The sequence below is a fragment of the Brumicola pallidula DSM 14239 = ACAM 615 genome (assembly GCF_000428905.1).
Classification (GTDB): domain Bacteria; phylum Pseudomonadota; class Gammaproteobacteria; order Enterobacterales; family Alteromonadaceae; genus Glaciecola; species Glaciecola pallidula.
In genome coordinates, this window is sequence record NZ_KE386818.1 from 30,950 (window position 1) to 122,230 (window position 91,281).

The 91,281-nt window shown below is 41.5% G+C and carries 68 protein-coding genes and 1 tRNA gene; 47 read left to right on the plus strand and 22 right to left on the minus strand.

Features of this window, described 5'->3' with window-relative positions; genetic code table 11:
• From G399_RS22210 to G399_RS0119005, 3 genes are all read left to right on the plus strand, one after another.
• Positions 1-343 (plus strand): hypothetical protein (locus G399_RS22210; RefSeq protein ID WP_034897807.1); only part of this gene is annotated, 343 nt, incomplete at its 5' end.
• 151 nt (positions 344-494) lie between these two features.
• Positions 495-5,048 carry a two-component regulator propeller domain-containing protein gene (locus tag G399_RS0119000; RefSeq protein ID WP_148277481.1) on the plus strand — a complete coding sequence of 1,518 codons (4,554 nt, stop codon included), beginning with the start codon at positions 495-497 and terminating at the stop codon, positions 5,046-5,048.
• Positions 5,041-6,828, plus strand: a complete 1,788-nt coding sequence (locus G399_RS0119005; protein WP_006014705.1) for a two-component system response regulator — start codon at positions 5,041-5,043, stop codon at positions 6,826-6,828. Before G399_RS0119000 ends, G399_RS0119005 begins: the two co-directional genes overlap by 8 nt.
• Positions 6,829-6,904: 76 nt before the next feature.
• On the opposite strand, the gene yghU is transcribed toward G399_RS0119005, so the two are convergent.
• The 8 genes from yghU to G399_RS0119045 all read right to left on the minus strand — a co-directional run bounded on the left by yghU (position 6,905) and on the right by G399_RS0119045 (position 16,784).
• Positions 6,905-7,768 (minus strand): glutathione-dependent disulfide-bond oxidoreductase, encoded by an 864-nt coding sequence (gene yghU, locus G399_RS0119010; protein WP_006014707.1) that lies wholly within the window; start codon positions 7,766-7,768, stop codon positions 6,905-6,907.
• A 212-nt stretch (positions 7,769-7,980) separates the two neighbouring features.
• Positions 7,981-9,156, minus strand: coding sequence for a 2-methylaconitate cis-trans isomerase PrpF (prpF, locus tag G399_RS0119015; protein ID WP_006014711.1), 1,176 nt, complete (start codon positions 9,154-9,156; stop codon positions 7,981-7,983).
• A 14-nt stretch (positions 9,157-9,170) separates the two neighbouring features.
• Entirely contained in the window at positions 9,171-11,759 is a 2,589-nt protein-coding gene (gene acnD / locus G399_RS0119020) for a Fe/S-dependent 2-methylisocitrate dehydratase AcnD (RefSeq protein WP_006014714.1), read from the minus strand.
• Between the two features lie 187 nt (positions 11,760-11,946).
• Positions 11,947-13,068 carry a bifunctional 2-methylcitrate synthase/citrate synthase gene (gene prpC, locus G399_RS0119025; protein ID WP_006014720.1) on the minus strand — a complete coding sequence of 374 codons (1,122 nt, stop codon included), beginning with the start codon at positions 13,066-13,068 and terminating at the stop codon, positions 11,947-11,949.
• A gap of 31 nt (positions 13,069-13,099) precedes the next feature.
• Positions 13,100-13,978, minus strand: coding sequence for a methylisocitrate lyase (gene prpB / locus G399_RS0119030; RefSeq protein WP_006014724.1), 879 nt, complete (start codon positions 13,976-13,978; stop codon positions 13,100-13,102).
• 53 nt (positions 13,979-14,031) lie between these two features.
• Positions 14,032-14,688, minus strand: a complete 657-nt coding sequence (locus G399_RS0119035; protein ID WP_006014735.1) for a GntR family transcriptional regulator — start codon at positions 14,686-14,688, stop codon at positions 14,032-14,034.
• Between the two features lie 195 nt (positions 14,689-14,883).
• Positions 14,884-16,080 (minus strand): OmpA family protein, encoded by a 1,197-nt coding sequence (locus tag G399_RS0119040; RefSeq protein WP_006014738.1) that lies wholly within the window; start codon positions 16,078-16,080, stop codon positions 14,884-14,886.
• A 236-nt stretch (positions 16,081-16,316) separates the two neighbouring features.
• Complete coding sequence (locus G399_RS0119045) at positions 16,317-16,784, minus strand: transcriptional repressor (RefSeq protein WP_051288656.1); 468 nt, start codon at positions 16,782-16,784, stop codon at positions 16,317-16,319.
• Between the two features lie 229 nt (positions 16,785-17,013).
• Here G399_RS0119045 and nudC point away from each other — a divergent pair, with 229 nt between their 5' ends.
• Together nudC and hemE are read left to right on the plus strand one after the other, a co-directional pair.
• Positions 17,014-17,829, plus strand: a complete 816-nt coding sequence (nudC, locus tag G399_RS0119050; protein WP_006014743.1) for an NAD(+) diphosphatase — start codon at positions 17,014-17,016, stop codon at positions 17,827-17,829.
• A 113-nt stretch (positions 17,830-17,942) separates the two neighbouring features.
• The gene (hemE, locus tag G399_RS0119055) at positions 17,943-19,007 is read left to right on the plus strand and encodes a uroporphyrinogen decarboxylase (protein ID WP_006014746.1); all 1,065 of its coding nucleotides are present in this window, start codon (positions 17,943-17,945) and stop codon (positions 19,005-19,007) included.
• 86 nt (positions 19,008-19,093) lie between these two features.
• Here hemE and queG read toward each other — a convergent pair whose 3' ends face one another.
• A complete protein-coding gene (gene queG / locus G399_RS0119060; protein ID WP_006014751.1) occupies positions 19,094-20,317 on the minus strand; it encodes a tRNA epoxyqueuosine(34) reductase QueG in 1,224 nt (407 codons plus the stop codon).
• A gap of 19 nt (positions 20,318-20,336) precedes the next feature.
• Here queG and G399_RS0119065 point away from each other — a divergent pair, with 19 nt between their 5' ends.
• The 12 genes from G399_RS0119065 to G399_RS0119120 all read left to right on the plus strand — a co-directional run bounded on the left by G399_RS0119065 (position 20,337) and on the right by G399_RS0119120 (position 34,211).
• Positions 20,337-21,836: a bifunctional ADP-dependent NAD(P)H-hydrate dehydratase/NAD(P)H-hydrate epimerase gene (locus G399_RS0119065; protein WP_006014753.1), complete on the plus strand. Its 1,500-nt coding sequence runs from the start codon at positions 20,337-20,339 to the stop codon at positions 21,834-21,836.
• A gap of 29 nt (positions 21,837-21,865) precedes the next feature.
• The gene (tsaE, locus tag G399_RS0119070) at positions 21,866-22,348 is read left to right on the plus strand and encodes a tRNA (adenosine(37)-N6)-threonylcarbamoyltransferase complex ATPase subunit type 1 TsaE (RefSeq protein ID WP_006014756.1); all 483 of its coding nucleotides are present in this window, start codon (positions 21,866-21,868) and stop codon (positions 22,346-22,348) included.
• 153 nt (positions 22,349-22,501) lie between these two features.
• A complete protein-coding gene (locus tag G399_RS0119075) occupies positions 22,502-23,836 on the plus strand; it encodes an N-acetylmuramoyl-L-alanine amidase (RefSeq protein ID WP_006014758.1) in 1,335 nt (444 codons plus the stop codon).
• 51 nt (positions 23,837-23,887) lie between these two features.
• Positions 23,888-25,753 carry a DNA mismatch repair endonuclease MutL gene (gene mutL / locus G399_RS0119080; RefSeq protein WP_006014760.1) on the plus strand — a complete coding sequence of 622 codons (1,866 nt, stop codon included), beginning with the start codon at positions 23,888-23,890 and terminating at the stop codon, positions 25,751-25,753.
• Between the two features lie 15 nt (positions 25,754-25,768).
• Positions 25,769-26,707 (plus strand): tRNA (adenosine(37)-N6)-dimethylallyltransferase MiaA, encoded by a 939-nt coding sequence (miaA, locus tag G399_RS0119085; protein ID WP_026843895.1) that lies wholly within the window; start codon positions 25,769-25,771, stop codon positions 26,705-26,707.
• 95 nt (positions 26,708-26,802) lie between these two features.
• Positions 26,803-27,042 (plus strand): RNA chaperone Hfq, encoded by a 240-nt coding sequence (gene hfq, locus G399_RS0119090; protein WP_006014764.1) that lies wholly within the window; start codon positions 26,803-26,805, stop codon positions 27,040-27,042.
• Positions 27,043-27,148: 106 nt separating this feature from the next.
• On the plus strand, positions 27,149-28,432 hold the full coding sequence (gene hflX / locus G399_RS0119095; RefSeq protein WP_006014766.1) for a ribosome rescue GTPase HflX: 1,284 nt from the start codon (positions 27,149-27,151) through the stop codon (positions 28,430-28,432).
• Positions 28,433-28,534: 102 nt separating this feature from the next.
• Positions 28,535-29,692: an FtsH protease activity modulator HflK gene (gene hflK / locus G399_RS0119100; protein ID WP_006014769.1), complete on the plus strand. Its 1,158-nt coding sequence runs from the start codon at positions 28,535-28,537 to the stop codon at positions 29,690-29,692.
• Between the two features lie 3 nt (positions 29,693-29,695).
• Positions 29,696-30,580 (plus strand): protease modulator HflC, encoded by an 885-nt coding sequence (hflC, locus tag G399_RS0119105; RefSeq protein ID WP_006014772.1) that lies wholly within the window; start codon positions 29,696-29,698, stop codon positions 30,578-30,580.
• A gap of 296 nt (positions 30,581-30,876) precedes the next feature.
• A complete protein-coding gene (locus tag G399_RS0119110) occupies positions 30,877-32,487 on the plus strand; it encodes an AbgT family transporter (protein ID WP_006014775.1) in 1,611 nt (536 codons plus the stop codon).
• A gap of 112 nt (positions 32,488-32,599) precedes the next feature.
• Complete coding sequence (gene hemH, locus G399_RS0119115; RefSeq protein WP_006014778.1) at positions 32,600-33,691, plus strand: ferrochelatase; 1,092 nt, start codon at positions 32,600-32,602, stop codon at positions 33,689-33,691.
• A 58-nt stretch (positions 33,692-33,749) separates the two neighbouring features.
• The gene (locus tag G399_RS0119120; RefSeq protein ID WP_034897812.1) at positions 33,750-34,211 is read left to right on the plus strand and encodes a DUF4112 domain-containing protein; all 462 of its coding nucleotides are present in this window, start codon (positions 33,750-33,752) and stop codon (positions 34,209-34,211) included.
• A gap of 58 nt (positions 34,212-34,269) precedes the next feature.
• Here the strand turns inward: G399_RS0119120 and G399_RS0119125 are convergent, their stop codons facing one another.
• On the minus strand, positions 34,270-36,216 hold the full coding sequence (locus G399_RS0119125) for a TonB-dependent receptor plug domain-containing protein (protein WP_006014784.1): 1,947 nt from the start codon (positions 36,214-36,216) through the stop codon (positions 34,270-34,272).
• Between the two features lie 244 nt (positions 36,217-36,460).
• Here G399_RS0119125 and G399_RS21105 point away from each other — a divergent pair, with 244 nt between their 5' ends.
• Together G399_RS21105 and G399_RS0119135 are read left to right on the plus strand one after the other, a co-directional pair.
• The gene (locus tag G399_RS21105) at positions 36,461-36,787 is read left to right on the plus strand and encodes a hypothetical protein (RefSeq protein ID WP_006014786.1); all 327 of its coding nucleotides are present in this window, start codon (positions 36,461-36,463) and stop codon (positions 36,785-36,787) included.
• Positions 36,788-37,060: 273 nt separating this feature from the next.
• On the plus strand, positions 37,061-41,671 hold the full coding sequence (locus G399_RS0119135) for a carboxypeptidase regulatory-like domain-containing protein (RefSeq protein WP_051288658.1): 4,611 nt from the start codon (positions 37,061-37,063) through the stop codon (positions 41,669-41,671).
• Between the two features lie 74 nt (positions 41,672-41,745).
• Here G399_RS0119135 and G399_RS0119140 read toward each other — a convergent pair whose 3' ends face one another.
• Positions 41,746-42,108 carry a DUF2237 family protein gene (locus G399_RS0119140; protein ID WP_026843897.1) on the minus strand — a complete coding sequence of 121 codons (363 nt, stop codon included), beginning with the start codon at positions 42,106-42,108 and terminating at the stop codon, positions 41,746-41,748.
• Positions 42,109-42,182: 74 nt separating this feature from the next.
• Here G399_RS0119140 and ubiG point away from each other — a divergent pair, with 74 nt between their 5' ends.
• The gene (gene ubiG / locus G399_RS0119145; protein ID WP_006014795.1) at positions 42,183-42,956 is read left to right on the plus strand and encodes a bifunctional 2-polyprenyl-6-hydroxyphenol methylase/3-demethylubiquinol 3-O-methyltransferase UbiG; all 774 of its coding nucleotides are present in this window, start codon (positions 42,183-42,185) and stop codon (positions 42,954-42,956) included.
• Between the two features lie 107 nt (positions 42,957-43,063).
• The gene (locus G399_RS0119150) at positions 43,064-43,672 is read left to right on the plus strand and encodes a glutathione S-transferase family protein (RefSeq protein WP_006014798.1); all 609 of its coding nucleotides are present in this window, start codon (positions 43,064-43,066) and stop codon (positions 43,670-43,672) included.
• 288 nt (positions 43,673-43,960) lie between these two features.
• Here G399_RS0119150 and G399_RS0119155 read toward each other — a convergent pair whose 3' ends face one another.
• A complete protein-coding gene (locus G399_RS0119155; protein WP_026843898.1) occupies positions 43,961-45,250 on the minus strand; it encodes a serine hydrolase domain-containing protein in 1,290 nt (429 codons plus the stop codon).
• 402 nt (positions 45,251-45,652) lie between these two features.
• On the opposite strand from G399_RS0119155, the gene G399_RS0119160 reads away from it, so the two are divergent.
• Together G399_RS0119160 and G399_RS0119165 are read left to right on the plus strand one after the other, a co-directional pair.
• On the plus strand, positions 45,653-46,030 hold the full coding sequence (locus G399_RS0119160) for a GntR family transcriptional regulator (protein ID WP_006014804.1): 378 nt from the start codon (positions 45,653-45,655) through the stop codon (positions 46,028-46,030).
• A 9-nt stretch (positions 46,031-46,039) separates the two neighbouring features.
• Positions 46,040-46,882, plus strand: coding sequence for a hypothetical protein (locus G399_RS0119165; RefSeq protein WP_006014808.1), 843 nt, complete (start codon positions 46,040-46,042; stop codon positions 46,880-46,882).
• A gap of 142 nt (positions 46,883-47,024) precedes the next feature.
• Here G399_RS0119165 and G399_RS0119170 read toward each other — a convergent pair whose 3' ends face one another.
• The 3 genes from G399_RS0119170 to G399_RS0119180 form a co-directional block, all read right to left on the minus strand.
• Positions 47,025-47,261 (minus strand): hypothetical protein, encoded by a 237-nt coding sequence (locus G399_RS0119170; protein ID WP_006014811.1) that lies wholly within the window; start codon positions 47,259-47,261, stop codon positions 47,025-47,027.
• Between the two features lie 182 nt (positions 47,262-47,443).
• On the minus strand, positions 47,444-49,081 hold the full coding sequence (locus G399_RS0119175) for a cisplatin damage response ATP-dependent DNA ligase (protein WP_006014814.1): 1,638 nt from the start codon (positions 49,079-49,081) through the stop codon (positions 47,444-47,446).
• A gap of 36 nt (positions 49,082-49,117) precedes the next feature.
• A complete protein-coding gene (locus G399_RS0119180; protein WP_006014816.1) occupies positions 49,118-50,134 on the minus strand; it encodes a ligase-associated DNA damage response exonuclease in 1,017 nt (338 codons plus the stop codon).
• Between the two features lie 163 nt (positions 50,135-50,297).
• On the opposite strand from G399_RS0119180, the gene G399_RS0119190 reads away from it, so the two are divergent.
• Both G399_RS0119190 and pdeM read left to right on the plus strand, forming a co-directional pair.
• Positions 50,298-52,763: a ligase-associated DNA damage response DEXH box helicase gene (locus G399_RS0119190; protein ID WP_006014821.1), complete on the plus strand. Its 2,466-nt coding sequence runs from the start codon at positions 50,298-50,300 to the stop codon at positions 52,761-52,763.
• Positions 52,760-53,485 (plus strand): ligase-associated DNA damage response endonuclease PdeM, encoded by a 726-nt coding sequence (gene pdeM / locus G399_RS0119195; RefSeq protein ID WP_006014822.1) that lies wholly within the window; start codon positions 52,760-52,762, stop codon positions 53,483-53,485. Before G399_RS0119190 ends, pdeM begins: the two co-directional genes overlap by 4 nt.
• A gap of 24 nt (positions 53,486-53,509) precedes the next feature.
• Here the strand turns inward: pdeM and G399_RS0119200 are convergent, their stop codons facing one another.
• The 3 genes from G399_RS0119200 to folM form a co-directional block, all read right to left on the minus strand.
• Positions 53,510-54,400, minus strand: a complete 891-nt coding sequence (locus G399_RS0119200) for a carbon-nitrogen hydrolase (protein ID WP_006014823.1) — start codon at positions 54,398-54,400, stop codon at positions 53,510-53,512.
• A gap of 46 nt (positions 54,401-54,446) precedes the next feature.
• A complete protein-coding gene (locus tag G399_RS0119205) occupies positions 54,447-55,514 on the minus strand; it encodes an agmatine deiminase family protein (protein ID WP_006014824.1) in 1,068 nt (355 codons plus the stop codon).
• 151 nt (positions 55,515-55,665) lie between these two features.
• Positions 55,666-56,373: a dihydromonapterin reductase gene (folM, locus tag G399_RS0119210; RefSeq protein WP_006014825.1), complete on the minus strand. Its 708-nt coding sequence runs from the start codon at positions 56,371-56,373 to the stop codon at positions 55,666-55,668.
• A gap of 191 nt (positions 56,374-56,564) precedes the next feature.
• Here folM and folE point away from each other — a divergent pair, with 191 nt between their 5' ends.
• Positions 56,565-57,266, plus strand: a complete 702-nt coding sequence (gene folE / locus G399_RS0119215) for a GTP cyclohydrolase I FolE (protein WP_006014827.1) — start codon at positions 56,565-56,567, stop codon at positions 57,264-57,266.
• Positions 57,267-57,652: 386 nt separating this feature from the next.
• Here folE and G399_RS0119220 read toward each other — a convergent pair whose 3' ends face one another.
• Positions 57,653-59,719 (minus strand): alpha-amylase family glycosyl hydrolase, encoded by a 2,067-nt coding sequence (locus G399_RS0119220; protein ID WP_006014829.1) that lies wholly within the window; start codon positions 59,717-59,719, stop codon positions 57,653-57,655.
• Between the two features lie 79 nt (positions 59,720-59,798).
• The gene (locus tag G399_RS0119225) at positions 59,799-60,770 is read right to left on the minus strand and encodes an aldo/keto reductase (protein ID WP_006014831.1); all 972 of its coding nucleotides are present in this window, start codon (positions 60,768-60,770) and stop codon (positions 59,799-59,801) included.
• Positions 60,771-61,182: 412 nt separating this feature from the next.
• Here G399_RS0119225 and G399_RS0119230 point away from each other — a divergent pair, with 412 nt between their 5' ends.
• Positions 61,183-61,689: a hypothetical protein gene (locus G399_RS0119230; RefSeq protein ID WP_006014833.1), complete on the plus strand. Its 507-nt coding sequence runs from the start codon at positions 61,183-61,185 to the stop codon at positions 61,687-61,689.
• 77 nt (positions 61,690-61,766) lie between these two features.
• Positions 61,767-62,330 (plus strand): PhnA domain-containing protein, encoded by a 564-nt coding sequence (locus G399_RS0119235; RefSeq protein ID WP_006014836.1) that lies wholly within the window; start codon positions 61,767-61,769, stop codon positions 62,328-62,330.
• Between the two features lie 78 nt (positions 62,331-62,408).
• Here G399_RS0119235 and G399_RS0119240 read toward each other — a convergent pair whose 3' ends face one another.
• Entirely contained in the window at positions 62,409-64,163 is a 1,755-nt protein-coding gene (locus tag G399_RS0119240; protein ID WP_006014839.1) for a bifunctional lysophospholipid acyltransferase family protein/GNAT family N-acetyltransferase, read from the minus strand.
• A 199-nt stretch (positions 64,164-64,362) separates the two neighbouring features.
• Here G399_RS0119240 and G399_RS0119245 point away from each other — a divergent pair, with 199 nt between their 5' ends.
• From G399_RS0119245 to dbpA, 3 genes are all read left to right on the plus strand, one after another.
• Positions 64,363-65,280: a hypothetical protein gene (locus G399_RS0119245; RefSeq protein ID WP_006014841.1), complete on the plus strand. Its 918-nt coding sequence runs from the start codon at positions 64,363-64,365 to the stop codon at positions 65,278-65,280.
• 99 nt (positions 65,281-65,379) lie between these two features.
• The gene (gene pyrC, locus G399_RS0119250) at positions 65,380-66,426 is read left to right on the plus strand and encodes a dihydroorotase (protein ID WP_026843903.1); all 1,047 of its coding nucleotides are present in this window, start codon (positions 65,380-65,382) and stop codon (positions 66,424-66,426) included.
• On the plus strand, positions 66,411-67,835 hold the full coding sequence (gene dbpA / locus G399_RS0119255) for an ATP-dependent RNA helicase DbpA (RefSeq protein ID WP_006014847.1): 1,425 nt from the start codon (positions 66,411-66,413) through the stop codon (positions 67,833-67,835). Before pyrC ends, dbpA begins: the two co-directional genes overlap by 16 nt.
• A 243-nt stretch (positions 67,836-68,078) precedes the next feature.
• On the opposite strand, the gene G399_RS0119260 is transcribed toward dbpA, so the two are convergent.
• Positions 68,079-70,145 (minus strand): M13 family metallopeptidase, encoded by a 2,067-nt coding sequence (locus tag G399_RS0119260; RefSeq protein WP_006014850.1) that lies wholly within the window; start codon positions 70,143-70,145, stop codon positions 68,079-68,081.
• Between the two features lie 240 nt (positions 70,146-70,385).
• Here G399_RS0119260 and G399_RS0119265 point away from each other — a divergent pair, with 240 nt between their 5' ends.
• From G399_RS0119265 to tuf, 16 genes are all read left to right on the plus strand, one after another.
• The gene (locus tag G399_RS0119265) at positions 70,386-70,799 is read left to right on the plus strand and encodes an MAPEG family protein (protein ID WP_006014853.1); all 414 of its coding nucleotides are present in this window, start codon (positions 70,386-70,388) and stop codon (positions 70,797-70,799) included.
• A gap of 304 nt (positions 70,800-71,103) precedes the next feature.
• Positions 71,104-72,945, plus strand: a complete 1,842-nt coding sequence (locus G399_RS0119270; protein ID WP_006014856.1) for an ABC transporter ATP-binding protein — start codon at positions 71,104-71,106, stop codon at positions 72,943-72,945.
• A gap of 346 nt (positions 72,946-73,291) precedes the next feature.
• Positions 73,292-73,368 (plus strand) — tRNA-Trp (locus tag G399_RS0119275).
• A gap of 84 nt (positions 73,369-73,452) precedes the next feature.
• On the plus strand, positions 73,453-73,830 hold the full coding sequence (gene secE, locus G399_RS0119280) for a preprotein translocase subunit SecE (protein ID WP_006014859.1): 378 nt from the start codon (positions 73,453-73,455) through the stop codon (positions 73,828-73,830).
• 2 nt (positions 73,831-73,832) lie between these two features.
• Positions 73,833-74,369, plus strand: coding sequence for a transcription termination/antitermination protein NusG (gene nusG, locus G399_RS0119285; protein WP_006014862.1), 537 nt, complete (start codon positions 73,833-73,835; stop codon positions 74,367-74,369).
• A 216-nt stretch (positions 74,370-74,585) separates the two neighbouring features.
• Positions 74,586-75,095, plus strand: coding sequence for a fasciclin domain-containing protein (locus G399_RS0119290; protein ID WP_006014864.1), 510 nt, complete (start codon positions 74,586-74,588; stop codon positions 75,093-75,095).
• Positions 75,096-75,356: 261 nt separating this feature from the next.
• Positions 75,357-75,785: a 50S ribosomal protein L11 gene (gene rplK, locus G399_RS0119295; protein ID WP_006014866.1), complete on the plus strand. Its 429-nt coding sequence runs from the start codon at positions 75,357-75,359 to the stop codon at positions 75,783-75,785.
• A 4-nt stretch (positions 75,786-75,789) separates the two neighbouring features.
• Entirely contained in the window at positions 75,790-76,491 is a 702-nt protein-coding gene (gene rplA / locus G399_RS0119300) for a 50S ribosomal protein L1 (RefSeq protein WP_006014868.1), read from the plus strand.
• Positions 76,492-76,811: 320 nt separating this feature from the next.
• A complete protein-coding gene (gene rplJ / locus G399_RS0119305) occupies positions 76,812-77,330 on the plus strand; it encodes a 50S ribosomal protein L10 (protein WP_006014870.1) in 519 nt (172 codons plus the stop codon).
• 55 nt (positions 77,331-77,385) lie between these two features.
• Positions 77,386-77,757 carry a 50S ribosomal protein L7/L12 gene (rplL, locus tag G399_RS0119310; RefSeq protein WP_006014872.1) on the plus strand — a complete coding sequence of 124 codons (372 nt, stop codon included), beginning with the start codon at positions 77,386-77,388 and terminating at the stop codon, positions 77,755-77,757.
• Between the two features lie 274 nt (positions 77,758-78,031).
• Positions 78,032-82,066: a DNA-directed RNA polymerase subunit beta gene (gene rpoB / locus G399_RS0119315; RefSeq protein WP_026843905.1), complete on the plus strand. Its 4,035-nt coding sequence runs from the start codon at positions 78,032-78,034 to the stop codon at positions 82,064-82,066.
• Between the two features lie 86 nt (positions 82,067-82,152).
• Positions 82,153-86,322 carry a DNA-directed RNA polymerase subunit beta' gene (gene rpoC / locus G399_RS0119320; protein WP_006014879.1) on the plus strand — a complete coding sequence of 1,390 codons (4,170 nt, stop codon included), beginning with the start codon at positions 82,153-82,155 and terminating at the stop codon, positions 86,320-86,322.
• Positions 86,323-86,639: 317 nt separating this feature from the next.
• Positions 86,640-87,014, plus strand: coding sequence for a 30S ribosomal protein S12 (gene rpsL / locus G399_RS0119325; RefSeq protein ID WP_026843906.1), 375 nt, complete (start codon positions 86,640-86,642; stop codon positions 87,012-87,014).
• A 73-nt stretch (positions 87,015-87,087) separates the two neighbouring features.
• Positions 87,088-87,558: a 30S ribosomal protein S7 gene (gene rpsG / locus G399_RS0119330; protein ID WP_006014882.1), complete on the plus strand. Its 471-nt coding sequence runs from the start codon at positions 87,088-87,090 to the stop codon at positions 87,556-87,558.
• Positions 87,559-87,600: 42 nt separating this feature from the next.
• Positions 87,601-89,703: an elongation factor G gene (gene fusA, locus G399_RS0119335; protein WP_006014885.1), complete on the plus strand. Its 2,103-nt coding sequence runs from the start codon at positions 87,601-87,603 to the stop codon at positions 89,701-89,703.
• Between the two features lie 75 nt (positions 89,704-89,778).
• Complete coding sequence (gene tuf / locus G399_RS0119340; RefSeq protein ID WP_026843907.1) at positions 89,779-90,963, plus strand: elongation factor Tu; 1,185 nt, start codon at positions 89,779-89,781, stop codon at positions 90,961-90,963.
• Positions 90,964-91,281 lie beyond the last annotated feature (318 nt).

A 91,281-nucleotide genomic window follows, 5' to 3' on the forward strand; every position in this document is an offset into this window, starting at 1 on the left:
GGTAGCCAATGGCGTTATCTGGAACAAAGATATTGTTAAGTCAGATAAGAAGGTAGTCAATGGCGTTATCTGGAACAACGATATTGTTAAGTCAGATAAGAAGTTAGCCAATGGCGTCATCTGGAACAACGATATTTTGGTAAAATCAGGCGCCAAAGATACTCAAGGCGTTATTTGGCATAAAGTAACAGAAGTAACTCATGCGCAGACGGCTGAAGATGAGTCAGGTGTGAGTGATGCGAGTCCACAGGTTAAATTGATTAGAAGCTGGGCCACCGAAACTGCAACCAGTTCGGCTATCGAATCAAATGATGTAATAAAGTTGGATATATTAAGAAAATAAAGTTGGTTAAACGAATCAGTTAAAATTTCAAATAAGGCCTTATTATTAAATTTAGGCCTTTTTTATACCTGCTTATCAAAGTTATTTTGATTTTAAATAGATAAATGTTTTAGACTGCACCAAGGTTTTGATAAATGGACTAGTAGCAAGTATGTTTGCGTTAATAATTAATAAGATACTTAGTCCGAAGTACTTGTTTACATTATCGTTTCTCCTTTTTGGAGTGATGTTGGCGCAAAGTGGTGAAGCTAAGGTGTTCTATGATAAATTAAGCCGCGATGTTTCCTTCTCCCAGTTGAATGAACGCCACGTGCTCTCAGGTCCAGTTGTTAATGACATAGAACAGGATGAACAAGGATTTATTTGGATAGCCACACAAGACGGGCTAAATAGATACGATGGTCAAAAAGTCACTCCTTACTTACATGATCCAGAAAATAAAAATAGCCTGCCTGGTAGCTGGGTTGTCGATATTTTTTCCGACAGCGAAGGACGTTTATGGATGGCCGGTGAGAGTGGGATTAGTCTCTACATTCCTAGAATAGATGGCTTCTATAATTACACAGATCCAGTAAAACATGAGCTTATCCAAGGTCTTAAGTTTACGGTAATATCGCAAGTTGAAGAAAATAAGATTTGGTTTGGTACCAAAGAGGGCGGTATTGCCGTTTTTGACATTACTCTGTCAAAATTTGTTGCTCTAATTAATAAAAACTCTGGATTGCAGTCAAATAAAATCTTAGATATTGCTGTTGATGATGAGCAGAATGTTTTTATAGCAACTGAGGACGCTGGTTTATTGTATAGAGCATCAGGGGAAAATGTTTTTACGGCCTTCAACTCTAAATCTCATATCAAACTACCTACTAATAAAATCCGCTCGATTCTTATCGATAGGCAGAAGCGAATATGGCTTGGTTCAATGAATTCAGGTTTAATATTGTTCGATCTAATTAATGGAGTTCAACGACACTTTAAGTCAAGTAGTGACGATCTATCTAGTATTGGTTCCAACTCAATTACTGATATTTTTCAAGATAGTGATGGTTATATTTATATTGCTACTGAAAGCGGCGGTCTTTGTGAATGGGATGAAAATACAGGATCATTTATTCGATACAACACTGACTCAAATAATCCCAGTTTAGTTGATGATCGAGTTGTCAGTCTATTTCAAGATAAAGGTGGTGTTCTTTGGGTTGGTACCAGTCACGGTATAAGTAAATGGAACCGTTCAGTTAATAAATTTCAGCTTGTAAATAGCAAAACGCCATTAGGAAAAAACTTATCTAGCGATATTATTTCGTCATTTGCTGAGGCCCAAAATGGTGATATGTATGTTGGAACCTGGGGCGGCGGGATTAATGTTATTGACGTTGATAAGTCAACTATCTTACATATAAAAGCTAAACCCGGTGTTGAAGGGGCATTGCAAGATGATCGAATTACGACACTGCTAATCGACTCAAAACAGAATCTATGGGTTGGCACTCAACGCGATGGATTACACTTCAGAAAAAGCGGGAGTGATAAATTTAAGCAGTTCATGCATGATCCTGAAGATGATTCAACGCTAAGTTCTAATAGAATCAGTAAAATAATGGAAATTGGTAACGGAAACCTCGCTATTGGTACTTATGGCGGAGGTATTAATATTCTTACTAGTTCCGGCAGTATACAACGCTTTGAGCATGATGATAATGATAAAAAAAGCCTTTCAAACAATCGAATAACCCATATGGTAGAAGGTGAAAATAATACTATTTGGGTTGCAACACGTGGCGGCGGACTGAACCTGTTTGACCTAGCTACTAAAGAGTTTATGAGCATTCCCTTAAAAACTAATGAAATTTGGAGTATCGTGCTAACAGACGAAGACCTTTGGATTAGTACAACTGATAAAGGAGTTGGCAGAATTTCAAAAACAGATCTGAAAAATCAACAATTCGATTTTGAATACATCGGATTGAAGCAAGGATTAGCGTCAAACTTTGCATATGGATTACTCTCCGACGAGCGTGGTTATATATGGGTTAGCACGTCAAAAGGTATTAGTTTTATATCACCTGAAAATAATAAAGTCAGTAATTTTAACACTACTAATGGTTTACAAAGTAGAGACTTTAACAGTAGTGCATTTTTTAAAGGTCAAGGAGAGCGGATGTTTTTTGGCGGCTCGAATGGCTTCAATACTTTTATTTCGAATAATGTGCCCGTCAATTTGTATAAACCACCAATCGTATTGACAGAATATCGGCGATTAAATGAATCAATTCCTATTCATAGTGCTTTTAACAGTGAGGGTAATATAGAGCTCGATTATGATGAAGCTGACTTTGGCTTTAGCTTTGCGGCGCTCGATTATACCCGTCCTGACTACAACCTGTATCAGTATCGATTAAGTGGTGGTGAAAGTGATTGGATAGATTTGGATAATTCTAATCAGCTAGATTTCCCGAATTTAACAGATGGTTATTATGTTATTCAGGTGAGAGGAAGTAACAACGATGGTATCTGGTCTGAGAAGACTTTAGATATTCCTGTTGTCGTTAACCCGCCAGTGTATCGCTCTGGTTATGCTTATTTAATCTATTTTTGGATTGTTGTGTTCATCGCATATCGTCTATTTACGATGGCACAGCGAAAAAAGTTAAAACAAATTTCATACAGTTTACAACTTGAAAAAGAAGTGAGTTTAAGAACTTCAGAACTTGAACAAGCAAATAATCAACTTGCAGTTGCCGTAGAAGAAACGAGTAAAGCTAAAGATCTTGCAATTAAAGCGGCTCAAGCTAAATCAAATTTCTTGGCGATTGTTAGCCATGAAATTAGAACGCCAATGAATAGCATTATCGGTATGAGTGAATTACTTTTATCATCTCAGCTAAATGAAAATCAAAAGCGTTACGCGAATGCAGTTAGTCGGGCTGGTGAGAGTCTTCTGCAACTCATTAACGATATTCTCGATTTATCCAAAATAGAGGCGGATAAGATTGAACTCGAAAACCATGAGTTCGATTTTCACGCTTTAATAGAAGAATTACTTTTTTTGTTTTCCGTTAGAGCATCAGAGAAGCAATTAGAGCTAGGGTATAGTATCTCCAAAGATTGCCCAAGGTATATTCTGGGTGATGTTCATAGATTACGCCAAGTTGTGTCTAACTTACTGAATAATGCAATTAAGTTTACGTCCAAAGGAAGTATCAATTTAGAAGTTCATTTTGTGAACAAAGAGATTCTAATTTCTGTCACCGATACCGGTATTGGTATAGAAAAAGAGCATTTCGATAAGATTTTTAATGAATTTCAGCAAGCTGATTCAACCACAACCAGAAATTTTGGTGGTACTGGTTTGGGGTTATCAATTACGCGTAAAATAGTTGATCAAATGCTGGCAAAAATTAATGTTGACTCAACTTTGGGCGAGGGGACTACTTTCACTGTCCGTCTTCCAGTAACGTTACCAAAGAAGAACTATGTTGCTGTTTCTAAAGTGGATGATTTAAGTATGCGGCCTATTCTATTAGTTTGTACTAATGATACAGCTGCAAAAATGATGCAAAATACGTTCGAACGCCTACAAGTGGAAGCTTTGCAAACCACAATTGAGGCTTTGCGCCACGATGTTTCTCCAGCAGACAATGCGCTAGTGTTCATCGACCATCCTGATTTTTTGTTAAACCGTGCCTTTATTTCAACAACGCTCGAAAATACAGACTACTGTGTGCTTGTACGGACGACCGAAAAGGCTGGCTCCGTGAATGAATTTGGGTTGCGCCGTATTGAAAAACCAATTCGTTTAGATACTGTGCGTTCTGAAATCCTATATGCAAGTAATCTTGAAAATGACATAACAGAGACATCAGCTGAAGTAAGTCAGTTAACTGAAAATAATTCTCGTTTTAGTGCAAAAATACTCTTAGTGGAAGATGTTGTCGCCAATCAAGACGTTGCTGTCACTATGCTAGAAATGTTCGGTTGTGAAGTTGATATTGCAGGTAATGGTCAAGCTGCAGTCGATTTAAGCCAGAAAAGTCAATATGACCTGATTTTTATGGATTTGCATATGCCGGTAATGGACGGGCTAACTGCAACATGTATTATCCGTGAAAATGAAAAATCTACCGCACGGTCCATACCAACTCCTATTATTGCGTTAACCGCTGGTGTATTCGACGAAGAAAAAGGACTGTGCCTAGAAATAGGTATGAATGACTTTATGTTGAAGCCTTTTACGGCCTCTCAATTATTCAGTATGATTGCTCAACATATTCCAGAAAAACAACTAAAGATTAGTCCGTTAGACATACCATCAAGTTCTGCGCCTAATTTAAGTATAGAAGTTGATCGTTGGATTGATGCTGATGCGGTCGAAAGCATTCGCGAAATTGAAGCTCGAACGGGTAAAAAACTTTATTTACGTGTAGCCGATTCGTTTAACACGGTCATGATTGAACAAATGCCTGCGTTAGTTGAGGCTTGTAAGAGCGGCGATAGAACCTCAGCAATGGAATTAGCCCACGCAATGAAATCACTTTCTGGAAACGTGGGTACCATCGCATTTACTAAGCTATTGTTAGCTATTGAAATGGCCGCTAAAACTAACCAACCGATAGATGACGCCGAAAAGTTAGATGAACTTAAAGATGTTTTCGATAAGTCCCAGAAAAGCTTAAAAATATTAATTGAGAAGATGTATGACTGAACCCTCGCTTAATAGTGGCACGGATGCGACTGTATTGGTTTGTGATGATGATCCAACCTATTTGTTGCTGATGGAAGAAACGTTGAGCAGTGATAATCTCAACGTACTGACCGCTGCTAATGGTCTAGACGCATTGAAACTATATCTAAAGCATGAACCCAGTATTGTATTGCTCGATGTGCATATGCCAATGCTGAGTGGGTTTGAGGTTTGTGCTGAAATCAGAAAACATCCTAAAGGCAAAGATACACCAATCTTAATGGTAACTGGAGCTGACGATATATTGTCTATTGAGAGTGCTTATAAGCATGGTGCTACAGATTTCCTGCCTAAACCAATTAGATGGCCAATGGTTGCGCACCGAGTGCGTTACATGCTTAAAGGTAGCGAAACTTTTAACAGTCTAAAACAAAGCGAAGAAAAGATGCGTCGCCTGGCTTATTTTGATTCGTTAACAGGACTACCAAATAGACAAAGCCTCGATGAAAGCTTGGAAAAGGCAATTCGATGTGCTGTCAAAGAACAACAGAATCTTTGTATTATGTACATAGACTTAGATAACTTTAAGCGCATCAACGACACCTTAGGTCATGAGTTCGGTGATAAGCTGCTGAAGAAAATCAGTGAAAAGATTATTCAGTGTTTAAAAGGTAAGACCTGCATTCCAGAAGCTCTGCAAAGTGTTGCTGAAATTGAGGTATCTCGGTTAGGCGGCGACGAATTTATGATCTTGCTAAACAATACTACAAACGATGGTGACGTGAAGGTAGTTGCTCAATCATTGGTAGATTGTATTTCTGAATTGGTTTCAATTGATGATCACGAAGTCGCACTAACGCCGAGTATTGGTATTGCCATATACCCGCGAGATGGTGCTAATTTGACAGAACTCAAAAAGCACGCCGATGTTGCTATGTACTATGCAAAGACGATGGGCCGAAATGGTTATCGTTTCTACGCTGAATCGTTGAATAAAAACGCGATGAAGTTTTTGCAAATAGAAGGGTGCTTGCGCAATGCCTTAAACAATGATGAATTTTCGCTACATTATCAGCCTCAGGTTTGTCTAAAGAGCCACAAAATTATTAGCGTAGAAGCACTGTTGCGTTGGGAAAGTCCTGAGTTAGGCAATGTAACGCCCAGTGAGTTTATTCCGGTTGCTGAGGATTCTGGCATTATCAATGATTTAGGTGAGTGGGTAATGCGTAAATCCTGCGTTCAAGCTAAAAAATGGATGGACGCGGGTATGCAAAACTTTAGGGTGTCTGTAAATCTCTCTAGTATTCAGTTTAAGCGTGCCTCGTTACTGAATATGATAAAACGAGCGCTTGATGACAGTGGATTGCCTGCGTCATTATTAGAAGTTGAATTAACTGAAAGTGCAATAATGAATGATATCGACCAAAACATCACACGCTTAAATCAGATCCGTGATTTGGGCGTAGCTATAGCCCTTGATGACTTTGGTACAGGCTATTCATCACTCAGTTATCTAAAAAGATTTCCGATCAACACTCTTAAAATTGACCGCTCATTCATCATCACTATTGATACAGACCCGGAAGACGCTGCAATTGTAGAGGCAATTATTACACTAGCAAACACGCTGAAACTGACGGTTATTGCTGAAGGGGTAGAAACACATGGGCAGCTTAAAGCCTTAAATCGTTTTCATTGTGACATTATTCAAGGGTTTTATTTTAGTAAACCTGTGCCCGCTGAACAAATTACGAAGATCGTTCAACAACCGCTAAACAAAGACCTTTTTGCGCAAATATAAGCCCATTAATTCAGGCTGTATGATAGACCTGATTAATGGAGAATCGCCAAAGTGCGCTGCATTTGATTATAGATAATTAAGCTAACTTATCCTGAGTATTGGTTTTAAAGTCGGTTGAATCATGGCGCTCATGCAGTTGACCTGAAGGCTCACCCCAAGTGCGATTAACCATTTTGGCGCGCTTAACTTGCGGACGCGCATCAATAGCCTTGGTCCAGCGTTGCACGTTTTTATACTCTTCGACTTGCAAAAACTCACCCGCGTCATACAACTTACCGAGTGCTAAACCACCATACCAAGGCCAAATTGCCATATCAGCAATAGTGTACTCGCTGCCACTAATAAACTCGTTTTCAGCTAATTGGCGGTCTAACACGTCCATTTGACGCTTTACTTCCATTGCATATCGGTTAATAGGGTACTCATACTTTTCGGGAGCATAGGCGTAGAAGTGACCAAAACCGCCTCCAAGCATCGGTGTGCTGCCCATCTGCCAAAAAAGCCATGACATTGTTTCAGCTCGTTTAACCGGATCTTTTGATAAAAATGCATCGAATTTATCCGCTAAATATAACAGTATTGAGCCTGATTCAAATATGCGAGTGGGCGTTGTTGTGCTGTGATCGACTAGTGCCGGTATTTTAGAGTTTGGGTTAGCGCCGACGAAACCGCTGGTAAATTGATCACCCTCCATAATATTTACTAAATAAGCATCGTACTCTGCTTCTTTAAAACCTTTCACCAATAACTCTTCTAGCATCATGGTCACTTTGACACCATTAGGTGTTGCCAGCGAATACAGCTGCAGCGGATGCTTTCCAACAGGCAAATCTTGGTCTGATGTAGGTCCCGCAATAGGACGATTTATATTGGCAAATCGGCCTCCACTTTCTGAATCCCAAGTCCAAATTTTTGGGGGCGTATAAGTTGGATCTGCCATATTGCTTCCTTATTGTGCTAAAGATGTTTGCGTTTGTATCGACGCCTAGTGGGTACAAGATGTCATGAAATAGCAATAAAATATATGCTTATTAGAATTCAATATCGTCACAAAGATGCGAATAAAATAAAAACCATGGGTTTAATACGCATGGCTTATCGAATAGTCCTTCTCTTTGGTCAGATATAGTGACGCAGGTAGACTAAATCAAGTCACTCTGGGAGCGGGACCCGAACATTTCCTTCCATGAGAACTCTCGCGCTGCGACTCATAATAACGCGATCAACTTCCCATTGGCCTTGTTTATTTTGCGCTTTAGCACCTACTTTTAAAGTACCTGATGGGTGTCCGAATGTAACCGAATCACGCTCACCGCCGCCTGCAGCTAAGTTCACTAATGTACCTGGGATAGCAGCCGCTGTACCAATAGCAACCGCAGCCGTGCCCATCATGGCGTGGTGTAACTTACCCATAGACAACGCGCGAACGTTTAAATCAATGTCGTCGCAAGTGATTTTTTTGCCGCTTGATGAAACATAGTTCTGTGGTGCGGACACAAAAGCAATTTTAGGCGTGTGTTGTCGAGCAATAGCGTCCTCGATGTTAGCTATGAGTCCCATTTTAACCGCACCATAAGCTCGGATAGTTTCAAATTTAGCCAATGCGGCATCATCATTATTAATCGTATCTTGTAATTCAGCGCCGGTATAACCAAGTTCATCTGCATTCAAAAATAAGGTAGGAATACCGGCGTTGATCATAGTGACTTTAAATGAGCCTATGCCTGGCACATCTAATTGATCAACTAAGTTACCGGATGGAAACATATTACCTTCGCCATCAGCAGGATCGACGAACTCTATTTGTACTTCTGCGGCAGGAAAGGTGACCCCATCTAATTCAAAATTACCTGTTTCTTGAACTTCTCCATTCGTTATTGGCACATTTGCAATAATAGTTTTATTGATGTTGGCTTGCCAAATTCTAACCACGGCGATACCGTTCTCGGGAATACGAACTGCGTCTACTAGACCATTGCTAATCGCAAACGAGCCGACGGCAGCAGTCAGGTTCCCGCAATTTCCACTCCAATCGACAAATGGTTTGTCGATTGCGACTTGGCCGAAAAGATAATTAACATCGTGATCGGCTTTATCGCTTTTACTGAGCAATACCGTTTTACTGGTACTTGAAGTCGCCCCGCCCATACCGTCGGTATGTTTTCCGTATGGATCAGGACTGCCTATTACGCGCAAGAATAATTGGTCACGAAATTCACCTGCGACTTGGGCTTTTTCTGGCAAATCATCTATTTTGAAAAATACGCCTTTACTGGTGCCTCCGCGCATATAGGTGGCCGGCACTTTTATCTGTGGTGTAAAGTTCATAGTGCAGCTCCAAATTATACGGTAGCTTCAATAAAGTCTTGAGCAAAGCGCTGCAAAACACCGCCTGCTTCATAAATAGATACTTCTTCGGCAGTATCGAGGCGGCATTTCATAGGTATCTTGATTGATTCACCATTTTTACGGTTTATTACCAGTGTAAGCATAGATCCGGGGGTTGGTTTACCTTCAACGTCAAAGCTTTCAGTGCCATCGATAGACAAGGTTTTGCGTGTTGTACCGACTTCAAATTCAAGCGGTAATACACCCATACCAATCAAATTAGTTCGATGAATGCGCTCAAAACCTTCCGCTGCAATTACTTCAACACCTGCTAAGCGAACACCTTTAGCAGCCCAATCGCGCGAAGAACCTTGACCATAATCAGCACCCGCTACTATGATAAGAGGTTGTTTGCGCTGCATATAAGTTTCAATTGCTTCCCACATTCGAGTAACTGTGCCGTCGGGTTCAATCCTAGCAAATGAACCCTCTTGCATTTTACCGTCAACGATTGCCATTTCATTTTTTAATCTTGGATTGGCAAAAGTGGCACGTTGTGCTGTTAAATGGTCTCCGCGATGAGTTGCGTATGAGTTAAAGTCAACTTCGGGCAGGCCCATTTTATGTAAATATTCGCCCGCAGCACTGTCCATTTGGATCGCGTTGGATGGTGACAAGTGGTCCGTGGTTATATTGTCACCTAGCACCGCCAGTGCACGCATTCCTTGCATGCTTCGTAAACCTGCCAATGCACCTTCCCAATAGGGAGGGCGGCGAATGTAAGTACTTTGCGGACGCCATGCATATAGTGGGTCGTTGTCTTCACCATAATCGACACTTAAGTCGAACATTGGATTATAAACTTTGCGGAATTGCTCCGGTTTAACGCTTGATTTTACTACCGCATCAATCTCTTCGTCTGTTGGCCAAATATCCATCAATCGAATATCATTGCCTTGCGCATCTTTGCCTAACACATCTTTTTCGATGTCAAAGCGAATAGTGCCGGCAATAGCATAAGCAACAACAAGGGGCGGACTGGCTAAAAATGCTTGATCAGCATGTGGGTGAATACGCCCATCAAAATTACGATTGCCGGATAATACAGCGGTAGCATACAAATTACGTTGCTTAATCTCTTCTTCAATTTTAGGATCAAGGGCGCCACTCATGCCATTACATGAGGTACAAGCAAAGCCGACAATACCAAAGCCTAAGTTTTCAAGTTCAGGTAATAGCCCCGCTTCTTCTAAATATAATTGCACTGCTTTTGAGCCAGGGGCTAACGAACTTTTCACCCAGGACTTCCTCAGCAATCCTAACTTATTGGCGTTACGAGCAATTAGACCAGCCGCAATCATATTGCGCGGGTTACTGGTGTTTGTGCAACTGGTAATAGCGGCGATAATCACGGCCCCATCTGGCATTTTACCCTCTTCATTTTCAACCACGCCGCTGATGCCTTTTGCAGCTAGATCAGCAGTAGCTACGCGACTATGTGGGTTTGAAGGGCCTGCAATATTACGACCAACGGATGACAAATCAAAACTCAATACTCGCTCATATTCAGCAGTGACTAAAGCGTCTGCCCACAACCCGGTGTGTTTGGCATAATGTTCAACTAGTTTAACCTGGTCATCTTCACGGCCAGTCAGCGTTAGATAGTCAATAGTCTGTCTATCGATATAGAACATGGCCGCGGTTGCACCGTATTCTGGCGTCATATTTGAAATGGTGGCGCGGTCACCTAACGTAAGGTGTTTGGTGCCTTCACCGTAAAACTCTAAGTAGGAAGAAACCACTTTTTGAGCACGCAAGTATTCAGTTAGCGCCAGAACAATATCGGTTGCCGTTATGCCTGATTGCGGCTTACCGGTTAATTCAACACCGATGATATCGGGCAAACGCATGTATGAAGCCCTGCCCAGCATAACGCTCTCAGCTTCCAAACCACCAACGCCGACCGCTATAACGCCTAGTGCATCGACCATTGGTGTATGGCTGTCAGTTCCAACTAGAGTGTCAGGGAAAGCCACGCCATCTCTTGCTTGAATTACGGGTGACATGCGTTCCAAGTTGATTTGATGCAGAATGCCGTTACCTTGGGGAATAACGTCGACATTTTTAAATGCCGTTTTTGTCCAATTGATAAAATGAAAACGGTCTTCGTTACGACGGTCTTCAATCGCTCTGTTTTTGGCAAATGCGTCCTTGTCGAAGCCACCGTGTTCTACTGCTAAGGAATGGTCAACAACCAATTGAGTGGGTACCACAGGATTAACTTTAGCAGGGTCGCCGCCTTTTGCTGCAATTGCATCTCTTAAACCGGCTAAGTCTACCAGCGCCGTTTGACCAAGAATGTCATGACACACGACTCTTGCAGGAAACCAGGGAAAGTCTAAATCACGTTTACGCTCTATAATTTGCTTGAGGCAGTCAATTAAGATTGCCGGATCGCACTTTCTAACCAGGTTTTCAGCTAATACTCGTGACGTATAAGGCAAGGTTTCATATGCACCTGCTTTAATGTTATTTACGGCTTCTCTGGTATCGAAGTAGTCTAGCTGACTATTTGGTAAGGGCTTTCTGTAATCGTAGTTCATGACAAATCCTATAGTTCTGTAGGTTATCAGTTGTTAATGATGACACTTTGTATGACCGTTTTTACGCCGAAGGGCCAAAATAAAAAGCAACAAAAACAACACAATTCCTAACATAAAGGCGCTATTTGAAGCGCCTTTTGCATTATTAGCAGGTGCAATAAGTAGGTGCGGTGAATAAGTGCAATAACTATCTGTTTTCGATAGCCACAACCGGACGTAATTCTTCACCTGTGTAGTCAGCTGACGGACGAATAATACGGTTATCAGCTCGTTGCTCCATAACGTGGCCAGCCCAGCCTGTTAGCCGAGACATCACAAATATAGGGGTGAATAATTTAGTCGGTATTTTCATGAAGTTGTAAGCTGACGCATGAAAGAAATCAGCATTACAAAACAAGCCTTTCTCACGCTTCATGACTTCTTCACAGCGAACAGATGCTGAATACAAAACAGAATCACCAACATCTGCTGCTAGCTTTTCAGACCAACCTTTAATAATGTCATTACGTGGGTCTGATTCAGAATAAATAGCATGCCCAAAGCCCATTATTTTTTCTTTACGCTCCAGTTTACCCATCATTTCTTTTTCTGCATGATCAGCCGAGGTAAAGCCTTCAATCATTTCCATTGCCGCTTCATTTGCACCACCATGCAATGGTCCCCTAAGGGTACCTATTGCACCTGTTACGCACGAATGCAAATCAGAAAGAGTAGATGCACAGACGCGAGCAGCAAAGGTTGATGCATTAAATTCATGTTCAGCATAAAGAATTAATGATACGTGCATTACTTGTTCATGCAGTTCTTTTGGTTTTTCTCCATGCAACATATGTAAGAAATGTGCACCAATTGAATCGTCATCAGTTTCAACATTAATACGAAGACCGTCATGCGAAAAACGATACCAATAACAAATAATACTTGGGAAGCAGGCTAACATTCGATCTGTAACTTGATCTTGTTGAGAAAAGTCAGCTTCTATTTCGAGGTTACCTAGCATTGAACAGCCCGTTCGCAGCACGTCCATTGGATGTGCATTAGCAGGAATACGCTCCAATACTTCTTTGAGAGCAGATGGCAGTGAACGCAGTCCTTTTAGTTTTGTTTTATAGGCGTTAAGCTCTTTTTGCGTTGGTAAATTACCCTTGAGGATTAGGTAAGCAACTTCCTCAAATTGGCATTTTGCAGCTAGGTCTTTTACATCGTAACCCCGATAAGTCAGGCCAGAGCCTGATTGACCTACTGTTGATAAAGCTGTTTTCCCAGCCACTTGGCCGCGTAATCCAGCGCCACTTAATACTTTTGCCATTGGTCTTCTCCGTAAATTTTGTCGGTCTAAATTATAGGTTCTTATTATCTGCAAACAAAGCGTCTAGCTTTTGTTCGTAATCGTGATAGCCAAGATAATCGTACAAATCCATGCGCGTTTGCATTGAGTCGACGACGGCTTTTTGATCACCGTTCACCAAAATCGACTCATATACCATTTCTGCAGCTTTGTTCATTGCTCTAAAAGCACTGAGAGGGTAGAGCACCATAGCGGCTCCCCATTCTCCAAGTTGTTCTTTGTTCCACAACTCAGTTTGACCAAATTCAGTAATGTTTGCCAAAATAGGTACGTCCAAGGCGTCTGCGAATGCGCGATAATGAGCTTCAGTTTTTACCGCCTCAGCGAAAATACCGTCAGCACCAGCTGCAGCATAAGCTTTTGCTCTTGCAATAGCGGCGTCTACACCCTCTTGGGCAAATGAATCTGTGCGAGCCATAATGAAAAAATCGGGGTCAATTCGAGCATCGACAGCCGCCTTGATTCTGTCGACCATTTCTTCAGTCGTTACGATAGCTTTGTTTGGTCGATGTCCACAACGCTTTTGCGCAACTTGATCTTCCATATGAACTGCTGCAGCACCCGCTTTTTCCATATCACGAACAGTTTTGGCAATATTAAAAGCGCCACCCCAGCCGGTATCAATATCAACTAGTAAAGGTAAATCGCAAGCTGACGTAATGCGGTTAACATCAACTAAAACATCATTGAGAGAGGTCATCCCTAAATCAGGTAATCCATAGGATGCATTAGCTACGCCTCCACCAGAAAGATAAATAGCCTGATGACCAATTTTTTTCGCCATCATTGCTGAATAAGCGTTGATCGTACCAACGATTTGGAGGGGGTTATTGTCAGTTAGTGCCTGACGAAATTTTTTACCTGCGCTCATAATTTACCTCGTTTCTTTTTAGTGGGAGTAAAGTTAAAAAACCACAAATCGGTTTATCGCAACCTAGCCTCAATATTTTGTTTTGAATAGAGAATGTGCCTGCGCATTAGCATTTCAGCGAGTTCTTCATCGCGGTTACTTATGGCTTGTACTATATTCTTATGTTCCTCAAATGCGGTGCTAACGCGCGGGCCAGCCATACCTAATTGCACACGATACATGCGAATTAGATGGTAAAGACCGTTAACTAACATCGAAATAAGATGATCATTTTTACTACCAACAATAATACGATAGTGAAAATCGACATCTCCTGCTTCTTGATAGTATGTTTGGTTGCCTTTCACTTCCTGAAAGTGAGAGTTTAGTAACAACTTCAAGTCTTCAATTTCGGCATCGGTCATATTCTTTGCGGCTAATCTTGCGGCCATGCCCTCGAGTGACTCTCTGACTTGATAAAGTTGAATAAGACCTTCGAGTGTTAATGCTACAACTCGGGCACCTATGTTTGGTTTACGCTCTACCAGGTGGCAATTTTCTAAGCGATTAATGGCTTCACGGACTACTGCGCGACTTACGCCATATTTTGTTGATAATTCCATTTCACTTAGTTTACTACCCGCTTTAACTTCACCCTCGACAATATCACTCCTTAGTTGGAAAAAGGTCTTGTCGGCTCCGGTGATAGCTTGCTCGGTAAATGCGATCATTAAATTTATCTAAGCGAATGGATTGTCGACAATATAGTTATTATTCAGTATAAAGTCAAATTAAAAACCCCATTTTGTCGACAATATGACTAAGGTCTTACTTTTTTAATCATTAAGTACAGGACCGCTAGGGCAAAAAAAGCACCTACTTTTGCAAGGAGGTGCTTTTATTTTCTTAACGTGTACTACATCAAATTAACGAGTCGCTGTAGTCGTTACTTTGGCAGAAACTTTAATTTCAATACGACGGTTCACTTTATGCGCTTGTGCCGTGTTAGCAGTATCTTTTAATTGCGTTTCACCATAACCCATTGCAGTTAAACGAGATGCATCAATACCGTATTTGGCAACAAACATATCTTTAACTGAATCAGCACGTTTTTGTGAAAGGAATTGGTTATATTCAGCAGTGCCGACAGAAGAACTATGACCTTCAACAATAGCCGTTGTGGTGCCATAACGCTTCATGAAATCAACAAATTCAACAATGTTATTAGCGTCAGAGTTTTCGATTTGGCTACTGTTATTAGCGAATAAAACGTCAAGTGCAACAGACACTTCTTTTTCTAATAACACGCTACAACCATCAGCATCTACTTTGTCAGTCATTGGAGTATCAAGGCATTTGTCCTTGCTATCCAATACGCCGTCGCTGTCTTTATCTAAGTCAACCGAACAACCTTTCGCATTAACTTTAGTCCCTGCTGGTGTGTTTGGACACTGGTCAACAGTATTTAACACGCCGTCATTGTCCATATCAACGCTGCAACCTGTTGGATCAACTTGCGTTCCAGCTGGCGAGTTGGGACAACGGTCTACAGCATCATAAACGCCATCGTTATCGGTATCCTTGCGCACGGGAACAGTACTAGTTTGACCGAATATATACGCTAAACCCAATTTTGCGCTGTATTCATTGTAGCCTTGACCTAAATCACGGTATCCCGCAACTTCTGTAATTACGCGTACGCTGTCACTAACTTCCCAATGTTTACCAACACCGTAGCTAATCATGCGATAGCTATCTGCAATAGATTGGTCGCGTAAACCACCAAAAACATAGGCTATGTCGTCACCCAAAAAGTACATTGCATCAGCACCTAACATGACGCCGTCATCACCAAAACCGGGACGGTTAAGACCTTGCATATCTAGGAAAATACGAGAAAGCTCAAAACGGATACCCCATTTAGGATCGAAACGGAAACCTAATTCACCTCCTAATGCTTTACCGTCGTCTAAATAACCCAAAGGCTCAGGTTTATCTGAATCTGGACTGTAATATTGTGCGAAACCGCCGACCCAGCTTTCATAGGGTGGGGCATCTTGGGCAAGTGTGTTGGTAGATATAGTTGCTAGTGCAACTGTTGCGAAAAGCAAAGAGCGTTTCATGACTGAATTCCTTTTATCCAAATTAGTATAGTTAATGTAACCCTAGAATTATCGTCTAGATTAAAAGCAATATCCAACTAAACCTGCATTTTTAATGGGGTTTCAAGCAATATCTATTAGCGAAATCAGATTTTGTAATATAGTGAGTTATATTCAGCGGTAAAAGTGAAGATAATCCTTGTGCAGTTGCGCCTAAACCGGAGCTAACAGGAAATCTATTAGCTCAGCTTTCATCGTTATTGGCATTTTTGGCAAACGCCATGGGCTTCTATAGTTTGGCGGAGGATCACAAACGCATTTTGTTCTGCCTGCGCTTCGAGGGTTTCCTTTACGCCAGCCGACTGAATTTCCTGTACGTCGCCGCAAGTGTCGCAAATCAAAAATTGCACAGGATGGCTGCTATCAAAATGATGACAAGCCATAAACGCATTTGTTGATTCAACTTTATGCACGAGACCTAAATCAAGGAAAAAGTCTAACGCTCTATACACGGTTGGTGGCTTGGCGTTATTTTCGGTTTTACGTAACTCATCTAATAAATCGTAGGCACCTATAGCGCTATGTTGATTTATCAGGATTTCATAAACGCGTTCGCGAAGAGGTGTGAGACGAGCACCTTTGTCTTTGCAGTAGGACTTTGCTTTCACCAAAAGTGATTGGTTTTGTTTGGATAACACCAAAGTAATTTTCCTGTTTACAAACATTTAAATAATGCAGTTTATACGACCAATAGTATAACACCGGAGTTTACTTCGACAACAGTAAAGGCGATACTTTTATACATAATTATAGCAACAATTAATACTATTTCTATCTATCGACATTACTTGCTCAGGATACAGTTACTTTTGCATAAATATCAATATTAATATAGCGTTGGACTCTCAGATACAATCCGCTTTGTGAGAGAACAGGCATTTAATAAGGTTAGTCATGACAGCAACAACGAAAACTAAACGTTATTTTATTTTTTCGAATGACAGATTATTAGTGCCAGCAGAAGCCGATTTGAGGGCGGGGGTTGAATTATTATCTGACCTTGCACAAGAGATTTTTTCTGAATATACGGATCAAACCGTTTATATACATGCAAATGAGCATGTTGAACATCACCTTGTTGATATGCAAAAGGAAAAAGTCGAACACGATTCTGTGCGTTCAATTAGTTTGCGTGAAGTTGTTATGTTGATGCCAAAAGAGGACTTCCAGCACGTTGCTCAAGCTTGGCAATATGCTGTGTTTTTGCGAACGCACCAGTTTTGTGGTCGTTGTGGTTCGCGAATGGATCGCGTGTCTTGGGAGATGGCAATGCATTGTCACTCTTGCCAGCATCGAAGTTATCCGCGCGTTTCTCCGTGTATTATTGTTGCGATACGTCGTGAAAATAAAATTTTACTAGCACAAGGTGAACGCCAAAAAGAATCAGGTTTTTTTTCTATCTTAGCGGGTTTTGTAGAAAGTGGTGAAACACTGGAACAAGCGGTGCATAGGGAAGTATTTGAAGAAGTTGGTATAAAGGTAAAAAAATTAGAGTACTTTAGTAGTCAACCTTGGCCATTCCCGCATTCTCTTATGGTTGGTTATTTAGCTGAATACGACAATGGTGATATTGTTGTTGATGGTAAAGAAATCATACAAGCTGATTGGTTTGATATTGATAATTTACCCGTAGTGCCACCAAAATTTTCCATTGCTGGACGATTAATTGAGGAAACGCAAAAAATAATGGCAAAAAATTCGGTACAATAGGTGTAAAGTCATCTCGAACTAGATAAATTGAGTGAGTCACAGCACAATTAGTGACTTATTAAAAATCATTTGTATATTAACGAGTCAGTTTCAAATTTCACAATGAGTAAAGCATGACCCCATTAAAAAACGATAGATATTTACGTGCTCTTTTAAAACAACCTGTTGATGTAACGCCAGTATGGATGATGCGTCAAGCGGGGCGTTATTTACCAGAATACAAAGCGATACGCGCAGAAGCCGGAAATTTTATGGCGTTGTGTACCAATCCTGAATTAGCCTGTGAAGTGACATTGCAACCCCTTCGTCGCTTTCCTTTGGACGCCGCTATTTTGTTTTCTGACATCCTGACCATTCCGGATGCTATGGGTTTAGGCCTATATTTCGAAGAAGGTGAAGGTCCAAAGTTTAAGTCACCCATCGTCGATAAAGCGGGCGTAGACAAATTACCTATTCCTGACCCTGAACTGGAACTCAAATATGTGATGGATGCAGTGCGTACCATTCGCAAGAATCTGAAAGGCGAAGTGCCTCTTATTGGTTTTTCTGGTAGTCCATGGACATTAGCTACTTATATGGTGGAAGGCGGTTCAAGCAAAGCCTTCACTAAAATTAAAAAGATGGCATTTGCAGAACCGGCCATGCTGCACGCACTATTAGATAAGCTCGCCGACTCAGTGATTTTATATTTGAATGCGCAAATTGCAGCAGGTGTGCAATCGGTTATGATATTTGACACCTGGGGCGGTGTGTTGAGTCCTCGCGACTATAAACTTTTTTCTTTGCAATACATGGAAAAAATTGTTGCTGGATTAACCCGCGAATACGACGGCCAAAAAGTACCGGTTACATTATTTACTAAAAATGGTGGTATGTGGTTAGAGTCGATTGCTGCAACTGGCTGCGATGCCATTGGTCTGGATTGGACTATAGATATTGCGGATGCAAAAGCACGCGTTGGCGATAGAGTGGCACTGCAGGGCAATATGGACCCATCCATTTTATATGCACCACCCGAGCGTATTGAACAAGAAGTCCAAGATATACTTGCCGGTTTTGGGGAAGGTGAAGGTCATGTATTTAACCTAGGTCATGGTATTCACTTAGACGTGCCACCTGAAAATGCAGGTGTGTTTGTTGACGCTGTTCACAAATACAGTGCGCAATATCACAAATAAGTCATTTTTATTATGGCAGCTTCTGTCTATTATTAATGATGCGCAAAAACAACAAAAGCTGACTTGGCAATAACAAGTTGGCTTTTTTATTTGTGCTTAGGCATTCCTTTCTCTACGCTTCTGGCCAAACGTTGAGTTTTACGATTTACGGTGTTCTTACCCAGACTGGTGTCGCTTGCGCTGCCGTCTTCTTCCTTATTTCGGGTAACGTTTGTATCAACTTGTTGGACATCAGATTGCATTACCTCAGCCAATGCCCATTGAATATGCTCTTGCACCATCGCATCGGGGAAATCCAGCGCGTTTTCCAGTGCGCTTTTGATTTCTTCCGTTTCTTGCGGTGTTTTGGCTATTTGGTTGCCTAATCCTACGGCAATATTTCGTTTCCATTTACGATAACCAATGCGTCTAATAGCCGAACCCTCTGTGTTCTTTAAGAATTCGTTTTCTGTCCATTTGAATAAATCAAGCAATGAGCGGTTGTGCATATGTTGCCTTGCAAAGAAGTCTTTCTCTTCGGTTACTTTTGCATATTTATTCCAGGGACAGACAAGCTGACAATCATCACAACCATAAACTCTGTTGCCTATCGCTTTGCGATAAATGATGGGTATTTCGCCATCATTCTCTATGGTCAAATAAGAAATACATTTGCGTGCGTCTACAACATAAGGGGCTACAATTGCTTGCGTCGGACAAATTGAAATACAAGCCGTGCATTTACCACAGTTCTCTTCAACAGGTTGGTCAACAGGCAACGGTAAATTTATGAATAGTTCGCCCAAGAAGAAATACGAACCGGCCTCTTTGTTAATTGTAAGTGAGTGTTTACCTGTCCACCCAAGGCCAGCTTTTTCTGCAATGGCATGCTCAAGCACGGGGGCTGAATCTACAAAAGGACGAAATGAAAAATCTTGGGTATATTCCTGAATTTGTTCAGCCAGCTTTTGCAATTTTTTGCGAATGACTTTGTGATAGTCTCTACCTAAAGCGTAGCGGCTAATATAGGCAGTAGATGACGACTTTAAATTACTCGCGAAGGAGGCGTCTGGAGGTAAATAATCCATACGGACGCTGATAATACGCAAAGTGCCTGGGACTAATTCGTTGGGTGATAACCGTTTTTCTACATTGCGTTCAAGGAAGCTCATGCTGCCTTGATAATCATTCTCAAGCCAGTTTTTTAATGCTTTTTCGTGCTGACTTAGATCAACATCACTGATACCAATTTGCTGAAAACCTAGCGACTTACCCCAAGTCTTGATATTGTCTGTGAGCTGGCTCAAATCTATTGAATTAATAACTGACATTTTCTACGGACACACTCGAATGTTGCATAAAAATACAGCTCCAAGTCTAACACAGAAACTCTATCGTGCTGATCAAGTTAAGCATTTTGAATTAGAAGCAGCCGCTAAATTGGGTGTGTCGAAGTTTGAACTAATGCAGCGGGCGGGGAAGGCCGTATTTGAACTTTGCGTTTCATTAATGCCAAATACACAAACCTATTTAATATTGGTGGGTGTTGGTAATAATGCAGGTGACGGTTATGTCACTGCATTAAATGCAGTCAATGCAGGAAAAACGGTTATTTTATGTGCTGTTGACCCAGAACGAGAAGTCATTGGTGATGTTGCTCGAGCTCAAAAAGCTTGGTTAGATAACGGAGGTAGAATTGAAGCCTTTACCCCTGAATTACTCGTCCGTTGCGACTTAATTGTTGATGCATTATTAGGCATTGGTATTGCTGGTATTATTCGCAATGAGTTTGCTGATGTGATTGACGCGATAAACGACTCAGCAGTGCCTGTTATTAGCGTTGATTTACCCAGCGGTTTGGACGCAGATACCGGCGAATCGCTTGGTCGCTGTATACAAGCGGACATTACTATTACATTTGTCGGTATCAAGCTAGGTTTAACGACTGGGGCAGGCAAGCAATCTTGTGGGCAACTTGTATTTGAAGATCTAGGCATTGGTAAAGCGTTTGCCGAAATAGCACGAAGTGATGCGAGTGCACTCGATATTGCTCATTTTAAAGGACTTGCTCCAAGATCGGTGCACAGCCATAAAGGGTCCTACGGTCGTTTATTATGTGTCGGCGGTAATTCAGGTATGGCTGGGGCGATCAGATTAAGTGCTGAAGCAGCATTGCGCAGCGGCACAGGCTTAGTAAAAGTGTATGCCCATGAAAGCTCTAAAGTACAAATTAGTGCAGGACGGCCGGAAATTATGGTGACCTCTACTAATTTAGAGGATGCATTAGCATGGGCAACTTGTATTGTTATTGGTCCTGGTCTGGGCCAAGATAATTGGAGTCGCGCAACCTACGAGACAGTTTTGCATTATTGTCAAAATAATCCCAAACCCATGGTAATTGATGCCGACGCCCTGAATATTATGGCAAGCACTGCATCATTCGTTAGCATCGACGATTATGTAATGACACCGCACAGCGGCGAAGCTGCTAGGCTGTTGAACGTGACTGTTGAAGAAGTAGAAAATAATCGATTTGTTTTTGCTCGCCAAGTTGCGGAACGATATCATGCAACATGTGTCCTAAAAGGCGCGGGTACCATTATTGATGATGAAAAAAGCGCTTGGGTTTGTAGACACGGTAATCCAGGTATGGCAACGGCGGGTATGGGAGACGTCCTTACTGGTATTATTGGGTCATTGATGGCGCAAGGAGTAAGTACTCCTCTGGCGTGCCAATATGGCGTTTCCCTGCATGCAAAAGCCGGTGATATAGTAGCCAAAAAGCAAGGCCAAAGAGGCATGCTTGCAAGTGATTTATTTGATACAGTGCGCATGTTAATTAACGAGTAATATAGAGTAATAAAGAGTGTACGGGGACCATGGTAAAGAACGAATTTGTAGCTCATTCTGAAGACAATACAAAAAGCATTGCGATACAATTAGCAAATGTACTCATACAACAAGGTCTAGGCGGTTTAACGTTCTATCTCAATGGTGATTTAGGCGCTGGTAAAACAACATTTACACGCCATTTGATACAAGCCTTGGGGCATAATGGAAATGTGAAAAGCCCGACTTATACATTGGTTGAACCATATGAGATAGAGGACATAAAGTTATTTCATTTTGATTTGTACCGCTTAGCTGATGCAGAAGAACTGGAATTTATGGGCATCAGAGACTATTTTAATGACAACAGTATGTGTCTTATTGAATGGGCTGAAAAGGGGTGGGGTTTGCTTGCGAAGTCTGATGTAGAGATTAACATTATGATTGACAACATTCATGATGACAATCGATTGCTTGAGTTTGTAGCAACATCTGATGCCGGTGAACGTTTATTGTCTGCGTTAGAACGATAACTAGTCTGGATAAATAAAATTTGTAGAGTAGTGGACGTTAATATGTCATCCACTAACACACTGAAATAGTGGGTCAGCAGGGTCATTTTGTATCATTTGATACTGTGTTAATCTTAACTCGTGATTGTCGGAAGAATAAAAATAAAAAATACAATGAACAAGAATGTAGTTGCATATAAGGTAGTGAGTTCGATATTAGCGCTTTTCGTTAGTCTGACTGCGTATGCCCAAGCACAATCTAATATTACTGATATTAGGATATCGCCAAGCAATGACAATACCCGCATTGTTGTTGATATATCGCAGCAAACTAGTTTTTCCTATTTTAACCTAAAGTCACCTAGGAGACTGGTGGTTGACCTCAAAGATACTGATCGAAAATTCAATTTCAGCAAAGTAGAGAATAGCAGTGACTTGATCAAAAAAATACGCTATTCAACACCTAAACTAGCCTCTGATATGCGCATGGTTATTGAATTAAACAAAGACATAAACGCACAATTATTTTCGTTAGAACCCAATGCCGATTTTGGCTACCGCATTGTGATTGATTTAAAGGACCCTAATCCGGCACCGGTAGTTACTAGCACTGCTGCACCTAAACGCGACAAAGATATCATTATTGTTATTGACGCGGGGCACGGAGGTGTCGATCCTGGTTCGATTGGTCCTAAAGGAACCTACGAAAAAAACATTACATTAAGTATAAGTAAAATGCTTGAAAAACGTATTAACGAAGAACCTGGTTTACGCGCCGTCATGACGCGCCACGGTGACTATTATATTAGTCCTAACGACCGTCCTGATTTTGCAACCAAAGAAAATGCGGACTTACTGGTCTCGATTCATGCCGATGCGTTTACAACGCCGCAACCAAGAGGAGGTTCTGTTTGGGTGCTGTCTAAAGGTCGAGCGGACAGTGAATTAGGTCGTTTGTTAGAAAGAACAGAAAGAAACTCCGAATTACTAGGTTCAGCGGCTGATGTGATTGGTGATAGGGATACAGAGCGTTATTTTGCAGAAACTATTTTTAATATGTCCATGGATTTGTCGCGGGCGTCAAGCTACGACATTAGCAACAAAGTGATTAAAGAAATGAGGAAAGTGACGAGGATGCACAAAAAGGTGCCTCAAAGCGCCAGTTTAGCGGTATTGACGGCACCAGAAACACCCTCTATTTTAGTTGAGGTTGGATTTATTTCTAACCCTCAAGAAGAAAAAAACTTGAATTGGCGGGCATATCGTCAACAATTAGCTGATTCACTATTTAAATCGATTCAATTATTTTTTAGAAATGCACCGCCCGAAGGCACTTTATGGGCGCAAGAGCGCGACAGTCAGCCAAGAAAGCACAGAGTAAAAAGCGGTGAGTCACTTTCACTCTTGGCGCAACGCTACAATGTCGATTTACACAGCTTGAGAGAAGTAAATAATATAAAAGGTGATTTAGTAAGGATCGGGCAGACACTGACTATTCCTGAAAACTAACTAAACAAAAATAACCGAAAATGATGACCTAAATAAGCGAAGATACTAGCATTGACTATCAAAATACTCCCCGCTCGACTTGCTAACCAAATTGCCGCTGGCGAAGTGGTTGAACGCCCTGCATCAGTGGTTAAAGAACTCGTCGAAAATAGCATCGATGCGGGAGCTACCGATATATTGGTTGAAATTGATAAAGGCGGCCATAAGCGGATGCTGATCCGTGATAATGGTAACGGTATTCCAAAAGATGAGTTGAGCTTAGCATTAAGTCGTCATGCGACGAGTAAAATTCAAGATATTGATGATTTAGAGTCTATTACGAGTTTAGGTTTTCGTGGTGAAGCGTTGGCCAGCATCAGTTCCGTGAGCCGTTTAACGTTAACTTCAAAAACTGATGACCAAGCAGAGGCATGGCAGGCTCATTGTGAAGGTCGAGAAATGGAAATTCAGTTAAACCCGGCCGCGCATCCAAAAGGCGCATCGGTTGAAGTGCTCGATCTTTTCTTTAATACACCAGCTAGGCGAAAATTTTTACGTGCCGAAAAAACAGAATTTCAGCATGTTGAAGAAGTTTTTAAGCGAATGGCACTCAGTCATTTTGAAGTTGGCTTCACTCTCAAGCATAATGGTCGGGTTGTACATCGCTTTCCTGCTGTATTGCCAGAGCTTAAAAATAAAAGAATAGCAGCAGTGTGTGGTCAGGCATTTTTGCAAAGTAGTATTGTTGTGCACGGTGAATATGAAAACGTGTCGGTTATGGGATGGTGTAATGCAGTTGGTCAGGGGCGTGGCACTAACGATTTGCAATATAGTTTTGTGAATGGCCGAATGATGAAGGACCGTGTTATTTCACACGCTATTCGACAAGCATTTGAAGGCATGATTGATTCGCAAACCTATCCTGCATTTGTTTTGTTTATTACCATGCCGCCCGCAGAATTGGATATCAATGTGCATCCAGCTAAGCATGAAGTGCGGTTTCATCAGAGTCGCCAAGTGCACGATCTTATTTATAAAAGCGTTTCAGATGCATTGTTAATGAGTGCTTCTACAGATGCTTTTGAGTTTGATGAAAACGAACAGTCTGACTCCACTAGCACTAATATTACCTCATTATACGAAATACCAAAACACGCGTATCAGCAGCCATCAGGCAATTCTTCTGGCCATAATTCAGGTGAAAACAAGCACGGAACTCAATCAGGCTATACACCACAAGCAAGAGGTTTCGAGAGTCAAGGTAGTAACAGAAAAAGCCATCACGGCGTCGGGGCGGTTAATAAAAGTGCAGCCCATCAATATCAGAACCTAATGAGTCCAAGTACCGAACCTTATCGAAACTCTTTAAATAGTGATAGTCATGATAAATCTGGCTTCTCATTTCTGTTAACTGAATCAAAGCAACTTGTTTTCGTGCACAATGAGAAAGTTTGCTTTTTGCCCGCCTACCAAGTTCCGAGCTATGTCTTATATAAACAAACTCTGGCTTCAGATGTACAACAACCACTATTGATGCCAGTATCCGTGAAACAAAATATAGCTGGATCTCAATTAACGCCAGATAAGCAAGATCAGCAAGATATTTTGCAAAACAGATTGAACATGCTAAAGGAGCTTGGCTTCGACATTCAATTGCATGGCGCTAAGTGGATTTTGAAACAAGTACCAGCTTGCTTACGGCAGCTTCCATGGGTGTCGATTTTACCTAAGCTGCTAGATACAGAACTACCGCTCCTTAATACTAAAACGATGTTGCAATACATTTGTTTTTGTTGGGCTCAATCGTATGAATTTAGTGTTGCTGAATTACACACATGGTTTCATGAAATGTCGCAAACCGAGCAAATCCAGTTGATTGCGACGTCGGCTACGACGGTTGATATACCCATAGTCACTTTTTCAATTGATAAAAATTAAATGAGTGATTCTGCAATGCTACAAAAACCGCACAAACCCCTAATGCCACAAGTCATTACTATTATGGGACCAACTGCGTCGGGTAAAACAGCGTTAGCCATTGAGTTGGCTAAAAGCATAAATGGTGAAGTTGTTAGTGTCGATTCGGCTCTGATTTATCGGGGGTTGGATATTGGTACTGCGAAACCGAAGGCTGAAGAACGAGATGATATTAAACATTGGTTGATTGATATTGTTGACCCTGAAAACGCCTATTCTGTGGCTGAATTTTGTAAAGATACGACAGTTTGTATCGAAGATATACTGCGCAGAAGGAAGACTCCTATTCTTGCCGGTGGCACCATGATGTATTTTAATGGCCTAATAAAAGGGCTATCTAGTTTGCCAAATGCTGATGCAAAAACACGTAGTCAAATACAATTATTTGTTGAGCAACACGGATTGCAAGCTGCGCACCAAAAGTTAAGTGATATTGATCCAGGAAGTGGCGCTCGTATTCATCAGAATGATCCGCAACGTATCATGCGGGCATTAGAAGTGTATGAGTTGACTGGTAAGACTATGACCGATTTACAATGCATTAAACCTGCTGCATTACCGTATGAATTCACTCAGTTTAGTTTGATGCCAAATGACCGTGCGTTGTTGCATGAGCGTATCGCTTTGAGGTTTGACCTAATGCTGCAAAATAACTTTGAACAAGAAGTAAGAAAACTACGTAACAATATACGGTTACATATTAATTTGCCTGCTATTCGCAGTGTGGGTTACCGCCAAATGTGGCAATATTTGGATGGTGAATGCAGCTTTGATGAAATGCGCGAAAAGGGAATTATCGCAACTAGACAATTAGCTAAGCGTCAAATCACTTGGTTAAGAGGCTGGGAAGACGCTATTTCGCTGGAAACAGGCAATACAGAAAACATCAAACTGATTTTGCAACATATTCGATAAAATTCGTTACATATTTTTGCTTGAATAGTATACACTTGAAAAGTAGTGAGAGTATTCCGAAAATAAAAAAACATAATAAAGAGTAAGGATCACAAATGGCTAAAGGTCAATCACTTCAAGACCCCTTCTTAAATGCATTAAGAAAGGAACGTATTCCAGTATCAATATACCTTGTAAATGGCATTAAATTGCAAGGTCAAGTTGAGTCATTCGACCAGTTTGTCATTTTATTGAAAAACACGGTGAGTCAAATGGTATACAAGCATGCAATCTCAACCGTGGTGCCTTCTAGAGCGATTGTAATGCCAACTCAAAGCGACGGCGAAGGCGAATAATGTCGGCGGTTCTGAACAACATTGTCCGCAATCCAGTCGTATCTATGGAAAGCCATGCTTTAATAAAAGGTGTGTATAATTAAAAGTCATAACAACGGGGTTCTATTTGTTTGATCGTTACGAAGCCGGTGAACAGGCTGTCTTAGTTCACGTTGATTTCTCTGATAACAGTAATAAGGAAGACTTAAACGAGTTACAAATGCTGGTAAGCTCAGCAGGTGTAAACACAGCATCTGTGCTCACTACATCTAGGCGCTCTCCTCAAGCCAAGTTTTTCGTTGGTAGCGGCAAAGCACAAGAAATAGCCGATACCGTAAAAGCAATTGGCGCAGACGTTGTCATTTTCAATCACCAACTTTCTCCTTCACAAGAACGTAATCTCGAAGCGCTTATTTGCTGTCGAGTGCTAGACCGTACAAGTCTTATTCTTGATATATTTGCGCAACGAGCGAGAACTCATGAAGGAAAATTGCAAGTTGAACTAGCGCAACTGCGTCATTTATCAACTAGACTTATTCGTGGTTGGACTCACTTAGAGCGCCAAAAAGGTGGCATCGGTTTGCGCGGTCCTGGTGAAACACAACTAGAGACCGATAGACGTTTGCTTAGAGCTCGAGTAAAAGGAATTATTAAACGCCTAGAAAAAGTGAAAAAGCAACGGGAGCAAGGTCGCCGTTCTCGAAAGCGTGCTGAAATTCCAAGCGTATCACTAGTGGGTTACACCAATGCTGGAAAGTCAACATTGTTCAACACCATTACCAATGCAGGAGTCTACGCAGCTGACCAATTGTTTGCTACACTAGATCCAACATTGCGTAAAATTGAGTTAGCAGAAGTTGGTCATGCTATTTTAGCTGATACCGTGGGTTTTATTCGACACTTACCACATGATTTGGTGGCAGCATTTAAAGCCACGCTTCAGGAAACTCAGGAAGCCGATTTGTTATTGCACGTTATTGATTATGCGGACGATCAACATCTTGAATACACTCACCAAGTAAACGAGGTGTTGGATGAAATTGGCGCTGGTGAAGTGCCGCAACTAATCGTTTGTAATAAAATAGACCGGCTAGAGGGCGTTGTACCAAAAATTGATCGTGACGATACGGGTCGTCCCATTCGTGTTTGGATTTCAGCGCAGGCAGACTTGGGTATTGATTTATTAAAAAACGCCCTCACTGAATGTTTACACAAGACGATGGTAGAATATCAATTAAAAGTTCCACCAAATGAAGGCAGTTTGCGTGGAATGCTCTATAATCTTAACTGTATTGCACGACAAAGCTACTCAGAAGACGGATATTGGTTGGTAGATATCAAGATGCTTGAGAGCGATTGGAATAAAATAGATAAACAATTAGATAATCGTCTCAATAATTACATTTTGTGAAGGTTATTTGTAAATTTAAAAATCTAATCGAATCGGCTTTTAGTATAAGTATTAGTAAAACAAAAATGTAAGTATAAATGACTTTAATTACGGAGTGTCTGTATGGCTTGGAATGAGCCGGGTGGTGATAAAAACGACCCTTGGAAAAATCGCGGCGGTAAAGAACAAGGTCCACCAGATCTTGATGAAGTACTGAAAAATTTATTTGGCAAGTTTACTAAGTCAGGCGGCAGTGGCGGGGGTAGCGGTAAAAGCTATACCGGCATGGGGCTGGGCTTACTTGTTGCTATCATTGTTATTATTTGGGGCTTAAGTGGTTTTTATACTATTAAGGAAGCTGAACGTGGGGTGATATTGAGATTCGGTGAGAACACAGGTCAGCTAGCACAGCCTGGTTTAAGCTGGAAAATGACGTTTATTGATGAAATTATTCCTGTAAACGTACAAAATATCAGCTCTCTAGGATCTGCTGGTTCAATGTTAACTGAAGACGAAAACATGGTGCGTGTCGAAATGGAAATGCAATATCGTATTGCTGACCCTTACCTCTGGAGATTCTCGGTTGTTAGCCCGGAAACAAGTCTAAGCCAAGCTTTAGACAGTGCAATTCGTTATGTCGTCGGCCATATGAAAATGGATGACATTCTGACTGATGGTCGCGAGACTGCCAGAGAGCGTGTTCGTATTGAACTGGACAGTATTGTAGGTGCCTACAACATGGGTGTTTCGGTTATCGATATGAACTTTAAGGATGCACGTCCACCGCAAGAAGTAAAAGCGGCGTTTGACGATGCTATTGCAGCACAGGAAGATGAAGTTCGATTTATTCGTGAAGCGGAAGCCTATGCGAGAGAAATTGAGCCTAGAGCCCGTGGACAAGTCAATCGTATGAACGAAGAAGCTCAAGCTTATAAAGAGCGTTCTATATTGGAAGCTCAAGGTGAGGTAGCTCGGTTCGAGGAGTTATTACCACAATACTTGGCTGCACCAACGGTGACTAGACAGCGTATATATCTTGAGACAATGGAACAGGTATTTTCGAGTACCACTAAAATAATTGTTGATACTGAGGGTAGTGGCAACATGTTGTACTTGCCTTTAGACAAGATCATGGATAGTACAAGGTCGCAGACCCAAGCACAGCGGGCTCAGGATAGAAACACACTGGAAGGATTGCGTAACTCACCAGCGGCAGAAGAGTTGCTGAATAGAACGCAAGACAACAATACAGGCAGCAATAATAGACAGGGGAGAAACTAAAGCATGAAGAATTTACTAGCTATAGTAATAATCATCCTGTTAGCCATTGGTTACGGATCTATTTTCGTGGTCAAGGAAGGAACGCGTTCTATCGTTGTTCGTTTCGGTAAAGTAGTTGCAGACGATGAGGGTAACACTCAAGTTTATACCCCCGGTCTGCAATTTAAATTAGCTGTTTTTGATACAGTGAAAGTACTGGATGCTCGTATTCAAACGTTGGATGAGGGACCAGACCGTTTCGTGACCATAGAAAAAGAAGATTTGATTGTCGATTCCTATGTGAAGTGGAAAATCGAAGACTTTGAGCGCTATTACTTGTCAACGGGCGGCGATAGATTTCAAGCAGAGAGTCTGCTGAAGCAGAAAGTAAACAACGGACTTCGTTCTGAATTCGGTTCTCGCACAATCAATCAGATAGTATCTGGTGAGCGTAGTGAATTGATGGATGAAGCAATGAAGCAAGCTTCAGGTACTACTAATGAATTGGGTATTCAGATTGTTGATGTGCGAGTAAAGCAAATCAATTTACCCACTGAAATTAGCGAATCAATATTCAACCGCATGCGTTCAGAACGTGCTGCTGCAGCAAGAGAGTATCGTTCAGAAGGTAAAGAACAAGGTGAGATTATTCGCGCAAATATCGATGCTAAAGTAACCATTATGTTGGCAGACGCGGAACGTAATGCGCGCCAGCTGCGTGGTGAAGGTGCTGCTCAATCAGCTAAAATTTATGCTGAAACATTTTCTAAAGACCCTGAGTTCTACTCATTTTTAAGAAGTATGGATGCGTATAGAAATGCATTTGACAGCAAGCAAGATGTTATTGTTTTAGAGCCGGACAGTGAGTTCTTTAATTATTTGAATTCACAATCGGGCAAAAGGAAGTAACATTCTTTGAGGTCTAGGCAAGGGGTAGTGCGGATAAATTAGCACTGCCCCTTTTTTTGTGCCTAATAATGATTCGGTTCACTTACGTAATGAAATCATTGACTGATACTGGCGCGCTTTTTGGGTTACCCTAAGTTTTAATTAAAATTAACTAAGATTAAATGTAATTCAGATTTTGTTGCTTTATTGAACTGTATTGCAAAACAACAATGGTACATTAAAAATTTTTTATGAAATGCCGCCGTATTTTATGTACTATTTAACGCGCTAATAAAAACAACAAAAGAGAGTGACAGTTGAGTCGTCGTAATTCACCTTCAATCCCACCATCTAAACAACCGCAAGATTTATCTAAATCTGGTTGGTTTTCACGATTTCTTTCAACCGTAGAATGGTTGGGTAATCTCCTTCCTCATCCAATAACACTATTTGCTTTATTGGCAGTGCTTATTGTCTTTTTGAGCGGTGTATTAGGTTACTTTGACGTTAGCGTTGTTGACCCGCGTCCAATCGGCAGTAAAGGTCGAGATGTGGACGGTATGATTGAAGTTATTTCACTTATGGATGGCGATGGCTTACGCAGAATAGTAACTGGTTTAGTAACTAACTTTACAGGCTTCGCGCCGCTGGGCACTGTATTGGTTGCTTTGCTTGGAGTGTCACTTGCTGAACATTCTGGATTACTAAGTACAATAATGCGTTCAATGGTAATGAATGCTTCACCGCGTATGGTAACTGTGGTTGTCGTTTTTGCTGGTGTGGTTTCTAATACTGCTTCAGAATTAGGGTACGTGGTAATGATCCCCCTTGCCGCAATGATTTTTCATTCATTAGGTCGACACCCGCTAGCTGGTTTAGCGGCGGCGTTTGCTGGTGTTTCAGCCGGATACAGTGCAAATATTCTAATTGGAACTGTAGACCCCTTGCTTGCTGGATTTACTCAAAGCTCAGCTCGTATTATTGACCCTGAATACACAGTTAGTGCTGAGGTGAATTGGTACTTCATGATTGTTAGTACCTTTGCTGTTGCAGCGATGGGCGCCTTTGTTACTGAAAAAATAGTAGAACCGAGGCTTGGGAAGTACAACCCCGATGATGCATCAATAGATTTAGGCAAACAGCAACTCGATAGTCCGACCGCAATTGAAATAAAAGGCATGAAATGGGCTGGTTTGAGCTTCCTGATTTTATTAGGAGTTTTAGCGTTAACGGTCGTGCCGGCGGATGGTATTTTGCGAAACCAAGAAACAGGGCTAGTCAAAGGCTCACCATTCTTGCAAGGTATTGTTGTTTATATCTTCGTCACTTTTGCAATCCCAGGGTTTGTGTATGGAAAAATTGTTGGTACGATGAAAAACGATCGTGATGTCATTGATGCAATGTCAAAAAGTATGAGTTCCATGGGCTTGTATATCGTGCTTGTTTTTTTCGCAGCTCAATTTGTTGCGTTCTTTAAATGGACGAACTTGGGAACTGTGCTCGCAGTAAAAGGGGCTGCAATGCTTCAAGCCACCGGTTTAGATGGACCTGAAGTGTTTGTTTTATTCATTCTCATGTGTGGATTAGTTAATTTGTCACTTGGCAGTGCGTCAGCTCAGTGGGCGATTACGGCACCCATATTTGTACCTATGTTGATGTTGATTGGGTATTCTCCGGAAGTGATTCAAGCAGCTTACCGAATTGGCGACTCAGTAACGAACGTTATTACACCCATGATGAGTTATTTTGGCCTCATCTTAGCAATCGGTGTTCGTTATAAGAAAGACCTTGGAATAGGAACTCTGATAGCAACAATGTTGCCATACACGCTAGTATTCATGGTAGGTTGGACCTTGTTATTCTATTTGTGGGTTTTTGCCTTTGGTTTGCCAGTAGGGCCCGGCGCTCCAACCTACTACACGCCGTAGATTAAACAATGACAATGCAGGTGATCTCGGGCCTGCATTAGGTCCAAAAGGGACTTAGCACCGTACAGACAGTACGGCAAATTAGAACCAGCAACTAAATACTAAAGAAGCTATGAAATATAAATCACAATCATCCTTTACGCATGACCAAGCAGATAAAGTTGGCGTATTAATTTCTAATCTCGGTACACCTAGAGCGCCTACTAAACAAGCGCTTAAGCCCTATTTAAAACAATTCTTATCTGATCCTAGGGTCGTTGAAGTGCCAAAAATTATTTGGTGGTGTGTACTTAACCTTATTATTTTAAATATTCGTCCAAAACGGTCTGCTGAAGCTTATAAAACAGTGTGGACGGATGAAGGTTCGCCATTGCTCGTACATACAAAAAATCAAGCTTCAGGACTCGCGCAAAAGCTCAAAGCAGAATACGGCGATAATGTAGTGATTGGTTATGCGATGCGGTATGGACAGCCGTCGGTGAGTCGCGCGATTGATGAACTGCTTGATCAAGGTGCTAGGAAAATTGTAGTACTTCCCCTGTATCCTCAGTACTGCGCGTCTACCTCAGGTTCAACGTTTGATGCTGTGGCAGAAGATTTTGTTAAAAGACGCTGGTTGCCAGATTTTCGTTTTGTAAGTCACTATCATGATAATCCTGAATACATAAAATGTGTTGCTGATAAAATTAAAATGCATTGGAAAACGCATCCGAAAGCGGACAAGTTACTCTTTTCTTTTCATGGTATTCCCAAACGCTACTTGCTAAATGGCGACCCATATCACTGCGAATGCCACAAAACTTCTCGTCTTATTGCTCAAGAGCTTGGTCTTCAAGAATCTGAATATATGACGACGTTCCAATCCCGATTTGGACGTGAAGAATGGCTACAACCTTATACTGACCAAACTTTAAAATCATTTCCTGAAAAAGGTGTAAAGTCGGTTCAAGTCGTGTGCCCCGGTTTTTCATCAGATTGCTTGGAAACAATTGAAGAAATTGGTGTGGAAAACCGAGAATACTTCGAAGAGTCCGGTGGTGAGCGTTACGAATACATCGAGGCATTGAACAGTGACGATGCGCATTTAACGATGTTGTTCAATGTGATAAAAGATAATTTGAAAGGTTGGGATCTCGACTCCAGTAAAACCAACAATTATGAGCAACGAAACACACTTGCCAAAAACCTAGGTTCCGATACGTAATGTTGCGAGAAGATGTTAAAAAGCAAACCAGACGGGCAATACTGTGAAAGATGGCGTTATGAAAGAGCATTCCCCTCAAACACTCGCCAATAGTCTTGAAGACAATCATTTTCGCGCGCCAGATGCGCTATTAAAGGCGCAGCAATTGGCTAACCTGTTAGATACAGCGGTAAAAGTTCCATTTATCGGCATCTCTGTTGGTTTGGATTTTTTAGTTGGTCTAATCCCAGTTATAGGCGACACAACAATGCTTATAGCGTCCTTAAGAATTGTTCAATTAGGTCGCAGCTTAGGTTTGCCAGCACCGCTGCAAAAGACCATGTTACGTAACACTATTATCGATTTTGGCTTGGGTTTTGTGCCGCTCGTTGGTGATTTAGTTGATTTGTTCTACAAAGCCAATCTGAAAAACGTGCGCATAATGGAGCGATGGTGGATAGAGCAAAATAAGCAACAACTTGACGCCCGAGCTCAACAAAAATTACTTGAGTGGGAACAACAACAAGATTCGGTTAAATGAACTACATAAATATGGCGCTGGAATTTAGCCGCGCCATTATTTAGTGTTTATTAATAAACTAAAATTGATATTTCAACTTCAGGCCAAAATTACGGCCTTGTAATTGTGCTGCATCTTCATCAGCAGATGCCCTTGTGTCCTGGTTTAATAAATTTTTACCATATATACTTAGGTTTACGTTATCTGTAATTTGCATGGCAATGGTCAATGACCATTTTGTATAGCTTTCGAGTTCGCCTTCACCATCCCCCACTTCATCTTGGGTTAAGCCATGTTGAATAAGATTATAGATTGTCCAACTCCCTTGCTGCCACCGCGTTTTGATATCGATACGTGAGCCTAGAATATCTAATAAAATGTGAGCCTGATCATCCTTTCCACTTTGCTGTTGATACGCAACTTCTTGCGTAAGGTGAGCATTTACTTGCCATTTGATAGCGGCTTCAAAACCCTTGATGGTGGCTTTGTCAATGTTTCTAAATGTTCGATCGCGGTTAGCTAATCGAAAGCGTTCAATATAGTCATCAAGAGCGTAGTAATAGGTTTGTAAGTTAAACTGCAGATTGTCAGTAAAAGCATAATCAAGCGTAAATTGTCCGCCTTGGCTTCTTTCTGATTTTAAATCAGGGTTTCCAACGGTGTTACCGCGGGGTGTTAGGCCATTAAAATATAGTTCAGATAGGGTCGGGAAACGAAAGCCTGTACCAAATTCAGCATGCAATACGAGGTTGTCAGTAAGTAACCATTCAGAATTAAAGCTGTAGTTGACGCGTTTTGCAGTATGTGAGGTATTAGTAGTATCTTCCTTTTGTTTTATCTGATCAAAGCGTATTCCGCCAGATAAACTATAATCAGCAAACTGCCAATGCTGATCAACAAAAAATCCAATGTTATTTTGTTGGCCTTCTAAAATTTTCACATCGGCTAGGATATTACCAGCTAAGTCATATTCCTTGTCATTGATATCAACGCCACGTCGACTGACCGCATCAAACCCCGCGCGACCAGTTCCTCGCATAACGGAAAATGATAATAGGCCCGTTGCGCCGATAGTATTGGATTGATACTCGGTAAAGTTTTCTCTGGAATTAACTCGCAGCGAATCTGTATCCCAGTTTTGATTATGATGATAAACACTCAAAAGCCATTCATTTCGTCGACTAATTTGGACTTTTGCTAAATTGTGAAACTCGTCTGGATAGGAAGTCACTTGCTGATTTGGAAACAGCCTTGAACTTTTACCAATATCTGTTCCTTGGCTGGTCAGTAACATAGACTCTATATCAATATTATTAATACTGGTTTTGTATTTCAATAAACCGGTTGTTTGAGTAAATCCATCGTCTAATTTGTTGCCATTGGCGTCTTCACGTTGGCTGGATGCGCGATGTACCATTCCACCTTGGAATTGATGTTCGTTAGTATCGATACCATAAGTTGCCGATATTTCTGAGTTGCCGCCATCGCTCTCTGTAACCAGCCCAAGCGAATTAGAACCAAATTCGCTAGTAAACAAACTCACTACTCCACCCAGTGCATCCGAGCCATATAAAGTGGAACTAGGACCTTTTGTGACGCTTAAGCCTGACATTAGCGCTTGTGGCACAAATGATACTGAGTTCCCTGCACGGCGGTCGGTAAAAATTGGAATGCCATCTACTTCAGTGCGCAATCGCCATCGACTAAAGCCACGTACGCTATAACTTTGGAATAACCCGCCCTGACCTGAAGTATCAATTCCCGGTAAGGTTGCTAACCAATCGGCGAGTCTCACTTCGGTATCGTTTTGTTGGGCAAAGCTTATACCGACGACACTTTGGTTGACCAAGCCTTCATTACCCAGCAGGTTACGTTGGCTCATGATGGAGATGGTTTCGATTTTAGAAGGGTTACCAGAGGCTTCTGCTGCAACTGCATCGCTTGCGACAAAAGGAAGGTTAGCGATTGCATATAAACTTAAATAGAAATTGATTTTATTGACGCGAAAAAACCTATTCGGCTGCATAGGGCAAATACTCTTATTACTTATAAAAAGGAGAAAGTGTTAAATTGAATATTATTCTTATTATTTATTTAACTATTAAGTTGTTTATTCGCTTTACTATTTAGCTTGTTGACCTGTTTTATCGAGTAAAGTGAATTCATAAACCATACTAGATCAGTAGCTATTTTGTTTTTTTACTTAAATATCGATAGGATATAAACGTAATCTGAACATTCATTTAACTATAGCATAAGGGAATTTTGGCATGAAGCGTTTGCGTTTAACTTTTACTTTAATAATCGCCTCATTTATTTTATTTGCATGCAAGGATAAACCGATGAGTGAAGAGAATAAACAACCAGAACTCGCCGCATCTGCAATGGACTGTGCAACTACAGAAGATAAAATCAAATGCGAACAATTAAATCGCAGCTCTAAAAGCTTAACAGAATTAAGCGGCTCTAATGTCAACAAACTAACAGTCACCTGCGATGATAAATTCCGTAACGAGTTTGGTGAATGTGAAATTCCGAATCATCCTCACCCTGAAGAACTGATTAAAAAACCCATCGAAAAACCGATTAAAAAATAATAGCAGTCAACCGGATCTGGAATGCCTTGATGATCGCTGTCTGCGTGCAAAAAATTAATTAATTCACAATTCATTTACTTTTTTGGGTTTACTTATCTTTTCAACTTGGCATACTTAATCTTACGTGGTTCATTTTGAATCCATCAGGGAAAAGCATGGACGGTGTATCTCTGTCCATACAACTTCTTCAACTATAGTGACAAGCGAATAAAATACTTACCTATTAAGTAAGAGCGCACATAATGTCACATGCAAAAATAAAAGGCAGGGAACGTGTCTACATATATAAAAAAAATAACCACTTATTGTGGGTTGGGTGTTTTTGCTCTAGCTGGTATTGCAGGTGTTGCACAAGCTAATGACAAAAACTCAAATATACATACCATTCTTTCAAAACCTAAATTAAGTAAACCGCTGCGTGATCTTGCTCAACCTTTACCTAGATTGACTTCTGCACGTTTAGATAAAATGCGCGCTGCCGGTGATAAAGTCCCTGGAGAAGACGCAGGTTACGTTGTTCCTAACTTCAACTATCCGCTAGTGTCTTCTTATTTAGAAAAAGCAGCAGATGTGCCCGCAGACACAGTTATTCAATATGAAGTAACAAGTGGAGGTAAATTTCAGCGTAATTTAGCTGCAAACGTAACACTTGGTGCTGGTTTTGATGGCATGGGTAACGTTTCTGGCGTTGCTCCACCTGATACCAATGCTGATGTTGGTCCTAATCATATTGTGCAAATGGTCAATGTGGCGCTTAGTATATGGGATAAAGAAGGAAACGAACTTCTTGCGCCAACTGCAATCAATGTGTTGTGGGATGATTTTGGTGGTCTTTGCGAATCGAATAATAACGGTGACCCTATCGTTCTTTATGATTCACAGGCCGATCGTTGGATGATTACTCAATTTGCTTTCCCGAGTGGCTTTGACAATAACCGTGCTTGCATTGCGATTTCTCAAACAGGAGATCCAACAGGCTCGTATTACCGATATGACTTTCTTTACAGTAATGTCAAATTTAACGATTATCCGCATTACGGTGTATGGACTGACGCATATTATGCTGGTGTGAACCAGTTTACAGGTAATAGCTTTACGGGTTCGGGTGTTGTTGCCTATGAACGTGATGCAATGCTAGCGGGTCAACCTGCTAGACAAGTCATCTTCGATCTAGAAACATCTAACCCGAATGTATTCACTCCAATGCCAGCTGACATTGACGGTATTTTCTTACCGCCAACAGGTATGCCTGGTCTTTTTGTTACTGCGGATAATCCGGGTGAATTAAACCTATGGCATTTCGATGTCGATTGGGACAACACAGACAATAGCTCGTTCACACTAGCAAACACACTTTCTGTTAGCGCTTATAGTGGTGCAGTTTGTGGTTTTGATCGTGACTGTATCGAGCAACCAAACGAGCAAAACTTAGATGCGATTGGTGGCCGAATGATGTTCCGTCTTGCCTATCGCAATTTGGGTGGCACCGAGAATAAACTCGTGGCGAGCCATACTGTTATTGGTTCAATAACGGATAACGATATTGCTGGCGTTCGTTGGTACGAAATTGATATCGATGATGACGGTTTTCAAAAGACGGATACTAATGGCGTTCTTGTTCCAGTGAATAACGGTACATTTAACTTAGACGACGGTAATTCACGTTGGATGGGCAGTGCTGCTATGGATGCTGTTGGTAACATCGGTGTTGGTTATAGCGTATCTGGCAATGATTTATTTCCGTCAATTCGCTTTAGTGGTCGTTCACAATCTGACGCAGCAAATATATTAACAGTGCCAGAAATAGAGATTAAAGCAGGTGAAGCATCTCAAGGCGGCATAAACCGCTGGGGCGATTACTCAAGCTTAAGCATAGATCCAACTGACGATTGCACCATGTGGTACACCACTCAATACTACAAGGCTGAAAATGCAGAAACTCGTGGTTGGAGTACCTACATCGGCAGCGTGAAATTTGATGATTGTGTTGCAGGCCCTTCAGGCAAGATTACGGGTATTATTAGCGATTCAGCGGGTAACCCAATTGCGGGGGCTCAAGTCACTATTGGTGCATTAACTTCAAGAGCAAATAGTGAAGGTGTTTATACTTCAACCTTACCTGTCGGAGAAGACTTTACTGTTTCAGCATTTAAATATGGTTGGGATGTTGCAGAGACAACGGGTGTAGATGTAATTGAAGATGAAGAAACAACTGTTGACTTCAGTTTAGCTGCGGCAACGCCGGTGACTGTTTCTGGTGTCGTTGCTGATGGTTCAGGCCTCAACTCACCATTGTTTGCAGAAATTGTTGTTGATGCTCCTGGTACTCGTTTAACTGCATTTACAAACCCTGTTACTGGCGCATTCAGTATTGATTTGTTCGAAGGAACATTAATCAAAATGACAGCAATGTCTGTTGATGCCGGTTACATCGCTCAAAGCGTTGACTTTACGCCGACTGCTGGTACGCCACAAAACTTCGATTTGGTTGTTTTGGCAAGCTGTATTGCAAAAGGCTATGGTTTCTCTGAGCCTTCATTCGTTGAAGACTTTACTGGTGGCGTTCCTCCTACTAATTGGACCGTAGCTGATACTGGTGACACAGGCACCGTATGGGGTCCTGGTTCTGCTAGTACCCGCGGTATTCTATTGGGTTCTGGTGAAGCAGCATTTATTGACAGCGATGATGCTGGCAATGGCGATACCGCGAGCACCTTAACTAGCCCCGTAATTCAAGTTGCTGATGTTTCATCTACTATGCTTGCATTTGATAGCTGGTTTAGAACTTTCGCTGGCTCTGACGTATACAACCTAGAACTTAGTGTCGATGGTGGTGCTTGGGTATCAATCCTTAATATGAGCGCGACCAACGCGGCTGAAACTTTATCCGTTGACTTAGCGGCTCAAATCACAGGCGCCACTAGTTTTCAAGTTCGTTGGAACTATTCTGCAAATTTCGAATATTATGCAATTGTTGATAATGTTCAAATTGGTGGTAACACTTGTGAAGCACTAAATGGTTCTATTATTAAAGGTGTCGTTTCTGATGCAAACACCGGTAGCCTATTAAATGGTGCCACTATATCGACTGGTGATGATTCAGTTTCAACAATAGCGACAGATAGTCCTGAGTTCCCGGGTGGATACTTCTCGATATTTGTTCCTGCTGACGAAACCACAATCGTTGTATCATTCGCCAACTATGAAACTGCGCAAATCACGGCTGTCGATGTTGTTCCTACAACACCAATTGCATTGAACGCACCACAGTTTGACATTGCTGATTCTTTAGCAACCATAAGCGTTACTCAAGGTCGTGTTGGTACGTCGTCAATTACATTGGAGAATACGGGGACAGCTGAAGGTGACTATATAGTCCTCTTTACGCAAGCTCCTGATGCTAATTCTACGGCGCAAGTTACCGGTCCTTTCCATTCATCTTCACGTCACTTTGGTCCTAAGAACCTAACTGACTTAGATGCAAAAAAGGCGCGCTTTATTGTTGAACAAAAGTCACTCAAGCTACCTCAAGCAGCATCTGACGTACTGGGTGGTTTTGGTGTGTCAGAACAAATGGCGTTCCCTTGGGGAGTAGGCATTAATAAAGACACGGGTAACTTTTACGTAGGTGACCTTCTGGCTGGTGGTGCTGCTGTTGATGCAATTTATGAATATGCTCCAAACGGCGCTTATACAGGAAATAGTATTGATAATACTGCGATTTCTGGTATTTTTGCTGCTGATATGGCCTACAACGGTCGCACTGGCATGTTGTGGCAAGTCGAAGTAGGCAACAACGATTGTATTCATGAAATTGATCCTGTTGCGCTAGAATTAACCGGTAAGCAAATTTGCCCTGCATTTGGTACAAATCAGCGCGGTCTAGCTTACGATCCGATCACCAATACGTTCTACGCAGGTTCTTGGAATGACAGTATCATTCACCAGTTTACGGTTGATGGTACGATATTGCGTTCTGTGAATGTTGGTCTTGCTGTATCTGGTTTAGCGCTTAATCCAGTTTCTGGTAAATTGTATGTAATACAAAATACATCGACTGCATTTGATGTGACTATCTTAGATGCTAACTCTTCCGAGTTTGATGCACTAACGGGCTTTAATTTGTTAGCTAGTGATGCACTACCTGTTGATCCTTTAGAGGGTGGTGAGCAATCAGGTTTAGCAGCGCAATGTGACGGTACCCTTTGGACGCCTTCACGTTCACTAGCTGGTTTAATCGCTTTTGAAAGCGGCGAGACTAACTTCTGTGAATGGAAGAACCTTCCTTGGGTTACTCAAACATCTATGGCTGCTGGGACATTAGCGGCAGGTGCTTCCACTGACATTGAGTTAGAGTTTGATACTATTAATGTTGATACAGGTAGCTACTCTGCTCAAATGGTCACGTCTGGTAACACACCTTACGCCGATTCAAGTACTGCAGTCGCATTGAGTGTTACAGCACCAGTTTCTGGTGACGTATCATTAGCATCAGTCGAAACCAAAGCGATCAATGGTCAGCCTGCACTAGTGTCGGTTAACCGAGTTGATGGTTCAGACTTCGCAATAAGCGTAGATTATGAACTAGGTAACGGAACAGCGAGGCAAGGTGAGCACTTTATTGCGCTTGAAGGTACATTGACTTGGGAAGATGGTGATACATCTGCTAAAACAATTACAATCAACACAGTGAATACTGATATAAATGAAGACCTAGGTTTCTCCGTAGTGTTAACGCAAACTACTGGCGGCGCTGAAATTATTCGCGCAAGCACCGCGGTTATCATTTTAGGTGATAAGAAATCTGATGGTGGTAGCTTAGGCTTCCTATTAGTGGCCCTGCTTACCCTCGGTGGATTAGCAAGAAGACGCTATAAGTTCTAACGCAAACTAAAGCAATAAAAAACCCGCAATGAAAATTGCGGGTTTTTTTCTTTATATTTAAAAAACGAAGCCTGTTAGTTTTTATGGCTATATTCTGTTAACGTTTCTAGCCCAATGATGCTCAGCGCAGCTTCATTTGTTGCTTCAAGGTCAATCTTAGGTGCAACTTCCATATATAAGGCTTCGCGCCATCTTATTGCACACAGACACCATTTATCCCCTGGTTTGAGTCCTTCAAATTGATACATTGGATTTGGCGTGATCAGGTCATTGCCACGAGTTAATGAGTAATTCAGAAAAGCTTCAGTGACTATTGCACAAACACTGTGATTACCGGCATCACCCTCAGGCACGTAGCAAAAACCTTCTCGAGTATATCCCGAGTTTCCACAACATAATTTTAATGTTGTCCCCAGTACGTTTTTTTGATTCGCCATTTATAATCCTTAAACTTTATATTGCGTATTAAGATGTAATACTCACTTATTTCGAGATAAGGTTAGTTATTACGATGTTAGACAAGAGTAAACTCAGTCATATTTCAAAAACCAATGAAAATTCTAGCAATGTTTCTGCAGCAGAGATACAGCGATTTGATAATCTTGCTGAATCTTGGTGGGATCCAAATGGAAAATATAAGACGGCATTGATTTTTAATCAGGCTCGTCTTAGCTATTTCATTCCACAAATTTGCCAACGTTTCGGTAAAGATCCTAGTCAATGTGACTGCTTAAAAGGGCTTACTATCCTCGATGTTGGCAGTGGCGGTGGACTGGTTTGCGAGCCCCTAGCAGCCAGAGGAGCAACGGTTGTCGGTATTGATGCAAGCGCCATGAGTATTGCGGTTGCCAAGCGACATGCGCTTAAATCAGGCTTAACTATCGACTATCGACACATGTTGTCATCAGACCTTAGCAAACAAGATGAGAAATTTGATGTTGTGATTAACGCTGAAGTTGTTGAACACGTGCCAGATCAATCCGCGTTAATTAAACAGTGTGGTGATTTAACTAAGGATGCCGGATTTGTTATTCTTGCAACGCTCAATAGAACCCTCAAATCATATGTTATCGCGATCCTAGGGGCTGAATATGTCATGCGATATTTACCTGTAGGTACTCATAGTTGGACCAAGTTTGTTAAACCACGCGAACTGAATCATATGGCTAGTTCGGCAGGGCTAACTCAAATATCCGAATCGGGCATGGCTTACAATCCGATAAGTCGACGTTGGCGATTGACTAAAAGTTTGTCGGTTAACTATATTCAATGTTATAAAAAATAAAAATAGCTGATGCGGTCGGTTGCCCTATATCGTCATGGTCTAATACAGTATAGTCAGATGTAATAAATGCGTTACATTGGACCTGAACCCGAAAGGAATATTGATTGATGAAAATTTACGACACTAAAACGGCACCCACTCCAAGAAGAGTTAGGATTTTTTTAGCAGAAAAGAATATTCCTATGGAGTATGTTCAAGTTGACCTACAAAAAGGTGAGAACCTGTCTATAGAAATGCGCGCTAAAAACCCGATAGGTAAAATCCCTATATTGGAGCTGGATGATGGGACTTGTATCAGTGAAAGTGACGCCATTTGCCAATATTTTGAAGCACTCCAACCCGAGCCCTACTTGTTTGGTGAAACGCCTCTGCAGAAAGCACAGATAGCAATGTGGTCGAGACAAGTGGAGTTCTATTTATTTATGCAAATTGGTATGTGCTTTCAACATACAACCGGTTACTTTAAAGACCGAATGAATCCAATTAAAGAGTATGGTATTGAAGCTGGTATTAATGCGTCAAAGTTTTTAAACGTGTTAAATCGACAGCTTGAAAAAAGCCAATTTGTTGCTGGCGATACATTTTCGATAGCTGATATCACGACAATGTGTTCAATTGATTTTGGTCGTGTGGTAGATGTTCGCATGAAAGACGAACATAGTGCACTGCAAGAATGGTACAAACGTGTTTCTGCAAGGCCCAGTGCCAAAGCATAGTTTGTTGTTGCAAGGTTCACATGATTTCATTATAACCCTTCGCTAGTGCCTCGCAACGACCTACTTTCCAACCACGTCACCATCATTAATCATGTGAAATATCACATAGGTTTGGGTTAAATCATTAGGTGCTTATCATGTGATTAATTATCATCACGATATTGAATAGCAGCTTTTAGAAGCAGGGCAAGCACAAGGGAAGATTGTACTTGCCGGGTTCTAACAATACCTTAAACCGGCTGTGATGAGATGAAGTATGCTCGAGCAATTAGGCGTTGGTTGCTCAAATTATTTTTCGTCAACTAACGCTTGATAGGTTAAATTTCGCAAGTCGTCGGCATAACGATGTGTGCCGTTTGGAATAAACTGCGCCATACCTATAATGATGATGTTCTCAACTGGGTCAATTCTAAAGTAGGTTGATGCTGCACCTGACCAACCAAAGTTACCTTCAGAACCCATAAATTTCAGAGCGCCGGTATCCACGGTAACTGACATTGCTAGTCCATAACCTTCTCCGTTAGCCCAAGCGCTGTAGGGCAATAAATTAGCAGGAAGATGATTTGAACGCATATATTCAACTGTTTTACGCCCTAAAATTCGTACACCATTGACTTCACCATTATTTAATAACATGCGAGCAAATGTCAGGTAATCGTCGATTGTTGAGACCATTCCACCACCGCCATTGTGGATCGCTGGATCACTAAGATAGTCACCTAAGGGTTCGTTTTCCATTACCACAGTTTCGCCTTGTTTATTATTGTTGTATATCTGGGATAAACGATGCACTTTCTCAGCAGGCACATAAAAATCAGTGTCTTGCATATTTAAAGGAGTGAGGATTTCTTGCTTTACATATTCACCCAGCTTCATGCCACTGAGTTTTTCAACTAAAAAGCCAATCACATCAGTATTTACGCCATAATTCCACTGTGTACCAGGTTGATGATTAAGCGGCAGTCTAGCTAGCTCCGTTAACACATTTTCGGGTGTTGCCTTGCCTTGTATCATTGGTGAAGCGCGGTAGAGTTTATCAACTTCACTTCCGGTAAAGCCGTAGCTAAAACCCGCAGTATGAGTAAATAAGTCAATAATTCGAATTGGTGATTTGGCGTCTTCTAACACCATGCTTTCGCCACTACCACTAACATACACTTTTAAATTAGCAAGCTCAGGCAAGTACATCGCAATAGGGTCATTCATATGAAACTTCCCTTGCTCCCAGAGGGTCAATGCGGCAACAGCCGTAATCGGTTTGCTCATGGAGTAGATCCGGAAAATGGTATCACGTTGCATGGCTTCGCCGGCCGCTCTGTCCTGCATGCCCTGCGCAGCGAAGTGAACGATTTGATCATTGCGTGACACTAAGGTTGTGATACCTGCAAGTTTGCCTGTATCGATATACTCTTGCATCTTGTCATTGATGCGCAGTAAACGTTGCTCAGAAAAGCCTTGTTGAGTGTTAAAAGATTGCGTTTTACTTTGTGGTTGCGGCACATAACTGCCGTTTTCACTGACAGATACGACACAGGCGGAAAGTGACAAACTCAGGAGAACTACTAAGATTTTTTTCATAATTATTTTTATTATTTTGAACGTCACTTAGTGTAACCGTTGTAACTTTGCTTGCAAGAGAGAATTTGTTTACGGGCTACTGCTTACTCAATCTTCTGTTAATGCGGAGTTTTCAATTCCTGTAAATTCCTTACGGGTCTTTTTAGGTAGCTCTTCAAATAACGCTTGCTAACAGTAATATTACCTATTAATATATGTACCACTTGTTGTGTGGGTACATGTAATTAATAGCTCTGAATATGATTATAAAAACTCAACGCGATAAACGTTTTTTAAAATAGAAATAAAAATAAAAATAGAAACAAGCAATATTAACGGAGTCGATACGACATGCTCCATCAACATAAATATCGATTTCTAAGGCTAGTTAATTGAGTAGTCACTCCCAAATAGGCGCATTTTATGATTACGATTGAGCTGGACTCGCCAGAACCATTGTTTAATCAATTGATTATTCAAATCAAAAAAGCGATAGAAACAAAGCAGCTTTATGCAGGTGATGCTTTACCTTCTATCAGACAACTTGCAAACGACCTAGACATAAATTCAAAAACGGTGGCCAAAGCTTATAGACTTCTCGAGCGTGACAAAGTAATAGAAACCAAAGGCTACAGGGGAACTTATGTACACCCTAATGCATTGGATAATGTGCAATTTAATCTAAATGGATGGCTAGATTCACAAGTTTGCCTGGCGGTGAATCGTTACCGTGAAGCCGGAGCAACAGATTCTGAAATACGCATTGCATTTACGCAAGCAATGACAAATACCAAAAAGTGAGGGCGAATTATGTTCGACTGGATAAGTAACACAACCTACTGGCTTTTTTTTAGCCAAGCCATTATCACTTTAGTTGTTGTACCAATGATCATTCGTAATAACTTTATCGATTTTGCTAGAAGATATGGTATGACTCAGTACCCGAATGCAAAAAATGCAATTGAGGATTACTTATTGTCCAACATAAGAATTTTTAAAATTGTAGCTGCAGGCTTATTCTTATTGTCATTTGCGATAGTATCTCATGCTGCTGTTAATCAAGCTGAATTGTTTAGTTGGGATAACCAGGCTGGTTTAAGCTGCTTATTCTTCATTGCTATTATTCCGGTGTTGGTAATGGCGGCAATCCAAAAACGTTTTTTTTCGTTATTGGCCGACTATAGTGACGGTAAACGGGTTGCGACTCTGAAGGTTAGGGGGGTGCGTGATTTTATTTCAAAGCCAATGATTTTATTCATATTCAGCGGACAGTTTTTATTTATTGGTAGCGTTTTCTATTTTGTAAATCATCCATTTGATGGCTTTGGAGGATATTTAAATTTATTGGGCTTAGCTTTTTTAGATAGCATATTCATTATCACGATTTATTTCACTATGAATAATAAAAGGCTGGCGATGATTAAGGACCCTAATCAACGATTTGTTGGCCAACAAAATGCAATTTCAGTGAATGTTACCATTTGGATTGTCGCGTTGTATTATCTTTGTTTAACGCTTTGGATATCAGGACTAGATTTACTCTCGTACAGGATATTTATGCAATCTTTATATATTCATCTCATGTTTCTGATGGTCGCGTTTGCATCCAAATTACCAGCGTCTTTTTATCAGGGGCTTGAAGAAAAGCGATAAATTGCTAACTAGTTGCCGCAATAAATAGAAAATGCTGCAATCATGGTAAAAGTACAGACTTTAAATGTTGAAAACGGCGCTAAATAAAAGTGATTGATTTAATCCGAAAAGTTATGCGCGCATATTTTGCGCGCGAGTTGTTTTATCCGCTCGTGCCGTTGTATTTTGCAGCACTAATGATTGACCAGATGTGTGCAATTGCGCCGATAGGCCACATAAATATCAGAATAACGGTGACAGATAAAGCGTAACTGACCGTGGCGACGATAAAGAAAGCCAGTGCCACCATTATTCTACCTTGTACTAATTGTCCTAAACCGGGAATAAAAAATGAGCAAATTGCAGCAATTACATTACCGCCTGATCCTTGTCCTGACATAAGTCCTCACTGATTAGCTCCAATACTGGAGCGTAAAATAGTTAACGTTGTATTAAAGTTATTAGAAATCGCTCAACTGTACAAGTATGTAATTTGATTAGATTGTTAGAAGTTGTAACATAAGGCCCATAGGAAAGTCGTCATTAGTAAAGATATGTCGAGTTCTTGGTGACGATTTTGGCTTATTCTTCGACCATCAATATCAACGTTGTCAGCAGGTCTGCTTCACTTGCCGGCTTGTCCCAGCGTATTCTATGAATTCTCGGGAAGCGTAATGCAACTCCCGATTTATGCCTTTTCGAATGGTGAACCGAGTCAAAGGCAACTTCAAAAACTAACTCTTTTTTCACTTCTTTGACCGGACCAAAGCGCCCGATGGTATTATTTCGTACCCACTTATCTATTTGTTTTAACTCGTCATCGGTAAAACCACTGTATGCTTTGCCGATAGGTAGTAACTTATCATCTTGCCAACATCCAAAGGTGTAGTCCGAATAAAAGGATGAACGTTTGCCATGGCCGCGTTGTGCGTACATGATAACGGCATCGACTAGCTTTGCATCGCGCTTCCATTTGTACCATTGTCCCTTGGGCCTGCCGGCCACATAAAGACTATTGCTATTTTTGAGCATAAGTCCTTCAATAAAGCCGTTGTTAGAGGTGTTTGCTTGATCTCGCAGCGCATGAAGTTCTCGAAGATTGTTAAACCGCAAAGGCTCAGAAAGCCTTAGCAGCTTTATTAACGGTGGTTGAATTGATTGCTTTTTAAACCAATCTGTCAGTGTAAGGACACGCTGGCGTAATACTTGCCCTCTTAGGTCAATACCGTCGATAAATAAAGCGTCATAGAGCATCATTCCAACTGGGATCTCCTGCATAAGTTTTTTACTGGGCTTGTTTTTATTTAGGCGCTGTTGCAACTGATTAAAGCTATTTATTTGTTTTTCTTTCATCGCAAGTAGCTCGCCATCAAATACACCTGATATGTTGTTTTCATCAATATTTTCAAGCAGATCAGGAAAGCTACCGCTAATGTCATCGCCTGTGCGGCTAAAGAGCGCTTTACCATTTTCGTTGCAGACCAGCTGTACTCTTATGCCGTCATATTTCCACTCGGCTTGCCAGCACTGTGAGTTAATTTGAGTCAGCTCATGGGGACCAATAGGGTGCGCAAGCATGACCGGTTGAAACGTGATTTTTTTTGATACATCGGGTTTATCTGCTTTGCCTTCCAACCAATCAAAGAGGTCAAGATAAGGCGGTTCTACACCGTGCCATACACGCTCAATATCTTCAGTGGTAACGCTATTTTGTGATAGTTCGTTGGCGTATTCGGCTAAGACCTTCTTTAATAATCGAGCAGATAAACCTATACGTAAGCCTCTGGTGCCTAATTTAATTAATGCCCAACGTTGGTCCGCAGTCATGCGATCTAATAATTCAACTAGAATCTCCTCAACCTGTTGTTTGTTACTGTGTTTGAACGAGTTCACAAGCTCGTCTAAACTAGGTAATTGCTTGCTGGTTTTCTTGTCTTCTTTACTGCTTGGAGTGGGCCATAAATGTGCGACGGTTTCACTCATTTCACCCACATAATCATAAGACAAATCAAACAATACCGGGTCAACTCGCGCGCTTACTAAATCTTTTATTAGTTTTCGCTTGAATAAATCAAAATTTAAAGTACCTGCAATTGCGGCGATCGCCCAGCCTTTATCCGGGGTCGGCGTTGTACGCAAATAATCGCGTAAAATAGCCGACTTTGCCAAGTTACTGGAGGTGAAGTAGAGTTTATCAACCAGCTTCGCAAACGCTTCCATTAGCCCCGGTCTACTTTGTTATATTGACCTGCATATTTATTCATCATCATCGCCATCTGAACGGCCGATTAAGGATAAGGCTTTTGCTTGATACCCCATCAATTGTGCTTGATGCACTAACGCAGCTTCACGCCCATGAGTCACCCATACTTCCTGCGGGTTAACTTGTTTGAGTGTTTGCAGTAACTCGGGCCAATCACAGTGATCAGAGATGATAAGTGGTAACTCGGCTTTACGCTGCTTTGACCGAGCGCGTATTTGCATCCACCCAGATGCCATTGCTGTCATAACACTGGGTAATTTACGTGACCATCTGTCATTTAGAGCGGAGGGTGGTGCTAATACTATTTCACCTGCTAATGACTTGAGGTTCTCAACTTCTGTAACAGGAATAATATCGCCCAGCGTAATACCATAGCTGCTATATAATTCGCACAGCTTCAACAGAGCACCATGCATATAGATAGGTTTGTGATAACCCAGTTCTCGCAATGCCAAAATGACCCTTTGGCATTTGCCAAGTGCATACACCCCGACCAAATGGCAACGCTCTGGGAACAGAGCGAGTGATGCTAGCAACTTATTCACTTCTTGGTTAATAGGAGGGTGTTTGAATACAGGCAAGCCAAACGTTGCTTCGCTAACAAACACATCACACTGAGTTACTTCAAATGCTGCGCAGCTTGGGTCATGGCTACGTTTGTAGTCGCCGGATAATATCAGGCGGTGATCGCTATGATCGATGACCGCCTGTGCTGAGCCAAGAATATGACCCGCAGGTTTAAACATTAAGCTGCCATTGCGCAGCGAAATGTTGTCACTATAATTTAACTCTATTTGTTTTTCAGCATGGTTATCGCCGTATCGAATACGCATTATGGCCATGGTTTCAGGAGTGGCGTACACTTCACCGTGGCCAGGTCTTGCGTGATCAGCATGCCCGTGTGTAATGATGGCCCGATGCACTGGATTTATAGGGTCTATATAGGCGTCGAGTGCCTCGCAGTACAATCCATTTTCGTTGCTGTTAATCCAATATCGAGGATGCTGCATATAACTCATTATGAAACGTTAAATGACCTTAAATTTGATACGAATAAAATCACTCTTTAGTGCGTTTATTTTCAACTTTTGCTCAAAGTAGTGGCAAATTTGTCTGCAGCTTGAGTTAATAATTACTAAGCCTTTTGCATCAATAAGAGTTGACATTTATTTAATGAAATCTATTCCTGATAAATTTGTGCTCTGGTTTGCAGAGCGTGGCTGGACATTGCGGCCATATCAAAAAAAGATGATTGCTGCTTTTCGCAACAATAGATCAACCTTACTTATTGCGCCAACCGGCGCAGGGAAAACACTGTCGGGCTTTTTACCCTCACTAATCGACCTTTCACAGCAAAAGCAAACAGGCCTTCACACACTTTACATTTCGCCATTGAAGGCCCTGACGCATGATATCCATCGAAATTTGCAACAGCCTATTGATGAAATGGGTATTGGCATTAGTTTGGGGGCTCGAACGGGTGACACTACCTCTTATCAGCGGCTACAACAGCGTAAAAAGCCACCGAATATTTTATTGATAACGCCCGAATCACTTATGCTGATGTTGTCGTATGCTGATGCAGCCCAGATATTTGGGAATGTCAAAAATGTTATTATAGATGAGGCACATAGTTTCGCCTTCACCAAACGCGGCGATTTTACTGCTTTGGCGTTGGCCCGTCTGCAATATTTAAGCCCAAAAATGATACGTTTTGGCTTATCGGCAACTGTGGCAGAACCAGCGTCATTGGCAGCTTGGTTGGGCGTTAATGGTGAACCTACCGATATTTTACAGCTAAACAGTCCGGTTAAACCAAAGATTAAAATTTTAACATCAAAAGAGCGTATGCCTTTTGCTGGCAATATGGGTACATATGCAGTCAAAGAAATCTATTTACAAATTGCTCAAGCGCAAACTACCTTAGTTTTTGTAAATACGAGAGCTCAAGCAGAATTAATTTTTCAACATCTGTGGAATGAAAACAGTCAGTTGTTGCCCATAGCGATTTATCACGGATCGTTAAGTAAAGAGCAACGAATAAAAACAGCAGCGATGATGGCATCAGGAAAGCTAAGAGCAATTGTTGCAACCTCTGCGTTGGAGTTAGGTATTGATTGGGGTAATGTCGATTTAGTAATACAGGTGGGCGCACCTAAAGGGGTCAGTCGGTTGCTACAACGCATTGGGCGTTCAAATCATACGATGGATGAGCCTTCTCAAGCACTATTAGTGCCTGCAAATCGATTTGAAACCTTGGAATGCCAGTCCGCTATAAATGCGATTAAACGCAATGAATTGGACGGCGATGCGCCATTGTCCGGCGCACTTGATGTGTTACCACAATTCATTCTAAACTGTTTGTGCAGTGAGACTGCAGATGAAGAGACGATTTACCAACAGGTCGTCAATGCGAGTCCGTATGGTGGTCTTGATAGGCTCACTTTTAGCCAACTCTGGCAATTTACTGAAAACGGTGGTTATGCACTGCAGGCTTATGAGCGCTATAACCGACTAAAACAATGTGAAGATGGTTTGTTTGAACCCGCTTCAAAACGCGTAATTATGCGCCATCGTCAAAACATAGGGACAATTGTTGAAGCGGGTAGGTTAAAAGTGAAGCGTTTACGGCGCTCTCATCAAGGTAAAATTATCGGCGAAGTAGAGGAGTATTTTGCACAAACGCTAGTACCCGGAGATACTTTTTACTTCGCCGGCGAAGTACTGCGTTTTGAAGGTATTCGAGACATGGTCGTTGAGGCTAAGCCTGGAAAGGCTAAAGAGCCGAAAATTCCTAGCTATTCAGGTGGGCAAATGCCATTGAGTACCTTTCTAGCTGATGGCGTTCGTAACTTACTGAATCGTCCCGAAGAGTGGCATAAAATGCCTAAGCAAGTTGTCGATTGGCTTGAGTTACAAAGTGCTTTTTCGATGATCCCGCAAGCTAATAAAGTACTCATTGAGCAATTTCCTTACCGCCAGACACAGTGCACATTGTTTTATACATTTGAAGGGCGTAAAGCAAATCAAACCTTAGGTATGTTAATAACAAGGCGTATGGAAAAAATGGGGCTCAAACCACTTAGTTTTAGTATTACCGACTATGGGCTTTCAATTTCTTCTATAGAGGCCGTCATTAGAGAACATCTGACAAGCTTATTTAATCCTGATATTTTAGGCGCTGAATTGGAAGATTGGATGCTGGCAGCACCAATGCTCAAGCGTTCGTTTCGCAGAGTTGCTATTGTCAGTGGGCTAATAGAACAACAATATCACAGCACCAAGAAAACCATGAAGCAAGTCACATTTTCAACAGATTTGATATATGACACATTGCGTGAACATGATCCTAACCACATACTATTGCGGGTTACCAGAGAAGACGCGGAACGTGAATTACTCGACTTACCGCGTTTAGCAGATATGTTAGTACGATTCGACCAGCAGTTTGATTTCAACGTATTACCCAAAGCCTCACCGATGGCTATTCCTATTGTCCTCAATGGTAAGTCCGAGCAAATAAAAGGGCAAGGTGCTGAATCTTTGCTAGAACAAGCAAGTTTATATCAAGAGGCTGAAAATATGCTGCAAGAAGTAAAAGATCTGCTTAGTCTTAGCAATGTAGGAAAAGTAGTTTGATACTAGAAAATGGGTTAATTTCAAGATTAACAAGCCAGCAAGCTTATATCATTAATTTTGCGCGTAATCGAATTATCTTAGATGCGTCGGGCACCTTGTTCTGGCCTACCTATGACTTGTTGGTTTTTTCTGATCTGCATTTTGAAAAAGGCAGCTTTTTGTCACAATTTGCAAACCCCATACCAAGGCTTGACACTCAAAAAACGCTTAACAACATGCAAAACATATTGGCCCTTTACCAACCCTCATGCGTCATCTGTTTAGGCGATAGCTTTCATGATGGCAATGCAATTAGTCGAATGGATTTACGCAATATTGAGGTGCTTAACAGCATGGTCAACTCGGTACTAAATTGGCAATGGGTACTAGGTAATCATGACCCTGAAATACCGAAAGAAATAGCCGGTCTATCAAGCGTAAACCTGACAGTAAATAACCTTTTGTTAGTGCATGAGCCTGAAGAAAAAATTAAAAAAGCTCAAGATTACGAGTCAATTGAAGCTCAAATCGTAGGACATTTCCATCCAAAAATGCGCACCAAAAAAGTCGGACACATGATGTCGGGTAAATGCTTTGTTGTTGGCAATGAAGTATTACTTATGCCCGCTTTTGGGCAGTATACTGGAGGGCTTTCTATTGACCATGAAGTCATTAAAAATACGGTAGGTAAAACATCATTAAAATACTTTCTATATGGGCAAAAAATATTTAACATCGAGTAGCACCGCACAGAAGCCTAATTATTTTCAGTCACGCCAGCGTTTCGTTAAATCCGCATATGCATCTATTCTTCTGTCTCTGAAATATGGCCAAATCCGTTTCACGTGTTCGGTGCGCTGCAGGTCGAGTTCAACTGCCAGCACTTGCTCATCAGCGTTGCTTGCTTGAGCTAATATTTCACCCTGTGGACCGGCAATAAAACTGTGTCCCCAAAATTGAATACCCGGATCGCCAGCAACGGGTGAAGGTTCAAAACCAACACGGTTAGCAACAACAACCGGCACCGAATTTGCTATGGCATGGGCTCGTTGAATGGTCTGCCATGCATCTTGTTGGCGGAGTTGTTCGTCAAGCGTATCGGTTTTATCCCAGCCAATTGCTGTTGGATAAAATAAAATATCTGCGCCAGCCATCGCCATTAATCTAGCTGCCTCTGGATACCACTGATCCCAACAAACCAAAACCCCGAGTTTTCCGACACTGGTTTGGATCGGTTCGAAACCCATATCACCTGGTGTGAAATAAAATTTCTCGTAAAATCCAGGATCGTCTGGAATATGCATTTTACGATATTTGCCAGCTATTGCTGCACTGCGATCAAAAACAACGGCAGTATTGTGATACAAACCGGATCCGCGTTTTTCGAATAGTGAAGTGATTAAAACGATGTTTAATGCGGCTGCTAGTTGACCAAAATACGCCGTTGCGTCGCCTGGTATTGGCTCCGCTAAATCAAAAGCGTCCACGTCTTCTTGTTGGCAAAAGTACAGAGTACTGTGTAACTCCTGCAATAAAATACATTCGCAACCATCAGCAGCTAACTGCTTGACTCTTTGTGCACTCTTAGTCCAGTTTTCAAGCTTGTTGTTAGATCCAACAGACTGCTGAACTATACCTATTTTTAAGCTTAATTTCATTGCTTTTGAATCCAATTTTTAGTCAGATTATCTGACGACTGAATACTCATAGTTCGCACACTCCACGTTGTCCTTTTGCAATGATCTCTGGTCTTATTGTACCGCAAGGTACCTGCATTGTAATGCAATGTAAACTGCCAAATTGCTGAACAAGTGGTGTGCAATTAAGGGCTATAATTTTGTGATTTGGAAATGCATTTTGAATGATTCTTAACGCCTCTGCATCCTCTTCTTGTTTATAAATGGGAAACAATACCGATTTATTACAAATCAGAAAATTCGCATAAGATGCGGGTAATCGCTCACCACCCTGGTTATGCATTTCAGGCAAAGGAAGTTCGTAAATGGCATGTGTTGGAAATGCTCTCTGGCATTCCATTCGAAGCTTAAATAGCCCTTCAAAATGACTATCATTTGGTCGATTGTAAGCGCCTTGAATAACTAAACCGTGCAACGGAGTGAAGCGCACCAGCGTATCAATATGTCCGTCGGTATCATCGCCCTCTAAATGACCATGCTCTAGTATGCTGATGTTAGACGCCCCCAGTTTATCAGTAAATACATCAATATATTCTTTTTCAGTTAGAGCGCCGTTTCGCAACTCGTTAAATAAGCATGAACGGGTTGATATGAGATGTTGGTTTTGGTCAATTTCAAGCGCACCTCCTTCCAACACAATATCGCAGTATTGCATAGGTTGCTGACAAAGCTGAGCTAAAACGAGTCGATTTATTGAGTCGTCTTCAGTGGCATCAAATTTCTGACCCCAGCCATTAAACCGAAAACTGAGCGGTACATTACCATTAGTTGACTCGCAAGTTAAAAATGCGTAATCACGAGCCCATGTGTCATTGTAATCACAGGTTACACAGAGCACTTTTGCCCTGTACGGGATAAGGCTTTTGATTAAACCTAACTCTTGTTCACGACAAAGCAGAATAACAATCGCATTAGCATTATTAATAGCATTAATTAAATCAAGGTAAGTATCTTGAACATCGTCAAGCCACGGCTGCCAATCGGTATCTGTGTTGGGCCATGCAAGAATAACTGCTTCTTGCTCAGCCCACTCAGGGAGAAGAGTCAAATCTGGCATTGAATTTGTAAAAGACATATTTGGCTTAGTTCCTAACCAAAACGAGCACGTAAAATGAATGTTCTGAGTATAGCGATTATTGTGCCCATTGCTATGTTGCTATTAAGAAAGTTCGACGTGGCTGTCCAACAAAATATAGATCATTACCAAAGATGATTGAATAATTCGCTTATTTTAAATGTCGACCACCATCTAAATGCAATGTCTGACCGGTTGTATAATCGCTGCTAAGCAAATAATTAACAGCCTTTACTGCTTCTTGCGCGCCTGGGCAAATTTCAAGTAAGGATTTTTTAAGTGCTTTTTCACGATAAGCGGCTGAGTCATCGTCATTAAACATGAGCAACGCAGGCGCGATGCTGTTTACTTTTACCTTTGGCGCTAGCAGTGCACTAAAAGACAACGTAAGATTATGCAGAGCGGCTTTGCTGGCCGCATATGCAATATGTTTTTTACTGCCCTTGACTTGCACATAGTCGGTCATGTGAATAATATCGCTCACAATATCATTCGCTGACAGCATATCTTGAAATGCTAAATTTAATTGATAAGGCGCATTTGCGTGCACTTGCATCATTTTTTGAAATAGTGTGTTGTAATCTTCAGTGTCGGCTTCTTGATCCCAATCTGATGCGTTGTGGATAAGCGCACGTAATGACTTGGTGTGACTTTTTATATCTGAGATAAGCTTTGATAAACCATCTTGAGTTGAAAAGTCAGCTTGTATTAATATTGCACCTAATGCTGTTAATTCATCTACTGAGGGCTTTTTTGTTCTATATGTTACAATCACTTTATAGTGCTGAGCTAATAAATCTTTTGCTATTGCCAAGCCTAGGCGTTGGGTGCCACCTGTAATGAGTATGGGTGAAGTCATGAAAAAACCGAGTCCTTTTGGTATGCGTTATTGATAGGTCAGTGAATCGAAGCTTAGAGGATATACGTTGCTTTTCTTAAATTCGAACAAAATTAACTTTTTTTGAAAAATTTAAGGAACAAAGGTGAAAAAGTAAACCTTTCTGACAATGTGTTACGTACTACTTTATACATAATTAAACGGAAGACCAAATGTTAGCAAATGAAGCTATAAAAATTCGCGGAGCGGCTGTACCTTCAATTTCAGCTGAAGCGACTATTGTCCGACGAGCATTGGAAGCCAAGGGTCTTGAAACGCCGATGGCCGAAAACGGGTTAAGTAACGAAGAGAAAAGAATAAGAATTCAAGGAGCAATGCGAGTTGTAATGGAAACTCTTGGGCTAGATCTAAATGATGATAGCTTGCAAGACACGCCAAATCGCATCGCCAAAATGTACGTGAACGAAATCTTTTCTGGCCTGGATTACCATGCATTTCCGAAAATAACTCAAATTGAAAACAAAATGAGCATTGACCAACCTGTGCAGGTGACCGACATCAGTCTGACCAGCACTTGCGAACATCATTTTGTTACAATTGATGGTACCGCTACAGTGTCTTATATACCGAAGGACACAGTACTCGGGTTGTCGAAGATAAATCGTTTAGTCGGTTTTTTTGCGCAACGCCCGCAGGTGCAAGAAAGACTTACCCAGCAAGTAATGGTGGCCATCCAAGCTTTGACCGGAACAGATGATGTTGCGGTTAGTATTAATGCAACGCATTACTGTGTTAAAGCTAGAGGTATTAGAGATAGCCAGTCTTATACCAAAACGAGTTCGTTAGGAGGGGCATTTAGCAGCAACCCAGACTTGCGTCGAGAGTTCTATAATAGTACTCAGAGCAAGGGTTGAGTAAGTCTTAATGTAGAATGTATTTGGATAAAAACCCAAAGTAGTTGCTTTGGGTTTTTTTTTGAATGAAGAATATGCACAAATTACTATGTTATTAAATGAAACCGAGTTTGCCTGTCACCTGTTTAGACGAGTTTTTGAACATCAAAAAAGGCATTCTCTCCCAGCATGTTCTTAATGTCCTTACCTCACTGCACAATGACCGTTAGCAATTATAACGCTCCGGCACCATTCGGTACGTTTAGTGTGTATATTCATATCATTTTTAAACTCGCATTGTTTACAAACATTCCTCTATTCGCAGATTTAATTAATGTGTATCCAGCTTTGCAATATATAAATTCATATCGTCACAATCGCGTTTTGAATCTGACGTGTTAACAGAATTAGAATGCGAAGCGTTTGCTCATTTCATTGCCAACCCCATCACGCACAACCACTTTGAGTTCTTTCATGGATTGTGTGGCTTCAGGCATTACAACCGCTCTATATGGCTGCGTATTATCCGTTGCAATAAATGTCTCACGGTCTTCCTTATCGATTAAGTAAAAATCAACTTCGGAGAATGGCAGTGCTTTTTGTTCGCCAAATATTAAATTTACAGGAACGAATAAACGATCGTTGTCTATATATGTACGAGGCATAACAATATCAAAAATTTCACTACCTTTATGTATTTGCTCAGCTTTTAGTAATACAAAACTCAGGGGCTCTAAGGTAGTCGTTAATTGGCCCTGTTGTACTTTTGCATTGTTACCAAAAACGCTAGAGTAACTTAGTGAATCTACTTTTATTGATACCTTTCGTGTTTGCATGCCTATGTTAAAAATAGCCAAATATTCAATTTTTTCATTAGTGTCGATACGTGAAAATGCAATAATTCTATTAACGTTATCAATTAGTCTGTTCTGGTGAACGCCGGTTCGTAATGCTTGGTGGTCTGCTCGTAATTTCGCAAATTTTTGCAGTGACTGGTAAATGGGGTGCTTTTGATTAAAGTTATCGTCCGCTGTAGTTTGGCGTGTACCAATAAGTGCGTTGTCATTATAAACATCTACTAATGAAGGGTCCATGTCTTCGCGCGCATCTACATCACCGCCATCGCCAGTAAAACCTTGCTCGTCACCGTAATAGACTACAGGAATACCGCGCGACATATACATAAATGCATGACCGAGCACACTTCGCTGTAGTTTTTCAGCTTCTGAAATATTTTTAAAACCTTGGTTTATAAACCAACCCACACGGCCAGCATCGTGGTTGCTTAAAAAATTCATGAGTAAATCGGGTGCTGAATCGGCATCTCGGTAGTAGTCATCGTTGTCGAATAACTGACCTAATCGGTTTACGTCTTTATTCTCAAACAGGCTGTCTTTCACATTAAAGTGAAAGCCAAAATCAAGGACTGAAGGCAGTTTACCTGCGGTCGTGAATTTGCTGAGTACCGCTGGATTGCCATCATAAACTTCTCCGAATATGTGAAAGTTAGGGATACCCACCGTTTTAGCGTGAGCAATAATTGCAGGCCCAAAGCTCTGCCAAAAGCCTAAATCAACATGTTTTACAGTGTCAATTCTGAATCCGTCTGGTTTAAATTCATCAATAATATTTTTGAAGATTTGAGTCATACCAGCAACAACTTTAGGGTCAGAGGTTTTTAAGTCATCAAGTCCAGCAAAGTCACCATTAATGGCACTTTCTCCTTGCCAAAAACTGTCTCCTTGATTGTTGTAATAACTTGGATCGTTTAGCCACGCTGGAAATTTAACCGCTTTTTGTGAATCAAGCAGAAAAGGTGTATAGGTATCGCCATTTGCGACTTGTTCAGTGCTTTTATATTCACAGCCAGGCTGAGTTTTAATAAAAGTACCATCTGGATTGTGGCATTCTTTATATCTGATAACATCGGCTGTATGGTTAGTGATAATGTCAAAAAATACTTTAATACCACGTGCATGAGCGGCATCAATTAAACTACGTAAATCTTCATTTGTACCAAAATGAGGATCAATTTCTGTAAAGTCGATAACCCAGTATCCATGGTGTCCGAAGCCGTCGCTTTGAATTGCACGGTTGCGTAATAGAGGCGTCATCCAAATAGCGGTTACACCCATGTTTTGGATATAGTCCAATTTAGTTTCAACACCTAGAATATCGCCGCCGTGAAATGCCCATTTGGAGGTTTTATCTAGTCCACCAAAAGAAATAGGACGGTTAGGGTCGCCATTATCATTATTCGGATTTGCATTATGAAAACGGTCGGGCATTAAAAAGTAAAAGATATCGTCTTTTACATCTCTAGTTAAGTAGTCAGCATTCTCATTAATAACGATAGGATCAACGCTTTTTGCAGACGTCGACGCTTGCTGCGAGCAAGCACCTAACGAAAGGAGTAATGAACTCAACATCAGTATTCTTACTATTTGATGACTAGCCGAACTGCGTATTCCCATATCAATGTTTCTTCCGTATCGTTATTTCCAATTATATAAAGTGTGACTGATTTACTTTTTCTGTAAACCCACTGCGTGTTTAAGGAACTTCTTGCCCGCGTGCAGTTTCGAGTAACAAATACCAATCTTCTCTGGATAAATTCACTTTGCTCGCTTGCTCGCACTCCACAATTCTCTTTACATTAGTGGTACCAATCACGGGTTGAATATTGACCGGATGTTTCAATAACCAAGCCAGTAATATTGCGTTTGGATTACTTGAATAACGATTGCCAAGCTGAGCCAATAATTTTGTTGTTGCCAGTTCAGTTAGTGTTGGCTTGTCACTCGGATTTCCTGTGAAAATACCTTTTGCAAGTGGCGACCATGCTTGCAACTGTATATTTTGTTGCTCACAAAATTCCATTGTTCCGCGCGGAAATCCGCTGTTGCAACCTTCTTTCATGTTGGTCGTTATACTTTCTTCAACAAAGTCGGCGTGCTGCAAGCTCATTTGTAATTGATTCGCAATAATAGGAAACGAGATTGCTGACTGCAGCCAGGCGATTTGACCTGCGTGCATATTCGAAACCGCCAAGTGGGAAAACTTACCCTGTTTGTGCAGTTTTTCCAACGCGACCGCTGAATCGTCAAGATCCATCAAGGGATCGGGACGGTGCAGAAATAAAATATCGACATTTTCGGAGTTCAAGCGCTGCAAACTACTATTTAGTGCTGAGGTTATCCATTCGGGCGACAAATCATATTGTTTTACTTCATGTGTTGGGGATAGCTTAATGCCAACTTTGGTTTGAAGCACCATATTTTTACGTAAAGAAGGTGTTGATTTTAGTACTTTACCAAACACTTCTTCAGCTTTGCCGAAGGTGTAAATATCGGCTAAATCAAATGTATTTATTTTATTTTCAAGGCACGTTTCAATAATTTTCTGTGCTTGTTTTACGTCTTTTTCTTGTGCGGGAGTATCATTCCAACCGCCACCTAATCCCATGCAACCATAAACTAATTGGCTAGCGTGAGGGTAATAGTCGTGAATAGGGATCTCAGTCATTTTGTAAATCTCTGCAAGTCGTTAAATAAATGTAACAGCAATCCGCTAATGCTTACAAATGAATACGTATGGTTAAGCATGTTTTCATCATTTGGCGGTTATCGCTATAAAATAGTTGTAGTTTAGAGATTCGGGATAAATTAGCAAAGATTAAGTGCTGAAAAAGCAAAGAAGTGATTTTTTTGGTGGCTATGGCATGAATCTATAACGAAATGCTTGTTTAGTATTAAATCGATAGAAAAAATTGATTTTGAACACTTAAAACGTAATTTTTTAGTCAATATTCTGATAAATATAATAAAAATGAAATAATTTATAGTAGTCTAGGGTCTGTAGTAGGAAGGTCAAAAAAATGAATAAATCAAAAAGTGGTAGCAAGCAATGTTAAGAACTAAAAAGTGAAAGGGACAACATGTCAAATAGTTATGTAGATGTAATAGAGCAAGCAATTAGTGTGCTTGATGACATCAGTCTAGCCGATTACCAAGAAGTATTGGCTCCTCATTTTTCAAGCAGCATTGGGGCTCATATACGCCATATTGTGGATCATTTTCTTGCGTTAAAACAGGCAAGCACGAGCGGCGAAATTAACTATAATAAGCGAAACCGACATGGAGATGTTGAACAATTTCCGCATTCAGCTATTGCAACATGTGAAAGCATAACGGTATGGTTAAACGAGACTTGTAGTACTCAGTTATTGAATAAACGCGTTTTAGTCACCACGGACATAGATATGAGTCACACCAAAGCCGCAACGTGTGAGTCAACACTAGAGCGGGAACTTGTATTTGTAGCGAGCCATGCGATCCACCATTATGCACTTATTCGCATTATTCGAAATATGCAAGGCAAAGCCTTACCTGAATTTTTTGGTTACGCGCCTTCCACTATCTCGTACATAACCCGTTCAGCATAAATTGTTTTAAATCCACATTATTTTTGTGTGTTTGCGTGTTATTATGCGCTCAAGCGCACTCAATTCAGTTTTAATATATGTCTATAGAAACCACCTTATACAGTCGTAGTAATAACAAATGCGAGCTTTGTACCAGCACCGAAAATTTATCTGTTTATTCACTACCGCATTCACCCAATGAAACCCCTAATTGCGCTGTTTTAGTCTGCGCTACGTGTTCTGATCAATTACAAGATAATACTGAATTAGATGTTAGCCATTGGCGTTGCCTAAATGATTCGATGTGGTCGTTGGTTCCCGCGGTGCAAGTATTGGCCTATCGTTTACTACATAGATGCAGCACTGAATCTTGGGCGCAAGATGCACTAGATATGCTATATATGGATGAAGAAACTAAAGCATGGGGCGATGCGGGCGTAGCGGAAGACCATGAGCCAACACTTGACGTCAATGGAGTGGCCCTAGTTGCGGGTGATGCCGTTACTATTATCAAAGACTTAGATGTAAAAGGAGCTAATTTTACCGCTAAACGAGGCACTCCTGTGCGAAACATTGGCTTGAGCGACAATCCTTTGCATATTGAAGGTAAAGTAAATGGCCAGAGAATTGTCATTATCTCGGCTTACACTAAAAAGAACTAATGTTGTTCTTTGCATCATTTGATAAATATACACCAAGAGTAAGGTTCTTAATACGTTGACAAGAATCTAGTATAATATTCAGCATGATGAATTGGCGTCCCAATCACGATAAGCCTTATAGTCTTGGCCAACGTACAGTTTTAATAACTTCTCTGGCGCACTGGGGAAATGTACACTCAGCAGCAACCCGGGGGTGTGATTGAAACTCTTATCTATGCCCAATGCATGAAATCTAGCGCCCATTTTAAGATATTGACGCGCCAAAACAGGAATGTCTTTGCCATCCTCTTCAATACTTGTTAAAAATGCAGTGAAATGGTCTCGTAAATTGATTTTTTGAGCTAACTCGTCTATTTCTGCATGTGTATCAAATTCAAATGAATTGACCGGTTCAACCTGTGAGGCACTTTGTGCATCTATTAAGCCTTGTGCAATTAGCTTCACGCTGCGTGGGTCGAATAACTTGCTAATTGATACCGTTCCATAAAGGGTTCGGTATTGTGGAAACTTAGCTGCAAGTCTCCCTATACCTTTCCAAAGTAACAACAGACCTTGATATGAGCCTTGCATTTCAGGGATTAAAAATGACCGGCCCATTTCCATGCAAGGACCTTGTTGGTTTGCAAAGTTGGATTTAAAATTAAACATTTTTTGCAAATATAAACCTTCTGGGCCCTGTTTTTGCGTCAATGTGTCAGTAAATCCTATTCGATAAGCCCCTATTATTTTTTTACTCACATTTCTCACGATAAAAAGGTGGGTGTAGGTTGCGTCAAATTTATCTGTATCTAAGGACTGACCGCTACCTTCGTTGTGCATTCGAAAAACAATTTCACGCAATCGAGCAATCTCCCGAACAACCAAGGGAAGCTGTGACTGGTAGCCGAAGTAGACCGAATAATCTTTATTTTTAAGTAATAATTGATCGCTAGGCAGAGCTTCAATTTCAACGACTAATTGCGCCGATTCAATTTCTTTAATAATAGGTAATTGTTCGGTTACGTTGTCCCTAGGCCATTGATATCGCCAGCGTTGCTCTTGAGCGTAACTTAATGCTCTGCATAACATCGCTTTTTCGCTATGACTAAGTTGTTTGTCAAAGTGCTTGTGCTGAATAGGATTGCCAGTATTGATGACAATTTTAGCACCGGTTTTATTTAGTAATTGGTGTCCTAACAAAAGCATTCTTAATTTAAAATACACTTTTTCAATGCGATAGAAACTAGCACTATTTTTACCATTGACAAAAATCGGGACGTATTGACACTTATCGATGCTTACCAAGCGACCAACCAGTTTATTCCAAATGTGCTCGCTTATACCTGACTTGGCCTTTTGATAATAAGAAACTTTACCTGCAGGGAAAATGAGTAGGGCGCCCTGAGATTCAACGTGTTTGACGCATTGACGTAATGAAGGTCCGTTTTTTGGATCGTTGGGTGACAGGGGATTGGTAAAAATAAAGTACTCAGAAATTTCCTTAAAAATCCCCAGACCTCTGTTAGCTAACACCTTTAAGTCAGGTCGGACTTGGCCAATTTTGCGCGCTAATATAACACCTTCTATGCCACCAAAAGGATGATTACTGGCAATCACTACGGGGCCACTTCTGGGAATTTTACCCTGTAATTCGGCGATACCATGAATATCTAATGCAAGTATTTGAATGAGTTTGTCGGAAAAATCTTCTTTGCTTAAGCCTTGCATTTCATGCTGGCGATAGAGTAGGTCCATTTTTTTGATGCCAAGCAGGCGATCAAGAAACCAAATAAGGACCTTATTACCAAAGTTGGGTTGTGGAGATATATTGCGAATACTAATGGCGCGCGGCATGAATTCCAATGTCTTTGAAGTTGAACTATCTTGTCGATAATAGTGGTTCTTTATATTACCAAGATTATCCTTTTTTCTTTCATTTTGTTAGTGCTTCTTTCAGGTTTATTTAATATTCGCATTATGTCTATTCTGACCTAAACTTTTATCACAAGTTATAAATAGTTTGTTAACAAGATAATAAATATGAGAGAAACCGATGCTACTAATGTCTCAATTACATATTGATATTGCCAGAAACTCTACGGATGATTTCAACTTGTTTCACGACAAGAGTCGTTGGCATTGGTTACGAGGAAATCTATTTGAGGGCCCTATAGCACTTGGCTTTCAGTTGGGAGGTTTTGTTGAGTATCAGTGCAAGTTACTGGCAATGAATAGTGCTAATGATTTGTATGTTGAGCAATTTAGGTTCAGTGGATATGAGTTTAATTTTGTACACTGCGTAGTGCCTGATGATGAGGTGAGTGTAAACCTTAAACAAGGCAAATGGTCCAGTGGCGATGGTTCTAGTGTTTACAGTCGACGTTTTATTTTAAAGGCGAATAAAAAGCCTGCGATTGTAGGATTCAAGCGCGACGCTAATCAGATGACGTTGTCACTACCGACTAAATTACCACCGATGCACATGTTAAATTCGCTGCCTGATAGAGAGCTTGCGCCGGGTACTAATTATTTCTTAAAACGTAAATATATGATCGTTGGTAACGCCAAAAACTTTCTGGCCAGTGCTGGCGCAGAACAAAGTTTATTTATTGACGAGTTTACAGACAAAGTCGATTTTCCTGAAATGTATCCACTGGGGCTGATTTCCTCGGCATTACTGGAAAGAGCAGTGTTTGAGGATATTGATTTAATTTCCCATCCTATGATTTATAAAACTCAGAAACTTTGTATCGACAAACAGCAGTTAGAAGATTTGCGTAGTAACGATCCCATTAATATTCTTGTGGGCCCAGATATTTCCGAGGATGCCAATGAGTTTGGTCCTGAATCAAGCAGTAAAACGCGGGTGATCCAAGAATGTGTTGCTTATGGGAAGGAGGAAAAACCATTGTTTATTGCAAAAATCACATTAACTCCTTTAAATAGCCTAGTAAACAAAAGTTATGATTAATTAACGTCGTTTTTTTGCCCGCTTGGGTCCTAAATAAGGCATACTACCGGGCATAATTTTTGACCTCTATTTTAGACTCATATGCAGGATGGACTTGGCATGAAGACAACGCTTACTATTCAAACTCCAGACGATTGGCATTTGCATTTTCGTGATGGTGAAATGCTCAAAGAAACAGTACCAGCAACCGCTCGTTGTTTTAAGCGAGCTATTGCTATGCCTAACTTGATGCCACCGGTTACGACGACTCAAATGGCCTTAGATTATAAACAACGTATTTTAGATGCTGTGCCTGCAGGCATTGAATTTGAGCCATTGGTGACATTGTTCCTAACTAATCAAACTTCTGCACAAGAAATCAAAAATGCCAAGTCCGCGGGTATTGTTGCATCAAAACTGTATCCTGCGGGGGCGACAACCAATTCCGCCGCGGCAGTTAAAGGTATAAAGACGCTCTACCCTGTTTTTGCAGCGATGCAAGAAGTGGGTATGTTGCTACTTATTCACGGTGAAGTAACTGAAGCGCATATTGACATATTTGACCGTGAAAAAGCGTTTATAGAGACTTATTTGCGTGACATCGTGAATGACTTCCCTAACTTAAAGGTGGTGTTTGAGCATATCACAACCAAAGAAGCGGTCGATTTTGTGCTTGAATCTTCAGACAACGTGGCAGCGACCATTACGCCTCAGCATCTACTACTAAATCGCAACGATTTATTGGTTGGTGGTTTGCGTCCTCACAACTACTGCTTGCCCGTGTTAAAACGTAATACTCATCAACAAGCATTGAGAGAAGTGGTTGCATCGGGCTCTAATAAGTTCTTCCTAGGTACCGATTCAGCACCACATGAAAAAAATAAAAAAGAAAATGCCTGCGGTTGCGCTGGTTGTTACAGTGCATGGAGTGCGATTGAATTGTATGCGCAGGTATTTGAAGATTTAGGTGTTATTGAAAAACTAGAAGGTTTTGCTAGTCACTTTGGTCCTGATTTTTATGGATTGCCGCGCAATGAAGGCACCATCACACTCAACAAACAAAGCTGGGAAGTTCCTAGCAGTATTAAATTACCCACAAACGGTGTCACCGATGATGAAATAGTGCCATTTTTTGCAGGTGAAACCCTACAATGGAAATTAGCATGACATCAACTGCGACAGATAGCGCGACTTCATTTTCTAGTTTAGGTTTATCAGAACCTTTGATGGAAGCCTTAGATGCCTTAGAGTTTACGCAAATGACGCAAACTCAACAAGCGTGCTTACCTGATGTATTAGCAGGTGCTGATGTTGCTGTACAAGCAAAAACAGGCAGTGGTAAAACACTCGCGTTTGGATTAGCGCTGCTAAGTAAAATTGATGTTGAAGCTAAAAATCCACAATCCCTTATTATGTGTCCAACCCGCGAATTAGCCGAGCAGGTCGCTGAACAAATTCGCTTGTTGGCTAAACGCATGTCTAACTTAAAGGTGGTGTCTTTAGTTGGCGGCATGCCAATGGGTCCGCAAATAATATCATTGCGTTACGGTGCGAATGTTGTTGTTGGCACTCCAGGGCGTATTATGGATCATATTGGTAAGCGCACATTGAGCTTAAAAAAAGTGAATTGTTTTGTTCTAGATGAAGCTGATCGCATGCTTGATATGGGTTTTGAAGATGAGATGCGGGTGGTCATGCATCATCTTTCACGAACATCCTCAGCAGCAACACGACAAACCTTGTTATTTTCGGCTACTTTCCCCGATCAGATAAAAAGCATTACGGATCAATATCAACGCGATGCAAAGATCATAAAGGTTGACGATGGTCAATCAGCGCCGAACATAGAACAGCAAGCTTATCGGATTAGTAACGAACATCGCACTCAGGCAGTAGCAGCTTTACTAACTCATCATCAAATTGAATCGACTATCGTATTTTGCCGTACGAGACGTGAAACCAGAGAACTCAGTGATGAGTTATACCAAATGGGTTTCACTGCGGTCGGTTTACACGGTGACTTAGAACAATCCGAGCGTAGTCAAGTATTAGCCAGATTTGCGAATAAAACCGTGAGCGTTTTAGTAGCCACTGATGTTGCTGCGCGCGGACTCGACATTGAACGCGTTGATTTAGTGATTAACCATAGAGTAAGTGAAGATATAGATACTCATACGCATCGAATAGGGCGTACCGGTAGAGCCGACGAAAAAGGCTTAGCGATCACTTTAATTGATGATACCGAAGAAGGTAAGTTGGATGAAATAGCAGCGAAAACAGATGCTAAAATCAGTAAGCTACATATACAAGGTGTGCGCTTTCATGCAAACCGAATAAGAGAGCCTGAATTTGTTTGTATCGCAGTTGATGGTGGTAAACGCGACAAGTTACGTCCGGGTGATATTTTAGGCGCGTTGACCAAAGAGGCTGAAGTGCCTGGCGAAGATATTGGTAAAATTTCGATTTCTGCTCGCAATACCTACATTGCTATAAAAGCGAGAAGCGTCAAACGTGTTTTAAGTCAGTTTCGTGAACGCCGTATCAAAGGGAAACGCTTTAAGGCTAGAAAACTATAAGTTAGAGCAAGCAAACCTTGTTTGAGGGATATGACGTTTACGAATAGATCGCAGCTCCAGTTTGAAGGTATTAACACCAGTAAAATTATATATAAAGTACATAAAAAAGGGATCTAATCGATCCCTTTTTTTATTCTTTTAAAAGCTGTTTTAAAAGCTGTTTTAAAAGCTGTTTTAAAAGCTGTTTTAAAAGCTGTTTTAAAAGCGTTATAGGCAAATTTAAATTCGCCTATAACTAAGCGATCACCAAATCTTCACACGCTCTTCCTCTGGAAGATAAAGTGCATCAGTTGGTTTCACGTCAAACGCTTTGTAGAACTCAGGAACGTTACGAACCGCTCCATTTGCACGGAATTGAGCAGGCGAGTGCGGGTCAGTATTAATTTGGCTTTTTAAGGCCTCATCACGGTACTTACCAGCCCAGACTTGAGCAAAACCGAGGAAAACACGCTGTTCACCTGTAAACCCATCTAAAATAGGTGACGCTTGACCATCCAATGACATTTGATATGCTCTAAGCGCAATGCTTATGCCACCAAGGTCACCAATGTTTTCGCCTAATGTAAATTCACCATTGACGAAGATACCTTCTAACGGTTCAAATTCGTTGTATTGCTCCACCAGTTTAGCGGTTCTTGTTTTAAATTCTTCACGGTCAGTATCAGTCCACCAATTGCGTAATACGCCGTCACCGTCAAACGTGCTGCCGGCATCATCAAAGCCATGACCGATTTCGTGACCAATAACTGCGCCAATACCACCATAGTTAACTGCATCTTCCGCTTCTAAGTCAAAGAACGGAGGTTGTAATATTGCAGCAGGAAACACAATTTCATTTGCTGTTGGATTGTAATAAGCATTTACTGTTTGTGGAGTCATACCCCATTCCGTTTTATCTACAGGCTTGCCTTGTTTTGCTAATTCTTCAGCATACGTCACATTTGCGGCATTGCGTAAATTACCAAATAAGTCGTTATCAGATACCTCTAATGCGGAATAGTCTTTCCACTTATCAGGGTAGCCAATTTTCACCGTAAACTTAGATAATTTTTCAAGCGCTTGAATACGCGTTTCATCAGTCATCCAATCCAGATCTTTAATGCTAACTTGATAAGCTGAAATAAGGTTATCAACCATGACTTGCATGCGCTGTTTGGCTTCTGGTGGGAAGTGTTGTTTTACGTAAACTTTACCAATTACTTCACCTAATGTGCTGTTCAGTAAACCGGTCGCACGACGCCACATTGGACGCTGTTCTTCTACGCCATATAATACGGTGCTGTAGAAGTCAAAATTTGCTTTATCCATTGCCATGTTTAATGAACCAGCTGAGGAATTAATTACGCCCCATTGTAAAAATGACTTCCAATCATCAAGTGAAGTTTCAGCAATCACCTTATCGATACCGGCTAAGAAGTCATTTTGCATGATTATCATAGTTTCTGGCATCTCAAAACCTGACGCTTTTATAAAAACATTCCAGTTGAAATTAGGCATTAGGGCTCTCAATTCGTCCATGCTCAGTTTGTCATAGTTTTCAGCCCAGTTTCTCGCTTGTTCTTTTTTCATGTGTTGTTGGGCAATTCTAGTTTCAAGTGCTAACAACATTTCAGCATTTTTTGCGCCATCTTCTAAGCCAGCTAAAGTAAACATTTTTTCAATATGCGCTTGGTAGGCAGCAAGAATTTTTTTACCGTCTTCATCTTCTTTAAAATAGTACTCACGGTCAGGCAAACCAATACCGGCTTGCCATGCATAGAGTGCGTAATCATTGGGTGACTTAAAATCAGCGTATTGGAAAAAACTGACTGGGGTGGCGTAACCATATTTAACTGAATATGCGAAGTATTCAACGAGTTGGTCGTAGTTAGTAATTTCAGCAATTTTATCAAACTCTGATTTTAACGGTTTGACGCCTACTTTATTGCGGTTGTCGATGTTCATATATGAGCTGTACATGTCGCCAACCTTCTGCTCATCAGAGCCGGCCGCGTAGTCGCCCTGTGAGGCTGTATCAATAATCGCTTTGACGTGTTCTTGCGCTTCGTCAGCCAAAATTGCAAAATTTCCGTAAGATGCCTTATCTGCCGGGATTTCTGTCGTTTTCAACCATGTGCCATTCACATAATTAAAAAAGTTATCACCAGGTCGAACACTTAAGTCCATGTTCTGTGTAAGAATACCTGATTTCATTGCGACTTTTTGTTCAGCCGCTATTGGCATTGTTTCTGTTGATTGTTGCGCGGGGGTGCAGGCGCCAACTGCAATAGCGACGCTAAGGGCTAACAGTGCCTTTTTGAGGTGCCTCATTTTCATGTCCTATGGTTCTGTTCGTTAGTGACTCATTACCTTATAGCCAAAGTAGAAAGAATCAACTACAAACACGAAATTGAAATAACTTGTAACATTAAAGCGTCTATTAGATGGCTGAAGTGAGCGACATGTATTCTTGCTCTGTTACGTTTGCGGTGGCTATTTACAGGTATTCACATAAGATACGGTTATGATATTGGCTTATTAAATTGTTAAATTAACTAAAAAGGAAGAAATATGAATGCATCAATTATTGTGTTGCTGGGTTATATAAGTTGGACACTAGTATTGCTATTAGCATTGGCTGTATACCGCACTTATTTAACACAGAGTGGCAAATTTAAAGGGCTTAAATTTCAGGCCGATGGTTCGGACGTGCCCGAATTTGGTAACAGATTGACCCGTGCTCAGGCAAATTGTGTTGAATGTTTTAGCTTTATTGGCGGCGTCCTCCTTTTAGCTATTGCAACCGATTCGACAGCCATTACCAATGGACTCGCTTATATATTATTAGCGGCAAGATTGGGCCAATCAATCGTGCATCTAGTATCAACCACTAATATGGCGATTCAAGCTCGATTTGTGTTCTTTTTAATTCAATTTGGTATAGTTATTTACTGGATTTTGACGCTTTTTGCAACGTTCCTTTAGTCATTCCAATAAAGAAAACAGTTGCTTACTGTTGAGTTGCGTTTTTTATTTGTAGCGCTTGACAAGAGGTGTAAAACACGGAAAAGATTGCTGGGCTGTTTCAGCAATCTTTTTTGTGTTTGATGTAATAATAGCGAGGAATTGGTATAATGCATGCGCGCAATTATACAATACCTAAACAGCTATCAGTATCTAAGTCAAAATTAAGTATCAATAGCTTGAGCACTGAATAAATTAAACCAAAAAATTATAGTTTGTCGCTAACCTACTGCCTATTTTACATCCACTTAAATAAAGAGAGAGCATGTTTTCATTTTTTGAAAATCTAACCAAAGCGTTCCCAGAAGATGCCCCCGCACAACCACCTAAAGACTTCGTTGCATTCTGCCGTTATTATTCCTCGGGTATGTGGAAAGTACTTATTACGGTATCAATAATTAGCGCCGTGGTTGCCATTTTAGAAGTGTCGTTATTTGGCTATATGGGGCAACTTGTTGATTGGTTTGCAACTCGTGACAAAGCCACGTTTATTGCACAAGAAATGAATAGCTTAATCTGGATGGGATTGGTCGTGATGGTTTTTTTACCGGTGCTGGTAATTCTCCAATCGGCGCTAACGCATCAATCTTTATTAGGTAATTTTCCGATGCGTATCCGTTGGCAAGCGCATAGGTATCTTTTAGGGCAAAGTTTATCATTTTATCAAGACGAGTTTGCAGGGCGCGTCGCGACAAAAGTGATGCAAACTGCGTTGTCTGTGCGCGAGACAGTGATGAAAATCATGAACCTTGCGGTTTACATTTGCGTTTACTTTATCAGTATTATTGTACTGGTTTTTTCTACCGACTGGCGTTTGAGTGTGCCATTAATAATCTGGCTAGTGGTGTATGTGGTTATCCTTCGAGCGCTCCTCCCTAGACTAAAAGCAATTTCCCAGAAACAAGCAGACGCTCGGTCTATTATGACTGGCAGAATAATTGACAGTTACACTAATATCATGACCGTTAAACTGTTTTCTCACAACAAGCGTGAAGAAGACTATGCGCGTGAAGGAATGGATGGATTTCTGCAGACCGTCTATCCGCAAATGCGCTTGGTTACTGTATTACAGGCTTGCGTTTGGGCGAGTAACTCGTTGTTGGTTTTTTCAATATCGGCGCTCGCAATATACTTATGGGTAAATGGAGTTGTATCGCCGGGTGATATTGCCATAGCGGTGAGCTTAAGCTTACGTTTAAATGGAATGTCGCAGTGGATAATGTGGGAGGTTTCGGCATTATTTGAAAATATTGGTACCGTTCAAGATGGGATCAATACGCTGGCAATGCCCGCAACTATTGAAGACAAAATTAAGGCGTCTGTGCTAAAAGTGAAGGGTGGCGGGATTGAATTCAAAGACGTTAATTTTGCATACGTAGCCAAGAATAATACTGAAATAAAAGTATTAGAAAACTTAAATATTAGTATTCGAGAGGGTGAAAAAGTTGGGCTGGTAGGGCGCTCGGGTGCGGGTAAGTCAACCTTAGTAAACTTGCTCTTGCGTTTTTACGATATTCAATCGGGAAAAATTGTTATCGACGGGCAAGACATCACCGACGTTAAGCAAGAGAGTTTGCGTAGGCATATTAGCATGGTGACGCAAGACACCTCATTGATGCACCGCAGCGTGCGCGACAATATTATTTATGGCCGCACGGACGCCACTGATGAGGATATGATAAAAGCAGCTAAACAGGCAGAGGCGCATGAGTTTATTTTGTTACTGAGCGATGCAAAAGGCCGCACAGGTTATGATGCTCATGTCGGAGAGCGCGGAGTTAAGTTATCTGGTGGTCAAAGGCAACGTATTGCGATTGCCAGAGTTATGCTGAAAGATGCGCCTATTCTGATTTTAGATGAAGCAACGTCGGCGTTAGATTCAGAGGTTGAAGCGGCTATTCAGCAATGCTTGGACCAAGTTATGCAACAGAAGACAGTATTAGCTATTGCTCACCGACTATCCACTATTGCGCAAATGGACCGTTTGTTAGTGCTGGACAAAGGCAAGGTTGTAGAGTCAGGCAACCATCAAGAATTACTTGAAAAAAATGGAATTTATGCCAAGTTATGGGCACATCAAACAGGTGGGTTTATAGGTATTAATTAGAGGTGGCGGTAAAACATCCTTAAAATAAAAGCGTACACATTCTTTATTCGTATTGTACTGGGGTGCTTAACCTTGGTTCGTAATACCAAGTCACGAAGACCTTGGGGAAGGTGGATTTGTTGTCGATGAATCGGTGATATTTTGAGCCTCACCACATATTAAAAATAGAGTGTTAGCATTATAGAGCATTAATTTGCTAGAATAGTGCAACTAAGCGGTGCAAGGTACTTGTATAACTTGTTTGCATGAGTATAATACTGCTCCCTCCCTTATGACGCTGATGACTTCCTTTCAAGAACACAACATCACAAGGGAATTGTAGCTGAAAAATGTATCGCACGGATTTAGGGGTGTAGTTCCAATTGGTAGAACAGCGGTCTCCAAAACCGATGGCTGGGGGTTCGAGTCCCTCCACCCCTGCCACTTTTTATAGTGGCGTAGGTCCGACGTAACAATTTAATTAATAGCTCGCTAATTTTAGGCGTAGCTAGTTTAGGGTAACCACTGATGAGTGATAAGGCAGAAAACGCGTCTAATCCGTTAGACCTCGCAAAATGGATTATAGTGATCGCCCTTTTAGGTGGTTTGGTTTACGCATATAGTGCATATGAAGAAATATCGGTGTTATACAGGGCACTTGCTGCTGTTAGTATCGTGGTCATTTCTTTAGGCATTGCGGCAACAACGCAAAAAGGTAGTAATTTCCTAGTATTTGCAAAAGATGCGCGTACTGAAGTTCGCAAAGTTATTTGGCCTAGCCGCAGTGAAGCAAATCGAATGACACTTATCATTCTCTTGGCCACTGCAGTAGTTGGTTTGATGCTATATCTGATTGACATGGTTTTAGTTTATGTCATTGGCTTAATTACCAACATCGGAGTGTAAGCATGTCTGACAAGAAATGGTATGTAGTGCAAGCATTCTCACAATATGAAGGGCGTGTTCAAAAGACACTGCTTGAATATATCAAAATGCACGGTATGGAAGATTACTTCGGTGAAATTTTAGTACCTACCGAAGAAGTAGTAGAAATGCGAGCCGGTCAAAAGCGCAAATCTGAGCGCAAGTTTTTTCCGGGCTATGTATTAGTTGAAATGGAAATGAACGAAGATTCTTGGCATTTAGTGAAAAGTATTCCACGTGTTCTTGGTTTTATTGGTGGTACATCCGACCGTCCAATGCCAATCACGCAGAAAGAGGCTGATGCTATATTAAATCGCCTACAAGAAGGCGTTGATAAGCCAAGACCAAAAACATTGTTCGAGCCGGGCGAAGTTGTTCGTGTTACTGAAGGTCCATTTGCGGACTTCAATGGCACAGTAGAGGAAGTAGACTACGAGAAAAGCCGCTTGAAAGTGTCTGTATTGATATTTGGCCGTTCAACACCGGTGGAATTAGAATTTGGACAAGTAGAAAAAGGTTAACTTCTTTTCTGAAATTCAATTTTGAAAAATCCAGCTCAAGCGCTGGATTTTTTTGATGATAATTAATCAAGCAAGCATTCCAAATACCACCTAACAATTTTCGCTTTATTAAATAATTGTAATAAAGCAACTAATTACGACTTTCCTTTGTATCTATGTGCAGAAGTACGAATCGTCGTGCTCAGCACAACTACAACGTTCCATTAAGGATGAATTATGAAAAGCGTAATTAATAATACAATAAAATTGGTTTCAGCAGCGCTACTAGCTGCGGTTTTCTCAGCAAACGTGATGGCTGGAAACTATGGAAGTAAGATGGATATTGTAGAGACAGCGGCTAGTAACAGCGATTTCTCTACATTGGTTGCTGCTGTTAAAGCGGCCGGTTTAGTTGATGCATTGAAAGCTGATGGTCCATTGACTGTGTTTGCTCCAACTAACGAAGCATTTGCAAAATTGCCTGCAGGAACGGTTGAGTCGTTATTGTTACCAGAAAATAAAGACAAACTAGTACAAATTCTAACGTACCATGTGGTAGCTGGCGAAGTAATGGCAGCCGACGTAGTAAAGTTGACTTCTGCTACGACTTTAGAAGGTTCAGATATTACTGTAGCGGTGAGCGACGGTGGTGTTAAAGTTGACAACGCTAACGTAGTAACGACAGATATTAAGACATCTAACGGTGTTATTCACGTGATTGATACTGTAATTATGCCTAAAGGCTAATTACTGTTTTAAAAGAATACTTGAGAGGTCACCTTTTCGGTGGCCTTTTTTGGTCTTATTGAACTGAACTTGTGTAAATATTATTATCGCAACAACGTGGATTAGATTATTCAAGGTATTTACAATATACTTGAATTAAGGCTTGTATTTAAATCATCAAAAGCCTATACTTTGCGCCCTTTTTTATGCATCGGGAAGCCATTTGAGAAGATATTCTCTGTATCTTCAAGGCGTTATACCCACTAATAGAGAGTAAATATAATGGCGAAGAAAGTCACTGGCTTAATTAAGCTACAGGTTGCGGCAGGCGCTGCTAACCCGAGTCCACCAGTTGGTCCTGCACTAGGTCAACATGGTGTGAACATCATGGAATTCTGTAAAGCATTTAATGCGAAAACACAGGAACTTGAAAAAGGCGCTCCAGTACCGGTAGAAATTACTGTGTACGAAGATCGTTCTTTCACATTCGTAACAAAAACTCCTCCAGCATCTTTCTTACTGAAGAAAGCAGCGGGCATCAAGAGTGGTTCTGGTCGTCCTAATACCGAGAAGGTGGGTAAAGTTACTCGCGCTCAGCTTGAAGAGATCGCAAAAACAAAAGAACCTGATTTGACAGCATCTAGTTTAGAAGCTGCCGTAAACACCATCGCGGGTTCTGCTCGTAGCATGGGCTTGGTAGTAGAGGGTTAATAGAATGGCAAAATTATCTAAAAGAATGCGCAACATTTCTGAGAAAGTTGACGCAAGTAAAGAATACGAAATTAATGAAGCGGTAGCTCTACTCAAAGAACTTGCAACGGTTAAGTTTTCAGAAAGCGTTGACGTTGCGATTAACTTGGGTATCGATGCACGTAAATCTGACCAAAACGTTCGGGGTGCAACTGTACTGCCAAACGGCACTGGCAAAGATGTTCGTGTTGCTGTCTTTACTCAAGGTGCAAATGTTGAAGCTGCCAAGGCGGCTGGTGCCGACATCGTTGGCATGGAAGACCTTGCTGAGTTAGTAAAAAAAGGCGAAATGAATTTCGACGTAGTTGTTGCTAGCCCGGATGCAATGCGCGTGGTTGGTACTCTAGGTCAAATTCTTGGTCCACGCGGTCTTATGCCTAACCCTAAAACGGGTACGGTTACTCCAGACGTCGCTACTGCAGTCAAAAACGCAAAAGCGGGTCAGGTCAGATATCGTAATGACAAAAATGGTATTATTCATGCTAGCATTGGTAAAATCGCCTTTGAAGCAAACCATATTCAAGAAAACCTTGAGTCATTGCTAGAAGCATTGAAGAAAGCAAAGCCTTCTTCTGCTAAAGGAACATATATACAAAAAGTTAGTTTGAGCACAACAATGGGTGCTGGTGTGGTTGTAAACCAGAGTTCACTGGTCCAAAAAGTTTAACTAGCTTTTCTCTTTAAGGTTGTGGGTTGGAGTTGTTTACGCCAAAAGCGTAAGTCAACTCCCGTCCAAGACCGCAGGCGCTGGGCAGTGAAAGAGGTAAGAGAACTTTCACACACTTCGAAAGAAGCGAATGCCATAGCTTAATACTACCTGCGCAGACGGTGGTTTCAACTCAGACTCTCTGGGAATGAACACCGTAGAGCGGTACACGATATGTTTCAGATGTTTTCATCCAGCATATCGAGTATCAATCTGTAAACACTGATGAAGGTAAGGTCGAAAGATTCAAACTTAATTCAGATTTTAAGAAGGTGAACTCAGTGGCATTAGGCTTAGCAGCAAAAAAAGAGATCGTAGCTGAAATAAATGAAGTTGCTTCTCGCGCTCTATCCGTTGCCGTCGCTGAATACCGTGGGATGGAAGTTCGTGAACTGACGACACTCCGCAATATGGCTCGTGAGCAGGGCGTATACCTCAAGGTAATACGTAATACTCTAGCCAAACGTGGATTGGCAGACAGTAAATTCGCAGACATCGACAGTGCCTTAACCGGTCCTTTAATTTATGGTTTCTCTATTGATGCTCCGGGCGGCGCAGCGCGCTTGTTCAAGGACTTCTCTAAAACTAACCCTAAGTTACAGGTCACAGCATTGTCAATTGGTAGCGGTCTATTAGGTCCAGAAAAATTGGACGCAGTAGCTTCACTACCAACCCGCGACGAAGCACTTGCAAGATTACTTGCAACCTTCAAAGCGCCTGTTGAGAAATTCGTACGTACGATTAACGAAGTTCCTAGCAAGTTTGTGCGTGTATTAGCGGCGATCAAAGAAGAAAAATAATTTTCTCTTTTGGCATTATAATTTTTAACATTCAAAAACCCAGGAGTTTAGAGAAATGGCTCTATCCAAAGATGATATATTAAACGCAATCGCAGAAATGCCAGTAATGGAATTGGTAGAACTGATCGAAGCAGCAGAAGAAAAATTCAATGTATCTGCAGCAGCAGCAGTAGCAGTAGCTGGTCCAGCTGCAGCAGCTGAAGTTGTTGAAGAGCAAACTGAGTTTGACGTAATTCTTACTTCATTCGGTCCTAACAAAGTTTCTGTTATCAAAGCAGTGCGCAGCGCAACTGGTCTTGGCTTGAAGGAAGCTAAAGATGTAGTTGAATCTGCACCAAAAGCAATTAAAGAAGGCGTTTCTAAAAGCGACGCAGAAGAATTGCAAAAAGCACTAACAGATGCTGGTGCTGAAGTAGAAATAAAGTAATTAGCATTTTTAATTACTGGCCTTAATAGGCTCAGGCAGGTGATTTTTAATCACCTGCCTTTTTGCGCTATATGATATGCAATATTTCACCCTTTGTTTGCTATCTAAAAATGCGTTGGCAATTAGCTGTAAGTAGTTGGTTTCATTGACATTAAAATTTAATTGATGATATGTGCTGAGGTTAATGCCCTATTAAAAGGGTACTGGAAGTTTGTTACACATGAAGATAGTACGTGTAGCAGGTTGGGTCTAAAATCAGTCGGCTGAGGAACCCATGGTTTACTCTAATAGTGAAAAGAAACGTATCCGTAAGGATTTTGGCAAGCGCCCGCAGGTATTGGAAATTCCATACCTCCTTTCAATCCAACTGGACTCATTCAAAAAGTTCATTGATCAGGATCCTGATGGTCAATACGGCTTAGAAGCGGCATTCCGCTCTGTGTTTCCAATTAAAAGTTACAGCGGTAACAGCGAGTTACAGTATGTAGCATATCGCCTAGGCGAGCCTGTTTTTGACGTAAAAGAATGTCAAATCCGTGGTGTAACGTATTCAGCTCCTTTAAGAGTCAAGCTGCGTCTTGTTTTGTTTGATAAAGAAGCCGCTCCAGGTACTGTTAAAGACATCAAAGAACAAGAAGTCTACATGGGTGAAATCCCACTAATGACTCAAAACGGTACGTTTGTGATCAATGGTACTGAGCGCGTAATCGTATATCAGCTGCATCGTTCACCGGGCGTATTCTTTGATCATGACAAGGGCAAAACCCACTCGTCTGGTAAAGTACTTTATAATGCGCGCGTTATTCCATACCGTGGTTCATGGTTGGATTTCGAGTTCGATCCGAAAGATAATTTATTCGTTCGTATTGACCGTCGCAGAAAATTACCAGCGACAATAATCCTTCGTGCCTTAGAAATGAGCACAGAAGAAATCCTTGATTTATTCTTCGATAAAACCAATGTTCGCATAACCGGCGATAAACTGTTGATGGACGTTGTTCCTGACCGTTTACGTGGAGAAACTGCACAATTTGACATCATGGATGGCAAAGGTGAAGTAATTGTAGAAGCTGGCCGAAGAGTATCTGCTCGTCATACTCGTGCGTTAGAGAAAGCAAAAGTTACTGAGTTGGAAGTTCCAGCTGAGTACTTACTTGGTAAAATTTATGCTAAGACTTTCGTTAACGAAGAAACTGGCGAAGTGGTAGTTAACGCAAACGATGAAGTAACCTTAGAAAACTTACTCGAATTGCGTGAGCTAGGTGTCACTGAATTTGAAACCTTGTATATCAACGAGCTTGATCATGGTTCATATATTTCAGACACTATTAAGATCGATTCAAGCACGAATAAGTTAGAAGCGCTTGTTGAAATCTACCGCATGATGCGTCCCGGTGAACCACCAACTAAAGACGCCGCAGAAACGTTATTTGATAACTTGTTCTTCTCTGAAGATAGATATGATTTGTCTGCTGTAGGTAGAATGAAGTTCAACCGTCGTTTAGGTCGTGAAGAACTCACTGGTTCAGGCACGCTAGCGAAAGACGATATTGTTTCAGTAATGAAGCAACTTATCACTATTCGTGACGGTAAAGATGAAGTTGATGATATCGATCACTTAGGCAACCGTCGTATCCGGTCTGTTGGTGAAATGGCTGAAAACCAATTCCGTGTTGGTTTGGTACGTGTTGAACGCGCTGTTAAAGAGCGTTTGAGCCTTGGCGACCTTGATGCCATCATGCCGCAAGATTTAATTAATGCTAAGCCCATTTCTGCAGCTGTAAAAGAGTTCTTTGGTTCAAGCCAATTATCTCAGTTTATGGATCAGAACAACCCGCTATCAGAAGTGACGCATAAACGCCGTATTTCTGCTTTAGGTCCGGGTGGTCTTACGCGTGAAAGAGCAGGCTTTGAAGTACGAGACGTGCATCCGACTCACTATGGTCGTGTATGCCCAATCGAAACGCCAGAGGGTCCAAACATTGGTTTGATCAACTCCCTTGCGAGCTTTGCTAGAACGAATGACTTTGGTTTCTTAGAAACCCCATATCGCCGTATTGTAGATGGTATCGTTACTGACGATATTGACTATTTGTCAGCCATTGAAGAAGGTCAATTCGCGATTGCACAAGCAAACGTGTTACTCGACGATAAAAATGCATTAGTTGAAGACTTGATACCTTGTCGCCACCGTGGTGAAACCACATTAATGCAAAAAGATGACATTACCTACATGGATGTGTCACCACAACAAATCGTATCAGTCGCAGCAAGCATCATTCCGTTCCTAGAACATGATGATGCTAACCGTGCATTGATGGGTTCGAACATGCAACGTCAAGCAGTACCAACGCTAAGGGCCGATAAGCCATTGGTCGGGACAGGTATGGAGAAGACGGTAGCGGTAGATTCGGGTGTAACTGTTGTGGCAAAGCGTGGTGGAACAGTCGACTATGTTGACGCAAGCCGTATCGTAGTTAAAGTAAATGAAGAAGAAATGACAGCCGGTGAAGCTGGTATCGACATCTACAACTTAACTAAGTACACACGTTCTAATCAAAATACATGTATTAACCAAAGACCAACATGCAATGTGGGCGACCCCATTGTAACTGGTGACGTTCTGGCCGACGGTCCGTCAACTGACTTAGGTGAGTTAGCGCTTGGTCAAAATATGCGCATCGCATTTATGCCTTGGAATGGGTATAACTTTGAGGATTCAATCCTTATTTCTGAGCGTGTAGCTGAAGAAGATCGTTTTACAACTATTCACATTCAAGAACTTAGCTGTATCGCTCGCGATACCAAGTTAGGTCCAGAAGAAATTAGTTCTGATATTCCAAACGTAGGCGAATCTGCGTTAGGCAAGCTTGATGAATCAGGCGTTGTTTATATTGGTGCTGAGGTGAAGGGTGGCGATATTTTAGTAGGTAAAGTAACACCTAAAGGTGAAACTCAACTTACGCCAGAAGAGAAACTATTACGAGCAATCTTTGGTGAAAAAGCGTCTGACGTTAAAGATACTTCACTTCGTGTGCCTAACAGCGTTCGTGGTACAGTTATTGACGTTCAGGTGTTTACACGCGACGGTGTTGAGAAAGACAAGCGCGCGTTAGAAATTGAAGATATGCAGCTGCGTCAAGTGAAGAAAGACTTAGGTGATGAATTTGGTATTCTAGCTGACGGTATCTTTGCCAGGACACAGAACTTATTACTTAAGTTCGGTATTGATCAAGCTAAATTAGATAGCCTGCCACGTGAAAAATGGTTCGATATCACGTTGAAAGACGAAGATGCGCAATCTGAGCTTGATCAAAGTGCACAGCAACATGAAGAAGTTAAAAACGACTTCGATAAGAAGTTCGAAAACAAACGCCGTAAGATTACTCAAGGCGATGACTTAGCACCAGGCGTGTTAAAAATCGTTAAGGTTTATCTTGCTGTTAAACGTCACATTCAGCCCGGTGATAAAATGGCTGGTCGTCACGGTAACAAGGGTGTTATTTCAGCAATTCAACCTGTTGAAGATATGCCATACGATGCAAACGGCACGCCGATAGACATCGTATTAAACCCATTAGGTGTTCCGTCGCGTATGAACATTGGTCAAATTCTTGAAACTCACTTAGGTATGGCTGCCCATGGCTTAGGTGTAAAGATTGATCGCATGATTAAAGAGCAAGAAGAAATTACTAAACTGCGTAGTTTCTTAAAAGAGATATACAACCTTGGTGAATGTCATCAGGTAGTCGATCTTGATACTTTCTCTGACCATGAAATTAAGCGTTTAGCTGAAAATCTGCGTAAAGGTGTTCCTGTTGCTACTCCGGTATTCGACGGCGCACGTGAGTCAGAAATCAAAGAAATGTTGAAATTAGCAGACATTCCTGAAAGTGGTCAAATTACGTTGTTTGATGGCCGCACAGGTAGAGCTTTTGAGCGTCCTGTTACTGTAGGTTATATGTACATGTTAAAACTTAACCATTTGGTTGATGATAAAATGCATGCACGTTCTACTGGTTCTTACAGTTTGGTTACGCAACAGCCCCTTGGTGGTAAAGCACAATTTGGTGGTCAACGCTTCGGTGAGATGGAAGTGTGGGCACTAGAAGCTTATGGTGCTGCGTATACCCTACAAGAGATGCTAACTGTTAAGTCTGATGATGTTAATGGCCGTACTAAGATGTATAAAAACATCGTAGACGGTGACCATAGAATGGAGCCTGGCATGCCAGAATCGTTCAACGTATTGTTGAAAGAAATCCGTTCGCTGGGTATTAATATTGAGCTTGAAGAACAAAAACGGTAAGCGCATCGATTGAGCTTAAACAGGTTGGCCCTGTCTTCATTTAGGTGAATTCAGGGTCGTGACAATGACTCCGTTGGGAGAGATATGTGAAAGACTTACTAAAGTTTATTAAGCAACAAAATAAGACCGAAGAATTTGATAATATCAAAATTGGTCTTGCTTCGCCGGACATGATTAGATCATGGTCTTTTGGTGAAGTTAAAAAGCCTGAAACGATAAACTATCGTACGTTCAAGCCAGAGCGTGATGGTCTTTTTTGTGCCCGTATATTTGGTCCAGTAAAAGACTATGAATGCTTGTGCGGTAAATACAAGCGTCTAAAGCACCGTGGTGTTATCTGTGAAAAATGTGGCGTTGAAGTTACCCTGACTAAAGTACGTCGTGAGCGTATGGGTCACATTGAACTGGCAAGTCCAGTTGCACACATTTGGTTCCTTAAATCATTACCGTCAAGAATCGGTCTAATGTTGGACATGACATTACGTGATATCGAGCGTGTACTTTACTTCGAATCATATGTTGTAACCGAAGCTGGTTACACAGAGCTTGAAGCAAGACAACTATTAACTGAAGAAGAATATTTAGATTCTTTAGAAGAGCATGGCGATGAATTTGAAGCGAAAATGGGTGCAGAAGCAGTATTTGAATTGCTCAAGCAACTTGACGTAGCAGCGGATGTTGCCGGTATGCGTGAAGAATTACCTTCAATTAATTCTGAAACCAAACGTAAGAAAATTACGAAGCGTTTGAAGTTGCTAGAATCATTCCAACAGTCTGGTAATAAGCCAGAGTGGATGATCCTGACAGTACTACCGGTATTACCACCTGAATTGCGCCCACTGGTGCCACTAGATGGTGGCCGTTTCGCGACTTCAGATCTGAACGATTTATATCGTCGTGTGATTAACCGTAACAACCGTTTAAAGCGTCTATTAGACTTGGCTGCACCTGACATCATTGTACGTAACGAAAAACGTATGCTGCAAGAAGCGGTTGATGCGCTTCTTGATAATGGCCGTCGTGGTCGTGCAATCACGGGTTCTAACAAGCGACCGTTGAAATCACTTGCTGACATGATTAAAGGTAAGCAAGGTCGTTTCCGTCAAAACCTGCTTGGCAAACGTGTCGACTATTCTGGTCGTTCTGTAATTACCGTTGGTCCCACATTGCGCTTACACCAATGTGGTCTTCCTAAGAAAATGGCACTTGAATTATTCAAGCCGTTTATTTATGGCAAGTTAGAAGCCCGCGGTTTAGCGACAACTATCAAAGCAGCTAAGAAATTAGTTGAACGTGAAGCGCCAGAAGTATGGGACGTTCTCGACGAAGTAATTCGCGAACACCCAGTGTTACTTAACCGTGCACCAACGCTTCACAGACTAGGTATCCAAGCGTTTGAACCTATATTGATTGAAGGTAAAGCAATCCAATTACACCCATTAGTATGTGCTGCGTACAACGCTGACTTCGATGGTGACCAAATGGCGGTTCACGTACCATTGACGATCGAAGCTCAGTTAGAGTCTCGGGCATTAATGATGTCGACTAACAACATTCTTTCACCGGCAAACGGTGAGCCAATTATTGTTCCTTCTCAGGACGTTGTATTGGGCCTTTACTATTTAACACGTGACCGCGTTAATGGTTTGGGTGAAGGCATGGTATTTACCAGTCCGTTCGAAGCTGAAAAAGCGTATCGCACAGACTGCGCCGAGCTTCACGCTCGCGTTAAAGTACGTATTACGGAAATTGTTGTCGCAGAAGACGGCACTAAATCTGAAAAAATAACACTAACCGACACAACGGTTGGTCGTGCTATTTTCTCCTTGACGTTGCCAGTAGGATTACCTTTTGAAATCATCAACCAAGCGATGGGTAAAAAGCAAATCTCACAATTGTTGAACACTTGCTACCGTACCTTAGGTTTGAAGGACACTGTAATTGCAGCTGACCAAATCATGTATACCGGTTTCCATTACGCGATGATCGCGGGTGCATCAGTTGGTATTGATGACATGGTAATTCCAGATGCGAAAAAAGAAATCATCGACGCCGCGGAAGCGGAAGTTGTTGAAATCCAAGAGCAGTTCCAATCAGGTCTTGTGACCGCCGGTGAGCGTTACAATAAGGTTATCGATATTTGGTCAACTGCCAATGAAAACGTAGCGAAAGCTATGATGGATAACTTAAAAACTGAAACTGTTAAAAACAAAAATGGCGAAGACGAAGAGCAAACATCATTTAACTCTGTTTATATGATGGCTGACTCAGGTGCTCGTGGTAGCGCTGCACAGATTCGTCAGTTGGCGGGTATGCGTGGATTGATGGCTAAGCCAGATGGTTCAATCATCGAAACACCAATTACAGCTAACTTCCGTGAAGGTCTTAACGTACTTCAGTACTTTATTTCTACTCACGGTGCGCGTAAAGGTTTGGCCGATACCGCATTGAAAACAGCTAACTCAGGTTACTTAACTCGTCGTCTGGTAGACGTTGCACAAGATTTGGTTATTAATAACGATGATTGTGGCACATTCGAAGGTGTTAAAATGACACCATTAATCGAAGGTGGTGATGTTGTTGAAGCACTACGCGAACGTGTTCTAGGTCGTGTTGTTGCTGAAGATGTGGTTAAACCTGGTACTGATGAAGTGCTCGTTGAACGTAATGTGTTACTCGACAAAGCGCTTGTTGATTTGCTAGAAATTAACTCAGTTGACCAAATTATGGTTCGCTCAGTTATCACTTGTGACAATGACTTTGGTGTTTGTGCCAATTGCTACGGTCGTGACCTAGCGCGTGGCCACATGGTTGGTTCTGGTGAATCTGTCGGTGTTATTGCTGCACAGTCTATCGGTGAACCTGGTACACAGTTAACAATGCGTACATTCCACATCGGTGGCGCGGCATCTCGTGCTACAGCAGAAAACAATGTACAAGTTAAAACAACGGGTACATTGAAGTTCTCTAACGCGAAATTCGTACGTAACTCTGATAAGAAAGTGGTTATCATTTCACGTTCAACTGAATTAACGGTTATCGACGACCAAGGTCGTGAGAAAGAACGTTACAGAGTGCCATATGGTGCGGTATTGAATGTCGATGATAATGCATCCGTCAGTTCTGGCGACATCGTTGCTAACTGGGACCCGCATAGTCACCCAATTGTGACTGAGCGTGACTCGAAGATCAGCTTTGCTGATATCGACGATTCAAATACAGAAATGCAACAAGACGAATTGACCGGTTTGACTCGTATCGTTGTTAAAGATCTTTCTAAAGCAAACGCTAAAGAGCCTAAGCTTATTCTTGATAACGTAGAGTTCGGTCTGCAAGAAATTCGCTTACCAAGCTTTACTACCATTGAAACTACTGATGGTAAGTTAGCAAAAGAAGGTGACGTGTTAGCACGTATACCGCAAGAGAGTTCGAAGACACGAGATATTACGGGTGGTCTTCCACGTGTTGCCGATTTGTTTGAAGCACGTAAGCCTAAAGAACCTGCAATTCTTGCTGAAGTTTCTGGTGTTATCGGATACGGTAAAGAAACCAAAGGTAAGAAACGTTTAACGATTACTCGAAAAGATGCGGATCATTACGAAGAGATGATCCCTAAATGGCGCAACCTGAATGTTTATGAAGGTGAGTCTGTAGAGAAAGGTGAAGTCATTGCTGATGGACCTGAATCTCCACATGATATTTTGCGTTTGAGAGGCATCAGTGCTGTTTCTAATTACATCGTAAATGAAGTACAAGAAGTATATCGTTTGCAAGGTGTAAAAATTAACGATAAGCACATTGAAGTTGTTATTCGCCAAATGTTACGTAAGTGCATGATTACGACTCCTGGCGATACACGTTTCTTAGAAGGCGAACAAGTTGAGGTTTCTCAAGTTAAGATCGCTAACCGTGAAATGGAAAAGCAAGGTAAGATCCCAGCAGGCTATGAAACTCAGCTGTTAGGTATCACTAAAGCGTCGCTTTCTACTGAGTCATTTATCTCAGCTGCTTCATTCCAAGAAACAACTCGAGTGTTAACGGAAGCTGCAGTGCAAGGTAAAGAAGATGATTTACGTGGCTTGAAAGAGAACGTTATTGTTGGTCGCTTGATCCCAGCTGGTACTGGTTTCTCGTATCATCAAAAACGTGCTGCTAGAAAAGCGGCTCAGTTCGCACCAGTTGAGCCTTCAATGGCAGCTGATGAAGCTGAAAAAGCAATGTCTGAACTGCTAAATGCAGGCGATGATAACGCTTAGTAAATAGAGCATAGTAAAATGTCTATAAATTGAAGCGGGGAGTATGTGAAAACATGCTCCCCGCTTGACATTACAGCCTTTGATCTATAACATTCCGCGACCCAATTTTGCCAATCACATGTTTTGGTAAAATAAAGTCGCGGTTTTTTGTTTTTAAAATACAGCATTAATCGTTGATTTCACTGGGCTAACGAGCAGTAGGCCGTATGTAGCTTAGCGATTATTCGTTTAGCAGATACGTCTGCAATAGAACTCAATTAATATTCGCTTGAGCGATATAATGATTTGAGAATTTAATTTTAACCAGGAGCTAGTTAATGGCAACAGTTAACCAGTTAGTGCGTAAGCCACGTAAGAAGCCCGTCGAGAAATCGAACGTAGCTGCTTTACAAGCATGCCCACAACGTCGTGGTGTGTGTACTCGCGTATATACAACTACGCCAAAGAAGCCGAATTCTGCATTACGTAAAGTATGTCGTGTTCGCTTAACAAACGGTTTTGAAGTTTCTTCATACATCGGTGGTGAAGGCCACAACCTACAAGAGCACAGCGTGGTACTTATCCGCGGTGGTCGTGTAAAAGATTTACCAGGTGTTCGTTACCATACAGTCCGCGGAACATTGGATTGCTCTGGTGTAAACGATCGTAGACAAGCCCGTTCTAAGTACGGCGCGAAAAGGCCTAAGTCTTAACGGTTCTCCGTTAGTAAGGCCAAACTATTAAATTAGAGTTTTGGGTTATACCTGAATTCCACGGAGAATTAAGATGCCAAGAAGAAGAGTCGTAGGTCAACGTAAAATCCTACCAGATCCTAAGTTCGGATCGCAGTTGCTTGCTAAGTTCATGAATGTCGTAATGCTCGACGGCAAGAAGTCCACCGCTGAAAAAATTGTTTACGGTGCCCTTGAAATTGTTGCTCAAAAAACGTCTAAACCACACCTAGAAGTGTTTGAAGATGCACTAGAGAACATCCGCCCTACAGTTGAGGTTAAATCTCGCCGTGTTGGTGGTTCTACGTACCAGGTACCAGTAGAAGTTCGTCCAGTTCGTCGTAACGCTCTTGGTATGCGTTGGATGGTTGATGCGGCACGTAAGCGTGGTGAGAAATCCATGGCACAACGTTTAGCAGCTGAGTTGCTTGATGCACAAGACAACAAAGGTAGTGCGGTTAAGAAACGTGAAGACGTGCACCGCATGGCAGAAGCAAACAAAGCGTTTGCTCACTACCGTTGGTAGTCTTGAGTTAATAACTCGAACTTTACGGAAAAAGAGAGAAGTATGCCACGTAGTACACCTATCGAACGCTATCGCAACATTGGTATTGTTGCGCATGTTGATGCGGGTAAAACCACAACAACTGAGCGTATTTTATTCTATACCGGTATTTCACATAAAATCGGTGAAGTTCATGATGGCGCTGCCACTATGGATTGGATGGAACAAGAACAGGAACGTGGTATTACAATAACTTCTGCTGCAACAACTTGCTTTTGGGCAGGCATGCAGCAGCAGTTCGATCAACACCGCATCAATATTATAGATACACCGGGGCACGTCGATTTTACAATTGAAGTTGAACGTTCACTGCGTGTACTAGATGGTGCGGTTGTTGTTTTTTGTGGTTCGTCAGGCGTTGAGCCGCAATCAGAAACAGTCTGGCGTCAAGCCGACAAATACAATGTACCGCGTTTGGTTTTTATTAATAAGATGGACCGAACGGGCGCAGATTTTGAACGTGTTGTGGATCAAATTCGCAAACGTTTAGGCGCAAACTGTGTACCAATTCAGTTAAACATTGGCACAGAAGAAGAATTTAGAGGCGTAATTGACCTTATTAAAATGAAGTCGATTAATTGGAACGAAGCCGACAAAGGCGCAACCTTCTCTTATGAAGAAATTCCAGCCGAATATCTGGCTAAAGCTGAAAAGTATAGAACCGAAATGGTTGAAGCGGCGGCAGAAGCAAACGACGAATTAATGGACAAGTATATAAATGGCGAAGAGTTGTCCGAAGCTGAAATTAAAGAGGGTTTGCGCATTCGAACTCTCAGCAATGATATTGTTTTAGCCTGCTGCGGCTCGGCATTCAAAAACAAGGGTGTACAAGCTGTACTTGACGCCGTTGTTGAATATTTACCAGCACCGACAGAAGTACCCGCAATCAAAGGGGTACTTGATGACAAGGACGAAACTGAATCGTCAAGAGAAGCAAGCGACAGTGCTCCATTTTCGGCCTTAGCATTTAAAATAGCAACCGACCCATTTGTGGGAACGTTAACTTTCTTCCGTTGCTATTCTGGAGTTATTAAAACAGGAGATTCTGTTTATAATCCGATTAAGGGTAAAAAAGAGCGTATTGGTCGCATAGTGCAAATGCACGCGAACGATAGAGCAGAATTAAAAGAAGTTCGGGCTGGCGATATTGCGGCCGCGATCGGATTGAAGGATGTCACAACAGGTGAAACGTTGTGTGATCCAAACAATATTATTACACTGGAAAAAATGGATTTTCCGGAACCGGTTATTTCTATCGCCGTAGAGCCAAAATCTACAGGTGATCAAGAGAGAATGGCGATAGCGTTAAGCAAATTAACTGCTGAGGATCCGTCATTTAAAGTGAAGACCGACGAAGAGTCAGGCCAAACTATAATATCTGGCATGGGTGAATTGCACCTCGATATTATCGTTGACCGTATGAAGCGTGAGTTTAATGTCGAATGCAACGTGGGTAATCCACAAGTTGCTTATCGTGAAACTATTCGCAAGGCTGTTGAAGTCGAAGGCAAATTTATTCGTCAATCCGGCGGTAAAGGGCAATATGGTCACGTTTGGTTAAAAGTAGAACCAAATGAAGAAGGCGCTGGATACGAATTTGTAAATGGGATCGTTGGTGGCACTGTGCCAAAAGAGTTTATACCAGCGGTTGATAAAGGCATCGAGGAACAGATGCAAAATGGTGTGCTAGCGGGTTATCCTGTGCTAGACATCAAAGTAACCTTATTCGATGGTTCTTACCACGATGTTGACTCTTCTGAAATGGCGTTTAAAATCGCTGCTTCGATGGGTTTCAAGAATGGGATGGCTAGTGCCAACCCAGTGTTACTTGAACCGACTATGCAGGTTGAAGTAACCACTCCCGAGGATTGGATGGGTGATGTGGTCGGAGACCTAAACCGCCGTCGTGGGATAATTGAAGGTATGGAAGACGGTGTAGCTGGCATTAAGATTGTGCGCGCTAAAGTACCACTTTCAGAAATGTTCGGATATGCCACCGCTGTGCGCTCAGCAACGCAGGGTAGGGCGTCATACTCAATGGAATTTTATAAGTATGCGGAAGCACCGAATAATGTCGCTAAGGCAATAATCGATTCCCGTACGTAAACAATTTTAATTTTAACTATAGAAGTTCGTTCGTTGCAATATTGTAATGAATACCAAACTTAGGAAATAAAGAAAATGGCAAAGCAGAAGTTTGAACGTAATAAACCACACGTAAACGTTGGTACTATCGGCCACGTTGACCACGGTAAAACAACTCTTACAGCGGCAATCACGTCGGTATTAGCAAAGACTTACGGCGGTAGCGCTCAAGCATTTGACCAAATCGATAATGCACCAGAAGAGCGTGAACGCGGTATCACAATTTCTACATCACACGTAGAATATGATACACCTGCACGTCACTATGCACACGTAGATTGCCCTGGTCACGCCGATTATATTAAAAACATGATCACCGGTGCTGCGCAAATGGATGGCGGTATATTAGTTGTTGCGGCAACGGACGGCCCTATGCCACAAACCCGTGAGCACATCTTGTTAGGTCGCCAAGTGGGTATTCCTTACATGATCGTTTTCATGAATAAATGTGACATGGTTGATGACGAAGAATTACTAGAACTAGTAGAAATGGAAGTTCGTGAGTTGTTAACAGAATACGAATTCCCAGGTGATGATTTACCGGTAATTCAAGGTTCAGCACTTAAAGCACTTGAAGGCGACCCAGTATGGGAAGCGAAAATTCTTGAGCTAGCTGAAGCACTGGATAGCTATATTCCAGAGCCAAAGCGCGATGTTGATAAGCCGTTCATTCTTCCAATCGAAGATGTATTCTCAATATCAGGCCGTGGTACAGTTGTTACTGGTCGTGTTGAGCAAGGTATTGTTAAAGTCGGCGAAGAAGTAGAAATCGTTGGTATTAAAGACACCGTTAAAACAACGTGTACGGGCGTCGAAATGTTCCGTAAGCTGTTAGACGAAGGTCGTGCTGGCGAGAACGTCGGTGTTCTATTACGTGGTACTAAGCGTGAAGACGTAGAACGTGGTCAAGTATTAGCGAAGCCTGGTTCAATCAATCCACATACTAAGTTCGAAGCTGAAGTATATATCCTAAGCAAAGATGAAGGCGGCCGTCATACTCCATTTTTCAAAGGCTATCGTCCACAGTTTTACTTCCGTACAACTGACGTCACAGGTGCTGTAGAGCTTCCTGAAGGCGTAGAGATGGTTATGCCAGGTGACAACTTGAAGTTTGAAGTTGAACTCATTGCTCCTATCGCGATGGACGAAGGTTTACGCTTCGCAATCCGTGAAGGTGGCCGCACAGTAGGTGCTGGTGTTGTATCAAAGATTGTTGCGTAATACCGCATTAAATCCTAAAAAAGGCGCTCATTGAGCGCCTTTTTTTTACTTAAGGAAAAGCAGTAAAAGGAGGGGAGGGAGCGTCTTCACCCACACAAACGCGCTGTTCGCCTTCCTTGGCCGCTCGCTAATGGCATCCCTGCCATTAGAAGGTTTGTGTAGGTTAAGACGCTCCTTCCCCTCCTTTTACTGCTTACCACGCACGTGTGGCGTGTGGGCCGAGGTTAAGCACGGCGATTTAGCATTCACGAACAATCAACAATCAACAATCAACCATCAATCTAACACCAAATATCGATGCAGCAACGAGCATAATCA

Coding starts and splice junctions, on each gene's coding strand:
- G399_RS0119000 (WP_148277481.1), top strand. CDS start 495: ATGTTTGCGTTAATAATTAATAAGATACTTAGTCCGAAGTACTTGTTT.
- G399_RS0119005 (WP_006014705.1), top strand. CDS start 5,041: ATGACTGAACCCTCGCTTAATAGTGGCACGGATGCGACTGTATTGGTT.
- yghU (WP_006014707.1), bottom strand. CDS start 7,768: ATGGCAGATCCAACTTATACGCCCCCAAAAATTTGGACTTGGGATTCA.
- prpF (WP_006014711.1), bottom strand. CDS start 9,156: ATGAACTTTACACCACAGATAAAAGTGCCGGCCACCTATATGCGCGGA.
- acnD (WP_006014714.1), bottom strand. CDS start 11,759: ATGAACTACGATTACAGAAAGCCCTTACCAAATAGTCAGCTAGACTAC.
- prpC (WP_006014720.1), bottom strand. CDS start 13,068: ATGGCAAAAGTATTAAGTGGCGCTGGATTACGCGGCCAAGTGGCTGGG.
- prpB (WP_006014724.1), bottom strand. CDS start 13,978: ATGAGCGCAGGTAAAAAATTTCGTCAGGCACTAACTGACAATAACCCC.
- G399_RS0119035 (WP_006014735.1), bottom strand. CDS start 14,688: ATGATCGCATTTACCGAGCAAGCTATCACCGGAGCCGACAAGACCTTT.
- G399_RS0119040 (WP_006014738.1), bottom strand. CDS start 16,080: ATGAAACGCTCTTTGCTTTTCGCAACAGTTGCACTAGCAACTATATCT.
- G399_RS0119045 (WP_051288656.1), bottom strand. CDS start 16,784: ATGTTTGTAAACAGGAAAATTACTTTGGTGTTATCCAAACAAAACCAA.
- nudC (WP_006014743.1), top strand. CDS start 17,014: ATGACAGCAACAACGAAAACTAAACGTTATTTTATTTTTTCGAATGAC.
- hemE (WP_006014746.1), top strand. CDS start 17,943: ATGACCCCATTAAAAAACGATAGATATTTACGTGCTCTTTTAAAACAA.
- queG (WP_006014751.1), bottom strand. CDS start 20,317: ATGTCAGTTATTAATTCAATAGATTTGAGCCAGCTCACAGACAATATC.
- G399_RS0119065 (WP_006014753.1), top strand. CDS start 20,337: ATGTTGCATAAAAATACAGCTCCAAGTCTAACACAGAAACTCTATCGT.
- tsaE (WP_006014756.1), top strand. CDS start 21,866: ATGGTAAAGAACGAATTTGTAGCTCATTCTGAAGACAATACAAAAAGC.
- G399_RS0119075 (WP_006014758.1), top strand. CDS start 22,502: ATGAACAAGAATGTAGTTGCATATAAGGTAGTGAGTTCGATATTAGCG.
- miaA (WP_026843895.1), top strand. CDS start 25,769: ATGCTACAAAAACCGCACAAACCCCTAATGCCACAAGTCATTACTATT.
- hfq (WP_006014764.1), top strand. CDS start 26,803: ATGGCTAAAGGTCAATCACTTCAAGACCCCTTCTTAAATGCATTAAGA.
- hflK (WP_006014769.1), top strand. CDS start 28,535: ATGGCTTGGAATGAGCCGGGTGGTGATAAAAACGACCCTTGGAAAAAT.
- hflC (WP_006014772.1), top strand. CDS start 29,696: ATGAAGAATTTACTAGCTATAGTAATAATCATCCTGTTAGCCATTGGT.
- hemH (WP_006014778.1), top strand. CDS start 32,600: ATGAAATATAAATCACAATCATCCTTTACGCATGACCAAGCAGATAAA.
- G399_RS0119120 (WP_034897812.1), top strand. CDS start 33,750: ATGAAAGAGCATTCCCCTCAAACACTCGCCAATAGTCTTGAAGACAAT.
- G399_RS0119125 (WP_006014784.1), bottom strand. CDS start 36,216: ATGCAGCCGAATAGGTTTTTTCGCGTCAATAAAATCAATTTCTATTTA.
- G399_RS21105 (WP_006014786.1), top strand. CDS start 36,461: ATGAAGCGTTTGCGTTTAACTTTTACTTTAATAATCGCCTCATTTATT.
- G399_RS0119140 (WP_026843897.1), bottom strand. CDS start 42,108: ATGGCGAATCAAAAAAACGTACTGGGGACAACATTAAAATTATGTTGT.
- ubiG (WP_006014795.1), top strand. CDS start 42,183: ATGTTAGACAAGAGTAAACTCAGTCATATTTCAAAAACCAATGAAAAT.
- G399_RS0119150 (WP_006014798.1), top strand. CDS start 43,064: ATGAAAATTTACGACACTAAAACGGCACCCACTCCAAGAAGAGTTAGG.
- G399_RS0119155 (WP_026843898.1), bottom strand. CDS start 45,250: ATGAAAAAAATCTTAGTAGTTCTCCTGAGTTTGTCACTTTCCGCCTGT.
- G399_RS0119160 (WP_006014804.1), top strand. CDS start 45,653: ATGATTACGATTGAGCTGGACTCGCCAGAACCATTGTTTAATCAATTG.
- G399_RS0119165 (WP_006014808.1), top strand. CDS start 46,040: ATGTTCGACTGGATAAGTAACACAACCTACTGGCTTTTTTTTAGCCAA.
- G399_RS0119170 (WP_006014811.1), bottom strand. CDS start 47,261: ATGTCAGGACAAGGATCAGGCGGTAATGTAATTGCTGCAATTTGCTCA.
- G399_RS0119175 (WP_006014814.1), bottom strand. CDS start 49,081: ATGGAAGCGTTTGCGAAGCTGGTTGATAAACTCTACTTCACCTCCAGT.
- G399_RS0119180 (WP_006014816.1), bottom strand. CDS start 50,134: ATGCAGCATCCTCGATATTGGATTAACAGCAACGAAAATGGATTGTAC.
- G399_RS0119190 (WP_006014821.1), top strand. CDS start 50,298: ATGAAATCTATTCCTGATAAATTTGTGCTCTGGTTTGCAGAGCGTGGC.
- G399_RS0119200 (WP_006014823.1), bottom strand. CDS start 54,400: ATGAAATTAAGCTTAAAAATAGGTATAGTTCAGCAGTCTGTTGGATCT.
- G399_RS0119205 (WP_006014824.1), bottom strand. CDS start 55,514: ATGTCTTTTACAAATTCAATGCCAGATTTGACTCTTCTCCCTGAGTGG.
- folM (WP_006014825.1), bottom strand. CDS start 56,373: ATGACTTCACCCATACTCATTACAGGTGGCACCCAACGCCTAGGCTTG.
- folE (WP_006014827.1), top strand. CDS start 56,565: ATGTTAGCAAATGAAGCTATAAAAATTCGCGGAGCGGCTGTACCTTCA.
- G399_RS0119220 (WP_006014829.1), bottom strand. CDS start 59,719: ATGGGAATACGCAGTTCGGCTAGTCATCAAATAGTAAGAATACTGATG.
- G399_RS0119225 (WP_006014831.1), bottom strand. CDS start 60,770: ATGACTGAGATCCCTATTCACGACTATTACCCTCACGCTAGCCAATTA.
- G399_RS0119230 (WP_006014833.1), top strand. CDS start 61,183: ATGTCAAATAGTTATGTAGATGTAATAGAGCAAGCAATTAGTGTGCTT.
- G399_RS0119235 (WP_006014836.1), top strand. CDS start 61,767: ATGTCTATAGAAACCACCTTATACAGTCGTAGTAATAACAAATGCGAG.
- G399_RS0119240 (WP_006014839.1), bottom strand. CDS start 64,163: ATGCCGCGCGCCATTAGTATTCGCAATATATCTCCACAACCCAACTTT.
- G399_RS0119245 (WP_006014841.1), top strand. CDS start 64,363: ATGCTACTAATGTCTCAATTACATATTGATATTGCCAGAAACTCTACG.
- pyrC (WP_026843903.1), top strand. CDS start 65,380: ATGAAGACAACGCTTACTATTCAAACTCCAGACGATTGGCATTTGCAT.
- dbpA (WP_006014847.1), top strand. CDS start 66,411: ATGGAAATTAGCATGACATCAACTGCGACAGATAGCGCGACTTCATTT.
- G399_RS0119260 (WP_006014850.1), bottom strand. CDS start 70,145: ATGAGGCACCTCAAAAAGGCACTGTTAGCCCTTAGCGTCGCTATTGCA.
- G399_RS0119265 (WP_006014853.1), top strand. CDS start 70,386: ATGAATGCATCAATTATTGTGTTGCTGGGTTATATAAGTTGGACACTA.
- G399_RS0119270 (WP_006014856.1), top strand. CDS start 71,104: ATGTTTTCATTTTTTGAAAATCTAACCAAAGCGTTCCCAGAAGATGCC.
- secE (WP_006014859.1), top strand. CDS start 73,453: ATGAGTGATAAGGCAGAAAACGCGTCTAATCCGTTAGACCTCGCAAAA.
- nusG (WP_006014862.1), top strand. CDS start 73,833: ATGTCTGACAAGAAATGGTATGTAGTGCAAGCATTCTCACAATATGAA.
- G399_RS0119290 (WP_006014864.1), top strand. CDS start 74,586: ATGAAAAGCGTAATTAATAATACAATAAAATTGGTTTCAGCAGCGCTA.
- rplK (WP_006014866.1), top strand. CDS start 75,357: ATGGCGAAGAAAGTCACTGGCTTAATTAAGCTACAGGTTGCGGCAGGC.
- rplA (WP_006014868.1), top strand. CDS start 75,790: ATGGCAAAATTATCTAAAAGAATGCGCAACATTTCTGAGAAAGTTGAC.
- rplL (WP_006014872.1), top strand. CDS start 77,386: ATGGCTCTATCCAAAGATGATATATTAAACGCAATCGCAGAAATGCCA.
- rpoB (WP_026843905.1), top strand. CDS start 78,032: ATGGTTTACTCTAATAGTGAAAAGAAACGTATCCGTAAGGATTTTGGC.
- rpsL (WP_026843906.1), top strand. CDS start 86,640: ATGGCAACAGTTAACCAGTTAGTGCGTAAGCCACGTAAGAAGCCCGTC.
- rpsG (WP_006014882.1), top strand. CDS start 87,088: ATGCCAAGAAGAAGAGTCGTAGGTCAACGTAAAATCCTACCAGATCCT.
- fusA (WP_006014885.1), top strand. CDS start 87,601: ATGCCACGTAGTACACCTATCGAACGCTATCGCAACATTGGTATTGTT.
- tuf (WP_026843907.1), top strand. CDS start 89,779: ATGGCAAAGCAGAAGTTTGAACGTAATAAACCACACGTAAACGTTGGT.